This is a genomic window from Bowmanella sp. JS7-9, assembly GCF_004329715.1.
GTDB lineage: Bacteria > Pseudomonadota > Gammaproteobacteria > Enterobacterales > Alteromonadaceae > Pseudobowmanella > Pseudobowmanella zhangzhouensis.
Genome location: NZ_JXSY01000024.1, coordinates 114,417 through 229,759 on the forward strand (window position 1 = coordinate 114,417; position 115,343 = coordinate 229,759).

Annotated in this window: 116 protein-coding genes (1 of these 116 only partly in view); 66 read left to right on the top strand and 50 right to left on the bottom strand. The window is 49.4% G+C overall.

The window, feature by feature from the left end:
* The 7 genes from TK45_RS13725 to TK45_RS13755 form a co-directional block, all read right to left on the bottom strand.
* Positions 1-528: the 5' portion of a hydrolase 2, exosortase A system-associated gene (locus TK45_RS13725; RefSeq protein WP_131259412.1), read on the bottom strand. The gene continues 300 nt to the left of window position 1, outside the view; the window shows 528 of its 828 coding nt (coding positions 1-528); it begins with the start codon at positions 526-528; its stop codon lies off the left edge, out of view.
* The gene (locus TK45_RS13730; protein ID WP_131259413.1) at positions 528-776 is read right to left on the bottom strand and encodes a phosphopantetheine-binding protein; all 249 of its coding nucleotides are present in this window, start codon (positions 774-776) and stop codon (positions 528-530) included. The genes TK45_RS13725 and TK45_RS13730 overlap by 1 nt, the downstream gene beginning before the upstream one ends.
* 15 nt (positions 777-791) lie before the next feature.
* The gene (locus TK45_RS13735; RefSeq protein WP_131259414.1) at positions 792-1,649 is read right to left on the bottom strand and encodes a hypothetical protein; all 858 of its coding nucleotides are present in this window, start codon (positions 1,647-1,649) and stop codon (positions 792-794) included.
* A 3-nt stretch (positions 1,650-1,652) separates the two neighbouring features.
* Positions 1,653-3,065: an SDR family NAD(P)-dependent oxidoreductase gene (locus TK45_RS13740; protein WP_165490790.1), complete on the bottom strand. Its 1,413-nt coding sequence runs from the start codon at positions 3,063-3,065 to the stop codon at positions 1,653-1,655.
* Positions 3,065-4,789, bottom strand: coding sequence for an HAD family hydrolase (locus TK45_RS13745; RefSeq protein WP_131259416.1), 1,725 nt, complete (start codon positions 4,787-4,789; stop codon positions 3,065-3,067). The genes TK45_RS13740 and TK45_RS13745 overlap by 1 nt, the downstream gene beginning before the upstream one ends.
* A gap of 164 nt (positions 4,790-4,953) precedes the next feature.
* Complete coding sequence (locus TK45_RS13750; RefSeq protein WP_165490791.1) at positions 4,954-5,199, bottom strand: acyl carrier protein; 246 nt, start codon at positions 5,197-5,199, stop codon at positions 4,954-4,956.
* 147 nt (positions 5,200-5,346) lie between these two features.
* Positions 5,347-6,420, bottom strand: coding sequence for a hypothetical protein (locus TK45_RS13755; protein WP_131259418.1), 1,074 nt, complete (start codon positions 6,418-6,420; stop codon positions 5,347-5,349).
* A gap of 105 nt (positions 6,421-6,525) precedes the next feature.
* On the opposite strand from TK45_RS13755, the gene TK45_RS13760 reads away from it, so the two are divergent.
* From TK45_RS13760 to TK45_RS13795, 8 genes are all read left to right on the top strand, one after another.
* Positions 6,526-7,188 carry a tetratricopeptide repeat protein gene (locus TK45_RS13760; RefSeq protein WP_131259419.1) on the top strand — a complete coding sequence of 221 codons (663 nt, stop codon included), beginning with the start codon at positions 6,526-6,528 and terminating at the stop codon, positions 7,186-7,188.
* Positions 7,189-7,192: 4 nt separating this feature from the next.
* Entirely contained in the window at positions 7,193-8,662 is a 1,470-nt protein-coding gene (locus TK45_RS13765) for an oligosaccharide flippase family protein (protein ID WP_131259420.1), read from the top strand.
* 17 nt (positions 8,663-8,679) lie between these two features.
* Positions 8,680-10,383: an asparagine synthetase B gene (locus TK45_RS13770; RefSeq protein WP_131259421.1), complete on the top strand. Its 1,704-nt coding sequence runs from the start codon at positions 8,680-8,682 to the stop codon at positions 10,381-10,383.
* Positions 10,383-11,315: a polysaccharide deacetylase family protein gene (locus TK45_RS13775; RefSeq protein ID WP_131259422.1), complete on the top strand. Its 933-nt coding sequence runs from the start codon at positions 10,383-10,385 to the stop codon at positions 11,313-11,315. Before TK45_RS13770 ends, TK45_RS13775 begins: the two co-directional genes overlap by 1 nt.
* Positions 11,316-11,343: 28 nt before the next feature.
* Positions 11,344-12,330 (top strand): polysaccharide deacetylase family protein, encoded by a 987-nt coding sequence (locus tag TK45_RS13780; protein ID WP_131259423.1) that lies wholly within the window; start codon positions 11,344-11,346, stop codon positions 12,328-12,330.
* Between the two features lie 32 nt (positions 12,331-12,362).
* The gene (locus TK45_RS13785) at positions 12,363-13,448 is read left to right on the top strand and encodes a sugar-transfer associated ATP-grasp domain-containing protein (RefSeq protein ID WP_131259424.1); all 1,086 of its coding nucleotides are present in this window, start codon (positions 12,363-12,365) and stop codon (positions 13,446-13,448) included.
* Between the two features lie 16 nt (positions 13,449-13,464).
* Positions 13,465-14,634 (top strand): hypothetical protein, encoded by a 1,170-nt coding sequence (locus TK45_RS13790; RefSeq protein WP_131259425.1) that lies wholly within the window; start codon positions 13,465-13,467, stop codon positions 14,632-14,634.
* A gap of 77 nt (positions 14,635-14,711) precedes the next feature.
* On the top strand, positions 14,712-15,869 hold the full coding sequence (locus TK45_RS13795; protein WP_131259426.1) for a hypothetical protein: 1,158 nt from the start codon (positions 14,712-14,714) through the stop codon (positions 15,867-15,869).
* 7 nt (positions 15,870-15,876) lie between these two features.
* Here the strand turns inward: TK45_RS13795 and TK45_RS13800 are convergent, their stop codons facing one another.
* Both TK45_RS13800 and TK45_RS13805 read right to left on the bottom strand, forming a co-directional pair.
* A complete protein-coding gene (locus TK45_RS13800) occupies positions 15,877-17,091 on the bottom strand; it encodes a hypothetical protein (protein WP_131259427.1) in 1,215 nt (404 codons plus the stop codon).
* Positions 17,091-19,181 (bottom strand): heparinase II/III family protein, encoded by a 2,091-nt coding sequence (locus TK45_RS13805; RefSeq protein ID WP_131259428.1) that lies wholly within the window; start codon positions 19,179-19,181, stop codon positions 17,091-17,093. Before TK45_RS13805 ends, TK45_RS13800 begins: the two co-directional genes overlap by 1 nt.
* A 118-nt stretch (positions 19,182-19,299) precedes the next feature.
* Here TK45_RS13805 and TK45_RS13810 point away from each other — a divergent pair, with 118 nt between their 5' ends.
* Together TK45_RS13810 and TK45_RS13815 are read left to right on the top strand one after the other, a co-directional pair.
* A complete protein-coding gene (locus tag TK45_RS13810; RefSeq protein ID WP_131259429.1) occupies positions 19,300-20,868 on the top strand; it encodes an MBOAT family protein in 1,569 nt (522 codons plus the stop codon).
* A 7-nt stretch (positions 20,869-20,875) separates the two neighbouring features.
* The gene (locus TK45_RS13815) at positions 20,876-22,003 is read left to right on the top strand and encodes a hypothetical protein (RefSeq protein ID WP_131259430.1); all 1,128 of its coding nucleotides are present in this window, start codon (positions 20,876-20,878) and stop codon (positions 22,001-22,003) included.
* Between the two features lie 14 nt (positions 22,004-22,017).
* Here TK45_RS13815 and TK45_RS13820 read toward each other — a convergent pair whose 3' ends face one another.
* A complete protein-coding gene (locus TK45_RS13820) occupies positions 22,018-23,253 on the bottom strand; it encodes a pyridoxal-dependent decarboxylase, exosortase A system-associated (RefSeq protein ID WP_131259431.1) in 1,236 nt (411 codons plus the stop codon).
* Positions 23,250-24,830 carry an acyl-CoA ligase (AMP-forming), exosortase A system-associated gene (locus TK45_RS13825; RefSeq protein ID WP_131259432.1) on the bottom strand — a complete coding sequence of 527 codons (1,581 nt, stop codon included), beginning with the start codon at positions 24,828-24,830 and terminating at the stop codon, positions 23,250-23,252. The genes TK45_RS13820 and TK45_RS13825 overlap by 4 nt, the downstream gene beginning before the upstream one ends.
* A 214-nt stretch (positions 24,831-25,044) precedes the next feature.
* Here TK45_RS13825 and TK45_RS13830 point away from each other — a divergent pair, with 214 nt between their 5' ends.
* The 3 genes from TK45_RS13830 to TK45_RS13840 all read left to right on the top strand — a co-directional run bounded on the left by TK45_RS13830 (position 25,045) and on the right by TK45_RS13840 (position 28,512).
* Positions 25,045-25,893: a THxN family PEP-CTERM protein gene (locus TK45_RS13830; RefSeq protein ID WP_131259433.1), complete on the top strand. Its 849-nt coding sequence runs from the start codon at positions 25,045-25,047 to the stop codon at positions 25,891-25,893.
* 154 nt (positions 25,894-26,047) lie between these two features.
* Positions 26,048-26,851 (top strand): PEP-CTERM/exosortase system-associated acyltransferase, encoded by an 804-nt coding sequence (locus TK45_RS13835; RefSeq protein ID WP_131259434.1) that lies wholly within the window; start codon positions 26,048-26,050, stop codon positions 26,849-26,851.
* The gene (locus TK45_RS13840) at positions 26,848-28,512 is read left to right on the top strand and encodes an FAD-binding protein (protein ID WP_131259435.1); all 1,665 of its coding nucleotides are present in this window, start codon (positions 26,848-26,850) and stop codon (positions 28,510-28,512) included. Before TK45_RS13835 ends, TK45_RS13840 begins: the two co-directional genes overlap by 4 nt.
* A 65-nt stretch (positions 28,513-28,577) precedes the next feature.
* Here TK45_RS13840 and TK45_RS13845 read toward each other — a convergent pair whose 3' ends face one another.
* Together TK45_RS13845 and tviB are read right to left on the bottom strand one after the other, a co-directional pair.
* On the bottom strand, positions 28,578-29,357 hold the full coding sequence (locus TK45_RS13845) for a THxN family PEP-CTERM protein (RefSeq protein ID WP_131259436.1): 780 nt from the start codon (positions 29,355-29,357) through the stop codon (positions 28,578-28,580).
* Positions 29,358-29,602: 245 nt separating this feature from the next.
* Positions 29,603-30,877, bottom strand: a complete 1,275-nt coding sequence (tviB, locus tag TK45_RS13850) for a Vi polysaccharide biosynthesis UDP-N-acetylglucosamine C-6 dehydrogenase TviB (RefSeq protein WP_131259532.1) — start codon at positions 30,875-30,877, stop codon at positions 29,603-29,605.
* A gap of 76 nt (positions 30,878-30,953) precedes the next feature.
* Here tviB and TK45_RS13855 point away from each other — a divergent pair, with 76 nt between their 5' ends.
* The 10 genes from TK45_RS13855 (at position 30,954) to TK45_RS13900 (ending at position 42,032) form a co-directional block, all read left to right on the top strand.
* Positions 30,954-31,724: a serine protease gene (locus tag TK45_RS13855; protein WP_131259437.1), complete on the top strand. Its 771-nt coding sequence runs from the start codon at positions 30,954-30,956 to the stop codon at positions 31,722-31,724.
* Positions 31,725-31,878: 154 nt separating this feature from the next.
* Positions 31,879-32,685, top strand: a complete 807-nt coding sequence (locus TK45_RS13860; RefSeq protein WP_131259438.1) for a hypothetical protein — start codon at positions 31,879-31,881, stop codon at positions 32,683-32,685.
* Positions 32,686-32,911: 226 nt separating this feature from the next.
* Positions 32,912-33,772: an HprK-related kinase A gene (locus tag TK45_RS13865; protein ID WP_131259439.1), complete on the top strand. Its 861-nt coding sequence runs from the start codon at positions 32,912-32,914 to the stop codon at positions 33,770-33,772.
* Positions 33,769-34,839: a nucleotidyltransferase family protein gene (locus TK45_RS13870; protein WP_131259440.1), complete on the top strand. Its 1,071-nt coding sequence runs from the start codon at positions 33,769-33,771 to the stop codon at positions 34,837-34,839. The genes TK45_RS13865 and TK45_RS13870 overlap by 4 nt, the downstream gene beginning before the upstream one ends.
* A 9-nt stretch (positions 34,840-34,848) precedes the next feature.
* On the top strand, positions 34,849-36,891 hold the full coding sequence (gene prsK / locus TK45_RS13875; protein ID WP_254426627.1) for an XrtA/PEP-CTERM system histidine kinase PrsK: 2,043 nt from the start codon (positions 34,849-34,851) through the stop codon (positions 36,889-36,891).
* A gap of 21 nt (positions 36,892-36,912) precedes the next feature.
* Entirely contained in the window at positions 36,913-38,283 is a 1,371-nt protein-coding gene (gene prsR, locus TK45_RS13880) for a PEP-CTERM-box response regulator transcription factor (protein ID WP_131259441.1), read from the top strand.
* Between the two features lie 53 nt (positions 38,284-38,336).
* Positions 38,337-39,845 (top strand): methyl-accepting chemotaxis protein, encoded by a 1,509-nt coding sequence (locus TK45_RS13885; protein ID WP_131259442.1) that lies wholly within the window; start codon positions 38,337-38,339, stop codon positions 39,843-39,845.
* Between the two features lie 72 nt (positions 39,846-39,917).
* On the top strand, positions 39,918-40,658 hold the full coding sequence (modA, locus tag TK45_RS13890) for a molybdate ABC transporter substrate-binding protein (RefSeq protein ID WP_131259443.1): 741 nt from the start codon (positions 39,918-39,920) through the stop codon (positions 40,656-40,658).
* Entirely contained in the window at positions 40,655-41,344 is a 690-nt protein-coding gene (modB, locus tag TK45_RS13895) for a molybdate ABC transporter permease subunit (protein WP_131259444.1), read from the top strand. Before modA ends, modB begins: the two co-directional genes overlap by 4 nt.
* A complete protein-coding gene (locus TK45_RS13900) occupies positions 41,337-42,032 on the top strand; it encodes an ATP-binding cassette domain-containing protein (RefSeq protein ID WP_165490793.1) in 696 nt (231 codons plus the stop codon). Before modB ends, TK45_RS13900 begins: the two co-directional genes overlap by 8 nt.
* A 14-nt stretch (positions 42,033-42,046) precedes the next feature.
* Here TK45_RS13900 and TK45_RS13905 read toward each other — a convergent pair whose 3' ends face one another.
* On the bottom strand, positions 42,047-42,802 hold the full coding sequence (locus TK45_RS13905; RefSeq protein WP_131259446.1) for a molybdopterin-synthase adenylyltransferase MoeB: 756 nt from the start codon (positions 42,800-42,802) through the stop codon (positions 42,047-42,049).
* Between the two features lie 166 nt (positions 42,803-42,968).
* Here TK45_RS13905 and moaA point away from each other — a divergent pair, with 166 nt between their 5' ends.
* The 5 genes from moaA to TK45_RS13930 are packed head-to-tail and all read left to right on the top strand — an operon-like array spanning position 42,969 to position 45,664.
* Positions 42,969-43,937, top strand: coding sequence for a GTP 3',8-cyclase MoaA (moaA, locus tag TK45_RS13910; RefSeq protein ID WP_131259447.1), 969 nt, complete (start codon positions 42,969-42,971; stop codon positions 43,935-43,937).
* A gap of 28 nt (positions 43,938-43,965) precedes the next feature.
* The gene (moaB, locus tag TK45_RS13915) at positions 43,966-44,487 is read left to right on the top strand and encodes a molybdenum cofactor biosynthesis protein B (protein ID WP_131259448.1); all 522 of its coding nucleotides are present in this window, start codon (positions 43,966-43,968) and stop codon (positions 44,485-44,487) included.
* Complete coding sequence (gene moaC / locus TK45_RS13920; protein ID WP_131259449.1) at positions 44,484-44,966, top strand: cyclic pyranopterin monophosphate synthase MoaC; 483 nt, start codon at positions 44,484-44,486, stop codon at positions 44,964-44,966. The genes moaB and moaC overlap by 4 nt, the downstream gene beginning before the upstream one ends.
* Positions 44,956-45,204, top strand: a complete 249-nt coding sequence (gene moaD, locus TK45_RS13925) for a molybdopterin converting factor subunit 1 (RefSeq protein WP_131259450.1) — start codon at positions 44,956-44,958, stop codon at positions 45,202-45,204. Before moaC ends, moaD begins: the two co-directional genes overlap by 11 nt.
* 1 nt (position 45,205) lies before the next feature.
* A complete protein-coding gene (locus tag TK45_RS13930) occupies positions 45,206-45,664 on the top strand; it encodes a molybdenum cofactor biosynthesis protein MoaE (RefSeq protein WP_131259451.1) in 459 nt (152 codons plus the stop codon).
* Here TK45_RS13930 and moeA read toward each other — a convergent pair.
* The 4 genes from moeA to glmU form a co-directional block, all read right to left on the bottom strand.
* Positions 45,657-46,898, bottom strand: a complete 1,242-nt coding sequence (gene moeA / locus TK45_RS13935) for a molybdopterin molybdotransferase MoeA (protein ID WP_131259452.1) — start codon at positions 46,896-46,898, stop codon at positions 45,657-45,659. The genes TK45_RS13930 and moeA overlap by 8 nt on opposite strands.
* Positions 46,899-46,991: 93 nt before the next feature.
* The gene (glmS, locus tag TK45_RS13940; RefSeq protein WP_131259453.1) at positions 46,992-48,824 is read right to left on the bottom strand and encodes a glutamine--fructose-6-phosphate transaminase (isomerizing); all 1,833 of its coding nucleotides are present in this window, start codon (positions 48,822-48,824) and stop codon (positions 46,992-46,994) included.
* A 4-nt stretch (positions 48,825-48,828) separates the two neighbouring features.
* Positions 48,829-49,614 carry a DeoR/GlpR family DNA-binding transcription regulator gene (locus TK45_RS13945; RefSeq protein ID WP_131259454.1) on the bottom strand — a complete coding sequence of 262 codons (786 nt, stop codon included), beginning with the start codon at positions 49,612-49,614 and terminating at the stop codon, positions 48,829-48,831.
* A gap of 142 nt (positions 49,615-49,756) precedes the next feature.
* Positions 49,757-51,118, bottom strand: coding sequence for a bifunctional UDP-N-acetylglucosamine diphosphorylase/glucosamine-1-phosphate N-acetyltransferase GlmU (glmU, locus tag TK45_RS13950; RefSeq protein WP_131259455.1), 1,362 nt, complete (start codon positions 51,116-51,118; stop codon positions 49,757-49,759).
* 51 nt (positions 51,119-51,169) lie between these two features.
* Between glmU and TK45_RS13955 the strand changes: the two genes are divergently transcribed.
* Positions 51,170-52,702, top strand: a complete 1,533-nt coding sequence (locus tag TK45_RS13955; RefSeq protein ID WP_131259456.1) for a diguanylate cyclase domain-containing protein — start codon at positions 51,170-51,172, stop codon at positions 52,700-52,702.
* Here TK45_RS13955 and TK45_RS13960 read toward each other — a convergent pair.
* From TK45_RS13960 to speA, 4 genes are all read right to left on the bottom strand, one after another.
* Positions 52,665-53,570: a DMT family transporter gene (locus tag TK45_RS13960; RefSeq protein WP_131259457.1), complete on the bottom strand. Its 906-nt coding sequence runs from the start codon at positions 53,568-53,570 to the stop codon at positions 52,665-52,667. The two genes, TK45_RS13955 and TK45_RS13960, sit on opposite strands and share 38 nt — an antisense overlap.
* Positions 53,567-54,016 carry a methylated-DNA--[protein]-cysteine S-methyltransferase gene (locus TK45_RS13965; protein WP_131259458.1) on the bottom strand — a complete coding sequence of 150 codons (450 nt, stop codon included), beginning with the start codon at positions 54,014-54,016 and terminating at the stop codon, positions 53,567-53,569. Before TK45_RS13965 ends, TK45_RS13960 begins: the two co-directional genes overlap by 4 nt.
* Entirely contained in the window at positions 54,013-55,347 is a 1,335-nt protein-coding gene (locus tag TK45_RS13970; RefSeq protein ID WP_131259459.1) for a DNA-3-methyladenine glycosylase 2 family protein, read from the bottom strand. The genes TK45_RS13965 and TK45_RS13970 overlap by 4 nt, the downstream gene beginning before the upstream one ends.
* Before the next feature lie 115 nt (positions 55,348-55,462).
* Positions 55,463-57,409 carry a biosynthetic arginine decarboxylase gene (gene speA / locus TK45_RS13975; RefSeq protein WP_131259460.1) on the bottom strand — a complete coding sequence of 649 codons (1,947 nt, stop codon included), beginning with the start codon at positions 57,407-57,409 and terminating at the stop codon, positions 55,463-55,465.
* Between the two features lie 175 nt (positions 57,410-57,584).
* Here speA and TK45_RS13980 point away from each other — a divergent pair, with 175 nt between their 5' ends.
* The 10 genes from TK45_RS13980 (at position 57,585) to TK45_RS14025 (ending at position 66,407) form a co-directional block, all read left to right on the top strand.
* Complete coding sequence (locus TK45_RS13980; protein ID WP_131259461.1) at positions 57,585-58,697, top strand: efflux RND transporter periplasmic adaptor subunit; 1,113 nt, start codon at positions 57,585-57,587, stop codon at positions 58,695-58,697.
* Entirely contained in the window at positions 58,694-59,359 is a 666-nt protein-coding gene (locus TK45_RS13985) for an ABC transporter ATP-binding protein (RefSeq protein WP_131259462.1), read from the top strand. The genes TK45_RS13980 and TK45_RS13985 overlap by 4 nt, the downstream gene beginning before the upstream one ends.
* Entirely contained in the window at positions 59,356-60,558 is a 1,203-nt protein-coding gene (locus TK45_RS13990; protein ID WP_131259463.1) for an ABC transporter permease, read from the top strand. The genes TK45_RS13985 and TK45_RS13990 overlap by 4 nt, the downstream gene beginning before the upstream one ends.
* Positions 60,555-61,751 (top strand): ABC transporter permease, encoded by a 1,197-nt coding sequence (locus tag TK45_RS13995; RefSeq protein ID WP_131259464.1) that lies wholly within the window; start codon positions 60,555-60,557, stop codon positions 61,749-61,751. Before TK45_RS13990 ends, TK45_RS13995 begins: the two co-directional genes overlap by 4 nt.
* An 83-nt stretch (positions 61,752-61,834) precedes the next feature.
* On the top strand, positions 61,835-61,987 hold the full coding sequence (locus TK45_RS14000) for a lipoprotein (RefSeq protein WP_131259465.1): 153 nt from the start codon (positions 61,835-61,837) through the stop codon (positions 61,985-61,987).
* Entirely contained in the window at positions 61,987-63,237 is a 1,251-nt protein-coding gene (lysA, locus tag TK45_RS14005; protein WP_131259466.1) for a diaminopimelate decarboxylase, read from the top strand. The genes TK45_RS14000 and lysA overlap by 1 nt, the downstream gene beginning before the upstream one ends.
* Before the next feature lie 35 nt (positions 63,238-63,272).
* Positions 63,273-64,103, top strand: a complete 831-nt coding sequence (dapF, locus tag TK45_RS14010; protein ID WP_131259467.1) for a diaminopimelate epimerase — start codon at positions 63,273-63,275, stop codon at positions 64,101-64,103.
* On the top strand, positions 64,100-64,795 hold the full coding sequence (locus TK45_RS14015) for a DUF484 family protein (RefSeq protein ID WP_131259468.1): 696 nt from the start codon (positions 64,100-64,102) through the stop codon (positions 64,793-64,795). Before dapF ends, TK45_RS14015 begins: the two co-directional genes overlap by 4 nt.
* Positions 64,795-65,694: a tyrosine recombinase XerC gene (gene xerC / locus TK45_RS14020; RefSeq protein WP_131259469.1), complete on the top strand. Its 900-nt coding sequence runs from the start codon at positions 64,795-64,797 to the stop codon at positions 65,692-65,694. Before TK45_RS14015 ends, xerC begins: the two co-directional genes overlap by 1 nt.
* A complete protein-coding gene (locus tag TK45_RS14025; protein WP_131259470.1) occupies positions 65,691-66,407 on the top strand; it encodes an HAD-IA family hydrolase in 717 nt (238 codons plus the stop codon). The genes xerC and TK45_RS14025 overlap by 4 nt, the downstream gene beginning before the upstream one ends.
* Here TK45_RS14025 and hslO read toward each other — a convergent pair.
* Positions 66,404-67,279 (bottom strand): Hsp33 family molecular chaperone HslO, encoded by an 876-nt coding sequence (hslO, locus tag TK45_RS14030; protein ID WP_131259471.1) that lies wholly within the window; start codon positions 67,277-67,279, stop codon positions 66,404-66,406. The two genes, TK45_RS14025 and hslO, sit on opposite strands and share 4 nt — an antisense overlap.
* Positions 67,280-67,298: 19 nt before the next feature.
* A complete protein-coding gene (hslR, locus tag TK45_RS14035) occupies positions 67,299-67,700 on the bottom strand; it encodes a ribosome-associated heat shock protein Hsp15 (RefSeq protein WP_131259472.1) in 402 nt (133 codons plus the stop codon).
* A gap of 125 nt (positions 67,701-67,825) precedes the next feature.
* On the opposite strand from hslR, the gene gspC reads away from it, so the two are divergent.
* The 12 genes from gspC to TK45_RS14095 are packed head-to-tail and all read left to right on the top strand — an operon-like array spanning position 67,826 to position 78,964.
* Positions 67,826-68,755, top strand: a complete 930-nt coding sequence (gene gspC / locus TK45_RS14040) for a type II secretion system protein GspC (protein WP_131259473.1) — start codon at positions 67,826-67,828, stop codon at positions 68,753-68,755.
* 10 nt (positions 68,756-68,765) lie between these two features.
* The gene (gene gspD / locus TK45_RS14045) at positions 68,766-70,808 is read left to right on the top strand and encodes a type II secretion system secretin GspD (RefSeq protein WP_131259474.1); all 2,043 of its coding nucleotides are present in this window, start codon (positions 68,766-68,768) and stop codon (positions 70,806-70,808) included.
* Entirely contained in the window at positions 70,805-72,304 is a 1,500-nt protein-coding gene (gene gspE / locus TK45_RS14050) for a type II secretion system ATPase GspE (protein ID WP_131259475.1), read from the top strand. Before gspD ends, gspE begins: the two co-directional genes overlap by 4 nt.
* Positions 72,305-72,307: 3 nt before the next feature.
* Positions 72,308-73,522: a type II secretion system inner membrane protein GspF gene (gene gspF, locus TK45_RS14055; RefSeq protein ID WP_131259476.1), complete on the top strand. Its 1,215-nt coding sequence runs from the start codon at positions 72,308-72,310 to the stop codon at positions 73,520-73,522.
* Positions 73,523-73,540: 18 nt separating this feature from the next.
* Positions 73,541-73,984, top strand: coding sequence for a type II secretion system major pseudopilin GspG (gspG, locus tag TK45_RS14060; protein WP_131259477.1), 444 nt, complete (start codon positions 73,541-73,543; stop codon positions 73,982-73,984).
* Positions 73,984-74,577 carry a type II secretion system minor pseudopilin GspH gene (gspH, locus tag TK45_RS14065; RefSeq protein ID WP_131259478.1) on the top strand — a complete coding sequence of 198 codons (594 nt, stop codon included), beginning with the start codon at positions 73,984-73,986 and terminating at the stop codon, positions 74,575-74,577. The genes gspG and gspH overlap by 1 nt, the downstream gene beginning before the upstream one ends.
* Entirely contained in the window at positions 74,574-74,939 is a 366-nt protein-coding gene (gspI, locus tag TK45_RS14070; protein ID WP_131259479.1) for a type II secretion system minor pseudopilin GspI, read from the top strand. Before gspH ends, gspI begins: the two co-directional genes overlap by 4 nt.
* The gene (gene gspJ / locus TK45_RS14075) at positions 74,936-75,529 is read left to right on the top strand and encodes a type II secretion system minor pseudopilin GspJ (RefSeq protein WP_131259480.1); all 594 of its coding nucleotides are present in this window, start codon (positions 74,936-74,938) and stop codon (positions 75,527-75,529) included. Before gspI ends, gspJ begins: the two co-directional genes overlap by 4 nt.
* Positions 75,526-76,530 (top strand): type II secretion system minor pseudopilin GspK, encoded by a 1,005-nt coding sequence (gene gspK / locus TK45_RS14080; RefSeq protein ID WP_254426628.1) that lies wholly within the window; start codon positions 75,526-75,528, stop codon positions 76,528-76,530. Before gspJ ends, gspK begins: the two co-directional genes overlap by 4 nt.
* Positions 76,527-77,732: a type II secretion system protein GspL gene (gene gspL / locus TK45_RS14085; protein WP_131259481.1), complete on the top strand. Its 1,206-nt coding sequence runs from the start codon at positions 76,527-76,529 to the stop codon at positions 77,730-77,732. Before gspK ends, gspL begins: the two co-directional genes overlap by 4 nt.
* 1 nt (position 77,733) lies before the next feature.
* Positions 77,734-78,213 carry a type II secretion system protein GspM gene (gene gspM / locus TK45_RS14090; protein WP_131259482.1) on the top strand — a complete coding sequence of 160 codons (480 nt, stop codon included), beginning with the start codon at positions 77,734-77,736 and terminating at the stop codon, positions 78,211-78,213.
* Between the two features lie 7 nt (positions 78,214-78,220).
* Positions 78,221-78,964, top strand: a complete 744-nt coding sequence (locus TK45_RS14095; protein WP_131259483.1) for a type II secretion system protein N — start codon at positions 78,221-78,223, stop codon at positions 78,962-78,964.
* Here TK45_RS14095 and yrfG read toward each other — a convergent pair.
* A complete protein-coding gene (yrfG, locus tag TK45_RS14100; RefSeq protein WP_131259484.1) occupies positions 78,951-79,637 on the bottom strand; it encodes a GMP/IMP nucleotidase in 687 nt (228 codons plus the stop codon). The two genes, TK45_RS14095 and yrfG, sit on opposite strands and share 14 nt — an antisense overlap.
* A 53-nt stretch (positions 79,638-79,690) precedes the next feature.
* Here yrfG and nudE point away from each other — a divergent pair, with 53 nt between their 5' ends.
* The 3 genes from nudE to TK45_RS14115 are packed head-to-tail and all read left to right on the top strand — an operon-like array spanning position 79,691 to position 81,649.
* Positions 79,691-80,254, top strand: coding sequence for an ADP compounds hydrolase NudE (gene nudE, locus TK45_RS14105; RefSeq protein ID WP_131259485.1), 564 nt, complete (start codon positions 79,691-79,693; stop codon positions 80,252-80,254).
* Positions 80,254-81,081, top strand: a complete 828-nt coding sequence (gene cysQ / locus TK45_RS14110) for a 3'(2'),5'-bisphosphate nucleotidase CysQ (RefSeq protein WP_131259486.1) — start codon at positions 80,254-80,256, stop codon at positions 81,079-81,081. The genes nudE and cysQ overlap by 1 nt, the downstream gene beginning before the upstream one ends.
* Positions 81,068-81,649, top strand: a complete 582-nt coding sequence (locus tag TK45_RS14115) for a YceI family protein (protein WP_165490794.1) — start codon at positions 81,068-81,070, stop codon at positions 81,647-81,649. The genes cysQ and TK45_RS14115 overlap by 14 nt, the downstream gene beginning before the upstream one ends.
* A 1-nt stretch (position 81,650) precedes the next feature.
* Here the strand turns inward: TK45_RS14115 and TK45_RS14120 are convergent, their stop codons facing one another.
* A complete protein-coding gene (locus TK45_RS14120; RefSeq protein WP_131259488.1) occupies positions 81,651-82,103 on the bottom strand; it encodes a hypothetical protein in 453 nt (150 codons plus the stop codon).
* Positions 82,104-82,124: 21 nt separating this feature from the next.
* Complete coding sequence (locus tag TK45_RS14125; protein ID WP_131259489.1) at positions 82,125-82,355, bottom strand: YheU family protein; 231 nt, start codon at positions 82,353-82,355, stop codon at positions 82,125-82,127.
* Positions 82,356-82,391: 36 nt separating this feature from the next.
* On the opposite strand from TK45_RS14125, the gene TK45_RS14130 reads away from it, so the two are divergent.
* The gene (locus tag TK45_RS14130; protein ID WP_131259490.1) at positions 82,392-83,288 is read left to right on the top strand and encodes a prenyltransferase; all 897 of its coding nucleotides are present in this window, start codon (positions 82,392-82,394) and stop codon (positions 83,286-83,288) included.
* 16 nt (positions 83,289-83,304) lie between these two features.
* Positions 83,305-83,565, top strand: coding sequence for a hypothetical protein (locus TK45_RS14135; RefSeq protein ID WP_131259491.1), 261 nt, complete (start codon positions 83,305-83,307; stop codon positions 83,563-83,565).
* Here the strand turns inward: TK45_RS14135 and TK45_RS14140 are convergent.
* The 4 genes from TK45_RS14140 to TK45_RS14150 all read right to left on the bottom strand — a co-directional run bounded on the left by TK45_RS14140 (position 83,537) and on the right by TK45_RS14150 (position 87,224).
* Complete coding sequence (locus TK45_RS14140; RefSeq protein WP_254426629.1) at positions 83,537-84,553, bottom strand: hydrolase; 1,017 nt, start codon at positions 84,551-84,553, stop codon at positions 83,537-83,539. The genes TK45_RS14135 and TK45_RS14140 overlap by 29 nt on opposite strands.
* 84 nt (positions 84,554-84,637) lie before the next feature.
* Positions 84,638-84,763, bottom strand: coding sequence for a hypothetical protein (locus TK45_RS16410; protein WP_256372540.1), 126 nt, complete (start codon positions 84,761-84,763; stop codon positions 84,638-84,640).
* A 114-nt stretch (positions 84,764-84,877) separates the two neighbouring features.
* Positions 84,878-85,330: a TIGR02444 family protein gene (locus tag TK45_RS14145; RefSeq protein ID WP_131259492.1), complete on the bottom strand. Its 453-nt coding sequence runs from the start codon at positions 85,328-85,330 to the stop codon at positions 84,878-84,880.
* Positions 85,305-87,224, bottom strand: a complete 1,920-nt coding sequence (locus TK45_RS14150) for an ATP-binding cassette domain-containing protein (protein ID WP_131259493.1) — start codon at positions 87,222-87,224, stop codon at positions 85,305-85,307. Before TK45_RS14150 ends, TK45_RS14145 begins: the two co-directional genes overlap by 26 nt.
* A 116-nt stretch (positions 87,225-87,340) precedes the next feature.
* On the opposite strand from TK45_RS14150, the gene TK45_RS14155 reads away from it, so the two are divergent.
* The gene (locus TK45_RS14155; protein WP_131259494.1) at positions 87,341-87,547 is read left to right on the top strand and encodes a YheV family putative zinc ribbon protein; all 207 of its coding nucleotides are present in this window, start codon (positions 87,341-87,343) and stop codon (positions 87,545-87,547) included.
* A 2-nt stretch (positions 87,548-87,549) separates the two neighbouring features.
* Here TK45_RS14155 and TK45_RS14160 read toward each other — a convergent pair whose 3' ends face one another.
* Together TK45_RS14160 and TK45_RS14165 are read right to left on the bottom strand one after the other, a co-directional pair.
* Positions 87,550-87,759, bottom strand: coding sequence for a SlyX family protein (locus TK45_RS14160; RefSeq protein WP_131259495.1), 210 nt, complete (start codon positions 87,757-87,759; stop codon positions 87,550-87,552).
* Between the two features lie 3 nt (positions 87,760-87,762).
* A complete protein-coding gene (locus TK45_RS14165) occupies positions 87,763-88,737 on the bottom strand; it encodes a WD40 repeat domain-containing protein (RefSeq protein ID WP_131259496.1) in 975 nt (324 codons plus the stop codon).
* A 108-nt stretch (positions 88,738-88,845) separates the two neighbouring features.
* On the opposite strand from TK45_RS14165, the gene TK45_RS14170 reads away from it, so the two are divergent.
* From TK45_RS14170 to TK45_RS14185, 4 genes are all read left to right on the top strand, one after another.
* Positions 88,846-89,619, top strand: coding sequence for an FKBP-type peptidyl-prolyl cis-trans isomerase (locus TK45_RS14170; RefSeq protein WP_165490795.1), 774 nt, complete (start codon positions 88,846-88,848; stop codon positions 89,617-89,619).
* 426 nt (positions 89,620-90,045) lie between these two features.
* A complete protein-coding gene (gene greB, locus TK45_RS14175; protein WP_131259497.1) occupies positions 90,046-90,519 on the top strand; it encodes a transcription elongation factor GreB in 474 nt (157 codons plus the stop codon).
* A 100-nt stretch (positions 90,520-90,619) separates the two neighbouring features.
* A complete protein-coding gene (locus TK45_RS14180; protein WP_254426630.1) occupies positions 90,620-93,205 on the top strand; it encodes a M1 family metallopeptidase in 2,586 nt (861 codons plus the stop codon).
* A 98-nt stretch (positions 93,206-93,303) separates the two neighbouring features.
* Entirely contained in the window at positions 93,304-95,604 is a 2,301-nt protein-coding gene (locus TK45_RS14185) for a Tex family protein (protein ID WP_131259498.1), read from the top strand.
* A 35-nt stretch (positions 95,605-95,639) separates the two neighbouring features.
* Here TK45_RS14185 and TK45_RS14190 read toward each other — a convergent pair whose 3' ends face one another.
* The 4 genes from TK45_RS14190 to bioH all read right to left on the bottom strand — a co-directional run bounded on the left by TK45_RS14190 (position 95,640) and on the right by bioH (position 98,562).
* Positions 95,640-96,320 carry an alpha/beta fold hydrolase gene (locus TK45_RS14190; protein ID WP_131259499.1) on the bottom strand — a complete coding sequence of 227 codons (681 nt, stop codon included), beginning with the start codon at positions 96,318-96,320 and terminating at the stop codon, positions 95,640-95,642.
* A gap of 45 nt (positions 96,321-96,365) precedes the next feature.
* Positions 96,366-97,373: a putative metalloprotease CJM1_0395 family protein gene (locus tag TK45_RS14195; protein WP_131259500.1), complete on the bottom strand. Its 1,008-nt coding sequence runs from the start codon at positions 97,371-97,373 to the stop codon at positions 96,366-96,368.
* 5 nt (positions 97,374-97,378) lie between these two features.
* Positions 97,379-97,702: a hypothetical protein gene (locus tag TK45_RS14200; protein ID WP_131259501.1), complete on the bottom strand. Its 324-nt coding sequence runs from the start codon at positions 97,700-97,702 to the stop codon at positions 97,379-97,381.
* Positions 97,703-97,773: 71 nt separating this feature from the next.
* The gene (bioH, locus tag TK45_RS14205; protein WP_131259502.1) at positions 97,774-98,562 is read right to left on the bottom strand and encodes a pimeloyl-ACP methyl ester esterase BioH; all 789 of its coding nucleotides are present in this window, start codon (positions 98,560-98,562) and stop codon (positions 97,774-97,776) included.
* Positions 98,563-98,609: 47 nt separating this feature from the next.
* Here bioH and TK45_RS14210 point away from each other — a divergent pair, with 47 nt between their 5' ends.
* Positions 98,610-99,296 (top strand): ComF family protein, encoded by a 687-nt coding sequence (locus tag TK45_RS14210; protein ID WP_131259503.1) that lies wholly within the window; start codon positions 98,610-98,612, stop codon positions 99,294-99,296.
* On the opposite strand, the gene TK45_RS14215 is transcribed toward TK45_RS14210, so the two are convergent.
* Together TK45_RS14215 and TK45_RS14220 are read right to left on the bottom strand one after the other, a co-directional pair.
* Positions 99,280-101,841, bottom strand: a complete 2,562-nt coding sequence (locus tag TK45_RS14215; protein ID WP_131259504.1) for a M14 metallopeptidase family protein — start codon at positions 101,839-101,841, stop codon at positions 99,280-99,282. The genes TK45_RS14210 and TK45_RS14215 overlap by 17 nt on opposite strands.
* Before the next feature lie 7 nt (positions 101,842-101,848).
* The gene (locus TK45_RS14220) at positions 101,849-102,859 is read right to left on the bottom strand and encodes a hypothetical protein (RefSeq protein WP_131259505.1); all 1,011 of its coding nucleotides are present in this window, start codon (positions 102,857-102,859) and stop codon (positions 101,849-101,851) included.
* 148 nt (positions 102,860-103,007) lie between these two features.
* Here TK45_RS14220 and nfuA point away from each other — a divergent pair, with 148 nt between their 5' ends.
* Positions 103,008-103,586: a Fe-S biogenesis protein NfuA gene (gene nfuA / locus TK45_RS14225; protein ID WP_131259506.1), complete on the top strand. Its 579-nt coding sequence runs from the start codon at positions 103,008-103,010 to the stop codon at positions 103,584-103,586.
* On the top strand, positions 103,586-103,843 hold the full coding sequence (locus TK45_RS14230) for a hypothetical protein (protein WP_131259507.1): 258 nt from the start codon (positions 103,586-103,588) through the stop codon (positions 103,841-103,843). Before nfuA ends, TK45_RS14230 begins: the two co-directional genes overlap by 1 nt.
* On the opposite strand, the gene TK45_RS14235 is transcribed toward TK45_RS14230, so the two are convergent.
* Positions 103,803-105,089 (bottom strand): MATE family efflux transporter, encoded by a 1,287-nt coding sequence (locus TK45_RS14235; RefSeq protein WP_254426631.1) that lies wholly within the window; start codon positions 105,087-105,089, stop codon positions 103,803-103,805. The two genes, TK45_RS14230 and TK45_RS14235, sit on opposite strands and share 41 nt — an antisense overlap.
* 45 nt (positions 105,090-105,134) lie before the next feature.
* Between TK45_RS14235 and TK45_RS14240 the strand changes: the two genes are divergently transcribed.
* Positions 105,135-106,181 (top strand): polysaccharide deacetylase family protein, encoded by a 1,047-nt coding sequence (locus TK45_RS14240; protein WP_254426632.1) that lies wholly within the window; start codon positions 105,135-105,137, stop codon positions 106,179-106,181.
* On the opposite strand, the gene TK45_RS14245 is transcribed toward TK45_RS14240, so the two are convergent.
* The 5 genes from TK45_RS14245 to TK45_RS14265 are packed head-to-tail and all read right to left on the bottom strand — an operon-like array spanning position 106,178 to position 109,963.
* A complete protein-coding gene (locus tag TK45_RS14245) occupies positions 106,178-106,813 on the bottom strand; it encodes an SCO family protein (protein ID WP_131259509.1) in 636 nt (211 codons plus the stop codon). The genes TK45_RS14240 and TK45_RS14245 overlap by 4 nt on opposite strands.
* Positions 106,813-107,712, bottom strand: coding sequence for a heme o synthase (gene cyoE, locus TK45_RS14250; RefSeq protein ID WP_131259510.1), 900 nt, complete (start codon positions 107,710-107,712; stop codon positions 106,813-106,815). The genes TK45_RS14245 and cyoE overlap by 1 nt, the downstream gene beginning before the upstream one ends.
* Before the next feature lie 8 nt (positions 107,713-107,720).
* Positions 107,721-108,698, bottom strand: coding sequence for a heme A synthase (locus tag TK45_RS14255; RefSeq protein ID WP_131259511.1), 978 nt, complete (start codon positions 108,696-108,698; stop codon positions 107,721-107,723).
* Positions 108,699-108,708: 10 nt separating this feature from the next.
* On the bottom strand, positions 108,709-109,263 hold the full coding sequence (locus tag TK45_RS14260; RefSeq protein WP_131259512.1) for a hypothetical protein: 555 nt from the start codon (positions 109,261-109,263) through the stop codon (positions 108,709-108,711).
* A complete protein-coding gene (locus tag TK45_RS14265; RefSeq protein WP_131259513.1) occupies positions 109,250-109,963 on the bottom strand; it encodes an SURF1 family protein in 714 nt (237 codons plus the stop codon). Before TK45_RS14265 ends, TK45_RS14260 begins: the two co-directional genes overlap by 14 nt.
* A gap of 15 nt (positions 109,964-109,978) precedes the next feature.
* Here TK45_RS14265 and TK45_RS14270 point away from each other — a divergent pair, with 15 nt between their 5' ends.
* Positions 109,979-110,185, top strand: coding sequence for a DUF2909 domain-containing protein (locus TK45_RS14270; protein WP_371414281.1), 207 nt, complete (start codon positions 109,979-109,981; stop codon positions 110,183-110,185).
* Between the two features lie 24 nt (positions 110,186-110,209).
* Here TK45_RS14270 and TK45_RS14275 read toward each other — a convergent pair whose 3' ends face one another.
* The 5 genes from TK45_RS14275 to lexA form a co-directional block, all read right to left on the bottom strand.
* Positions 110,210-111,091, bottom strand: coding sequence for a cytochrome c oxidase subunit 3 (locus TK45_RS14275; protein WP_131259515.1), 882 nt, complete (start codon positions 111,089-111,091; stop codon positions 110,210-110,212).
* Between the two features lie 11 nt (positions 111,092-111,102).
* On the bottom strand, positions 111,103-111,648 hold the full coding sequence (locus tag TK45_RS14280; RefSeq protein WP_131259516.1) for a cytochrome c oxidase assembly protein: 546 nt from the start codon (positions 111,646-111,648) through the stop codon (positions 111,103-111,105).
* Positions 111,649-111,650: 2 nt separating this feature from the next.
* Positions 111,651-113,246, bottom strand: a complete 1,596-nt coding sequence (ctaD, locus tag TK45_RS14285) for a cytochrome c oxidase subunit I (protein WP_131259517.1) — start codon at positions 113,244-113,246, stop codon at positions 111,651-111,653.
* Positions 113,247-113,256: 10 nt separating this feature from the next.
* Positions 113,257-114,318: a cytochrome c oxidase subunit II gene (gene coxB, locus TK45_RS14290; protein WP_131259539.1), complete on the bottom strand. Its 1,062-nt coding sequence runs from the start codon at positions 114,316-114,318 to the stop codon at positions 113,257-113,259.
* A gap of 391 nt (positions 114,319-114,709) precedes the next feature.
* On the bottom strand, positions 114,710-115,336 hold the full coding sequence (gene lexA, locus TK45_RS14295; RefSeq protein WP_131259518.1) for a transcriptional repressor LexA: 627 nt from the start codon (positions 115,334-115,336) through the stop codon (positions 114,710-114,712).
* Positions 115,337-115,343: the final 7 nt, after the last annotated feature.

Genomic DNA, 115,343 nt, shown 5'->3' on the forward strand with positions numbered 1-115,343 from the left:
TGCAATTTGCTGTTCAAATATCCGGGTACTTCCCTTATCTTCCGCACGATTTAAGCTTGCCGCCATTTTGACCCGCAACATTTGGGTTAACATTGGCTTACCATCCAATAATGGCTGCCAGAAATGAAAGTCTTTCAGGTTAGCAATTAACGACTGCGCATACAGTGCAACCAGCGCTCCCAGACGAATCCCCAGAACAGACGTTGAACGATACCCTGCAGATGCAGCAACGTTTGATGCTACATGCATGGCATTAACCATACTTTGCCAAGTAGATTGGACGAAATCCCCTTCGCTATCTCCGGTACCCAATGCATCAACGCAAACTACGCCGATACCTTTTTCAGCCAGCGTTTGTGCCAACAGCGTTACCATATAGCGACTACGATTCATCTCCTCAGTAAAAGGAGCAGCTACCAGTAAACAATGCCCGCTCCAATTATCTGCCTGAGGGCGCCAGTGACAACAAAATAACCTGCCATCGGCAGACTCAATAAACTCTGCCGCTAGCTGAAAATTCTCAGCCATTAATTGTCTTTGTCTTCAATAAATGCAGCCAGAGAACCGACACTGGCAAACACGTCAGCGGAGATTTCATCATCATCAACACTGAAACCAAATTCTTCCTCCATTGCTGTTATCACACCCACAACAGCCATAGAATCAAATTCTGGAATAGCACCCAGTAGCAAAGTATTTTCATCAAATTCTGCCTTGCGGTCATGCATCGCTAACACGTCACACACAATATTGATGGCGTCCTTTACATAAGACATAACTCTCTCCCAACATTACAGTCGCATTGCAACCATTTCACTGTAAACATATTGAATATCCTCGGGACGCAAATCCTGACTGAGGTAAAAGCGTTGATGCCCCTCTGCAGCTATTCCCCAGTATGAAAAATTATCCGGCATAAAACGCATTTCTACGCGGGTAAATTTAAAGCCGAATCGAGACAACAACTGAAAACGAATGGAACGCCAGCAACGTGCAAACAATGCATAGTCACTAACATACATCAACTGGGCTGACCAAGTGCGCTTAAATTTTTGCCTTTTCATTAGAATAAGTAACGGACCTTCTTCGGTTCGTAACACCATGCTATACACGCCATCGAGGCTCCTATGATCGGTAAAAATCTGCCAATCATGCGGGCTCAAAATATCATGTATTTCTTTGTCCCCATCCACCTGGTGAGTCCGGTTAGAAAACACTGGCAATGGCAGATTTGGCAGCCAACGTAATCCTGTCTTGAGCGGAATAAAGCGCAGATAAGAAAAAATCTCTAAGCCACTTTTATTGGGCGTAAACATCGTAAAGTGATAACCCGCTTGTTTGATCACCGCCAAAACTACCGAGATACTGTGTTTACGAAATTCCGGCAATACACACCAGGTATGTGGATTGCACATTTGTCGCAATTCACCGTTGAGCCATTGCTGTGAATACAATGCACAAATTGCCCCAACCACCTGATGATGCTCATTCACCAGCGCAAACCCATAATTAGGGACTGAATCAAGCCATTGTGTGGTCAGGATCGTCTGCCATTGTGTTACGGAAAAACGTCCATTCATATTTCGATGAAGAAACTCTGAGACCTGTGGGACAAGCTCCTTATCAATCGCAATGGTATTAATTGTCACGCTTTATCCCTCCACAGCGGAACGCACAAAATCAGTCATGTGTGCTAACGTTTCGACATCATCCGCACTAGCAGCCCCAGCAGTCTGGTCAGTCGCCATAGCGGGTAAGCGGCTGATCACTGCATGCCAGTTGGATTGTTTTGCACAGATTTGCAGCAAACAACTTTCAGCGGCCGCCTTAGCTGCAATATATTCGGCAAAACCTTTTTTGCCTTCTGTCACAAACACACTTGAGGGTAAGACCACACGTAGCGCACTTCCCTTTTGACGAACACGGGCGGCATGGTTGAGCAGGTTCACCATACCATCGACATAGCACTGACTAAACCGATGAAATTTCTTCAAATCAAATGGGCCATCATTACGCCCGATTTGTGGAGAAGGAAAATAAAATATATGGGAATAGTCGCATGCCAGTCTGGCAAATTGTTCCGTGCTCACGTCTGTGACGTCAAAACCGAAACAAGCGGCCCGAGCACCGTCAGCCTGCAATTCAGACAAGATTCGTCTTGCATCCTTATCACCGCGGGCGAAGGTGAAATCAACCTGCGCCCCACCTGCTGCCAGCAGCTTCACTGCAAGCTCTCCTAACCCCCGTGAACCACCCACTACCAAAGCTTTAACAGTATGAAATGCAGTGCGTTCGACTTGTCGTTTCACTACTTCATATGCGGGCTGCGCTACTGGTTTTTCTCTGAATAATCCGTCAATGCGAGCTTCAAAAGAGTCGGACTTAATCAACAGCGCCACACTATTAAATCGCTCATCTGTACTCGTTGTACACGCACTGAATGACAGAGTGGGCGAGGTCGTGGGCGTCAAAAACTTTACTTGAAGTCCAGTGAACACGCTGTCGATACCCGGGCACTTCATACCTACCACATGAGTGGTAGCCAGCAGAGCCGCAATTTGATAATCCGGCACAGCTGCAGATAAGGCCGGCATAAGCGCACGGGCCTGATTAACATTCCACGGTGCCATCGCACTATAGTTGAATGACAAAGCATCAGTGATAGACAGGTGATCCGGTAGCGCTTGTGAATACTCAACTTTTTGCAAAATAGCCGCGCCCGTTTCCGTTGATTCGATAGAAAACTGGATCTGTTGCACGGTTTTACCATTAGCCAACAGCGCTATTCGATATTCATTTTCCTGTGCGCGTTTTATCTCGATATTTAGCGAGCTACCCTGAAAAATCGGACCGACAAAATTGGCCTTCAATGCAACAATTCGCCATGCTGGCTGTGAGATGTTACTGCACATGGCATTCAAGGCAGCCAACAATGCATGAATTCCATGTACTACCGTGTCGCCGAACTGCACACGGCGAGCGGCTTCTGGATCAACATGCATGGGATTCCAATCAGCAGATAAGTCAGCAAACATTTTGCTCTGGGCATGAGAGATCGTGAACATTACGATGCTTCCAGTTTGGATATAGGCGGCCGGTGAAACTGGTAATGTCGTGTATCTAGCGACCATACCTGCAGCTGTTCATCCCAACAAAAGCCGAGTTCTGGTAGCAGATTTTCTACCAATACATTTTTTTCGGTAGGTAAGTAGCGTGCGATGATCTGATTTATACCACTCGTAATTGCATGCTCAACCAGATAGTCACAAATCCAATGTTCAAGATCGCGCTTGATCACCCGACAACTCATCAACCAGCTGTCAATTTCCAACTGCATGGGTTGCTTATGACAAATAACGACGGACACCAAGCCATTATCACCGAAGCGATCGGCCAGCCTTACTGACAACGTCAGCATATCAACATTAGCTGCCATTCGTTCAATTTGATCTTGGGTATAGCGCTTTGTCGTCAGGTTGAACTGATTGGTTTTATTCACCAGCTGCGTCACGCGAACAATGTTGGAAGATAGAAATGGCTCAACCCGTGCGACCATTTCCAGCGACCGCAAATACTCCTGCATGTCAGTGGCATTGTTTTGCAGCTTTGAGCGCGCCGCGTTAGCCCGGTATTGGTCTGCACGGTGCAAATCATCCTCGGTTTGCGACAATGACTCAAAGTAATTAGCCCGCATTAAAATATCAGCGTACGTAGAGGGGTCACGACCCATTTCAGGCACCGCCACGTCAGGCAGCATCTTTCTGACAATTTCTCGCTCAGCAGGATTGTCATCGACAAATACCAATGCATCGATACCGATATTCAGAGTAGTGGCAATAAACTGAAGATTAGTCGGCTTATCCTGCCAGTTAGCCACAAAGACAGCTATATCCGTCTCTTTTAGCAACATATCTGGGTGGACCTGAAACGCCTCTAACGCATTTTTTTCATCATTTTTAGAACATACAGCCAAAATTATGCCTGCTTGCTTTAACTCAAGCGCCAACTGCTGTAAGCGCAAGTGGGCTTCGCCACGAGGCGTTCCTGGCTGAATTGCGATACCGTACAGCCCGTCATCACCAATGACACCTCCCCACAAGGTATTATCGAGATCCAGCACCAGGCACTTACGACTTTTTCCCTTTATAGCGCCAACTAACGCAGCGACACGTTCACAATAAAATAGCGTGCCCTCTTCCGACAGGGCTATGCGAGAGCTCAACCAACTGCGCTGATCGAACCACTGGGTGCCGCCCAGATGAGCCGCTTCACTAAAAACATCCAATAGATAATGCGGGCTATCCGAAAGTCGCTCGGCCAACTGTTGATTGAATGCAAGGATGGTCGCACTTAGTGCAGTGTGGTGGCGAATATCAAAATTGCCGAGCAGATTGGCCGGTGGTAAAGCCAAATTTTGCACGATACAAGGCACGCCGGCATTAGCGAGAAAACCATCCGCGACTTGAGTAATGAAGTCCAGACTGCTTCGGACATCCGACTTAGCCTGACTCACTCCGCCATTGGCGAAGGGATAACCACGGTAATCCTGATTAATCAAAATGAAATCGGGACCAAACTGACATAATTTAGAATTGACCGACTGTGACTCCTGCCAGGCCTGATCAAAATCAGCCAGACAGATGTTGAGCCACACACCCCGTCGCAGTCCTGCAATGAATAACGGCGCAACTAATAAGTCTTGAGTACTGTTGCTGACAATCCCAAGCTTTACTTGAGCGAAGCCGCATGCAATAACCGATGCCCCCGCATCGGAGCATACTGCCTTCATTAGTCTGGTACATTGATTGACGTCTAACTGGGTGTGGAGCACCCTTGCCAGACTCGCCCTATCGGCTGAGCCCTCAGTAATCTGTTTACAAATAGTTTTAAAATCGTCCGCTACGGGCGGTAACCAATCCCGGTTCTGCACGTCTAAATCCCTGTTCCCGTGACTTATGCCATTTTCGCCAGAATTGCATCCACCAGGCTAGACACTGATTTAAGTTGGTCTATCTGCTCAATTTCGAACTGGATAGAAAAGTGCTTTTCAATTGTTGTGAGCAAACGAATTTGCGCCAGACTGTCCCATTCCTCAATGTCATCACTGCTGAGGGAATCACTGAAAGAAACGTCTGCATCCATGAATACGTCATCGAAAATATCTTCCAATGCGCTCAATACTTCTGTGCGTTCACTCATAGTCTCACTTCCTGATGATTGTTTTTTGTACATATTAACGAGATTAACGCCCCAATATACACTTTTATTTTACTTGGAGAACCAAGTTGCCTTGCTCGAAACAAGGAAAAACTTTACTGACCAAGACATACACTTGTAATTCAAGATTTACTCTGCCAACTTCAGCACGCGAATATTGTCCGAGGCATTATTAATCAGTACAAACAGGTCTCGCTCCCGCCAATACGCGAAACGTCCGAAAGTTCCGTTTGTCGTCGCTTTATTTGGTGCCCCCACTGTCACTATAGAATGCCAAGTCATTGTCTGTGGATCCTGTATAAACAGCATCGGCCCTCCTGCCCAGGCCACAAATCGCTTTCGTTTCGAATCAAAAACCAGCCCTGGGGCGTTGGTCTCATGTAGCGGTTTTAAATCTGACGGAAGTGGTATCTTTTGCCGCCGGAAATCGGAACCATCCGCTGTACTAATCAAAAACTGTTTGCCTTTACCAAGCATGAGGAACCGTTTACGCAGTGGGTCAAAAGCAGCCGTCAAATCTAACCCTATCTGACTGTCTGACAAACGCAGGTATCGTCCACCTTTCGGCGTATATTGGTACTGATAAAAACTGTAGGTATCGTGCAAATATATTCGATCATTGATGGGGTCATAAGCTGACACCAGGCCATACGTTTTTCGGGGAATATCACCCGTTGCGGCGTCTCTTCGCCACTCATGGGTGGCCAGATCCATTAACCATGTTTCACGATCTGCGCCTCCGGAGCCACTGGCCAATGACCCCGAAAACGCCCACAGTAAATCCGCCTTTTCCAGCACATTTAAACCATCGTAGGTATGCCTGCCATTTGGCTGAGTTCCATCAAATGGAGAGAGTTCCGATTTAGGGGCGCCTGTGGCATTGGCTGGATAAGCAGGATCGGTTAATCGAAGCAAATGTTTGTCGCGAATATTAAATCCATAAATTTCATTACCATAGTAATCGTTATGGCCGCCGCCCCAAATATATAAAGTACCGCGTTGCTGGCTAAGAGCGGCCCCACTCCAAGCACCTGTTACCGTTCCACAGTGGTAACTGAAATCATAAGGGTAATCATTGAATTTGTTGGTAGGACAAATTTGTTTTAATTGCGTATTCGGAATGACCTCCCATCGGCCAACTTCGGCGGCTGACGGCAGTATTGAGCACGCATAGATTAAGCTGGACATTAAAATTCTATGCATGGATGATAGGCATTCCGTTCAGAATTGGGCGAGCGCTGCACAACACCGTAACATGAATTCGTGTTGAGTTGCAGACAGGATTCCCGGATACAGGATTGAGCCAACATGAAGTTTTCATTGCCTGCACTTTGGGTGCTGTTATTAGCTAGCTTTACTGCCAATGCCCAAGTTGACTGTAATGAAATGGAATGGTCGCGCTCCGGTCATCCCTGGGACTATTACAGCGCTGAAGCTCGTGTTCCGGATGGAAATACTCCTCAGGGTTTGGTCAATTTAGTTGAGAAACACCACTTCAACAGTGATGTGCAAAACCTCAATAAAGGGCAAACCAGTCGTCTTCCCGGCGATATGCTTTTTATTCTCAAAATAATCCCTAACCACCCGAGAGTGTTGCTGACCTATTCCCGTTATGAAAAAAAGTACACCGAACTGGAATCATTTCGGCTCAACGACGCGCATAACAAACCACCATATAGTGCCGAGTGTCTGATAAAGCGCGCTATTAATGTTTACCCTCAGCACACAGAAACCCATAAAGTGCTTGGCATTCATTATTTTCAGCATGGAAATTTTCAACAAGCGTTGCAGCCCTTTAAACATATTGAAGCAACTAATCCCAACGATATAGAAAACCTGTACAATCTGGGGCTCACCTACTGCAAACTGGGTGAAATCGAACTGGCTAAACAATACGCCGCAGCGGCATACGGAGCCGGATATCCGTTACAAGGGCTCCAATCAATGGTGACCAGAGGTTGTCGTAAGTAAGCACATGTCACAACAGTCACAAACAAAAGTTGTCTCCAGCGTTGGCTGGTCTTTTTTGACACGTTACAGCAATAAATTTATTGGGTTACTCAATACCTTAGTATTGGCACGATTGCTAACACCAGAAGATTTTGGAATTGTCGCGTTATCGTCAATCTTTATTAATTTTCTGCTGGCACTCACCGAAGCAAATTTGCATTTGTATCTGATTCGCCACAAGGAAGATAACGACCAACTGTTCAGTTCTGTATGGACAGCCAGCGTGATGCAGGCAGTCGTAGTTTCGATATTTATGGCTATCGGCGCACCTTATGCCGCTGATTTCTTTGAGCAACCATTACTAGAACAAATCATCTACTGCCTCATTATTGTGCGACTACTTGATGGCTGCCGTAATGTAGGCATTTATATCGCGCAAAAGCACCTCAATTTTAAGCTGGATTTTAAAGTTACCTTTTACTCCAAAATCAGTTCGGTGATTTTTACGATTGGTCTGGCGATCTGGTTGCAAAGCTATTGGGCGCTGGTTTTAGGGCAAATCTGCTCGTCTGCGGTGGCACTGATATACAGTTACGTACTCCATCCATTTCGACCACATTTTAGCTTGTATCAATGGCGTGAAATTCTGGCTTATTCAAAAGCCACTATACCAGCAACCATTGCCGGTTATCTCAATACGCAAATTCACATGATCGCTGCGGGACGATTGGGTACCACTGAATTTATTGGCCGATACCATATGGCTCTTAATATCGGTGCAATGTTCACTTTCGAATTAATGTTGCCAATCATTCGCGGTCTCGCGCCTAATTTTTCTATTGTGAAAGACTCAGGTGAGGGAGAGAAATTTTTCAAAATGGCAACCACGCTTGCTGTTTACGCCTTTGTCCCCCTTGGCGTAGGTATTAATGCGGTTGCACCCGAGTTTATTCAGACGCTGCTTGGTGAGCAGTGGTTACCGGCTGCACCTATGCTCGCTTGGTTTAGTCTGTTCTTTATGATTAGCGGTATCATGATGTTTCTCAGTGGACAGTTTCTGATTATTCTGGGTAAAGAGCAGTTATCCAACCGTCTGGTGTGGATGCGTACCGCCATGATCAGTATTGCAATTGCACTGACTGTGCACTTTGGCAGCTACACCGATATACCTCGTAGTTTGTTTCTGTATACGATTGCCGCGTTACCGCTAATTCTGTACTTTGTCTCGCGGGCAATGGCATTCTCTCTGCGTAACTACTTAACAGGCTGGATCCCACCTGTGCTGGCGGCGCTCCTGATGTGGTCAATGTTACATTACCTGCCTCTGCAAGGTTTGCCATTTTGGTTGTTACTACCAGTAAAAATAGTCATTGGTGGATTAACCTATTTACTGACGTTGACGCTGTTGTACAAATTGCGTGGCAAGCCAGAAAACAGCGTTGAAGCATTTATATTGAACAAGATACCTCGCAAGCATTTCAGGTCAGGAAAATAAATATTAAGGAGTTAACGATGCTAACGCGTCCATTTAAACAAATCACATTGATATTGCCTGAACAGGACTTGCTTGATAACGCTGAATCTGACGACGCATTCCTCGCAATACGTGGTGCTGTCTATCTTAACGGACAAAAACTAACTGCGCAGACTGCTTTGCAACATTTGCAAAAGCATAGCGACATAACCGATGTTCTGGGTCAATTCAGCGGTCATTTTTGGCTGATATATCAAGATAAACAGCACATCTGGCTGGCAAACGACCACATGGGATTGCAGCCCTGCTACCACACATTGCAAAACAACAGGTTAGTCGTCGCAGGTAAGTTGAATGCGTTAAAGTCACTCGACAACCTGTCGTTTACCCTATCAAATCAAGCGATATACCAATATTTTTATTTCCACTGCATTCCATCGCCGCAAACGATTTACCAAGAGGTAGCGAAGCTAGAGCCAGGCATGGGTTTATGTTGGCAAGATGGCACGCAACCGTCATCAACACTGATTTATAATCCGGACTTTACTCAAAAATTAGACAACACTGCGACTTCACAGCAGCAGTGCCTGGATATTTTGCAAGATGCCGTCGCTCAACAAATGGATGATTCAACAGGAGCGTTCTTGAGTGGCGGACTGGATAGCTCAAGTGTTGCCGGTAAATTGGCGGCTATTAACCCTCAAGCAAAAACATTCTCTATTGGCTTTCGGGCTAAAGGATATGACGAAACTGAGTTTGCCCTGATAACAGCGAACCATTTCAACACTGATCATCAGGTTTTGTATCTTGAGCCAGATCAAGCACTGGAAAAGTTTGTCGAGATAGCCCAATACTTTGACGAGCCATTTGGTAATTCATCGGCAATGGCCGCATACTTTTGCGCCAAATTTGCAAAAGAGCATGGGATTCATACTTTACTTGCCGGAGATGGTGGCGATGAGATTTTTGCTGGCAATGAACGTTATGCCAAGCAGAAAATATTTGAGCCTTATTTGCGTGTTCCCGGATTTATCCGAGCAATAAACAGAGGCATTTTTGTAAAGTCGCCACTGGCAACTCTGCCCGGCTTTAAAAAGATTGCCAGCTACATCCGCCAGGCCGAGACGCGGCTACCATTGCGTCTTCAGACCCATAACTTTATTTATCAGATCGGCGCAGAAAACATATTTGCCGACAATTTTTTGCGTACCGTGAACCAAGATTTACCTGCGCAACAATTAAAGGCGCGTTACGAGTCATGCAAAAGCAATGATCCAACCAACGCAATGCTATTTCTGGACTGGAAATTTACCCTGGCAGATAACGACTTAGTCAAAGTGAATACCATGTGTGAAATGGCCGGTGTGAATGTAGCCTATCCCTTCCTGACACGCGAAATGGTGGACTTCAGTTGTGACATATCTGCCAACGCTAAATTACCCGGTCAAAAACTCAGACATTTTTATCGGTCAGCCTGCCGTGGATTCCTGGCTGACGAAACACTCGATAAAGAAAAGCACGGATTTGGCTTACCATTTGGCGTGTGGCTTCACGAGCACGAAGGTTTAAAGAATTTAGCGTTAGAGTCATTGCAAAAATTCCGCAAGCGCAATATCTTAAATGGCGAAATAATAGACAAAGTATTGGAAGCGCACACCAGCGTACACGCTAGTTACTATGGTGTATTGATATGGATTATTGTGGTGTTGGAACTCTGGTTGCAACGTCACGAGGGGGACTGATGATTCACCATCTGTTATCGCTAACAGGTAAATTATTTGGCAAAGGAAAGCTGAGTATTCTGCAATATCATCAGGTACTCAGTCAGCCAGACCCATTAATGAGAGGCTTGATAACCGCAGACAATTTTGAGTGGCACATGAAACTAATCAGCCGCTACTTCACTCCTCTCAGCCTCTCCTCCGCAATCGACCTATTACAAAAAAATGCCCTGCCTGCCAATGCTATTTGTGTCACCTTTGATGATGGCTATCAAAATAATTTATCTGTAGCATTACCGATTCTCGAGAAATACAACATTCCCGCCACCATTTTTATTGCTACTGGCTTTTCCGAAGGCAACACGATGTGGAACGACAAGGTATATCATCTGTTCCGCGATGCGTCGCGCGCTAGCCTGTTGCTAAATGGTCAGGACGTCGAATTGGGCGACTATGACCAACGCAGACAATTACTCAAAGAGTTAATCGAACAGCTGAAATACTTGCCAATTGAAACAAGAAACAGCGAATTGAAAAAAATCTATGACGAAAATCAGATCGAACCGCAAAAAGATCTGATGTTATCGCCCGAAGAGATCGCCGCACTCGCTGCAAAAGGCATCGAAATAGGTGCACACACTGTCAATCATCCTATTTTGGCTGTGTTGGATGAAGATCAGCAGTTTGAAGAGATTGCTCAATGCAAGCGACAACTGGAGTCATGGGCTGGTAAGCCAGTACTTCATTTCGCTTACCCCAATGGGATTCCCGACCAGGATTTTACCGAAACTACGGTCAATATTGTGCGTAACTTAGGATTTAAGAGTGCAGTGGCTACCCGTAAGGGTGTTTCAACCCGTGAGTCATGCATTTTCAAATTACACAGATTTACGCCATGGGACAAAACACCATTGCGATTCCATCTCAGACTAGTGCAAAATCAAGCATACTAACGAGATAGTGTTTGCGCAGGGAAAGTCAGTGAAACGTTTATTTTTGAGTATATGTCGGTTGTTCGGTTTGTTTCATCTGGCAAAACACCTCACGGCTTCTCGCCCAAGAATTCTTTGCTACCATGGCATTTCTTTAGAAGACGAGCACCTGTTTCGCCCCGGGCTGTTCATGCAGCCTTCAACATTTGCACAACGCATTCAGCTCATTAAAAAGTGGGGATATCAGGTCATTTCTCTGGATGAATTGAGTGGAATGCATCAAAGTAAACAATATGGCGTTCACCAAGCTGCCATCACAATAGACGATGGTTGGGCCGGTATTGAACAGTTCATGGTTGCCGAACTGGCCAAACATGCAATGCCTTCCACACTTTACCTCTCTAGTTATTACGCCGAAAAACAAGTACCGGTATTTAATGTCGCTGTCGCTTATCTCATGTGGTCACAAGGCGGCTCGATTGAGTTGGCAGGGGATTCTTATCTTTACCAGCTAACGCATAAACGGCAATTAACTACTCAAGATATCTCCAGCAGGGAGGCCGAGTTAAGCTTTGAGCAACGTCAAACTATTTTGCAGGAATTGGCGCAGATTTGTTGCGTGGATATACAACAATGGCAGCATGCGGGGCGCTTCCGCTATCTCGACATTGCAGCCTTAAAACGCTTACAAGAAAATCTGTGTAAAATTGAGTTACATACTCATCGTCATACGTTCCCTCAGGATGACCGCACTACCGCCGAGCTGGAAGTTGAACGTAATCGCCAGTGGATTCATGAGCACCTGGGCGAATCCACCCACCATTTTTGCTACCCCAGCGGGGAATATGTGCCAGCGCAATTTGATTGGTTGCAGTCACTGAATATTGCCACCGCCACAACAACACACAATGAGATAGTCAGCCCTGAAGACCATCCATTAGAATTGCCACGTATCATGGACTCTAATGCTGTCTCCAGTCTCGAATTTGAGGCCGAGTTGACCGGATTCATGACGTTGTTAAGAAAGCTTCGATAACCATTTTCACTTTTTAATCTGGAACCCATTCCATGTCTGTTGTTACTTCTATCTCGACCTTGTTAGACATAGTACGTCGCGAATCTGCAATTTCCGGCAGGTCAGTTTTTAGTATTCTGACCGGCGCGTTACGCGCAAAGGTCAGTTATGGTTTAGGTTACAAATATTTCATCATGACAGGGTTGGCTCGCGAAGATTTCAATCCGAATGAGGTTGCGAAACATCTTTCCAGTAAAGACTATACGCGTGCGATCGAGATCCTTAATCCACTTGCGTACCGCAAAATAACTCAACATAAATTCGTTGAGAAAGCACTTTACAATGCATTGCATATCAATAGCGCCGAACTGTTAGGTTACTATCACTTTCAAAGAGGGGTAACTGCGCAAGGCGATCCACTAAATGACATAGTGCAATTAAGTGACTATCTGACTAACTTTGTCGGTCAAAAGATTTGCTTTAAATTATGTGAAGGATGGAGCGGAAAAGGCTTTTATGCTGGCACCATCGAAATGCAAAACGGAGAGTTATCGGTACGTAAATTATTCTCTGATGAACGCATCAAATTACGAGACCTGATCGAGACATTCGTTAATGACGACAATGAAGTCGAATTAATATTTGAACGCTATGTCACTCAGGCGGCGGGGATAGCCCAGTTCAATGATACCAGCGTCAATACCATCCGTGCATGGGTGTTGGACGACGGCAGTAAAATCGAACTTATCGGCGCCGTTATTCGAATTGGACGCAAAGGTTCACTCACTGACAATAGCGGTGCCGGCGGCATAACAGTTGGAATCGATATAAAAACAGGTACGCTACGACAAGGGCTGCTTCCAGCCGATCCAGTCCGACCAAATTTGACCCAGCATCCGGATACCAAAGCACAGCTTACCGGCGTGGTGATACCTCGATGGAAAGAGATTGTCGATTTCTCTTGTGAGGTGTTAAAACGTTTGCCGCAAACCCACTTCGTAGGTTTGGACATTTCGCTAACAGAGGACGGGCCTTTGTTAATAGAAACCAATCCACTGCCAGATAAAGACAGTGCGGCAAAAGGCCCGATCCCGGCGATAAAATTAAAGCAAGCAGCACAAAAATGGTTGAGTAAATAACTAACTAGGGGGCGCTATGCGGAGCGAGCTAAGGATTCAGCAGCTTCAATTGTCACATTCAAACGGACGCGTACGTTACACTGTTGACGCCGACGGTAATGAATTGTGGTTTGAGCTCCCCGATAACATTACTCTGCGATGTCCCGGAGATTTTTTCGTCGCGTGTATGTTACTCGAGGCGATGGTCTCAGACAGAAATATTCGCGTCGCCCCAGATATCGGCATTTCCAGCGAGTTATCCGCTTCGCTATTCGAGTTACAACCAGTTTATTGTTTGTGGAATACGAAACTCAAAGAAACCAAAATTTTAGCCGACAATATATCATCCATCGGCGCTGTGCACTGTGGCGGTGTGTCGACCTACTCAGGCGGGATAGACAGTAGTTATACATTAGCCCGTCACCTCAACGACATATCGCATGTGGTTACTCTCAATACATTTGAAGGTCGCGAGCAGCCTGCTGAATACCAGGCTCTTATCCGTCGTCATAGCCAGGTACTTGCACAACTCAATGTCACGCTAATCTCAATCACGAGTAATTATCGTGAATTGACCGAGCGCCTGCGAATTTCACATCAATTCCAACACGGCATCATTTTAGGAGCATTATCACTGCTGTTAGGTTTTGAGAAGACTTTCATCCCGTCAGGATTCAACGCCACATTGCTTTATCCATGGGGCAGTCACCCGCTAACCGATCCTCTCTGGTCTGGAAATGGCCGAAACGTAATTCATGATGGACCAATTACGCGCGTAGCAAAAACCAAATATCTTGCTGCCAATCCGATGCTGCTAAATAACATTCAGGTATGCTGGAAACATGTGATTGGAAACTGTGGTCAATGCCATAAATGTTTGAGAACGATGGGGGCTTTGCATTTTTTTGGCATGCAGTCCGAAGCTTTGCCCGCTCTGAAAGACCTTAATCTGTTACTGACATATGACGTCAAGAGCGAACAATCTGTACCATTCGTTGAAGAGCTTGCGCTGCTGGCTTTGAACACAGGACATGAACACATAGCGAAGAAATTATTTCGTAAAATCGACCGTTTTTGGCTCACTTTTCATTTGCAGGAAACAATTAAAGCATTAACTGGTGATACACTGCGAAAAGCGATACTTAAATTTCGTGGCCAGGATTGGTCGACTTATCGAGTCAGGGTTGACGACAAACATCCATCCTAATCATGCAACAGACTTGCTGAGCAATTGGGATGCTTTGAGCAAATTTTGGGGCGTCCCAAATTTTACAGGTGACCACGGTGCCAATCAGGATTCACGGATTTTCCACTGAAATTCAAAACTCTCGCATACGCTATCAGGCTCTGGTGGACGGTGTACCATTGTGGATCGAACTGGATGAAAGTATTACCCCGCGAAGTGCGGGTAACTTCTTCGTTGGCGCGGTGTTACTGCATGCCATGTATGAAGGACAGGAGATTCACCTCGATGAATCTTTACCGGTAAGCACTGACTACCTGAGCAGTATCGCTGCGTTACAAAGTATCTACTGTCAGTGGAATGGAAAACTCAAACAAGTAAGCATTATTGCCTGCGAAAAAGAAGACATCGTTCTCAACAATGACAGTGCCTCATTTTTCTCGGGGGGTATAGATGGCAGCTATACACTCGCCTGCAAGCCAGAAATCAACTTTGTACTTTGCCTGAACAGCTTTGAAGGCAGAGAGCAACCAGATGCGTGGCTAAACCTGATAAGACGCCAGCGCGATTTTTTAGCAAATCAGGGCAAAACACTTCTACACATTGCCAGTAACTATCGTCAACTTACAGAAGCCTGGGGCGTATCACATCAATTCCAGCATGGTATCGCGTTAGGCAGTATTGCAACGTTTCTTGGTTTTAAAAATACTTATATACCCTCAAGCTTTACATCAGATTATTTGTTCCCGTGGGGAAGCCATCCGCTAACTGATGTTCTTTGGTCTGGCAACGATTTCCGAATAGTTCACCATGGTATTGATGTGTCGCGGGTAGATAAAACCCGTAAACTTGCCGACAACCCAGAGTTGCTCAACAATATTCAGGTATGCTGGAAATACGTCGATAGAAACTGCGGAGAATGTCACAAGTGTATTCGCACAATGACAGCACTGAAGTTTTTCTCTATGCACAGTGTGGCATTACCAGAGTTAAAAGACATCGCCCATATCGCTGATTTTAAGGTTACCAGTGTCGCCGCCGTGCCTTTTGTCGAAGAACTGGCATATCTCGCAGAGGAACGCGGCTATGAGGCAGTAGCCAGAAAGCTGAGACATCGGGTGCGACGTTTTTGGATAAAACATCACGCTGACGAATTACTCAAACTGCTTGTGGGCGACTTACTCGGACCAGTAGTGCGACGTATGCGCAGAAACACATGGTCTACTTACAAAGTCCATGTCACCAATCAGCAGAAGTAGCCAACCGTTACACAAACTTACGTTTAATATCATTCCATGAACGGCGCAGAAATGCGCCCAGATTAATCCAATAAAGCTTACGATCTCCCGGGTATAACAAATCGGCTTTGATTCCCGGATGTAGCATCAACCAAAAGAATTCAACCAGTGCGTATACTTTCTTACCCACTCCCACTTGCTTATCCTTCGCTAACGACAACAAATAGCCATAGTCAGCCGGAAAGGTATGTCGGGCACAGATTTTTTTGGTCAGCCTTAATGGCATATCCGGACGCTTACCCTTTAAAAAACTGTCCATCTGAATAGCAGGAAAGTGTAATCCAGCCAGAATATCAACGTTAAGTGCTGCCCAGTAGCGAGCATTTAGCTCTATAAAATTAAAAGTTTGTGTAGACTGATCCCAGGCATACTCAACCATCGCCGCGCCCTGCCAGCGTAGAGCCCTAAGACGCAACAACGCGTCTTGGTACATTTCTTCATGCCACCAGCTATGTCGAAGCGCTGTCAGTCCGCCTGTGTGAGGATTGTGATGCGTTGCTAACACCATGGATTCCGCCAAGATTTGGTTGTTTTCAATAACTACGTTTACTGTAGCCTTGGCTCCTTTTACGCAACCCTGAATTAAAAGTTCAGAGAATCCCTTTGATAACTCCTCAACACATTGTTTGGCTTCATCAACCGTTAGCAGTCGCTTGACCACGCTGGACTCACCATCATTTGCATATGTGGCATCGCCTTTAACAAACAAAGGCAGAGGCCAAGTGCTAATTTCTGACCAATTCGCCGGCTGCATGGGGGAAATGACGGCTGTCGGAGGTATGTTTGCCTTTAACAGTGGATCGTCGCTATTCAAAAATAACGCGAAGGTCTCTGTCTTGCTCATACTCAAGTAGGCATCAGCTTCGGCCTGAGGCAGACACATCAGATGTTTAAACTCATCAAACGCATCACGAATGGCAACCAAAAAGCCTTCGCTATGTACGATAGCGTCAATTTTTTCAGCTTGGATCAGTCCACGTAGCCAATCTATATAACCCTCATCGTATGCGGGGCTTAATATTGCTTTCGCGGTAAAAGACGACTTAAGACCCAGTGCCTCTGGATTGTTCGACGCAGCAATAACACGGTATCCATGTTCTCCAAGGGATCGAATGGCCGCAATTGCTCCCATTGCATCTGCTTGCGGTACCATTACTGTAAATTGACGTCCCTCGGTTTTCATTACTTCGCATGCTCCATTGTTGATTGTTGTGGGGTTCGATAATTCAGCCCACGAATAGTCGTGTGAGTACCCGCCTGTCCTGACCAATATACTATCATCGGGACTCCGTCGTACCACGGCTTTTTCTTACTCGTTTCTTCAATGTCAGCCAGTGCATCCCCGACTTCCTTTTTGAATTGACGCGCTAAATCTGAGTCGCAGCCGCGATTAGATGACCCCGACATCTCTACCTGACTACCGTTTACCAGTACAAATGTTTGTACCTGGTCTCCTGGGGTACAAACTAGGCCTTGCGTTCCGGTTTGAAGGTTCCAGTGATACAAAAATTCGCTATCTATGTTTACCAATTCGTCCTGAACCAGCAACGACTGACCCGGGTTAAAAATAATTTCACGTAAAACACGCTTATCTTCACGATTACCGCTATGGTAATAAGCCGCCGTTAAATCCAGAGTCAACTCATAGCCTACTGCCGTGTGCTCGTACCTGACGAGTCTGGCACGATCAAAATCAGCCCCACGTCCCAGATTTATCAACCAGTTGTCAACTGAGGTTACGGCACTGCCAGTTGGCATAATCAATCGCTGAGTGCCATCGCGCACATCCCTGACAAAGAGTTTATTTGGTTTGTAATCAGCGTCAGAGTTAGCCAAATTTGGTAAATTTTTAGACGTACTCCGAACACCATAATAGAGTCTTGATGGGCTTTTGATTGAAGCATAACTAGCACCATCCGTAATGAGCGGCTTGCCATCATCAAATAGAACAAAGTGTCCCGCATCTGCATGTTGGTGATGGGTAAACTGTTGTCCAGCAGTTACCATTAAAAAAGCATCCTGTGCTCCCCACCCCTCGCGAATAACAATTTGATTGAGAAAGCCCTCACCAAATATCTGATCATTCGGCAACCAGCCATCGAATACAGCCAAGCTACCGGTCGGATTGTCACGCGGAATTACACTGGGATCATAGGTGAAGGGAATCAACCATCGATAGCTGGCGTGATAGCCCCGGTTACGATGTTGCTGATGAAGTAACTGCGCATAAGTGGCGAAAACTGGGTTTCGGGTGATTCGCGCGATCAAATCGATAGCCTTTTTGGACTCATCTTTTAGATCACTTTTACTGCCCTCATCGCCACTAGCCTGAATCTGAAAATCAGGGCGCGTCATATATATATGCCACAATCCATTTCGCAGCGCTAAATGCCGCAGGTGCGCTTTTAATTCTTCATTTTTACCTACGGTCAGATAGGTATTTACCGCCAGATAAAACGGAATGGCTCGATTTTGGATCCAATAGTTATAACTCTCCGGCCACCCTTCAGTAATAGTCAGGGCGAGAATACTTTGCCAAAAATGTTTAAATGCCCGATCAAGCAGAGGGCCCGATTGGTATAGCGCTGCGGCCGTTATGTAAGCTTCAGCACCGATCGAAAACCGCCCATGCCACATAGAAGCACTATAGCCATCCAACACATCCAAACATTGCTCCAGCCCCTCTTCAATGCGACTTTCGATTTGCTGATAATCTGCAGAATAGCCAACTGCTTTAAGTTGATCGTAACCCATCGCAAATAGCCAGGCAGTTCCCTTATTGTTGCCCGCACTGCACGGATGGAGATAGCCTGAATTCAGATAGCGATAAAGTCGATCAGCATTATTAGAAGACTTTGTTGCGGCAAAACAGCTAACTACGGATTGGGGGGTTTTACTCTCGCAAAGCAGACGTAGATTAGTATCGTGGTAGCTGAGATTGTTCCGTATCGCAATCTCATCTCCCACTGTGCTAATTATGCGAGGACGTGTGTCCAGCAGACTTTGTGCTTGAGCAGCGGATGCGCGCAATTCCTCAGAGATACCTTTGGTTTCAAGCCATCGCTGCGTGGTCTCACTTTCATCAAGCATGCTATAAGCGAGTGTCACGCCAAGCGTTTTCACTTGCTTATCAATGCCAGACTTTTCAAAAATCATGTCAATGATGTTGGATTGCGTGAAAAAGTAAAAGGCTGCAATAACCCCTCCCAACATCAACATCCATTTTACTCTACGCCGTTTTTTCATCTCCTGCTGTGATTGGCGAACTTTCATTGCATTCCCTATTACTCAATTTGCGCCTTAAGCGACGTAGTTTGAAATCGATGGTAGCATGAAGATGGCTGCTTTATTATGCTAGTCGATAAAATAAAACGGCAGGATGCGCCCCACTATGTTGTTCAATTCTGTAGAGTTCTTATTCTACTTTCTCCCTTTGACCCTCATCCTGTTTTTCACAATTGCGGCACGCTATGGAAAAGAGCCCGCTATCGCATTACTGGTCATAGCATCACTATTTTTTTACGGATGGTGGAATCCGATCTACCTAATCTTGCTGGTTGGATCGATGTTTTTTAACTACTTTCTCGGTCAGGCAATTAGCGATAGTCGACACAATCGGATACTCCTCACCTTTGGAGTCATAACAAATCTTGGCTTTTTGGCTTACTACAAATATGCGGGCTTTTTCGTTACCAATATCAACGTGCTTTTCGATACATCTTGGAACTTTGGGCATGTATTTCTACCTCTGGCGATATCATTTTTCACGTTCCAACAAATTGCCTATCTGGTTGATTCGTACAAGGGTATAACCCGCGAATATTCCTTCCTCCACTATTTACTATTTGTGTCTTTCTTTCCGCAACTCATTGCAGGCCCAATCGTTCATCATAAAGAAATGTTGCCTCAATTTTCTGGAGCCGGCACTTATCGATTTAACGCTCGTCATTTCAGTATTGGACTGTCGATCTTTGCAATTGGCTTATTTAAGAAGACAGTTCTTGCAGATGGCATAGCTGAGTATGCCAATCCTATTTTTACCGCTGCTGATGGCGGCCAAACTCTGGACTTTTTTACCGCTTGGGGAGGGGCACTCTGTTATACCTTCCAGCTTTATTTTGATTTCTCTGGTTATTCAGATATGGCAATAGGTTTAGCGCGCATGTTTGGCATCGTATTACCGCTAAACTTTTACTCGCCTTACAAAGCAGCCAATATCTCCGAATTTTGGCGACGTTGGCATATGACACTTTCTCGTTTCCTGCGAGACTACATCTATATCCCGTTAGGAGGGAACAGAAAAGGCATTGTACATCGGTATAAAAACCTATTTATTACGATGCTTTTAGGTGGATTGTGGCATGGTGCAGGCTGGAATTTCATCATTTGGGGCGCGTTACACGGCGGATACCTGACATTGCATCAGTTGTGGTTACGACTATTAGATATGCTTGGCTTTTCCGGCAGACAATCTTCAGCTTATAAAGCGTTCGCATGGCTGGTTACGTTTATCTCCGTTGTTATTGGTTGGGTGTTTTTCCGTGCAACTACCTTTGAAGGTGCCGTTAATTTGCTTCAATCCATGCTTGGCTTCAACGGACTCTCACTGCCCAATGCAATCTATGCCCGCTTAGGGAGTATCGAAGCTGTATTGCAGTTTTTTAATATCACCAGTAACACTCAAGGTGGGGCTGCCTTCGTTTCAACTTGGTGTTGGATACTGTTACTCACGACGGTAAGCCTTTGCTTGCCCACCACTCAGGATATCTTTAGCCGAGTTACCAATTCACTGGACAATAAATCCTTTGATACAACAGACGCGGTATGGCCAGCATTTGCAGTGACTAAGCGCTGGGTATGGTCACCCACATCCAGATGGGCATTGCTCTGTGCGATGGCTTTCGTGCTTGGCTTGATCACGCTCGGTCAAGTTAGCGAATTTTTATATTTCCAATTCTGAGGCTGGCATGAACTATCTCTTACGATTCGTGATTTTCGGCGCAATTACACTTGCCAGTATTGGTAGCTTCAATTGGCTGGTAGATCCCTATGGATTGTATTGGTCACCCACTATTCATGGTTTTAATGCGAAAAAGACCGAGTCATCCGAACGAGGAAGACAAACCAAGGGATATCGGTTGACCGCGATTCGGCCACAGGTCCTCATCATGGGCAATTCAAGAGTCGAAATGGGCCTCAGCACAGAACATCCTACCTTTTCCAATAGGCGTGTTTATAACTCTGGCATTCCGGGTCTTAGCCTTGATCAGCAATATGCGCGCACCATAGAACAAATAAATCAAAACCCTGAGTTAAAAGAAGTTTATCTAAGTTTAGACTTTCTGGATTTTCTCTACATGGACCCGAGCGTAGACGATGGGTGGCATCCAAGTGTCGCTGGTGAATTTCGCGCAATTAATTTTATTTTTAGTCTGGATACACTAACAAACAGCGTCTCGACAATTATAAACCAACAAAAACTAGCAAATTATATAGACCGTCACGGAGTGCACATTCCAGAGAGTTACCAGGCAATCTTATCCACGGAGGGAATTCGCCCCTTGTTTACTCAAAAATTAGGGAGCATTTCACATCAACTTTCCAACCGTCCCTTAAAAATTTCTGCAGACGGAAAACATAATCAAGGCATAGCTATGCTGCAGTACGTCATAGACGCTGCAAATGCCAAAAATATAACGATCCACCTATTTACCAATCCCTATCACTACAGTTATTTGCATACCTTAAAAGATGCCGGGTATTGGCAGAAATTTATCGAATGGAAGATATTGTTAGCCCATCTGGCAAACAAAAATCATCTTATAATCACCGACTTCAGTGGATTCAATAAATACAGTCTGGAAAACGTCGATCTTCAGCAGCCGCATAAAGCAATGAACTGGTTTTGGGAGCCTGCTCACTATCGCGCTGAGCTAGGTGACTTGATGTTAGATGAACTTAATGAACTCGCTCAACATGGCATAGGACGCAAACTGAGCGAGGAGTCTATCGCTAACATCATTACCGAAGACAATCAAAATGTGACAAAAAGCATGGAGCGGTGGCAAAAGCTAAAGCAAGCACTGCTGCTTTAGCTATAACCTCGAGTTTACAGAAGAATTTCTTTCACCCTGGGATGACTGAGAAAATCTTGCGGACTTGCCGTTGGGCCATATGCTCCGGATTGGAAAACGACCAACCAATCGCCAATCTCCGCCTTCGGCAACCACATTTTGTCGGCCAAAACATCCAGTGGTGTGCACAGTGGCCCAACGGCAGAAACCTGTTGCTCCATAAGTGGATAATCCATCTTATTACCGAGCGCGACAGGGTAGTTTTTTCGAATAACCTGACCAAAGTTTCCAGAATTTGATAGATGATGATGCAGACCACCATTGGTCATTAAAAATGTATGACCTCGGGACTCTTTTATATCGGTAATTCGGCTAGCATAAATCCCCGCCTCCCCGACCAAAAAGCGACCTAACTCAATTACCAATTCTACGTCTTTCAGTTCTTGATAATGGCCAATGAGATGCTGAAGATTTTCACCAATGGGCTGCAAGTCGAGACGCTTTTCCCCCATAAAATATGGAATACCTAAGCCACCACCGATGTTGATACTTTTCACCCTGACTGGAGTAACTGCAACCAACTTGCTGGCTAATCCAAAAGTATTAGCGTGCGCATGGCAAATAGCTTCCTGACTTAAATTTTGTGAACCCCAAAATATATGAAATCCAACTAAATCAAACGTGTCATAGTCCAGTGTTCCGAGCGTTTCTAACAACACTTCCTCATCGATCCCGAATTGCTTTGGACCTCCCCCCATTTTCATACCAGACGCTTTTAGCTCAAAGGCTGGGTTTACACGAAAAGAGACTTTAGGGAGTTGTCGCAACTCTTTACCAAGGTCAATTACCCTGGCAAGTTCAGTCATCGACTCAATGTTTAATGTTACGCCTGCGACAATAGCAGCAGCCAACTCAGGTAATTGTTTAGCTGGACCTGCAAAACTAATCTCTGAAGCCGGCATTCCAGATTGCAACGCTACCAACATTTCACGATGTGATGCCACATCAAAACCATCTACCCAGCCAACCATGCGACCTACCAACGGCGGATAAGGGTTCGCTTTAATCGCATAATGCAGCTTTATCCTGTCCGGCATATTCTGACGGAATTGCTGTATTTTTTGATTAATGACGGCTGAATCGTAGGCATAAAACACATCCTTGCCCAACATCACAGCGATCTCATCAAGTGACTTTTCACCAATTAGCAACTGGCTAGCTCTTACCGAAAATTGTGACATCGGCACATGGTTGGGTATTGTTTGACTCATGCTGAATACCTTTCCCTTGACGCTTTACTAATCAAACTGCGGTCAACCTTACCGTTTGCATTACGTGGCAGCATTTCAACGATCTCTATATATTTGGGGTGCATAAAATTGGGCAATTCCCTCTTTATCATTGTTGCCAGTTCATTTGCCTGCAGGCACGTATCTACTGATAGCACAACGTTAATAACAATTGCCTGACCTAAAGCAGCATCTGGCACCCCACAAGCGACAACTTCTTTCACATCAGAGTGGGCCGCATATACGGCATCTTCAACCTCCGTAGGACTTACCCTGTATCCGGAGGTCTTAATCATTTCGTCGTGACGTCCCACAAAAAAGAGATAACCATCAACATCTCTTCGTACAGTATCCCCAGACCACACCGCAATTTCAGGAATCGTTAAGCCCGTAAAAGGAGGTGTTAAAGGCTTAAACCTCTCTGCGGTTTTTTCTGGCGCATTCCAATACCCTAAACTAACAAGAGGACCTCGATGCACTAATTCGCCTGGTTCATCTACTGAACATTCGCTGCCATCAGGACGTAAAATCAAAATTTCTGCATTAGGAATCGCCTTCCCCATTGAACCTGGTTTCTCGTCAATCAATTCGGGAGGAAGATATGTACTTCTGAACGCTTCGGTTAGTCCGTACATCAAAAAGGGTTTGGCACCAATAAATAATTCTCTAAGTCGAGCTAATACCGGTAACGGCATGGCTCCGCCAGAATTTGTAAAATATCGAAGAGAATTCGCGGCCTGAATCGTCCATTTCGCGTTAGTCAGTTGCTGCCATAAAGGAGGTACGGCGGCCAAACCGGTAACACCATGCTTTTCAATGGCCTTAACTACATCCCCAGCCAAAAAATAATCCATCAGTATGCAGGGCGCTCCACTAAAAAAAGACGATGTGATTTGGTTGAGACCGTAATCAAAACTCATCGGTAGAAGTGCCAGAATGACGTCTTTTGGGCTTAACTGCAGATACTCAGAGACACTTTCAGCGCCAGCAATAATATTTCGATGTGAAAGTACAACACCTTTTGGCTTTCCGGTACTACCAGATGTATACAGAATGGCAACCATATCCTGATCTGTCGCCGGACCTGGCAGTTGTGTACTTTGCGACGTGAAATTAGAAGAACCGAGCAAGGATTGTGCAAGGAAAGCAGTGGATTCAACGATCTTATCAATCAATATAATGTGTTGCAGTGATTCGCAGTTGAGTAAACAGTCATTCAATGAACGCAGTCTGTCTGAACTAGTAATCAGGATACGCGCAGCACAATCATTTAAAATATGAGCAACTTGAGGCGCTTTGAGCACGTGATTGACGGGCACGAAACACCCACCCGCACAACTTATCGCAAATAAACTCACTACACTTTCTATGCTTTTCGGTAAATAAACGGCCACTCTGTCGAAACGCTCGCACCCCACACTGTGCAATTGCTTCGCATACGACATCATTAATTCATTTACTTGAGAATACGATAAAGACTGGTCCTGAAATACTAAGGCTTTATCGTCGCCCTTAGATTGGGCGATATGCGAGACCAATTCGTGGACAAACCGTGTCATAGTAAACTCCTTAATCCTGATTAGCGCTTTCTGAAAAGACCCGCGACAGTCAGTTTATACCACAGTAGCAATAGAAATATATCGTCAATTTTTTTTACACAACACCCAATCAAAACGACTTAACCCATTGAAACAATAGGATTTTTCAAATTGGCACAATACATGCTTACAACAAGGGGCAGAAGTTGATGTACTTTATTGAGGTTGATGTATCATGGAATTTTCGAAAACTAAAGCGTTAGGCTTAGCTGCATTGCTAGCCTTCACAAGCAGCGTTAGCGCTGAACTCGTTACCAACTGGGATTACTCAGTTAACACTAAATGGACTGGTGCAGCCTTTGTTGATAAAGGTAACATTCCGGCTCCTTACACCGAAAACAAAGTTGTGACTGACACCGAGCTTAGCTGGGGTGCAGCGGGTGGTGATTACACTAACCACGATGCATCTGGTTACAATGCTCGTAGCGCGTTGATCATCAACCCAGCGATGGTAGATGGCAACGTAAACACTCAGTTAGACGTTGACGTTAACGGTCTGTCTGCTACTGAATGGCGTACTTCTTCAGGTATTACTCATTACAACAATTCTTTACAGAATTTCTATGACTACCTGAACATTGCTTACCTGTCTTCTGAACTGGTGTTAACTCCCCTGTTACCACCTGAAGCAGTAGATGGTGATGTTACTCTTACTACTAGCTTCGAAGTTGCATTTATCGAAACTTACAACCAGCCAAACGCTGCAGACTGTGGTTTTGAATCTGTAACTGCATGTGACGATATCTTCGTACTTGATGGTTCTTTGCTGAACCAAAGCTTCTACTACAACGATTACATCTACACCGTTCACATTGGTGCTGATGGTCTGCGTCCACTGAGCAACGCAACGTGTGCAGTAGCAGGCGTGAGTGCAGGTTGTGTTGGTTTCACAACTGAAGAAAAGACAAGTACTTTTGCTGGTTTCTTCTTCGCGGTTTCCGCTAAGAAAGTACCAGAGCCAGCTACTCTTGCACTGTTCGGCCTGGCATTATTAGGTCTGCGTTTGTCTGCAAGAAAAAACTAATAACTTTAAATAGTTAGCCGAAAAAAGTCCGAGTCTCTCGGGCTTTTTTTTTGCCCAGAACTAAGTAGGCAATCCGCTGACTGGTGTGCTAGTCTCAAAGCTCAGCTAGCCTTCCACGAAATGGATCGAGTTACAAAAGCCGAGTTCAGGGAAAATGAAAACCAGCAGTCTTAAAAAATTAGCAAATTTACCGGTTATCGGGCGCTTGGTTCGCTTTGGAATATCCACGCTGGCAAGTCGCCAGATGGTTACGATTGCCCGTCATTTTGCTAAATATCTTAAGCCTGTACTTGCAAACGATTCCGACCTGAAATGCGAAGTATTTAAAATTCGCCACAATGTATATTGTGAAGAATTAAAATTTGAACCTGAATACCCTGACGGTATGGAACGAGATGAATTTGACAATCATTCTCATCACTGTCTGATACAGCATATTGGCTCCGATGTTTATGCAGGTACGGTTCGTGTCGTCTACTCAAAGTCCGACGAGCAACTGCTGCCGATCGAAAAATACTGCTCACACGTTTTTGATAATTCAGAGCTGACGCCATCAAATTTTCCACGAGAAAAGATCTGTGAAATTTCCAGGCTCGCGGTTCCTGCAAGTTTTCGTCGAAGGAATATAGATAAATTTAGCGGAGCGGCAACAGGGTCTATTAATATTGAAGCGTATTCTGAACAAGAACTACGTTGTTTCCCATTTATTGCGGTTGGATTGTATTTTGCTGCCGCGGTTGCTGCGAGAAAAAATGGCATTGAGCATTGCTTTGTTATGATGGAACCGCGTCTCGCTCGCAGTTTAAAATTCGTGGGAATCAATTTCGCGCAATTAGGCCCAACCGTGGATTACCATGGGAAACGCGCACCTTTCTACATAAACGAAGAAATGTTGGAAAAGAATCTTACCTCCGGCTTCGCCAATCTTTATCAGCATATTGCAGAAAACTTGAAATGATCAGTGTTGAACAATTAATCGAGAGCATCGAGAAACATCTCACTGCACTCGGGACATTGGATATTGTTGCCGAACAAGATCTGATACAACCGAGAATCGCGAATACATTTGATTATCAACCACACGTTGACCTGATCGTAAGTGTTTATAAAGAGACGCAGATTCCACCTTTATTAAAGCTGGCGAATGAGCATGATTGCATACTTGTACCAGCCAGTTCAGGACAGAACTGGGGCTATGGAACAATTCCTGTCATCCCCGGTGGCCGAAGGGTCATTTTACTCAGCTTGATCAATCTAAAAGACATTCAATTTGTTGATAAGAGCCTTGGTATTGTCTCAATTGAACCTGGCGTTACGCAGCAAGACTTGTATGACTTTCTGCAAAAAGAACAAAGCCCGTTTATGGTACCAGTCACAGGTGCAGGCCCCACCTGTTGTATCCTGTCCAACGCTCTGGAAAGGGGTTATGGAATTACACCGATAGCATCACACTTTGATTCTGTACTCGAAATAGAGGGGTATTTACCCAATCCAGAGTGGTGCGAAGAAAAATGGCAGTCCACATTATTAGGCAGCGATCAGAGTATTAATGTTGCTTGTGCCAATAACTCCGTAGCACATAGTTTTAGATACGGGGTGGGACCATTTTGGGATGGCATATTCACACAAAGTAATTTAATCGTCTGCACGCGTATGAGTATTAAATTGGCTGAGCGCCCTGAGGGTTTTATGCCTTTTTATATTCGCCTTTCAGATGAAAGTGATTTCCAACAGGCCTGTGATTTTATCAAAGAAGCATTGAGACTTTACGGGGCAAATATTGGCGCGATTAATTTTATGGACAAACGTCGTTTAGTGGCAATGGTCTCTGAAAATCCCAATTTGTCCGCCGATGCAAAACTTATGTCTGAAGAACAGGTTAATAAGTTGGCCAAGCAGAATCGTCTGCCTGAGTGGTTAATTGTTGGCGCTGTTTATGGCGATCAAAAGACCGTTCATGCCGTTAAATCTGGAATCAAAGCTCTGGCGGAAGGACTCCCTCGCCCCCTGTGCCTCAGCATCAAATTAGCAGATTTTATTGAGTTAACTCTTGAGAATATGTCGCGAATTTGGCTTATCAAAAGCATGCTGGCCCGTTACTTGCGGGACATTAAGATGCTACAAAAGTCTCTTGAGATCATGATAGGTAAACCTAACCAGATAGCCCTAAAGCTGCCCTATTGGTGGAACCGCGCAATAAGACCAGACAGCACAGAGCAGCCACTCAATCCATCCCGTGACCAGTGTGGGCTGCTTTGGTATGCACCATTAGTTAAAATGGATTCAACCAGCATGGCTGAATTTGTGACCTTTGTCCGCGAGACGATGAACGAACACCAGTTGGATCCATTTATCACTTTTACCTGCTTGAAGCATGGCTCTCTGGACTCGACGATTCCGATTTTATTCGACCTCAACGACTCTGCTATGACGCAGCGTGCAAATGCGTGTTTGAATGCGCTTTATGAGCGAGGGTTGAAGAAAGGATATTTACCCTATCGTCTCAATGTTGTTCAGCAGAATGAGAGCAAAAAGTCGAGCGTAAATCATAAAATGGCAACGGCGATAAAAAACGTCATTGACCCTAACAACATCCTTGCACCGGGCCGCTACATTTAGTCATCACGTTTAATAGAGATAAAAAAGGCGTCCTCTTGGACGCCTTTTTGGTATTACGTTTTACATTATGACTTACGACGCAGAGCACCGAAGCCAAGCAATCCAAGACCAATCACGGCTAACGTACCTGGTTCAGACACAGGACGGGCGAAGATGGCAAATGAAAGCGACGCATCGTTCTGGGTATTCTCCAATGTAGTAAAGCCTGTGCAACCTGCAGCCGCGCCAGCAGCAGCACATTGTGCGTTACTCAGTGGACCAAATCCTTCAGGTTGAATAACTACAGTGTAGATATAACCATCAACGATAAACTGGTCGACTAACGATGCCGCATCGATAACAAAAATATCATCGCATCGTGATACTGAGCCAGCGATACAATTATTGATGTCATCTTCATTGTAAGTTTCTGTGAACTCAACCATAAAGGTTGTCGTCAATTCAACCATCTCACCACCGACTGGATTGAACTGCGTTAACGTCAAAGTTGAGCTGATGCTTGCATCTGTCAAAGTGGCAAATGTATTAGAGATGCTGTTATTCCAGTGAGTAATTTCACCTGATGGAACAAATGCACCATTCGTCATTACATTTCCCGACGCATCGGTTAAATCCAACGTAATAGCACTGCGATTTTTTGGGTCGGCTTCAAAACTACCGCCTGTAGCTCCCCAGCTTAATTCGTAGTCAGAAACGACTTGCGTGCCGCCACCTGATGTGAAATTCGCACCAATGATGGTGGTGTCAACTGAGTAGGTCCATTCTGTGATTAGTTCTGCATTAGCAGACGCTGTGCCTAGTGCAGCCACGGCGAAGATGGCTGACTTTAAAACTGAATGTTTCATCTTTTAGCTCCTTAAAAGTTGTAAACAATCGCTACAAAGTACTACGTGCCGTGGGGCTCTTGAAAACGATGGCTAATTTTTATTCAAGCATTGTTCATGCCATTCTTCATGCCATTGAATTTTAAGACAATTTTTAAGTTAAACTTTCAGCCCTGTAAAAAAAAATGACAGTTTTATTGCCTGTCAGTTTAGTTAAAACAAAAAAAGCCGGACAAACCGGCTTTTTCAATGCGTTGATAATCACGTTACAAGCGAATATCCGCAATAGATTTGTCCAGAATATACTTCAGGTCATAGATAACGCGGTTACTTTTACACAGGCTAACAATCGCATCTGAGTTCATCTCACGGAACTGCTTGTGCGCGACTGCACAAATCACCGCGTCGTATTTACCCACTTCCGGCTTATCAACCAGAGATAGTCCATATTCATGCTGTACTTCCGCGTCGTCCGCCCATGGATCATAAATATCCAGATTGACATGATAGTGCTGAAGCTCGCTGGCAATATCTACCACTTTTGTATTGCGAATATCAGGGCAGTTTTCCTTGAAGGTAATCCCCATCAACAACACGTTTGCACCATTTACCATGATTTTCTTATTTAACATGGTCTTGACGAGTTGACTGACTACATAGCTGCCCATGTTGTCGTTGATTCTTCGGCCAGCAAGAATAACCTGAGGATGATGTCCCAATTCTTCCGCTTTATGGGTCAGATAATATGGATCAACACCGATACAATGCCCTCCTACTAAGCCAGGACGGAAAGGCAGGAAATTCCACTTGCTGCCCGCAGCCAGCAACACTTCTTCGGTATCAATGCCAACCTTATCAAAAATCATTGCTAGCTCATTAATAAGCGCAATATTCAAATCACGTTGTGTGTTCTCAATGACCTTAGCAGCCTCGGCAACTTTGATGGATGAAGCTTTGTGTGTACCGGCGGTAATAATGCTGCGATATACAGCATCTACAACGTCACCGATTTCCGGCGTTGAGCCAGAAGTTACTTTGATAATCGTTTCTACACGGTGTTCTTTATCGCCGGGGTTAATTCGCTCCGGGCTATAGCCTGCGTAAAAATCCTGGTTAAACTTCAGACCTGAACCTGCTTCGAGGCGGGGAATACAGACCTCTTCAGTTGCACCTGGATAAACAGTTGACTCATACACCACGATGTCACCCGCTTTAATCACTTTAGACAGTGAATCACTGGCTTTTTCGAGCGGCGTCAGGTCAGGTTGCTTGTTTTTGTCGATGGGAGTCGGCACCGTGACAATATAAAAGTTCGCTTCTTCCAAATCACTCAACGTGTGTGTGAAACTCAAATTTTCTGAAGACATAAGTTCTTCTGGGCTAACTTCAAGTGTGTGGTCCTGACCTTGATTAAGCTCAGAGACCCGTGCCTGGTTTATGTCGAATCCGATGGTTGGATATTTACGGCCAAATGCCACCGCTAGTGGCAAACCCACATATCCCAAACCGATAACTGCAATACGGATATCTTTCAACTCCATTTCAATCACTCACTCTGCTAGTATTTTGTCTAGATTTTATTTGGTACTCATTATCACCATTTTCAGGGAAATGAACATGCGTGTAGCCTTTATTTTTAAAATTCTAAGCCTTTTCTGCTTGTTCTTGTCTCAGGTTGTGTCTGCACATGACCTTGTTGATGGGGCTAAAAAGCTTAAATCTTCGGTAGTTGGGATCGGTACTTTTGATCCCCTCAGAGCACCCGTTAATAAATTAGTCGGCACCGGTTTTTCTATTGGCAACGGCTATTACATTGCGACTAATCATCATGTAATAGAAATCGACATGAATGAATCATCCAATGAAAGACTGGTTGTGTTTTGGGGCGAAGGAAATAAACCGCAAATTTTGGATGCTGAATTAGTGGTAACCGACCCTGCGCATGACCTTGCCATTCTTCGGATAGAGAGGCCAATCCCTCCTTTACCTTTAAGTAAAGCGGAGCGGTTAGCTGATGGCAGCCATGTTGCATTTACCGGTTTCCCGCTGGGCGCAGTTTTAGGATTATACCCAGCCACTCATAGTGGATTTATTGCGGCATATACGCCTGTTGCTAACCCCAGCAATAATGCATCCCAATTGAGTCAAGAAATGTTGCGAAGACTGAGAGACCCATTTTTTATCTATCAACTCGACGCAACCGCTTATCCGGGCAATAGTGGCAGTCCGGTGCTTGATTTAAACAACATGGAAGTAATTGGTGTTTTAAACAAAGTGTTTGTAAAGCAAACAAAAGAATCTGCTATTTCTGATCCATCTGGGATCAGTTATGCTGTGCCAATATCGTTTCTGATTGACTTGTACAAAACCATCAAAGTAGAACAATAACCCGAACAAGTGTCGAAAACGTTTACAACCAGAACGATGCATGCAAAAAAATCCATATAATACAACGTGTTAATATTGGGCACATTTCTTGCTTTTTCGTTCTTAGTTTGAGGTTTTTACATTTTGACTAACCGTAGTCAAAGGAGCATTTAAAATGAAGGACAATTCTGCCAATCAATCTTCGCAGGCAAATGCGAAGGTGAACCCTACACAGACTCGCAGACGCTTTTTGCTGGGCACTGGTGCGCTGGCAGCATCTTCGTTAATCAGTAAATCGGTGTTTGCGCAATCAACCACTAACAATTGCCTTATTTCCGGTTTTACCTCTGTTGCTCCTTCTGGCACAACGGATGGCAACGTGGCATGTAACGGTTTTAGCCATGGTGCATGGAAAACGCCTTATGTTGGTAACCCGGCTAGTAACCCAGGTGCTGACGGCAACCTGCGCCAATGGATCATGGCTGGTGAAGGTTTTGGTACAATGATGGCGAGCAACAGTTCTGCCACATTGTTTTCATCATCTATGAATCACGGATTCATGCCAGAGGCGCCGCAACAGGGTGTAAACTTTAATGGTAACGCCACTCATTTCAGCGGCTGGCAATCCATGTACAACGACGCCATGGGTAACGGTGCTCAGGTGACCAAATTTGGTGACATCTTTAAACGTGGTCCTGTCGACCAAACGCTATATTCAGTGTTAGTCAACAATCAGGGCAGCATGGACTTCGATGCTGCGGCTGCATTCTTGACAGCCTGCTACATGATGGCGCAAGGCACCTATCGTTTGGATTTGTTTATCCATCCGCTGGATATCATTGATCTGCACATGTATGCCTACGATTATCCCAGTGGTGGCGCGGTAATGACGACCCAGGGTGGTATCGAAATCACCACGCCATCAGCAACAGACATCACTACATTTTTCTATCAGTTACAACACGCTAACGCTGTACAATAGAATTGATGTATCAGGCCAGGGAGCTCCCGCGTCATATGTCGACATTGACGACAATAGACGGGGAGCTTTTGATTTTTAACAGCCAACTCAACAAAACATCGTTGATTTCCGCCGAGCTCAACGAAGTACTCAATAATCTGCAAGAAGCAAGCGAAGAACTTGACACTGAGACATTCAATCTCGCAATATCAGAGCTGACCAAGCAAGGATTAGTGATAAGTACCACATGACCAGGGACCATGAAGCATTTGTGACTTATCGGGCAGGTCGCTTCAATTTTCGATTATTTACCTCCATAAGCAGACTCAAAGAAACCGTTTCACAAATTTACGCTCCGCTCGATCCAGACAATATCGTTGATTTTGAGATAGCTGTTCAGCCACAGCGCTGGTATCGCCCTCAGGTAACATTTAAGTTTCAGCAAACGGAACCATTTCTGCCACTACCTGCAAATCAGGCGTATCCACTGTTAGAGTGGGGAATGAACTGGTGTGTGACCCAGCATTGTCACCAATATCTCATCATTCATGCAGCCGTGTTAGAAAAGAATAACAAGGTAATCATTCTTCCTGGTTCACCTGGTTCGGGTAAGAGCACCTTATCTGCTGCACTTTGTTTATTGGATGGCTGGAATCTACTATCTGATGAAATGGCACTGGTCGACACTACGAGCGGATTGGTATTTCCTAGCCCACGCCCAATTAGCCTAAAAAATGCATCTATTGATATAGTCAGTCAGTTTCCCTGTGCGAAGCAAATTACGCCGTCTGTAAAAGACACAACAAAAGGCACCGTGGCTCATTTGGTTGCTCCCTGTCACCGCTCATTTTCAATTGATCAAGGCTATCCAGCGGTGGCGGTGGTATTCCCTACCTACACGCCAACGAGCACCTGTAACAGGTTAAATCCCATCACCGTTGGGAATAGCTTTATGCGATTGATCGAAAATAGTTTTAATTACCACATTCTTAGGCAAGTCGGTTTCGATGCATTAGGGCAACTGGCAAATGCATGTGGCCACTATACTTACCCTAATAATGGGAATTTTTCTGAATCTTTTGCTTTGTTGAATGAGCTAATCCGATGACGAAAGAGATTTGTCAGTTTCTCCAGGATCCTCATTGTACAAGTGGATGGTCTCCCAAACGTTGGAGCAATCTTATTCAGCAGGGCTACGCCAATCGCAGCCTTGCCCAAATCGCTGAATTAATATCCCAGTATCAATTGATGGGCAGCATTCCGCCTGATTTACATTGGCATATCAATGCTGCCCGCACTTATCATGAATCCCATAAACATGGGGTGGTGCAGGAAATACATGCCTTGTATCGAGCGCTTGGCTTCGCGCAGATCACCCCAATACTGCTAAAAGGTGCGGCCTATTTAGCAGCTGGACTGAACGTTGGAAAAGGGCGAGTATTTTCTGATATTGACGCTGCGGTCAAACGAGAACAGCTGACGCCGGCAGAGCAGAGTCTGCATTGGCATGGTTGGTCTAATATGAACAAAGATGATTATGACCAACATTACTACCGCGTCTGGATGCATGAGTTGCCCCCCTTCGTAAATGGGGCATCCGGTGGAGTGTTGGATCTTCACCATACGATCGTGCCACCAATCAGTGGTCGAGCTCCGGCTTTGAGAGACTTCTCTACACAACAAGTCGAATTTAAAGGATTAACATTAACCACATTTACACCAGCAGCGATGTTATTACATAGTGCTGTGCATTTGATGTTTGAGGAAGACTTTTCGAAGGGCTTTAGAGATATTTCCGACATCCATTTATTAGCCTCCGAATTTACCGAACTGGACGGCTTTTGGTCGGAATTAATAGAACAAGCGCAAACTACTGGATTTGAACGCGAAGTCGGTCTGGCACTTCGCTATAGCCAGCATTTTTTTGCAACCAAGATACCCACCAAGTATTCAACCTCGTTCAATAAACACCTCCCATCTCGCCTGATACTGTGGGTTTATGATATTTTGTTTACTGAATTGTTGAAGCCGGTCGACTGTCTGACAACAAAATCACGAATTGCCAGTTATACAGCATTGATCCGGGGTCACCTGAAAAAAATGCCCCTACACGTTCTGTTGTACCACACTTGGCACAAAATCACAGTTTCAAGGACTAAAAAAGAAAAGGAATAAGGCCACATAATGCTGACACTGTTAGACGCGAGCGGCTATTTTTTGAGTGCATTAGGCTTCTCTATTCTGAGTTTGTTAATTCTATTCACACCAACTCGTGGCCTACCCAAAAAATTATTATTAATTGCTACTACCGCGACTCTTTTTGACACCTTAATGCAGGGTGTGGCGGTTTTTGTCCTCATTCCTTTTGATATTTTGTTCGCGATTGAGAGCATCAAACAACTATTTTGGGTCATTTTCTTATTGTCATGCCTGCGGCAAACATCAAGTAACAGCCTCCTTAATTTACTGCGCACACCGACGAGTTTAGCTTTTCTACCATTGCCAATTTTGGCGGCAATTTTTTCGTTGATTTTGATAAAAATCGATACGGCCTATTTAAGTTGGTTATTTTTATTCCAAACAATCCTGAACTTACAAATTCTGATCATGCTGGAAGCCTTTTATCGACAATCAGACCATTATCGATGGGCTTATAAACCCTTAATCATCGCCATTGGTGGGCTCGCCGTCTTTGATTTCGTAATGTTCTCGCAAGCTAGCATGGTTGGGCGAATGGACCAGATGCTATGGAGTGCACGCGGATACATATATGCCATTTCAATTCCATTTCTGGTTATCGCTATACGACGCATCAAAGAATGGGGCGTAGACATCTTTATTTCACGGGAAATTGTGACCGGCAGTACTCTGGTAATTGTGGCTGGAGCCTATTTGTTGCTTATGTCACTAGCTGGTTATGCGATTAAGTTTATCGGGGGTCAATGGACATCCGTGTTGCAAGTAGTATTCGTGTTTTTAGCATTAGTACTTCTTGCGGCCTTGCTGCTATCAAATCAGTTTCGTACTGAAGTTAAGGTCTTTATTACCAAACACTTTTTTGCCAACCAATTTGATTATCGTGTTGAGTGGGTCAATTTAACCCAGCAATTAGAGGAAGGTGCAAAAGTTGGGGCCAATCACTACGTTACCGCATTGAACGCGCTGGCGCGTACCTTGGGTGTCAACCGAGGTAATTTATTGCGAATCAACGGTCATGATTTTGAAGTTCTCGCTCAACTGGATGACAACGGCCTTAATGATACGGATTTGAAAACGCTCAACTACTTCATACCTTTTGTACAGCAAAAGCACTGGATTATCGATATAGACCAATTGCGCTCCCGTCCCTTTGATTACGAAGGTATGCGCGTTAACCTCGCACAGCTAAACGCCTGTAGTTTCCATCTGGTTATCCCGATTTTTCAGGGCGACAATCTGTGGGGTATCGCCGTTCTGACTGACAAAGATAAAAAGCGTCCGGCTCTAAACTGGGAAGTGCGGGATTATTTGAGCGTAGTCGCCAATCAGGTAGGCGCCTACCTATTCCAGTATGAGGCATCCAAGCAACTGGCGGAAAATGCCCAATTCGCCGCATTTAGCAGAATGTCTGCGTTTGTTGTGCACGACTTAAAGAACGTGCTGGCACAAATTGACCTGATACTCAGCAATGCGGATCAACATCGGCATAATCCTGAGTTTATCGATGACACTTTTGAGACCCTGCAACACACTAAAAGCCGCATGGAAAAAATGCTGCGGCAGTTAACTGAGAAGCAGGACGACAGTAGTACCGGGTTAGTCAAAACACATCTGTCCAGTGTCATAGATGAGGTAGTGAACAAGCGCTGTCAGTTGCTTGCCCCCCTGCCTATGGTAGAGTACCAAACAGATCCTGAATTGACCCTGGATGCCGATAAACTGGCAAACGTACTGTATCACCTGGTCAGTAATGCTCAGCAAGCCACGCCCGATAACGGCGAGGTTAGAGTGCTGAGTTATGATGAGTCCGACATGCTCTGTATAGATATTATCGATACCGGCTGTGGCATGAGTCAGGAATTTATTGCCGAGCGTCTGTTTGCACCTTTTGATACCACCAAAGGAAATGCGGGTATGGGCATTGGTGCATACGATGCAAAACATTACGCAGAAAAAATGGGCGGTAGATTAGAGGTCGTCAGCCAGGTTGGCAAAGGCACCCGATTCACCCTTAAAATACCACGCTAACCAACGCGGAAGACGTACAACATGGACAAGCTACTAGTCGTCGATGACGATCTCGGGATACAAAAACAATTAAAATGGAGCTTTTCCGGCTATGAGGTGGTTTTCGCCGAAGACCGTGAGAGCGCGATTGCCCAGCTTCGTCGCCATGAGCCCAAAGTTGTCACGCTGGATTTAGGTTTGCCACCCGACCCCGCCAACGCATCGGAAGGGCTTAAGACGCTTGAAGAAATCATCAGTCTGGCACCACAGACCAAAGTGATTGTAGTTACCGGCAATAATGACCGGGATAACGCATTAAAGGCCGTTTCGTTGGGCGCCTATGACTTTTATCAAAAGCCTATCGACTCCGATACGATTAAAGTCATCGTTCAGCGTGCAATGAACCTGTTTAATCTGGAAGAAGAGAATCGACAGTTAGCTGTGTCTACCCCTGCGCTTGGCAAAATCATTGGTAACAGCGAAGCGATTCAAAAAGCCAGTCGCATGGCCGAGAAAATTGCGCGAACGGATATTTCAACCCTGCTGCTGGGTGAAAGTGGCACCGGCAAAGAGGTATTCGCACGCAGCATTCATGACCATAGCAGCAGACGTAATAAACCCTTTATTGCCATCAACTGTGCGTCGATTCCAGAAAATCTGCTGGAAAGTGAACTGTTTGGTTACGAGCGCGGGGCGTTTACCGGCGCCAACAAGACCACTAAGGGTAAAATCGAGTGCGCCCAGGGCGGCACCCTGTTTCTGGATGAAATTGGCGATATGCCAATTGGTTTACAAGCCAAGATGCTACGTTTTCTGCAGGAACGTGTGATTGAGCGAATTGGCGGGCGTCAGGAAATTCCGGTCGATATCCGCGTTATTTGTGCCACGCACCGCAACCTCAGCGATATGGCCAGTCAGGAATTATTCCGCGAGGATTTATTCTTCCGGGTCAGTGAAATTGTTATTAACATCCCCCCGCTGCGGGATCGTGACAACGATATCATTCTGTTAGCGCGCAGCTTCCTCACCGATTACAACAAAGAATACAACCAAAATATCAAAGGTTTTACCGAGGATGCGATACAGGCCATGCTGCATCATCCTTGGAAAGGCAACATTCGCGAATTACAAAACAAACTCAAGTCAGCCATTATTCTGGCAGAAGGCAGCATGATCACGCCGGATGATCTGGGTTTGTTCGTTACAGAAGAGATGCAACAACGTAAACCCACTAAGCTGAATTTACGCGAAGTGAGGGAAGAAGCAGAAAGTGCGGCGATACGCCGGGCATGGCATCTGGCTGAGCATAACTTGTCAAAAACCGCAGAACTGTTGGGGGTGACGCGCCCTACACTGTATTCATTGATAGACAAGTATCAGCTGCAGGATCTTAAAGCCAGCCATGATGCTTAGTGCTGATTGGCTTGCATAACTACAATAATAATAGTGCCGGGCATCAATCAGAAATGGATATTCTTGTACTTACACTCGATTTAAACGGGCGCCTTACCTACGCCAATCTGGCATTTTGCCAGCTGAGTGGGTTTTCCTCATCTGAACTCAATGGAGCAGACTTCGCTTCGTTATACCATCCAGATATGCCCCACTCTGTTACCGCAGGATTGTGGCAATCGCTCAAACATCGCGAGGTATGGATGGCACCACTGATGTGCCAAACTAAAACGCAGCCTCTCGTCTGGTTTAACTGTACTATCGTGCCTTTAAAAGATACCAATGGTACAGTCATCCAGTATCTCGCTACCTTTACAGAATTACCGCAAGCCGTGCGCAGCAGAGCAGAAAAAGCCTACCAGCGCCTAAACTCGAAAACCGCCAAAGCGTCCACTGTCATCACCGATGCAGTAACGTTACAAAACTGGATGCTTAGTGCACTGGTAGTACTCAGCAGTATCAGTCTGTATCAATCACCAAGAATATTAACCCTGCTAATGGTGGCGATGACTCTGGCAATCACCTTTATTAGTTTTCAATGGCGTAAGCGTTACAAAGGTCAATTCCAGCATCAGGAAGCAAAGGACCATCGGACCCTGCTGAATTACCTCTACAGTGGCCACAAAGACAGCCTGGCCAGCATAGAACGCTTGCGCTTGATGCAACACAATCTGTCACTGGCAGCACTCAGCCGGGTAGGTGATATTGGCATGAGCATTGGCATTGCAGCGGATCACTCTCATCAGGCTGCGGAAGATGTTAACCATCATGCCTCGCAACAAAAGCTGGGCACCGCATCCATCGCTGCTGCCATGCAACAGATGGAAACCACCATTGGTGAATTATTAAATCTGGTTAATCAAACCAATCAACGTAGCCAGGACGCGGCCAGCCAGGCCAGTCAGGGGCAGTCGATTGTTAGCCAGACTCAGCTTTGTATTGCAGATTTATCCGAACATCTGACCTCAGCACAGCAGCAACTTGCTAACCTGATAGCCAGCATCGATGAGATTGAGCATGTTTCCAACGAGATTAGCGAGATTGCTGACCAAACAAATCTATTAGCACTCAATGCTGCCATCGAAGCGGCTCGGGCGGGCGAACAGGGACGGGGGTTCTCTGTGGTAGCCGATGAGGTGCGAAATTTGTCCCAGCGCACCCAGCAAAGCACCCAACGTATCCACCAAATGCTGGAACAGCTCAATCACAACTCATCTCAGGTTGCCGCCATCATGCAAAGTAGCCTGTCTCTCTCCGCAGACAGCGTGCAATCGGCAGCCATGACCTTTGCCGCGCTACAAAGCATATCGCAGCAAACGTCAGTACTGGCGCAACTCAACGAGCAAACTGCCGCTGCGGTGGAACAACAGGCCAAAGTCACTGCCGAAGTCAGCCACAACGCCACCAGCATTTCGGCCAGTGCCGCCAACAATGAGCAAAGCAGTGAGAAAGTTGTTGAACACATAGCCCGCCTGCACCGACGCTTATCCGACCAACAGAAATTGCTCAGCCAATTCTTATAACGTCAGGCGTGCCACTCGCTCAAACATCGGGGTTTGTGGCAGTATAAGATAAAGTTCTCGGGTGGATCCCCAATGCGTTTATTGTGCCTGTTATTTCTGTGCCTTACCGGGTGGGGAGTCAACGCCGCCCCTTTGCGCATTGCCGTAGCATCCAATTTTTACCCGACGCTGCAAACCCTTGTCGCCGAATACCCATTTCCCGTCGTACTAAGCCACGCATCATCCGGCAAGCTATATGCGCAAATAAAGCAAGGCGCGCCATTCGAACTATTTCTTTCCGCCGATATGCAGAAGCCACGCAAACTGGTTGAGCTAGGGCTGGCAGAACCATCCAGTTTGGCTATTTATGCGCGTGGACAACTGGCACTGTTTGCCCCTGGCATAGAACGTCTAACCTCACTTCAACAGGTATTCACAGCGCAACAATCACCAACAATTGCCATCGCTAATCCCCGATTTGCCCCTTACGGCGCAGCAGCACAATCATTCTTGTTTAAACATGCCAGTAAAAAGTCGGATATGTATAAACTTGTTATGGCAGAAAATGTATCGCAGGCACTGCTTTATGTCGCTTCCGGCAACGCAGATGCCGGTCTGGTAGCCTATTCCCAGCTAATAGATAAAACCGATATCCCCTCTTCACAATTTATGCTGTTACCCGAGACGGATTACCCCGCCATAGAACAAGGAATAGTTATTCTTAAAAATGAAAACACTGAAAAGGGCAAACAGTTTTATCGTTTTATCTTTAGCGCGGCGACTCAGTCTCGTTTGACCAAGCTTGGCTATTTAATTCCGGAGTCATCACCATGACACTGACAACGGCAGACATGGATGCAATTTGGCTGACGATCAAGCTAGCCAGTATCGTGACCCTGATATTGCTAATGATTGCTACGCCCCTAGCACTATGGCTGGCGTTTACCCGTAGCCACTTGCGTGTATGGGTGTCCTCATTCGTTGCCTTGCCATTGGTATTGCCACCAACGGTGCTGGGATTTTATCTGCTGATAGGAATGGGGCCGGAAGGACCTTTGGGCCAACTGACCCAAACACTTGGCATCGGTTTATTACCATTTACCTTTGCAGGTTTGGTGATTGCATCGCTTTTCTACTCCTTACCCTTTGTGGTTCAACCGATTCAACAGGCGTTTGAACAAGTGGGTCAACGCCCTTTGGAAGTCGCGGCAATCATGGGCGCCAGTCCGATGAAACGCTTTATCTCAGTGCTGCTGCCGCTAAGTATGCGGGGATTTCTCAGCGCCGCAATTTTGGGTTTTGCTCACACTGTGGGCGAGTTTGGGGTGATTTTAATGATCGGTGGCAACATCCCATCCGAAACCCGGGTATTGTCGATTCATATCTATGATCAGGTTGAAATGCTCAATTACGCCCAGGCACACAGCTTGTCGGCACTGCTGCTGTTGTTTTCATTTTTTGTGTTATTGATCGTGTATAGCATGCAGCCGGTGCGTCTTACCGGAGGTGCACGTGCTTGATATTGATATCTGTGTGAGACAAGGCCGCTTCCAGCTCAACATTCAAACTTGCATAGCCGACACCGGGATCACTGCCATTTATGGTCCTTCCGGTTGCGGTAAAACCACCTTATTGCGCGCCATTGCCGGCCTAATGCCGATACAGACCGGTTCCATTCAATTCAGACAAGTTTGTTGGCACGGCCAGCGAGACAGCATGCCAGTGCATCGCCGCCGCTTAGGTTATGTTTTCCAGGAGAATAGCCTGCTTCGTCACCTGAATGTTGCGCAAAACTTAGCATTTGCGCAGCAGCGCCAACCCCAATTAGATACAGGCTACCAGCAAGAGCTGATTGAATTGCTGGGGCTGCAGGAGTTACTGAAGCGTTATCCAACAGAATTATCCCTGGGTGAGCAACAACGGGTAGCTATAGCCTGCGCGCTACTATCGAAACCACAACTCTTGTTGATGGATGAGCCATTGGCATCGCTGGATAGCGAACGTAAGCAGCGCATACTGCAACACCTGAAACACCGCAGTGAGAATTTTAATCTACCCATACTTTACGTCAGCCATCATTTGGGTGAGATAGCAACGCTGGCGGATCATCTGCTGATTATCGAAGACGGTGCGCTAATCAAGCAGGGTCCAGTCAACACCGTCATCAATGCCATGGCTAAACCGGCATTAATCACGGTAGAAGACTGATTATTCCTGTTGGTTTATAAGACTGGCTGGCATGCTTTGCAATTCGCTAGCTTAGGCAACGTGAGTTCACGCCACTGCCCCGCAAGCCCGTCGATATGCTGAATTTTGCCGATATGAATCGTACCCAGCCCACAAATTAATTTAATTACCTCTAACGCCTGCATACTGCCAATGATGCCAACCAAGGGGGTCAACACACCATTCTCTGCGCACCCCGATTCTGTATCACCGAAAAGCTGGCTGTAACAGCCATAGCAGGGTGCGTTCGCCGCTGGAACAAAACTCATTACCTGCCCTTCCATGCGAATAGCGCCGCCGGACACCCAGGGTTTATTCGCAGCCAGCGCTGTACGGTTAATCTGTTCTCGCACTGCACGATTATCGGTACAGTCCACCAGCAAATCGGCCTGACCCAACAACTCCGCTAACAGGGCTTCATTGGCGAATTGGTCATAAACATCCAGACGTAAATCCGGATTCAGCGCCCGTAATAAGGTTTGCGCGGCGCACACCTTGAGCTGTTCTAGATGCGCCTGATTGAACAGAACCTGCCTCGACAGATTACTTCGCGAAACCGTATCGCCGTCGACCAGCGATAAATGCCCGACACCAGCCGCAGCCAGCATCTGCGCACAACTACAACCAAGCCCCCCCATTCCAACTATCACCACATGGGCATTGAGCAACTTTTCCTGGCCGTCTAAATCCATGCCCGGCAGGGCAACTTGCCGTGCGTAACGCATCGCCTGACTCTCGCTGAGTTGTTGCACTCTTCACTCCAGACTTAATATGTATGCCATCCCAATTACCCGACCTTGTAACACCCCATGACTGATCTGACAATCAACACCTTGGCGTAAGTTAATCAGCAGATCGCCGGTCTGTAATAGGGTAAAGTATTCCTATTAGTTTCACAGCGGGTTACCGAGTACCTTCATGCTAGAAGATAGTTTTGGTCGTCAGTTTCATTATTTACGTCTGTCAGTCACTGACCGCTGCAACTTTCGTTGTGTTTACTGCCTGCCTAATGGCAATACACCAAGCCTGCATCAGGATTTATCTCTGGCGGAAATTCATACGCTCGTCAGCGCCTTTGCCCGGTTAGGCACCCGCAAAGTACGTATCACAGGCGGTGAACCCGCACTGCGCAACGATTTGGCTGACATTATCGGCTTATGTCATCAGAGCAAGGGCATTGAGCAGGTTGCATTGACTACCAACGGCTTTAATCTGGCGAAAAACGTGCAACGTTTCCAGCAAGCAGGACTCAATGCGGTCAATATTAGTATTGATAGCCTCGATCCCCGTCAGTTTGGTGCTATTACCGGGCAGGATAAATTATCTCGCGTGTTGCAGGGCGTTGATGCCGCGATAGACGCCAGCATTAGCAACATCAAAATCAATACGGTGATGCTGCGCCAGTTCCGCATGACAGACTGGCAACCGTTACTGCAATACATTCAAACCAAGCCGGTCACCTGGCGGTTTATCGAGCTGATGCAAACCTCCGACAACCGCGCCTTTTTCGAAACACAACATCTAGGCGCGACCAGTCTGGTCGACCAACTTAGTCAACTCGGCTGGCAACCGCTTGATCGTGCAATCAATGCAGGCCCGGCCGAGGAATACACCCATCCTGACTATCTTGGCCGCATTGGCGTTATCCGCCCCTATCGACCGGGTTTCTGTGACAGCTGTAATCGTCTGCGTGTTTCGTCTAATGGCCAGTTACATTTATGTCTGTTTGCCGAACGCGGAGTAGATTTGCGAGACGCGTTAAGAGCGGAAGATACCGATGCCACCTGTGCACTGATCAAGCAGGCCATCAAAACCAAACCCGAAACCCACGCCCTGCATAGCGGACAAACTGGCGCCACGCGCCATTTTGCGATGCTGGGTGGGTAACCTAATCAAACGACAAAACGAGAATAATATGAGTCACACCGAAAGCGCATTTGTGCCCCTTAATATCGCGATAATGACCATTTCAGATACCCGCACAGAGGACACCGATACGTCAGGACGTTATCTGGCCACCGCCGCCACCGATGCTGGCCATTTCGTGGTCGCCAAACATATCGTACCCGATGATATCTACCAAATCCGCGCTTTGGCATCAGCACACATTGCCAGCCAGAATATCCAGGCGGTATTGATGACCGGCGGAACCGGTTTCGCCGGCCGCGACTCAACTCCGGAAGCAATGGCGCCATTATTCGATAAACAAGTGGAAGGCTTCGGTGAGTTATTCAGACAGGTGTCGGTGGATGACATTGGCTCTTCAACCATTCAGTCCCGCGCATTGGCCGGACTGGCTAACGGCACCATTATTTTTTGTATGCCTGGCAGCAGTGGCGCATGTAAAACTGCCTGGCAGCATATCATCGCCGAACAATTAGACGCGCGCCATCGGCCCTGTAACTTTGTTGCAAATCTGAAAAAGCCTGCCCAATGAGTACGTTTACCCATCTGGACCAACATGGTCAGGCCAATATGGTCGACATCAGTGATAAGCCGGCAAGCATACGCGAGGCCAGTGCGCGGGGCTTTGTGAAAATGCAGCCTGCGACACTACACATGATCGAACAACAGCAATTAGCCAAAGGTGATGTGCTGACCACCGCGCGCATCGCCGGTATTCAGGCAGCCAAGCGATGTGGTGAGCTTATTCCTTTGTGTCATCCGCTGATGCTGAGCAAAGTCGCCGTAAACTTTGAACTGGACCCAGCCAATCATAAGGTGTGGATTACGGCCAGCTGCAAATTAACCGGTAGCACCGGGGTGGAAATGGAAGCCCTTACCGCGGTTAGTGTGGCGGCGCTGACCTTATTCGACATGTGCAAAGCCGTCGACAAACACATGCAGATTGGCGGAATTGAAGTGATGAGCAAATCCGGCGGCAACCACGGTGAGTGGACACGTGATGCAGATTAATATCCGCTTTTTCGCTTTGCTGCGTGAACAACTGGGCTGTGAACATATCGAATTTGACTATCAGGGTGAGCGTACGATTGCTGCCCTGCGCCACACTCTCGCTGCCCACGGCGACGCCTGGTTGGCATTAATCAATGGCAACACTCTGGCGGCTATCAATCACACCCTTTGTCAGGATCACGCAATCATCTCAGAGGGCGATGAAGTCGCGTTTTTTCCACCTGTGACAGGGGGTTAAGTTGATCTTGATTCAAACAGAAGATTTCGATGTCGGTGAGGAATACCGAGCACTGCAGCAGGCCAGCCCGGGTTGCGGTGCAATCGTCACGTTTAGCGGTATCGTGCGCGACATGGCAGGCCAGCAACGGGTCGATGCGCTAGTGATTGAACACTATCCGGGCATGACAGAAAAGTCACTGCAAAGCTTATGTGAACAGGCCCATCAACGCTGGACGTTAGGCAATATCCGCATTGTTCACCGAATAGGACAGCTAGCTGCAGACGCGCAGATTGTGTTTGTGGGTGTCAGCAGTCAGCATCGGGCGGAAGCATTCGCCGCCTGTGAGTTTCTGATGGATAACCTGAAAACCACCGCGCCCCTTTGGAAAAAACAGCTTAGTGGTGACACACAGCATTGGCTGGAAGCGAAATCCAGCGACGACATTGCCGCCAGCCGCTGGCATAAACAGGCTAAATAGCCCGCAGATATGCATCGAACGGTTCAATCCATACCGTTTCACCAGCCGCCACATTGCCCCGCTCACGCTCTAACACGATAAAGCAGTTAGCGCGGCTAATGGACGACAGTACCCCCGAGCTTTGATTGGGCAACGCCGTTACCTGCCATTCACCATTCGGGTCCTGGGTACAAATGCCACGCTGAAAATCCGTCCTTCCCGGTTGCTTCTTCAGCCCTGCAGAGGCAGTAGCTTTTAATCGCATGGGCAACTGTTGTTGTTGGCCGCTCATGCGACGCAGCGACGGCAATACCAACTGGTAAAAGGTCACCATGGCAGACACCGGGTTACCCGGCAGCCCAAAGAACAGGCTTTGCGGCAAACGCCCGAACAGCATTGGCTTGCCGGGTTTAATCGCCAGCTTCCAGCTATCGATATCACCCAACTCTGCGAGAATTTGCCCCACAAAATCCGCTTCACCGACCGACACCCCACCGGAGGTGATGATCACATCGGCGTCAGCATCGGCGCGCAATAACGCGTTACGAATCGCTGCAGGATCATCGGCAATCAATCCCAAATCCAGTACCTCGAAGCCAGCTTGCTGCAACAACGCGCGCAGCGCCGGGCGGTTGGTATCATAGATGCAACCATCGGGCAGGCTTTGGCCCGGTAAGCGCAATTCATCACCGGTTGAAAACAGTGCCACAGTCGGGGTGCGCCACACAGTTACCGTCTCAATGCCAATAGAGGTCAGTAAGCCAATATCGATGGCGCTTAGCTTATGCCCAGCCGGCAGAACCACCTGACCACAGCTAATATCGTCACCGGCGCGACGTACAAACTGCCCGGCCGTCGCCGCCTGTTGAAATTGCACAGACTCACCCGTGCGCGCAGCCTGCTCCTGCATCACCACCGCATCGGCACCCGCTGGCATTTTAGCGCCTGTGGTAATACGGATACATTCACCCGCGCTGACACACAAATCGCTGGGTTGTCCGGCTAACGCTTTGCCAATCAAGCGTAATGATGCCCCCGACACCACATCGGTGGCACGAACGGCATAACCATCCATTGCCGAATTATCAAAGCCAGGTACGTTGATAGGGGAGTTTACCGGTGTTGCCAGTACTCTGCCCACTGCCTCCCCGAGTGCAATCTCGATGAACGCATTTGGCAGCGAAACCAGATTATCCAGGCGCTGTTTAGCCACCTCCAGAGACAATAGTCCATTGGCATCACACGCTGCTGTCATTTTCGACTCTCCGCAATTCCGTCTCTATCGTGAGCATACACACCGACAAATAGCACTACAAAAAAGGGCATCGTTAAGATGCCCTGTTGCGTTTTATTCTACCGTCACGGATTTGGCCAGATTTCTCGGCTGATCCACATCGGTGCCTTTAATCACCGCTACATAATAGGACAGTAGCTGCAATGGCAGGGTATAAATCACCGGTGCAATCATATCATCCACATGCGGTACGTTAATCACACGCATGGTGTCATCGCTGACGAAGTTGGCATCACGATCGGCGAACACATACATGATACCGCCACGGGCGCGCACTTCTTCCACGTTAGACTTGAGTTTTTCCAACAACTCATTGTTTGGTGCGACCACAATGACCGGCATTTCATCATCGATCAATGCCAACGGTCCGTGCTTCAACTCGCCCGACGCATAGGCTTCGGCGTGAATATAAGAAATTTCTTTGAGCTTCAGCGCACCTTCCATCGCAATCGGATATTGGTCGCCTCGACCAAGGAACAACGCATGGTGTTTATCTGCAAACTCTTCCGCCAGGCCTTCAATCTCATTGCTCAGAGATAATGTCTCTTCCAGCTTGGCAGGCAGTGCATGCAGTGCTTTTACCGCAGCATCGCGGGTAGCATCGCTCATGCCGTTAGCCTGACCTAACGCCATCGTCAGCATCAATAAGCCGGTTAACTGGGTGGTAAAGGCTTTGGTCGATGCCACACCGATTTCCGCACCTGCCATGGTCATAAATGCCAGATCTGATTCACGTACCAGCGAAGAACCCGGGACGTTACAGATCGTCAGGCTGGCCATATAGCCTTGCTCTTTAGCCAGGCGCAAGGCCGCCAGCGTATCGGCAGTTTCACCCGATTGAGAAATCGTTACCAGCAGGCTGTTTGGGTGTACAAACGACTTGCGATAGCGGAATTCGGAGGCAATCTCAACGTTACAGGATACATTGGCATACTGTTCCAGCCAGTAACGCGCAACCATGCCAGAGTGATAACTGGTACCACAGGCAATAATCTGCACGTGTTTGACCTTAGCGAGGATTTCATCCGCATTGGGACCAAAAATATCTGTGTTCAGACCGGTGTCGGTTAAACGCCCTTGCAGCGTATTGCGCACCACTACTGGCTGCTCGTGAATCTCTTTGAGCATATAGTGACGGTAACCCGCTTTATCACCGGCGTCGTGCTGGATGTTTGACTCGATCACTTCACGCTGGACTGCATTACCGTCTTTATCGAACACCGATACGGTGGTTCGGGTGATTTCTGCAACGTCGCCCTCTTCGAGGAAAATGAAACGACGCGTCACAGGTAACAGCGCTAACTGGTCGGACGCAATAAAGTTTTCACCAATGCCCAGTCCAATAACCAATGGCGAACCTGAACGAGCCACCACTACACGCTCCGGATCCTGCTTGTCCATTACCACAGTGCCATACGCGCCGTGGAAGGTTTTCACCGCTTCCTGTACCGCCGCCAGCAAGCTATGGCCTTTGTTAAGCATGCTATCTACCTGGTGGGCAATGGATTCGGTATCAGTATCTGAACTAAAGGTGTAACCCGCTTCGCGCTGTGTAGCTCTAAGGGACTGATAATTCTCGATAATACCGTTGTGTACTACGGCTACGCGTTCACCAGAAAAGTGTGGATGCGCGTTAGCTTCCGTCACCCCACCGTGGGTTGCCCAACGGGTATGGGCAATGCCGACACTGCCACGTACCGGGTTTTGCGCAATGGCATCGGCCAGCTCCTGAACTTTACCGGTACGACGCACGCGGATCAGCTCCTGCTGATCGTTCAGCAATGCTACGCCGGCTGAGTCATAGCCGCGATATTCCAGACGGCGCAAGCCCTCTAAAAGGATTTCTACTACGTTGCGCTCAGCGACCGCACCTACGATTCCACACATAACATTACTCCGTTTCTTTGCCAGAGTGGTTGGCGCACAGCACCGTCACTCGTTTAGATTCAATACTTTGTTTCGCAACTGGCGACAATTGAGAATCTGTCACCAGCACATCGATATGGTTCCAGCCCAATTCCAGATTGGGCATTTTTTTATCCAGCTTATCGCTGCCAGCCATCACCACCACTTTACTGGCCACATCCGCCATCACCCGGGTCAGACCAAACAGTTCATTATAAGTGGTGGTACCGCGTTCGGTATCGATACCCGAAGCACCGACAAACGCCAGATCAAAATCGTACTCACGTAAAACACGCTCAGCCATTTTGCCTTGCAGCGAGCGGGACGTGGCATCCCATGTGCCACCTGTCATCAGTACCGTTGGTTCAGATTCCAACTCCACCAGTTTACTGGCCGCCTGTGGGGAGTTGGTCATAATGACCAGCCCTCTGCGCTTTGCCAGCAAGGGTATTAGGGCGCCAACGGTGCTACCACCATCGAGTACAATCCGTGCGCCATCAGGTATTAACTCCAACGCACACAGTGCAATTTCATTCTTTCGGTTCGGAACTTCATGGTCCGCTACGTCGACGGGTGCAATGTTGCTACCTTCGACCAACTGAGCACCACCATAGCGACGCACCAGCAAGCCCTGCTTTTCCAGTACATTGAGATCCTTGCGCACAGTAACTTCAGAGGTTCGCATCGCTTGGGCGAGCGAATCCACTGACACCTGATGTTCAGACTGGAGCTTAGCGAGAATAAATTGGTGGCGTTTGGTAGCGTCTCTCATTTCGTTTTGAAACTTAACTTCGTTTCGAAGTTTCATTTTCCTGCACACAGCTTTCGTAAGCAATCTTTTTATTCGAAATTCGAGTGAAATTCCAACAAAAAAGCCATACATAGGTATGGCTTTTTATACTTCAAATTGACATTTAGTTTCGTTTTTTCGGTCGCTGCCAACCATCAATGTTGCGCTGCTTACCCCGTGCCACCGCTAGTTGACCGTCCGCGACACTACTGGTGACCACAGAGCCAGCCCCTACCGTTGCCATGGCGCCGATGGATACAGGTGCCACCAACGAAGAATTAGAGCCAATAAAGGCACCATCACCGATTTCGGTTTTTGATTTGTTTACACCATCGTAGTTACACGTAATCGTGCCTGCACCGATATTTGCGCCCTCACCAACTACAGCATCGCCAAGGTAAGTTAAATGATTGGCTTTGGAGCCCTTACCTAATACAGATTTCTTCATTTCAACGAAATTACCGACCTTGGCTTTGTCATGCAGCACTGCGCCGGGGCGTAAGCGCGCAAACGGGCCAACATTGCACTGTGCTGCCACATTCGCATCTTCGATGATGCTATTGGCTTCAATCACACTACCATCGCCAATCACCGCGTTTTTCAGTACACAATTGGGTCCAATCACCACATTGTTACCCAGGCTTACTTTACCCTCGATAATCACGTTGATATCGATAACCACGTCTTCGCCATGGGTTAATTCACCACGCAAATCGAAACGAGCTGGGTCGCGCAACGTCACCCCTGCCAGCAATAAATCCTGTGCATGCTCTATCTGATAAGCACGCTCTAAGCGACTCAGCTGCAGACGGTTGTTAACGCCTTCCACTTCAATCGCACTGCTGGGATGCGCAGCCTTAATGGTTTTGCCCTGTTCGGCAGCCATACCAATTACATCCGTCAGGTAGTATTCGCCTTGCGCGTTATTATTCGATAAGCCCGATAACCAGGCTTTCAGATCGCGCCCAGCCATAATCATCATGCCGGTATTAATCTCGCGAATTTGACGCTGCGCATCGGTTGCATCTTTATGTTCAACAATCGCGGTAATGTTATCGCCGTCACGAATAATGCGCCCCATACCCGTTGGATCATCCAACTCGACAGTCAGCAACGCGATATCCGCTTGTTGTTTCACTTTTAATAATTGTTCTAACGTTTCGCGCTTAATCAATGGTGCGTCGCCGACCAAAATCAACACGTCTTCATCGTCACCGATAGCCGGGACAGCTTGCTGCACCGCATGGCCCGTTCCCAGTTGCTCTGCCTGCAGGCACCAATTGAGATCATTGTGTGCCAACGCTGCTTTCAGCTGGTCGGCACCATGGCCATAAACCAGATGAATATTATCCGCACCCAGTTGCTGTACTGTGTCGATAATATGCTGAACCATCGGCTTGCCTGCCAGGGGATGTAATACCTTTGGCAGCGCTGAACGCATGCGGGTGCCTTTACCGGCTGCCAGAATCACAACTGAAAACGCCATATCAAATCCTTAATTCCTTCACTCTGGGTATGTTATCAATTTCTGGCGTGGATGCAGCCAGAATATTTTGGAAATGCCGATGCCTGTGGCACACTCTGTTGGAATTTTAATCAGGAAGGATTCGAGGGACGCGTGAGACGCTATCGCTTAACCAAGCAGGCAGGCATTGTTTTCGTGTTATGTCTGATTTTGTGCGTTGTCATTGCTTCCATCCTGTTCGTGCGCAACATGGCGGCCAATCAAAGCCAGCAGCAGCAACAATCCATCTCCCCCGTATTTACCCTGGTCGAAGAACAGCTGATCGCGCCGTTGCATATAGCCAAAACGCTCGGCACCATCGGCATCTATGACGAGTTTTTCGCCTCAGACACACCCGATGAAAGCCAGGTCGTTGCTGCCCTGCAAAATTACGCAAAGTTATTTAATCTGGAATTCTATCTGGCCCACGAGGGTAGCCGAAAACAATATAATTCAGATGGAACCGTATTCGATCTTATTCCCGGTGAAGTGTACTGGTATTTTGATTTTAAAGATCGTCCGTTGGATGTGCAGGCAGTATTGGGCAAACAGGCCGATGTACACCTTTACATCGATGTTCGTCAAACCGGCATCAACGGTGAGTTTCGTGGCTTCGCAGGAGTGGGCAAAGGACTGGGTGAGTTTTTACAGGCCTTTGAACAATTTCGTCAAAAATATGGGCACGAGTTTGTGTTTGCCAATAATCGTGGCGAAATCGTACTGTCATCCCGCCATGAGCTGCTGCCAGAAAACCTCGAATTCAAATCCCTTAGCCAACTGTCCTGGTATGCCCAGTTTGAGCAGTTAGCCAATACCAGCGAAGACAGAAGTCATCTGGTCAACAGTTCGGGTGGTGACCTGCTTATTTCAGAATTCACCTTAGAAAGCCTGGATTGGCGACTTTTCATTGTGACACCGCTGGCACCGCGTCAGCATGCGGCCAGTAAAGCGTTTATGTTATACGCGCTACTGACCATGATAGGTCTGATTGTGCTGTTTAAACTGATTCAGAAGATCCTCTCGTTGTATTACCAGCAATTATCCAACCGGATTAATATCGATCCGCTGACAAATTTACCTAACCGCAGCCAACTGGAACAATACTTCGCGCAGATTCGGCCAGATTGCCGGGAGATCGCGTTGATCGTCGTCGATATCGACAACTTTAAACAAATCAACGACACCTATGGGCACAATGCGGGCGATCAGGTGCTGTTAAATATCACCCGCCTGTTCAGTGAGAATATGCAGGCAGAGGGATTATTTGGTCGTTGGGGCGGCGAAGAATTTTTATTCATTTTACCCGAGGCAAATCACCAACACGCAATGGAGGTGGCAACGCGTTGTTGTGTCGCCTTGCAGCACCATTCCACCGAACTGCCCAAATCCCGGGTCCGGGTTACCGCCAGTTTTGGCGTCAGCCATAGCCGTCGCAGCGATGACGGGCTGAGCCTGCTGTTTGAACAGGCCGATCAGGCCATGTACCAGGCCAAACGTAACGGACGCAATCAGGTTGTCAGCGCAAATATCAACTCCCGAAGCGACGGCTCCCGAAGCGACGGCTAAGCACACCTTGCAATCGGCGACTACGGTTAAGGGCAATACCCGCCAAGATCATTGCGCCGCCAGCAAAGGTCAGCGCAGAAATCTGTTCACTCACAAATAACACGCCCCATAAGGTACCAAATACCGGTACCAGATAGGTTACTGACATCGCTGTTGTAATGCCCTGCTCGGCCACCAACGAGTAAAACAAGATATAAGCAATGCCTGTACAGCCAATTGCCAGCATAGCCACCTGCCACCATTGGGTATAACTGATCGGCTGCGTTGGCCAATATGCTAATGCAAAGGGTAAAAGTGCCAGCGTGGCATAAAACATACTGCCGACAGCAATTTGTAGTGATGGCAAGTCCTGCAAATGACGTCGGGTGAAATTCGCTGACCAACCGTATAGCCCGGTGGCGCACAGTGCCGCACCAATCGCATAAAGACTGTCCTCACCGGTACCGTGAATCTTACCCGCCGCTAACACCACCACCCCGGCAAACCCCATAATCAAGCCCGCAATTGCAGACAATCCCAGAGTTTCCCGTAGCCACACAAAGCCGATTAGCGCAGCAAAAAACGGCGCACAGGCATTAATGATTGAGGTATAGCCTGCACCGAGCTGAGGAGTCGCCCATGCAAACAGACAAAACGGAATCGCGGTGTTGGTTAAACCCAGAATACTCAGGTGCTTCCAGTGCTGCAGACATCCTTTCACTGCGCGGCGCTGAATAATGACAGGTAACAGCACCAATACGGCTAAGCCACAACGTAAGAAAATCAGCGCAAATGGACCCAATTCAGCCCCGGTTTCACGCATAAACAAAAACGAACCGCCCCATAATGCGCCGAGGAGCAGCAATTTTAATTGCCAGCTAAGCTTCATGCCTGTTCCAAATCCAGCAAATATTGTTTGCGCGTTAAGCCACCCGCGTAACCCGTCAGGGTACCATTGGCACCAATCACCCGGTGGCACGGCACCACAATACTGATCGGATTTTTACCATTTGCTGCGCCCACGGCCCGCATTGCATTTGGGTTACCCAGTTGACAGGCCATTTGACCGTAGGTGCTGGTTTCTCCATAACCAATCGTCTGCAAAGTCTGCCAGACCCGCTGTTGGAAAGGCGTCCCTTGCGCGGCCAGTGGCAGGGAAAAATCACGACGCTGACCGGCAAAATATTCGCTTAATTGCTTGACCGCGTTTGAGGTCAACGTACTGGGACGCTCTAAAACATGCTCGTCGGGATCAAACCAGATAGCGCATATACCGTTCTCATTGGCATCCACCCGCATCAGTCCCAGTGGACTGAGCCAAAATTCGTAATTCATGCCAGACTCCACAATTGTAAGGTCAGATAACTTCGCCAAGGAGAGCAGTTCGCCGCATTCACTCCAAGGTGCTTAACCTGTTTTTTTATCACTAAATCATTCTCCAACCAGATATCCGGCTCACTGCATCCCCGTAACATCACATACTGACGAGTCCACGGACCAATGCCTTTAATCTCACACATAGTTGCCATGATTTGTTCTTCGCTAGCCGACGCGGCCAGGCTGGCAAAATCCCGCAGGGCGCGCTTTCTTGCTTCTGGCATCCTTAGCTGTTGGATATCACAGGCCAATACCTGTTGCGGGGTCGGAAATCCGCTACAGGGCATACACAAATTAACCAATTGATTCAGTAGCTTAACTGCCGCAGTTAATGACACCTGCTGACCTAAAATTGCGCGGCATCCCGCTTCGAACACACTCCAGACGCCAGGTATGCGTACGACATCCTGCAATGCCATATCCTTCAGCCCCGCGTGTTGCAGCGCCTGGCGAATAATATCGCTGGGGGCATCGCAATCCAGTACGCGTCGCACATTGGCCAACATCGCCGGCAATGTGGTTGCATCCCTTAACATCAGCATCAGTTGAAAGCCATTCTTCTGCGGGTCATAGGTGGCTGTTAGCGTGACCACATCATCTCCGGCACGGACAACCCGTTGATAACTGTTATCAGTCACCGTTTCCACTGCACTTACCGCACGTTTTGCCAAAAACGCCCGCACGAACGGCCAGTGATAACCCGCACTGCAGGATATAAACAGATGAACTGCATCTGCTGGAAGGTTTTTTTCAGTGCGGCACTGACTGGGTGTCAGCGCAAATCGACGCTTAAACTGCTGTTGCAGACCACGGGCCGCCGAAAACCCACAAGCCAGTGCAATCGCATCAATACTCAACGCTGTTTGCTGTAACAATTGTTTAGCCAACAGCAAACGTTGATTGATCTGATATGCTTGCGGCGACAGTCCTACATACCGCTGGAACAGACTTCGCAAATAACGCTCACTAATACCCAGCCTGGCTGTCAAATCAGACAGGGTTTGCTCAGGCTGGTTACGCAGCAGGCGCAAGGCCCGTTGCACTGTTGTTTGATTACCCAACCAGGCATAAGACTGCGGCGCAGCATCCGGGCGGCAGCGCAGACAAGGGCGAAATCCCGCCTGCATGGCTTGTTCCGGCAAGGGGTAATAGCGCACGTTGTCTTCTTTAGGTAAGCGCGCCGGACAAATCGGCCGACAGAAAATCCCTGTGGTTAACACCGCCACCACAAATCGACCATCGAAGCGCTTGTCCCGCGATAGTCTGGCCTGTTGGTACTGTTCCAACACATCACACTCACACTGATTAACATGCTGACTAGTGTATCGGGTTTATGCTGTGAAGGTGCGCACAAATCGGCACTCAATTAAAAACAAAAAGGCCAGCTTGCGCTGGCCTGTATTGTTATTTCAGGTAGGTATATCCATCCAGACAGTTTTCATAGAAATCTGTCCACTTCACCCCTTCGCGCGGTTTAATCTCACCTTTCGAAACTTTCTTATCAATCAGGCGCTTGACCTGTTGAGCCATGGTTGGCGGGTGATATTGCATGATAGATAACACGTCATTGACCGATGAGCCTTTAACGATTTCTTCAATATAGAAATCCTGCGGGTCATCGTCATAACTGTAAATATGCACTTCGTTCAGACGACCAAACAAGTTATGCATATCACCCATCACGTCCTGATACGCACCGGTCAGGAACATACCAATAAAGTAATCCTGATTTTTCTTCAGCTTGTGCATCGGGATAACATCGCTGATGCCGGACTCACACACAAACTGGTCAATCTTACCGTCACTGTCACAGGTAATATCCACCAGCGACACATTCACAGTAGGGCGTTCGTTCATTCGCTGTAACGGAATGACCGGCAATACCTGATCGATGGCCCAGGTATCAGCGGCAGACTGAAACACCGAGAAATTACACAGATACTGAGATGACAGCGCATAATCCAGCTCCTGCATTTCTTCCGGGATAAAGTCTTCATCCGCCATACGCTCATGCAGTTCTGACATAATCTGCCAGTAAAGCGTTTCAATCTTGGCCAGCTCGTTTAATGACACTACGCGCAGTTTAAATGCAGACAATGCCTGCTCTTTATACTGAGACGCATCATTAAACACTTCCTGCAGACTGCCCCCTTCGGCCAACGCGCTGATTAGTTCACGCATATTGCGCACCAGCACATGTTCATCGTCTTCTGGCGAGGTATCGAATTCGGCATTATTGGCTTTGATTTCACCCACAATCTGGGTAATCACGCAGCTGTGATGGGCAGTGATTGCCCGGCCACTCTCACTAACCAGATTCGGATGTGGCACTTTTTCCAGATCGCATACTTCTTTAATGCCATACACCACGTCTGCAACATATTCCTGCATGGTGTAGTTGCGCGATGACTCACTGGTTGACTGACTGCCGTCATAGTCAATACCCAGGCCGCCACCTACATCGATGTAGTCCAGTTTAAAGCCCATACGGTACATTTCGGCGTAAATTTGTGCGCCTTCTGCCACGGCTTCTTTAACGGAACGAATGTCAGTCAACTGGCTACCAATATGGAAATGCAACAGATTCAGACAGTGAATCATGTCGTTTTCCTGCAGGTAACGAGCCGCGTTAATAATTTCCGCAATGGTTAAACCGAACTTGGCACGGTCACCGCCGGAACTCTCCCATTTACCACGGCCTTTTACCGTCATTTTGGAACGTAAACCAATCATCGGATCGATTTTCAGTTCTTTGGCGATTTTCACCAGCGAGATCAGCTCAGAGAATTTTTCCACCACCACAATGATCTTGCGACCCAGCTTACGGCCCAGCAATGCCAGACGCATAAACTCTTCGTCTTTGTAGCCATTGAGGATGGTTAGTGAGTCCTCATTAACGTTATAGGCCAGCACTGCCAGCAGCTCGGCTTTTGAGCCTGCTTCTAAGCCATAATTGTACTCTTCACCGGCCTCAACGATTTCTTCCACTACTTCGCGCATCTGGTTTACTTTGACCGGGTACACACCCATGTACTTACCCTGGAAACCAGATTCCTGAATGTTGTGGCGAAACGCCTTGTTTAATTGGGCAACCTGCGAGCGCAAGATGTCATGGAAACGCACCACTACCGGAAACTGAATGCCCTCTTCCTTGATCTCATCGATGACATCCTGGATATCAATGCGCATCTCCGTATTGGAAGGGTCTGGTGTCACATGCAAATTGCCATTCGGGCCAACTTCAAAATAACCACCACCCCAGCGTTTTACGCTGTATAGACGCTCTGCGTCGTCAATACTCCACTTTGCCAATGTTTGCTTCTCCGCATACAGATAAAAATTTTTGCGCATTATAGTGGTTCTTGTCCGATCACTTAATAAATATTCAATTTTTTTGCATCATTTTTAGCTGAAAGACACTTTTCAACGGTTAATTACCTGATTTATTGCTGATTTTTGATACAGCACAAGACTTAATACCCTTCGACTGGCATATTGGATTAGTTCGCATCACAAGGAACTCAGCATGAAAAAGTGGTTTGTGGTTGTCGTCATCCTGGTTATTGCCGCCGTTTTCTACTGGCAACGCCCCCAACCCGTCGCTGTCACCACAGTTAACGTCACGCGTGCCAGCATCAGTGAGAAAGTTACCAATACCCGTGCGGGATCTGTGATGGCCTGCCAACGCAGTAAACTGTCCGTGCCGATTGGCGGTCAGGTGGTCGACATCTTCGTTAAAGAGGGAGATATGGTCAGCCAGGGCCAATTGTTGTTGTCCCTGTTTAATCAGGATATTCAGGCACTGCTTACCCAGGCAGAAGCCAGTGCCAGTGCTGCCACGCTTAATCGGCAAAGTCAGTGTATTCTGGCGGATGCCGATCAGCGCGAGGCCAATCGTCAGGCAAAATTAAAGAAATCCGGTTTATCCACCGCAGAAATGGTCGATATGTCGGAGAGTAAAGCCCGCGCCAGCGAAGCAGCCTGTGCTGCCAGCAAAGCCGCCGAACAGGTAGCTCAGGCCAGTATAGAATTGCAACAGGCCAGTTTAAGTAAGACGCAACTTTATGCCCCCTTTGCCGGCATCATAGCCGAAGTTAACGCCGAACAAGGTGAATTCGCCACCCCCTCCCCACCAGGCATTCCGACTCTGCCACTGGTCGATTTGATCGATAATCAGTGTTATTACGTGTCTGCGCCGATTGATGAAGTCGACGCCAGCGCGCTAACCGTAGGTATGCCAGTCGCAGTGCATCTTGATGCATTACGCAATCAGCCTCTGCAAGGTCAGGTAAGACGTATCGCGCCTTATGTCTATGCGATGGAGAAGCAAGCCCGCACCGTTGAAGTCGAGGTCAGCATTCAGCCCGGCGACAGCCCTTTATTGGTCGGTTACAGTGCCGATGTCGAAATCGTCACGCGGCAAGCTGACAACGTATTGCGCGTGCCCACCGAAGCGATTTTCAACCAGAATCAGGTGTTTGTGCTCAAAGATGGGCAGTTACAACAACGGGAAATTCAACTCGGCCTCAGCAACTGGCAATTCAGCGAGGTAAAGCGCGGCTTAAATGAGAATGAGCAGGTGGTGATCACCGCCGGACGCAGTGACTTGCAAGCAGGCATGGCTGCGGTGAGCCAATGATCAAACTGCAGCAGGTAAACAAGTGGTTCAAAAGCGGCGAAGATCGCCTGCACGTGCTGAATGATATTAATCTGCAAATCGACGCCGGCGATTACCTGAGCATTATGGGCCCCAGCGGTTCAGGAAAATCCACTTTACTGAATATGCTTGGGCTACTCGATGTATTCGACAGCGGCGAGTACTGGCTTAACGATGTCGCGACGCATCAATTAAGTGAAGAGCAACGCGCCGATGTACGTGGTCAACAAATCGGCTTTATTTTCCAGAATTTCCAACTTATTAACCGTCTGACAGCGGCCGAGAATGTCGCATTGCCCCTGATGCTCGCTAATATGGACAAAGCTGAACGCCAGCACACAGTGAGCGGAGTACTCAGTCAGGTGGGGCTCGCCGACCGCATGCATCACCTGCCCGGTCAGTTGTCCGGAGGTCAGCTGCAGCGGGTCGCCATTGCCCGGGCGATTGTTCAGCAACCGGCACTGATCCTCGCCGACGAACCGACCGGCAACCTCGACCAACATGCCGGGCATGACATTATCACCTTACTTGAGTCACTCAACCAACAAGGCCAAACCATAGTGATGGTGACCCATGATCAGGACATGGGCGCACGCGCCAAACGCCATATCCGCATGGTCGATGGCGTATTGAGTGAAGAATGAAAACCTCAGATCTGCTGCAATTCACCCTGACTGTTTTTGTTCGTCACCGCTGGCGCACTGCCATGCTCAGCACCTGTGTTGCCTTAGGGGTCGCCGCCGTGGTGCTGCTGACCAGTCTCGGTGAAAGCGCCAGGCGCTATGTGGCCAAAGAATTTGCCATGTTAGGGTCTGACATGCTGATTGTATTACCGGGCAAGAAGCAAACCAGCGGTGGCGGGATCCCCATGTATGCCTCCACCGTGCGCGACCTGACGTTGGAAGATGCCGCGGCGATCAAACAGCTACCCGGAGTAACAGCCGTTGCACCCATCATTGCCGGCAGTGCCAACGTAGCGTTTGGCGCACGGAATCGTGATTGCATCGTGATTGGTAGTACGCGCGAATTTCTAACCGTCAGGCAGTTATCCATTGCCAGCGGACAATCACTTCCCGCTGATGCCGATAGCATCGGGCGGCCGGTGGCGTTGATTGGCAGTGAACTGAAAACCTCATTATTTGGCGAACAAAATGCGCTGGGTAAAATGTTGGATGTGGATAATTATCGCTATCAGGTCATCGGCATACTGGCTGAGAGAGGCGAATCTCTGGGATTGGATATGCGTAATATGTTGATTATCCCGGTCAGAAGCAGTGAGGCACTGTTTTCCTCCGAGGCCCTGTTCCGCATGTTGGTCGACAGCCACCCGCAAACCGATAAGGCACAACTGAAAAACGCCATTTATCAGCTGGTTAAACAGCGTCATCAGGGTGAAGAAGACATCACCATCATCACCCAACAATCGGTCATGCAGGCGTTTAATAGCATCATGCTGACGCTGACTGCGGTGGTAGGCCTACTGGCATCGGTCAGCCTGGTAATTGCCGGCATTCTGATTATGAATTTAAGCCTGATTTCGGTACAGCAACGCCGCGCTGAGATTGGTTTACTTAAGGTTCTCGGTGCCCATGCCGATTTGGTCGCCCGCCTGTTTGTCACGGAATCGCTGCTGCTGGTTGGGATTGCCGGATTATTAGGTCTGGGTTTGTCCAGTTTGATCATCTGGCTGGCGAACCAGTGGGTGCCGATTATTACCTTCGTTACGCCCTGGTGGTCACCGATTATTGCGATGTTACTGGCACTGCTCACCGCCTGGCTGTTTAGTTATATGCCGGCCAGACGGGCCGCTGCCATCGCACCGGTGGAGGCATTACGCCCATGAAATTATTGGATGGCCTGAATTGGGTACAGCGCTCAGTGATTGCCCAGCGCAATCGCAGCCTGCTCACCATAGGTGGATTTGCCATTGGCATCTGTGCGGTAACTTTGCTTGCCGCCGTGGGGGATAGCCTGCGCCAGTTTGTGTTAGATGAATTTACCCAGTTCGGTTCAAACATTATCGCCGCTACGCCGGGCAAATCCGATACGCTGGGGATCACCAGTATTTTGCGCACTAATCGCGCCCTGACCCTGGAAGACAGTGAGGCACTGGCACGCCTACCGGGCGTCGAGGCGGTTGTGCCCATCGTCGCCGGTACGGCACTGGTCAAGCAGCAAAGTTTATCGCGCGCTACCGACATCATGGGTGTGGGTGCCTTTGCCAACCAGGCGTGGAAGATGCAGGTCGCCAGTGGCCAGTTTCTGCCCGATGACGATCTGGCACGCCCGCGCAATTTTGCGGTGCTTGGCAGTAAACTGGCAGCGGCGTTATTTCCCGATAGCTCAGCTGTCGGCGCCACTGTCAGGATTGGCTCTCGCCGATTCCGCGTAGTCGGCGTAATGGCACCCAAAGGCCAGTTCGTTGGCATGGATCTGGATGAGATGGCGTATATTCCGGCCGCGCTGGCGCTACAACTGTTTAACCGTGACTCCCTCATGGAAGTGGATGTGGTTTACCGCGATGGCCAGAGCGCAGAAGCGATGCGTGAACGGGTCAAACAACGTCTGATTGCCCGCCACGGTAGTGAAGATTTCACCTTGATTAGTCAGGATCAGATGCTCAGCAGCCTGGATAATATTCTGCGTGTGGTGCGCCTTGCCGGTATGGCGATTGGAGCGATTTCTTTGCTGGTTGGGTCTGTCGGCATCTACACCATTTTGACCATCAATCTGTCTGAGCGGCGCGCCGAAGTCGGTCTGCTGCGTGCGCTTGGTATTCATCAGACATTGCTGGTCAAATTGTTTCTCGGCGAAGCCCTGTTAATGGCACTGATTGGCGGCATTATCGGCTTGCTGGTGCTGGCCGCCGCGCAAGCGGCACTATGGCTGGCACTACCGCAATTACCCGCTTTATTCACGTTTACCAGCAGTTCACTGGGTCTTGGCGTTTCTCTGTTAGTTGGCCTCATTGCCGGCGCGCTACCCGCACTGCATGCGGCGAAATTACCACCGATTGAGGCATTACGCGCCGAATAGGCGGCACGCTGCGTTACGGTGCTATTGAATAAATTAGTGTGAATGTCATTATTGCCGTACTTCACAGTAATCTTGCAGATCACATGTCTAAATTTTTTCGTTTGATAAGTGCGTGCCTGCTGCTGGCAATATTGAGTGCCTGCGGTCAGAAAGGCCCCCTGTTCTTACCCGAGCCGCCGGCACAGAATCAGCCGACGCCGGAGCAAGCCCCCGACACGGATGAGGAGGGTAACTAATGGACTTTTTTACTTACCAGCAACAAGCACTACACGCCGAATCCGTGCCGGTCAGCGATATCGTCACACAATACGGTACCCCCTGTTATATCTATTCCCGCGCCACTATCGAACGCCACTGGCATGCATTCGATCAGGCCGTTGGCGAACATCCCCACCTGATTTGTTACGCGGTCAAGGCCAACTCGAATCTGGGCGTACTGTCGGTGTTGGCGGCATTGGGATCAGGTTTTGACATAGTCTCAGGTGGTGAACTGGCGCGCGTCATCGAAGCCGGTGGTGATGCCAGTAAAGTGGTGTTTTCCGGTGTCGGTAAAACCGAACAGGAAATCGCCTATGCGCTGCAACTGGGGATTAAATGCTTTAACGTGGAATCGATTCCGGAATTGGATCGTATCAATAAAGTAGCCGGCGAATGGGGCAAAGTCGCGCCCATCTCACTGCGGATCAACCCGGATGTGGATGCGCAAACACACCCTTATATCTCCACCGGGCTCAAAGCGAATAAATTCGGCATTGCCTATGATCAGGCGCTGGATACCTATTTACGCGCCGCTACCCTGCCCAACTTAAAAATCGTGGGGATGGACTGCCATATTGGCTCGCAACTGACCACAGTTGCGCCATTTGTGGATGCCCTCGACAGACTGCTGGCGCTGATCGACCAGTTAGCGCAGCACAATATCCATATCGAACATTTGGATGTGGGCGGCGGTCTGGGCGTGACTTATAAAGACGAAACCCCACCGCACCCGGATGCCTATGCGAAAGCTATGGCCGCACGCCTGGATGGCCGTAGCCATCTGCAGCTGATCCTCGAACCGGGCCGGGCGATTATGGCCAATGCCGGTATTCTGGTCAGTAAAGTCGAGTTTATTAAGCAGGGTGAAGAGAAAAACTTCGCGATTATCGACGCGGCAATGAATGACTTACTCCGTCCCGCTCTGTATTCGGCGTGGATGGATATTATCCCGGTTGAACAACATCAGGACCGGCCTGTTGCCAGTTACGATGTGGTTGGGCCTGTGTGTGAAACCGGAGATTTTCTCGGTAAAGACCGGCAACTGGCAATCGCGGCTGGTGATCTCATCGCGGTGCGCAGCGCCGGTGCTTATGGTTTTAGCATGGCGTCAAACTACAACAGCCGCTGTCGCGCGGCGGAAATAATGGTCGATGGCGAGCGTACGATTCTGGTGCGCGAACGGGAAAAATTACAAGAGTTGTGGAAAGGCGAGCATAAAGTCTCGTAAACTGCACCAAGTAGCTGTTTTTTAATCAAATAACCATGCAGATACAATTTTCTAAAATGCACGGTCTGGGTAACGACTTTATGGTCGTTGATAACGTGACTCAGAATGCATTTTTTACCAAAGAAAAAATCCGTCAGTTGGCGGATCGTAACTTTGGCATTGGCTTCGACCAGCTGTTGGTGGTCGAACCGCCTTATGATCCGGATCAGGACTTCCATTACCGCATTTTCAATGCCGATGGCAGTGAAGTCTCCCAGTGCGGCAATGGTGCGCGCTGTTTCGCGCGTTTTGTGAAAATGAAAGGCCTGACCAATCGCAACAAAATTGTTGTCAGCACCCGTGCCGGCAAAATGGTGTTGTATCTGGAAAAAGACGGCAATGTCACCGTCAACATGGGCAAACCCCAGTTTGAACCGGCGCAGATCCCGCTAAAAGCCACCAAAGAGGAAGGCACCTATATTATCCGCGCCGGTGAAAACACCGTGCTGTGCGGCGCGGTGTCTATGGGTAATCCCCATTGCGTCACCACGGTGGAAGACGTGGATAGCGCTCCGGTTGAAACACTTGGGCCACTATTGGAACGTCATGAACGGTTTCCGGAAGGGGTCAATGTGGGCTTTATGCAAATTATCTCACCGGAGCACGTCAAGTTACGCGTATTCGAACGCGGTGCAGGCGAAACCCTGGCCTGTGGCAGTGGCGCCTGTGCAGCCGTGGTAGTTGGCCAGTTACAGGGTAAATTAGGCAAAGATGTCAGAGTCGATTTACCCGGTGGCAGCTTAAAAGTTCGTTGGCAAGGACGCGATCAGGTGGTAAAAATGACCGGTCCAGCCGAACATGTGTATGACGGAACAATAACGCTATGAGCGAAACACAAAGAATGGAAAGCGCTAAATCGAACCTTGCCGAGCAGTTGCTGGAAGAGCCACTGACTGATGAGCAAGTGTTCGAGTTCTTAGGCGCTAACCCTGATTTCTTTGTCCGTTATCCCCATGTTTTGCCGCAACTACGTATTCCCCATCAGCAAAAAGGCAGCGTATCGCTGGTCGAACGTCAGGCCGAACAGATGCGCGAGCGTGTGCGCATACTGCAAAGCCAAATCGCTGATTTAATTGATATTGCCAAGCAAAACGAACGTATCTATCGCATTTATGCCGATCTGAATCTGCGCCTGTATAGTTGTCGCTGTATTCAGGACGTACAAGATGCTTTGAACGATATTTTGCTCAGCCAGCTGGATTTAACCGAAGTGTCCATACGTCTGTTCGGGTTCGATAACGACTTACCGGAAACCAGCAAACGTCACTTTCTGAAAAAACGCTTTAATGACAATATTTTCTACCTCGGCCGTCTCAATCATGCCGAGACCAATATGTTATTCAATAAACCCGGCGTGCAATCCGTTGCCATGATGCTGATTGGCGAGCGCGGCGAAATGGGTTTACTGGCGGTCGGCAGCGAGGCCCCGCATCATTTCCACCCCGGCATGGATACCCTGTTATTTACTCAGTTGCAGAAATTCCTCACCCTGATTATTCCGCAACTGGCTGAATACTAATGACGACCACTGCGCCTGTTCTGCTGGCGCAGTTCCTTGATTGGCTCAAATACGAACGCGCCCTCGCACCGCTTACACGCAAGGCTTACCAGCGCCAATTAACTGAGGTATTGGACTTTCTCGCGCTGGAGGATCTCAGCCACCTGTCCACTCAGGACATTCGCAATGTACTCAATCGTGCCCGCCGTGATGGCCTCAGCCCCCGCAGCATCAGCTTGCGTCTATCAGCGTTGCGCACCTTCTGCGGCTATCTGGTCAGCAAAGGGGTGCTGAGCCAGAATCCGGCCAAAAATATCAGCGCCCCCAAGCAAAACAAGCCGTTACCGAAACAATTAAACGTGGATGAAACCACCCGTTTACTGGACTTTCAGCCGGACGATATCTTGGATACACGAGACCGGGCGATGCTGGAACTGATGTACGGCTGTGGGCTGCGCCTGGCGGAAGCCTGTCAGCTTAATTGTCAGGATCTGGCGCAGGATTTGTCCGAACTCAGGGTAACTGGTAAAGGCAGTAAACAGCGTTTGCTACCCATTGGCCGCAAGGCCCGCGATGCCCTCAATGCCTGGTTGAAAGTGCGCGCCCATCTGGCACCGGAGGAAGAGCCGGCGCTGTTTGTCAGCAAGCTGGCACGACGTATTTCTCATCGCCAGATCGCCAACCGTTTGCAACAGCGCGCCCAGCGACAGGGTCTCAATCAACCGCTCAATCCTCATAAATTGCGCCACTCCTTCGCAACACACGTGCTGGAGTCATCCGGCGATCTGCGCGCGGTGCAGGAGTTGCTCGGCCACGCCAATTTATCCACCACTCAGGTGTATACCCATCTGGATTTTCAGCATCTGGCGAAGGTATATGATGCGGCGCATCCCAGAGCGCGCAAAGGCAACAAATCATGATTTTTTATCGGCGTTTGCAACCGGTTAAAGCCCTTAGCTTTGATTTGGATGACACCCTGTATGACAACCGCCCAATTATTCTTGCCGCTGAACAGGCCCAGTTAGATTTTTTGTTTGCGCAGTTTCCTGCAACCCAGGCGCTGGGGCGAAGTGGTTGGTTGGCCTGTAAGCTCGACGTTGCACAGCAAACCCCGGCGCTACGTCATGACGTAGAATTGTGGCGCAAACAAACCCTTGCCGCCTATCTGCACCAGGCTGGCTATTCTCCCACCGAATGTCAGAGAGGTGTTCAGGATGGCTTTGCAACCTTTGCAGATGCACGCAGTAATTTTATGGTCAGTGACGAAGTACGAGGGATTTTGGCAACGCTCGCCGCGGCCGTGCCATTGGTTGCGTTAACCAATGGTAATGTGGATCTGACACGGATCGGCATCGCCGACTATTTTCACCATGTGTACCATGCCAGTGTGGATTTGCCGGCTAAACCGGCCAACGCGATGTTTTTAACCGCGCAACACAATCTGGGGCTGGCAGGCCAGCAGATTCTGCATATTGGCGATTGTTTAACAAATGATGTGTTTGGTGCCATCTCCGCTGGCTGGCAAAGCGGCTATCTGGTGCATGGTCAGCAACCGGATTTGAACGCCAACCGTCCTCGCGTGTTGCCCCATGTGCAGCTGAGCGAGCTGGCCCAGCTGCAGGCATTGGTTTAATTACTGGTTGGCTCGCTGGCCGAATAGCTACCCGAGTGGATGGCTTCTACGTCAATCGCGTCGAAGCGATAGCTGGTGTTGCAGTACTGGCATTTAATTGCCACGTCACCTTCTTCGGCAACAATACCCAGTAACTCTTCCTTAGGTACGTTAATCAACGCCGCAGCACTGCGCTCCTTGCTGCAACTGCACTTAAACTGCAGCGTGACCGGATCATAGACCTCAACTTCTTCTTCATGATACAGGCGGTGCAAGACGTCCAGCGGTGCCAGATCGAACAACTCTTCGGCCTTGACCGTGGCGGTCAGATGGGCCAGATGATCAAATTGCTCGGCACTGCCCTGACCGGCTGGTAACGCCTGTATTAACATGCCACCGGTGGCAGGTTTATCACCAAGGCGGGTATGCAGCACCACGCGGGTAGGCAACTGTTCCGACTGACTGAAATACCCTTCCAGACACGCGGCAAGGCTCGGTTGGTCCAGCGCCACGATACCCTGATAGCGTTCACCCTGCTTAGGTGTAATGGTGATAGCCATGATGCCGTTTTGGAAAAGGGTTTTAAAATCATACTCACCCACTTCGCCTTCCCAGCGTGCCACACCGCGTAATTCCTGATTTTCAGTGCCATTGACCACGGCGTATTTAATCGGGCCTTCGCTTTGAATTTGTACTGCGATGTCACCTTCGAACTTTAAGGTAGCGGTGAGTAACGAGGTCGCCGCCATCAGCTCGCCCAACAATTGCTGCACCGCATGTGGATACTCGTGGGTCGCCAAAATATGCTGAAAGCTGTCCTGCACACGGACTAATTCACCTCGCACATCGGCTTGTTTAAATAGATATCGATAGAGTTGATCGTAGGCACTCATAGGTTGTAATAAATCCTGCTTAATCTGTATGTTTTAACTGAATAATTTGTCGGCGCTGTTTCTTATCCGGACGCGAATCCGGGCGTGGACTGTGCAGTGCATTAATTTTACGTGCCGCCGCATTGGCTTCACGTTTAGCGATACTTTCGGCGCTTTCGGCATAGAGCTCCTGCGCCAGCGGTGCCGATAAACGCTTTTCACTAAGCGCCAACACCGTCACCTGCTTTTGGTCTTGTCCCTGAGGAATCACCAGCTTTGCCCCGGTCTCAACAATCTTACCCGGTTTGCAACGCTGGCCGTTGTATTCGACTTTGCCACCGGCGACCATATCGCGGGCGATGGCGCGGGTTTTGAAAAATCGCGCCGCCCATAGCCATTTATCCAGCCTGACTTTCAACGCTTCTGCTTGTTTACTGCTCATTTCAGCCATTTTTTGTGTGAATTTTGCTCAAACTGTGACAATTGAATGATATTGCCCGCTTACCCTTGTCGCTGCGGTGCTGCCCATATATCATGGGTCGGATAATAAGAATTTAACATTCCCGAATGAATTATACCTTTAGCAAGGCCAGCCACCAACTCCAACACCTGAATCGTTACCTGCCCGGTGCGGTTGTGGTGCTGTTGTCTGTCTACTTGCTGCATTTTGCGGCCGAGCTTACCTGGCGCCTGATGCCCGCCCCCAGCGAGCAGACAATGCCAACCCCAATTGCCGACCCTGTCAGTAAAACGCCCTCCGGCAGCAAGGTCGATCTGCGAAAATTACAAGCACTCAAACTGTTTGGCGAGGCCGGCGCAGCGCCTGCGGTGCAACAACCTGTGGTACAGGACGCGCCTGAAACCAATTTAAACCTAACGCTAGCCGGTGTGGTGGCGAGTTCCGAGCAGGAACGTGGCGCAGCCATCGTTGAAAACCGCGGGCAACAAAATACCTATGGCATTGGCGATAAGATTGACGGCACCAATGTCACTGTGGCTGAAATACATGCCGATCGCATCCTGATTAAAAATGGCGCGCGCACCGAAACTCTGATGCTGGATGGCATTGATTTTCAACAAAAAAACCCGCAACGCGTAAATGTCAGCACCCCGGTTATCAGCCGCCCGGTGATAGGTAACCGTGAGGCGTCAGTGCGCGAACTGGCCGATGCACGCCGCGAATTAACTGAACAACCGGCCAATTTCACCGATTTTATTAATGTTTCACCCCAGGCAGACAATGACGGTAATCCAGTCGGATATCGTGTGTCGGCGGGCAAAAAGCCGGCGCTATTCCGCGCCACCGGCTTACAGAGTGAGGATATCGTTACCGAAATCAACGGTATGGATCTCACCGACCCTCAGCAAGCTATGGAAGCCATGGCGGCGCTGAAAACCGAAACTTCATTGCAACTAACCGTGTTGCGTGAGGGTCAACTGGAAACTGTTTTTATCGATCTTCCCGGTGAGGAAGATGAAGACGCTGAGCGTCAGTAAAGGAAGGTCTATGCGAAGTCACGCCATCACCCGCTTTTTTGCTACTGTCATTTTATCGGCCAGCCTGTCGGTGAGCCTGGTAGCAACTGCGGCCGAATACTCTCCGAATTTCAAAGAAACTGACATTAAAGAGTTCATCAATATTGTCGGTAAAAACCTGCAAAAGACCGTAATTGTCGACCCTAACGTGCGTGGCAAAGTCACCGTGCGCAGTTACGATCTGATGAACGAAGATCAGTACTACCAGTTTTTCCTCAATGTATTGCAGGTCTACGGTTTCTCAGTGATTGAAATGCCTAACGGTATCCTCAAAGTGGTACGTGCCAAAGATGCCGGTAAAGCCAATACCCCGGTGGTGGAAAGCGGGCAGTTTTTTGGTGATGAAGTAATCACCCGCGTGGTGCCGGTGTATAACGTCTCCGTGCGTGAGTTATCACCGTTACTGCGTCAGTTAAATGATGCCGCCGGCGGTGGTGTGGTGGTCAGCTATGACCCGTCCAACGTTATGATCATGACAGGCGCGGCAGCGGTGCTGAATCGCTTAGTGGAAGTCATCGAGCGGGTCGACAAAGCCGGCGATCAGGAAGTAGAAATCATTAAGCTGCGTTTCGCTTCTGCCTCAGAAATGGTGCGTATTGTAGAAAACATCAATAAATCTCAGGGTGGCAAGCAGGTACCGGATACCATGCAGCCACGCGTGGTAGCCGATGACCGTACCAATAGCGTGATTATCAGCGGCGACCCCAAAGCCCGTGAACGGCTTAAAAATCTGGTGGTACGTCTCGATCAGGAATTGGAAACCAACGGCAATACCCGGGTTATTTACCTTAAGTACGCCAAAGCCGAAGATTTAGTCAAAGTGCTTAAAGGCGTCAGCGCCAGTATTCAGGCCGAAGAAAAAGGCGCCCAACCCAATGCCCGTGCCCGCAGCGACCGCGCCATCAGTATCGAGGCCCATGCGGATTCTAATGCGCTGGTGATTACCGCCGAGCAGGACATGATGCGTTCTCTGGAAGAAGTGATCCGCCAGTTAGACGTGCGTCGTGCTCAGGTGCAGGTGGAAGCGATTATCGTCGAAGTATTTGAAGGCGACGGCACCAGTTTAGGTGTGCAGTGGGCCAGTAAAGACGGCGGCATTCAACAGTTTAATACCGCCGGTGTAGGCATCGCCCAATTAGGCGCTGCGGCTTATACCTCGCGGGACAGAACGGTACAGGACAGCGTGATTGGCACAGAAACCGGTACGGTTACGCAAACCTCAAAAACGGTGGAAGGCGATAAGTCACTGTTGGCGCAATTGCTCGGCAATATCAACGGTATGATGTTCGGCGTAGTAAAAGACGACTGGGCGGCGGTGGTACAGGCGGTCAGCACCGACACCAATTCGAATATTCTGGCGACCCCGCACATTACTACTATGGATAATGAAGAAGCCTTCTTTATCGCGGGTCAGGAAGTGCCGATTATTACCGGCCAGACTGCCAGCGCCAATAACTCCAACCCATTCCAGACCGTTGAACGTAAAGAAGTGGGTATCAAATTAAAAGTCACCCCTCAAATTAACGAAGGGGATGCCGTACAGCTTACCATCGAGCAGGAAGTGTCCAGCGTCAGCGGCGCGACGGCGGTAGATATCGCTATCAACAAGCGTGAAATCAAAACCACGGTGATGGTCGATGATGCGGGCATTGTGGTGCTCGGTGGCCTGATTGATGAAGACGTGCAGGAAAGTGTCTCCAAGGTGCCGCTGTTAGGTGATATCCCTATTCTTGGTCACCTGTTTAAGTCATCTTCCAGCAACGTGCGCAAGCGCAACCTGCTGGTGTTTATCCGTCCGACCATTATTCGCGATGGCGCGACGATTAATCAGATCAGCCATGGCAAATACAATTTTATGCGTGCTCAGCAGCTGCAGCGTCAGGCGGATGGCGTTAACCTGATGCCGATGACGGAAACCCCCGTGTTGCCGGCCTGGACCGAAGCACTGGATTTGCCTCCCAGCTACGAAGAATACTTGCGTCGTAAAAATGCCGGCCAAGAGGGCGAGCAGTGAGTGACGCGCTGAACGAACAGCAAAGTGCAGCCCACAAACAGCTGGGCTTCGCCTTCGCGCGTCGACATAAAGTGTTGCTGGATAGTGGTAAACAGCCCGTTTGCCTGTATCACACCAGCGAAACCCCGGTTAACGTATTTGCCGAAGTACGCCGTTTTTTAGGCGCCGCATTTGTGCCCCGGGAAGTTCCTACTGATGAATTCGAACGGTTGCTGACCGCAGCATTTCAGCGTGACTCGTCCGAAGCCAAGCAGTTGATGGAAGACATTGGCAATGAAAGCGACCTGTTTACGCTGGCCGATGAACTTCCGGAAGCAGAAGACCTGCTGGATAACGATGACGATGCGCCGATTATCAAATTGATTAACGCCATGCTCGGCGAAGCCATCAAAGAAGGCGCCTCGGATATCCATGTGGAAACCTTCGAGAAACAACTGAGTATCCGCTTTCGGGTCGATGGCGTGCTACGCGAGATTCTGCGCCCGAACCGCAAGATGGCGTCGATGCTGGTGTCGCGAATTAAAGTTATGGCTCGTCTGGATATCGCCGAGAAGCGCGTACCGCAGGACGGTCGTATCACCCTCCGTATCGCGGGTCGCGCGGTAGACGTGCGGGTCAGTACTATGCCATCCAGCCATGGCGAGCGCGTGGTATTGCGTTTGCTGGATAAAAACAACGCGCGCCTGAATCTGACCGATTTGGGCATGACCGCCAGCAACCGCGAGCATTTTTCCGGGCTTATCCGCAAGCCGCACGGCATTATTCTGGTTACAGGGCCAACCGGTTCAGGTAAATCCACCACGTTGTATGCCGGCCTCAGTGAAATTAACAGCAAAGACCGCAATATTCTGACCGTTGAAGACCCGATTGAATTTGATTTAGAAGGCATCGGCCAGACTCAGGTCAATCCCCGTGTGGATATGACGTTTGCCCGTGGACTGCGTGCCATTTTGCGCCAGGATCCGGATGTGGTCATGGTCGGTGAAATTCGCGATCTGGAAACCGCACAAATTGCGGTGCAAGCCAGTTTAACCGGTCACCTAGTCTTATCCACCCTGCACACCAATACCGCTGCCGGGGCAATTACACGTCTGGAAGATATGGGCATCGAGCCGTTCCTACTTTCATCCAGCTTGCTCGCCGTGCTGTCACAGCGCCTGGTGCGCACCCTGTGTGATGACTGTAAAGAACCTTATCAGCCCGGTGAACAGGAATGTGCGGTGCTGGGCGTTGCCCCTCAACAGGCGCCACATATCTACCGCCCGCAGGGCTGCGTCAGTTGCAACCAGACCGGCTATCGCGGCAGAACAGGTATTCATGAATTGCTGTTAGTGGATGAGCATATTCGCGAACTGGTGCATAACGGCCATGGTGAGCAGGCGATTGAGAAGTATATCCGCCAAAGTACACCCAGCATCCGTGAGGATGGCTGTCGCAAAGTATTAGCAGGGATCACCGCACTGGAAGAAGTCCTGCGGGTGACGCGCGAGGACTAATCAGTGCCGGCTTTTGCATACAAAGCGCTGGATGGCGCAGGCCGCAATAAAAGTGGCGTCACCGAAGCGGATAATGCCCGTCAGGTGCGGCAGCAACTGCGCGAAAAAGGCCTGATTCCGTTGGATGTGCAGTCGGTTGCTGAAAAAGAAAAACGTCAGGCCAGCGCGTCATCGCTGTTTGCTCGCGGCATTTCGGCGTCAGATCTGGCGTTACTGACCCGTCAGTTAGCCACCCTGATTGAAGCCGCGTTGCCCATTGAAGAAGCGCTAATGGCGGTGGCTGAACAAACGGAAAAGCCACGGCATAAATCGATGATGATGGCCGTGCGCAGCAAAGTGGTAGAAGGCCATACGCTAGCCGATTCACTGCGTGATTTCCCCCATGTATTCGACCAGTTGTTCTGTGCCATGGTGGCAGCAGGGGAGAAATCCGGCCATCTGGATACCGTGCTGGAACGTTTGGCCGATTACACCGAAAACCGCAATAAGGTGCGCAGCCAGATTGGGCAGGCACTGATCTATCCACTGATGATGATCAGTGTGGCAGTGATTATTGTCGGCATTTTAATGACGGTTGTGGTGCCCAAAATTATCAACCAATTTGACCATATGGGTCAGGAACTGCCGTTAGTCACCCGTATTCTGATTGGTATCAGCGAAGGCGTGCAGAATTACGGAATATTTGTTCTTATTTTGATTGTACTGCTGGTAGTGGGCTTTAAGCGCATGATGCGCCAACCGGCATTACGCCAAAAATGGCATGCCAAAAAGCTGCATATTCCGGTTTTAGGTAAAGTGATAAAGGGCCTGAATACTGCCCGTTTCGCCAGTACCCTGAGTATTTTAACCGCCAGCGCGGTGCCGTTATTGGAAGGTATGCGCATCTCCGCCGAGGTGCTGGATAACCTGCATATTCAAAAAGCCATCCTCGACGCTGCCGATCGCGTCAAAGAAGGCACCAGTTTGCGGGTAGCGCTGGAACAAACACGCATTTTCCCGCCGATGATGATGCATATGATTGCCAGCGGTGAGCGTAGCGGCGAATTGCAATCCATGCTCGCTCGCGCAGCCGCCAATCAGGATCGACAATTTGAAGCACAAGTTAATGTGGCCCTGAGTATTTTTGGACCTGTTTTGATTCTTAGCATGGCCGGCATTGTATTTTTTATTGTCGCGGCAATTTTACTCCCCATCATTGGTCTCAATACCATGGTGTAACTGATTAACGAGGTAACAATGAAACAATCAGGATTTAGTTTATTGGAAGTTATGGTGGTGATCGTCATCATCGCGTTATTTACCGCCATGATTGCCCCGAACATTATTGGTGAGCAGGAAGACGCGCAGCTGAAAAAGGCCGCTATCGATATCCGCACGCTGGAAAGCGCGCTGCAGCGCTATAAGTTGAAAATCGGCAGCTATCCAACCACAGAGCAAGGGCTGGATGCACTGGTGAGTGCCCCAACTATTGACCCCATTCCACGTAACTACCCGGAAGATGGTTTCATTGGCAGCCTGATGATGGATCCATGGGGTAACCCCTACCAATTGCTAAGCCCGGGCGAAATGGGACGTATCGACATCTACACCAACGGACCCGACGGTGAAGCCGGTACCGAAGACGATATCGGCAACTGGAACGCCGATAAATACCTGAGCAAAAACAACCAGGAAAATTAATGTCTATGCGCAGTCGCGGCTTTACCTTACTGGAAGTACTGGTGGTCATCAGTATGCTGGTAATTATGGCCGCCACTGTGATGCTGTCCTTTGGCGGCAGCGATGATAAACGTGAAGCCATCGATGATGCGGCACGCCGTTTTCAGGTCGCATTTAGCATGGTCAGCGAGTACGCCATTTTAAATCAGCAAATGCTCGGACTGCATGTCAGCGGACGTAGCTATTGCTTTGTCTATCTGGATGAAAATCAGCAGTGGCAACCCTTTGAGGGTGATGGACTGATGCGGGAAGTCACCCTGCCAGCAGGCCTTAGCCTGGAACTGCAATTGGATGATCTGCCCTGGTTGGGCGACGACAACCTGTTTGACGACGGGATCTTTGATGAGACGCTGTCATTCAACCAGCAGGAACAGGAAGACAAACCTCAACCGCCTCCTCAAGTGCTGATTATGCCAAGTGGCGAAATTACCCCTTTCAGAGCAAAATTCGACACCAATCAGCCTGAATTGCAAGCGACAGAAATTGCCGTGGTAGTGGACGGCATGGATGAAATCCCGCTCAAGCGCCAGTACGCCAATGAGTTAAGCGAATGAGAATGCGTGGTTTCACCCTGCTGGAAGTTTTGGTGGCGATGGCAATTTTTGCCCTTGCCGGGCTGGCATTGGGCAAAGCCATGACCTCCCACCTACAGGGTATCGATGAACTGAAAATCCAAACCTTCGCCGGTTGGATTGCCAGTAATCAACTGACAGAGTTGCAACGCAGCAAACAATGGCCGCCGAAGAACAATCAGAAAGGCAGCGTCAAGATGGCAGATACCACCTGGTATTGGCGGCATATAGTCAGTGAAACTGCCGAAGCACGCATGCGCATGGTCGAGATACAGGTGAGTCGCGATGAGTCATTCAGCGACATTGACACCCGCCTGAGCAGTTTTGTGGTTAGTCCCCAATGAGTCGCGGATTCACTCTGATTGAAGCCCTCGTCGCCATCGCTATTTTTGCGCTGATTGGACTGGGTGCCTATACGGTGGAAAAAAACGTATTGGACAGCAATGAAGTTTCCAGTGTGCAGTTCGAGCAACTGGTTGCCTTGCAACGGGCCATGTTAACTATCGAGCAGGATCTGCGTCAGGTTGTGCCACGCAGCATGCAACTGGATGACAACACCCGGGTGCAGGGTATCGTCATTTCCGATGACTTGCTCGGCTCTCAGGCAGATGCGATCGCTTTTGTGCGCGCTGGACGCTATAACCCCAATCTGATGCTGCCGCGCTCAACCGTGCAACCGGTGGCCTACCGCCTGTATGACAATCAATTGCAACGCCTGAGCAGTAACTATGTGGACAATGTCAGCGGACACGAACCGAAAGTCAAAGTGCTGCTCAGCGATATTGAGGATTTTCAGGTCGATGCCATTACAGCTGACGACAAAACCGAGAGTAACTGGCCACCGGGTGCGCTGCCGGCGGCGGTGAGACTGACCATCGTCAGCCAGACCTTTGGTGAGATTGTGCGTGAGTTCAACCTGGTGGATAACCCATGATGCGCCGCCAAAGAGGCGTTGCCCTGCTGATCGTCTTGCTGGTTGTGGCACTGGCAACAGTGATTGCCATGAGCATGGCCGAACGCCTGCAATTGAATCTGCAGCGCAGTATCAATATTCAGGACAGTCAGCAAGCTTACTGGTTTGGTCAGGGCGCTGAGAACTATGCCCGTGTCGCACTGTTGGAGCAGATTAAGCAAGCGGATGGCGTTATTCATGGCGGACAACCATGGGCACAACAGGGCATTCGCTATCCCTTACCCAATGGCGATATTGAAGCCCGCGTAACCGACCTGCAAAGCTGTTTTAACCTCAACGCCCTGCACAATCCCGACACAGTGGGAACCGCCAGTTCGCCGGCCCTGCGTGACGCGTTTAAACGCCTGCTAAATACCATCGAGCCACCAGAAAATGGCGAAAAGATCCCGGACTACAATGCCGATGTACTGGCCGACAGCCTGCTTGACTGGCTGGATAAGGATGACACTCCCAGCGGTTATTACGGCGCCGAGAGCAGTGAATATGAAAGCCGCACTCCGGCCTACCGCGCAGCCAACAATCTGATGGTGTCCAAGTCCGAGTTAAGGATTATCAATGGCGCCGAGCCTGCCTGGATAATGCAAGCCATGCCATTTGTCTGTGTTATTCCGGATGTGGATAGCTTGAAGATTAACGTCAACACCTTAAGCGAAGAAACCGGTGGCGAGATTCTGCATGCCTTACTGGGCGAGAATTTCTCGCTCACCGATGCCCGCACCCTGGTTGCCCAGCGCCCCGCCGATGGCTACAAAGACATTCAGGATTTCCTGAATGAAGCGGAAATCGCCGCACTGAATTTAACCGATGAGCAGAAAGGCTGGTTCGACATTACCAGCAGCTACTTTTTGTTAAGCAGCAAAACCCGATACAATGATGCACAATTCGCCATGACCTCCCTGTTATTTGTGGAGCAAGCCGAGCAGGTAAAGGTGTTACGACGCGAATTTGGAGGCCCCCTTTGAGTGAAAAACTGATTATCCGACTGGGATCCCACGTTCAGGAATCAATATTCTGGATCGTTTGGTCGGATGCACAACAGGAAATCATCGCATCCGGTGAGTTGCCCGATGCCAGTGCACTGGCGACGTTGGCTGAGCGCGCCGGTAACCGTCCGGTGGTAACCCTGGTGCCGGGACGTGACGTTACCCTGACCAGTGTTGATTTGCCTGCCCGCGCCAATCGTAAGGCGTTGGCCGCCATTCCCTTTATGCTCGAAGACGAGTTAAGTGACGACATCGATCATTTGTTTTTTGCACTGGGCAGTAAACAGGGCAATCAGCAACAGGTAGCGGTAGTGCGCCACCAGCAGATGCAAATCTGGCTGGAGATGCTGAGCGATGCAGGCCTTAGCAGCCACACCATGCTGCCGGACTGTTTAGCCGTGCCGCTGCATGATGAAGGGCTGAGTTTGCTGCAGTTGGGCGAGCACTGGTTAGTTCGTCAGGACCACTGGCTGGCCCACGAAGGCGAAGCGAGCTGGCTGATGCCGATGCTGGAACTGCTGGCTAAACGACAGGAACAGCCACTACAGCTGCATTGCTACAGTCCGGCGCCGCAGTTTACCTCCAGCCATATTCATTGCATTACCGAACCTTTGGATGCGCCACTGCAGGTATTGGCACAGCATTATGCTGATACGCAATTCAATTTGTTGCAGGGGGAATACAAAACCAAACCCGTGCAAAGTGGTAACTGGCGTAAATGGCGGTTAGCCGCGTCACTGACAGGCATTGCCTTGCTCGCCAGCCTGACCGATAAAGTTCTGCAGATAACTGCGCTGGATAATGAACAGCAAACGATCCAGACACAGATTGTTGCAGAGTTTAAAAAAGCCCTGCCCAACAATACCCGGGTCGGTGATGCCCGCCAAATCCGCAGCCAGATAAAAGCTGAGCTTAATCGCTTACAACAGGGTGGCAGTGGCGTGTCGGTGCTGGCCATGCTCAACCAGCTAGGTGATGCCTTCGCGCAAAGCCAGGTGAAACCACAGTTAATTCGTTTCGATGCCGACCGTGCGGAATTGCGGATGCAGGCGAGTGCAGCAGATATCGCAGCATTAGAACGCTTTAAGCAGGCAGCCCAGCGCGCTGGTTTTTCTATCGAGCAGGGTGCCATTAACAATCGTGACAATGGTGTGATTAGCACCCTCACGGTTCGGAGCTAATATGCAATTAAAACAACGCTTTAATGGATTGCCTGAGCGGGAACAGAAGCTGCTGATCTTCGCAGGCCTTACCCTGCTGGTATTCTTGTTTTATGTTTTGGTCTGGCAGCCACTTGATGCCAGCATTGCGCAGCAACAAACCCGCCTCACCTCACAGCAAAGCTTGCTCACTGAATTACGTGCCAATGCCAATAAAATTGTGCAATTGCGTCAAAGTGGCGCCAGTACACCACAGCGTTTTAGTGGCTCGCTGACGCAATTGGCCAATCAAACGGCCACGCAAAACAGCATCAGCATTGCACGTATGCAACCCCGTGGAGAACAGCTACAGGTATGGGTCGAACAAGCCGAATTTAACGCCCTGCTTAACTGGCTGCGTCAACTGGAAGAACGCGGCGTGGCGATTGCGGATCTGGATATCGCCGAAACCTCGCAAGCGGGCATGGTGAAGGTGCGCAGCCTCACATTGGGAAATAAATAAATCTGTTATGCAAATGTTCAAAACCATCCTCGTTGCCCTAACCCTGTATCTGATTTTTCTGATTCAACAGCTGCCCGCTAATCAGGCATTAAGCTGGGTGTCGTTGCCTGCCAATGTGCAAATCTCTGGTGTCAGCGGCACCATTTGGGACGGTAAAACCCAATTGGCCGTTATCAATGGCATGCCGGTGCGGGATGTACGCTGGCAACTGTCTGCCCTGCCGTTGCTATGGGGCGAGGCCAGCCTGCGTATTCAGGCTGGTAATGCCCGCGATAGTCAGCAGCTGACCTTCAACGGCGAGTTAGCCCTGTCTGCCAGTAGCGTCAGCGCCACTGACCTGACCCTGTATGTGCCTGCCTCCATGGCGTTAGCTAACGTTCCGCTGCCGGTACCGGTCGATGCGGATGGCCGTTTTAAAGTGGCGATTGAACAGGCACAGTGGCAAGGCAAGTGTGTTGCGCTGTCCGGTCAGGGTGACTGGCTCAATGCCGCCGTCGCGGGCACCCAGGGCGTGATTAGTCTGGATAGTTTTCACGCCCGCTTAAGCTGTGCGGGAGACGATCTGCAGGTGCGCATCGACCCGGACAATATCTTTAATCTGGATGCAACCGCCGCGGTTACCCCACAGGGAAAATATCAGATTCAGGGCAAATTTAAGCCAGCAGCGCGTCTGCCCGAGGAAGTCCATCAGGCGGCACGTTTCTTCGGCCGCACCGATGCGGATGGCTTTTATACCCTCAACTGGCGCTAACCGGCGTATTGCGAATATCGGTCAGCAAATAGCGATAATCCTGAATCGCCGGATAGTCACTGATTTCTCGTACCGGTTGCTGACTATCCGGGTTACTCACGGCCAGCACCTGACCGATACCGAAATCCTTTGCAGCCTGTAAGATTGACAGGCTGTCATCCACAAACAGAGTACGGGCCGGATCAAACTCAAATTCTTGCTGCACCGCCTGCCAAAGGGCCTGAGATTCTTTACTCACGCCATAATTGTGAGTGCTAATCAGTGTATCGATGTGTTGGTCCAATTGAGTGCGTTCTACTTTTAACGACAGACTATCCGGATGGGCATTGGTCAACAGCAACACGCGCCGGCCACTGTCACGCAATGCATCCAGAAACGGCAACGTATCCTCTCGCATGCTAATTAAATGCTGAATCTCACGCTTAGCCGCCATAATGTCCATATTCAGCTTGTTCGCCCAGTAATCCAGACAATACCATTCCAACGTGCCATGCACTTCGGCATAGGCCGCATCCATCTGAGTACGCGCCTGTTCGACACTGATATTGTGCATCTGCGCCAACTTATGAGGCACTACCTCCAGCCAGAAGTGATTATCAAAGTGAAGATCCAGTAAGGTACCGTCCATATCCAGTAAAACGGTGTCAATTTGGTCCCAGGCGAGCATAGGCAATCCCAGTCAGAAACGTTATAGTAATTTGCATTCGATCATAGCGTGCCTGGACCATGAGTAAAACTGCCGTTCCCCGGGATTTACCTGTTATTCATCAGCGTCAGGATGTGGCGCAGTCCCGTCTGTTCAAAATCGAGAGTATCGATCTGGAATTCAGTAATGGTGCCACCCGCCAATATGAGCGCATGCGTGGCAGTGGGCGCGGCGCAGTGATGATGGTGCCGTTTATCGATGCCGAGACTTTCTTACTGGTGCGTGAATACGCCGCCGGTACCCACAACTATCAATTGGGCTTCCCCAAAGGCTTAATCGACCCGGGTGAAAGCCCCGAGCAGGCAGCCAATCGCGAACTGATGGAAGAAGTCGGCTACGGCGCCCATCAGTTACAACACCTGCACACCGTGCACATGGCTCCGACCTTTTTTAATTCAAGCATGCATATCCTGCTGGCGCAGGATCTTTATCCGCAGCGGTTGGAAGGTGACGAACCTGAGCCTCTGGAAGTCGTGCCGTGGAAAGTCAGCGAAATCGACACCCTGTTACAACAAGCGGATTTTACCGAGGCACGCAGCATTGCCGCCGTGTTACTACTAGAACGCCACCTGAGGAGTGCATAATGCCCGACGACGTCGGCAAACTATTAGAAATTGCCCAGCAGGCCGCCAAAAAAGCCGGCAAGGTTGTGTGGGAAGTCTACGATGCCGAAGACTATGTGGCCTACGCCAAAGACGATGATTCTCCTGTCACCACCGCCGACTATCTGGCCAATGAAATCATCACGTCCTATTTACAGGAACATGCGCCGGACATCCCGATTATGTCGGAAGAACAAGACAACCCCGACCTCACCATTCGTGCCCATTGGCCCCGTTACTGGCTGATCGATCCGATAGACGGCACCCAGGAATTTGTCGCGCGCAGTGGTGACTTCGCGGTAAATATCGCTTTGATCGAAGACAATCAGCCAAAAATTGGCGTGATTTACTGGCCGGCCGGTGACAGCCTGTATTATGCAGTACGAGGTCAGGGCGCGTTTAAATCGAGCCCGCAGGAGTCTGGCCCGATTCATGTGCGCAGCTTCGATAACCCCAAAGAAGACGTGGTGGTGATCGCGATTAGTCGTCGCCAATCACGGGACAAAGTCATGTCGCGCATGAGCGAACAGCGCATATATCAAACCCTGCCACTAGGTAGTTGCTCGCTCAAAGCCTGCTTTATTGCCGAAGGCAAGGCAGACTTCTTTATGCGTATCGGTCAAACCGGCGAATGGGACACGGGTGCGGCACAGTGCATTGTCACCGAGGCCGGCGGTGATATTCTCAGTGTTGATTTTGAACGTTTGTCCTACAATCAGCGTAACATACTGACAAACCCAAACTTTTTGGTCATGGGTGACCAAAATGTTAACTGGCAGGAGGTCGTTAATTATTATGAAGAAGACTAATTTAATCGGATTGTTTAGCGCCGCATTATTCACGCTACCGGCGTTTGCCGCCTGGCAGGTAGATAATCAACAATCCAGACTCAGCATTGTCTCAGTCAAAAATGCTGCCGTGACAGAAGTACATCACTTTCAGCGCCTCGAAGGCGGGTTGATGGACAGTGGCGAATTTAGCCTGAGTATCGACCTTGCCAGTATTAGCAGCGGCATCGAGATCCGAGACACGCGCATGCGTGAATTGCTGTTTAATGTGGCGGATTTCCCGCGCGCGGTGGTCAGTGCCAGAGTGACACCTGCTTTGTATCAATCCCTTAAAGCGGGTCAGAGTGTCGCTACCGATATCGACTTCACCATTAATCTGCACGGTCAGGTAGGTAATATGAGCGCGGCTGTACTGGTGACTGCATTGGAAAACGGTGGCTTGCAGGTTGTGACCCAACAGCCGTTAGTGTTACGCGCCAGTGAATTCGGCCTGGATGCCGGCATTGACGCGTTGCGTGACATCGCCGGATTGAAAAACATCAATACCATGGTGCCGGTCAGTTTTCATCTGACCCTGCAACCTCAATAAGTTAACCCTGTGTCGGCTGCGATGTTTTCAGCAGCCGGCGCAGCATCCGATAATGCGCCACCGCATGGGCTGCTAACACAACCAGCGGCGCCACAAACAGCCACAACAATGCCAACAGCGTCCAGATCCCCTGTGTTGACTGGCTTGGCGTCACCCACCATTGCAACCAGCCAAACCCATTCAGCACCAAGAGTGTCAAAGCACCAATGCTGAGTAACACAAAGCGAATAAAGAATTGCATCGACAGGCCAAATGCAACCGAGGTAGTCGCCCACAGACTGAGCATACAAAATACAAACAGCACGGCCAGTCCTGCGCCCTGCCATGGATGCCACTGTAGCGCGTCTGTCGAACTGAACAGATTAATGCCCAGCAAAACTGCAATCGCCAGCATCGGTAACCAACCAAATAAGATGGTCGCAGCAATAATCAGACTTTGTGAGGCTTTATGCACCCTTCCTCCGAACAGAAATATTTATTCTTGATAATCTTTACGATACTGATCGCGGGGAATAATGTTTACCGTCTCATAATATTCTGAATAAACCAAGAGAGCTTCTCCGCGCTCTAACTGTCTTTTAACCTGCTGGACTTTTCGCTCCATGGGTACTTCGTCCTCACCGTAATCGGTGCCTTCACGCAAAATAAACGCTTCGATCAAATTGATCAGCGTCATGGCATTCACCTGGTCGATGGGGATAATCATAGGTCACATCACACTGCTAAACCGGGACGTTATTTTATGCTTAAAGCGCTATTGGGTGTTATACGTGTGCCGTTTTTATTACTGGCACCCTTGTGTGTTTTTGCCGGTTCGGCGTTGGCATTACACGAACAGGGGGCATTCAATGGGTTGGTCTTTAGCTTGTGCATTGTCATCGCGTTAACTGCCCACAGTGCCGTGAATGCGCTGAATGAATGGCATGATTTCAAAACAGGTCTGGATAGCCTGACCACGCGCACGCCGTTTAATGGTGGCAGCGGTACATTGCAGGCTCATCCGCACTTTGCCCCGATAGCATTGTTCATTGGCATCATAATGTTGCTGATTTGCATGGCGGCGGGCATCTGGCTCAGCATGCTTACCTCCCCCTGGTTACTGCTGGCAGGCCTGGTTGGGCTCCTGATTGTTACCGCCTATACGCCAATCATCACCCGCCATCCGCTGTTATGTCTGATCGCGCCAGGGCTGGGCTTTGCGGCCTTGATCATGGGTGGCAGTTATGTGGTGATGGGTGGCCACATCAACCTGTCGCTGCTGCTACTGGTACTGGCCAGCGCGATGCTACTTAATAACCTGTTATTGGTTAATCAGTTCCCGGATATTACCGCAGATGCCCACAGCGGACGGCGAACTTTGCCGATTGTGTTTGACCAACATGTGAGTCGACAAGTGGTTCTGGCGCAATTTATTACCAGCTCGCTGCTGCTTGGGCTTTTGGCATGGCATATGGCCAATTGGGCTTTGCTATTGGCCGCCGCGTTACCCTTGCTGGGAATTCACATTTTTCGGGGTATTGGCGCGTCTGCGCAGGCTGACCCATCGGCCATGCTCAATGCTCAGAGATTAACTGTTCTGGTTAATTTAGTTACGCCTGCGCTGATCTCTTTGCTATTATCCGCGCCCTTTTGGTTTTAATAAGCAAGGTTACCCTATGCATTTTGCGTGGCACGACCTGGTCGGCAATATTGGTGTCGGCCTGATTGTATTGAGTTATTTTTTAATTCAGGCGGGGAAAATGGACAGTAAAAAGCTGCCCTATTCACTGACTAACCTGACCGGCGCGATCCTGTTACTGATCTCGTTGTACTACAACTTTAATCTGGCGTCTGTGGTGATTGAGTGTTTCTGGATCGCGATTAGCCTGTACGGCATCGTGCGTTACGTTATCGAGCGCCGCCAGACAAATTCGTAAAGCGATTTACAAACTGCAACACCCGCTCATGGGTCCAGATACGCGGACGCCATGGGCTGCCCTGCATAAAGCCCACATGCCCGCCTTTTTTGCTCAGTTCCAATCTGACGGCGCCAGATAATTCACTGCTATCCGGTACGATGTTTGCTGTCATAAACGGATCATCTTCCGCATGCAAAATCAGCGTGGGCGTCTCGATTGCCGTTGTGAACGCACTGGCACTGCACTTCAGGTAATAATCTTTGGCATCGCTAAAGCCATGCAGGGGCGCGGTGATCAACTCATCAAATTCCGCGAATGAGCCGATCTGCTCTACATCCCGACTGCCAACTTTTAGCCAGGGTCGAAAATCGATGCGCGTCATTTTATCGCGCACCTTATTCACCATGCTTTTCAGCAGATACTTCTGGTAATTATTTGAGAAACCACGGCTAATCGCCGAGGCGCATTCCTGCAAACGGAATGGTGGGGAAATCGCTACAGCCGCCTTTAGCCAGTGCTGTGCCGGCTGCTCACCCAATAGTTTGAGCAACATATTGGCACCTAGCGAAAAGCCGACGCCGACTTTGGTCACATCCGGAAAGCGCTGTTGCAACCAGTTCAGGAAGAAGATTGCATCGCCGGTATCACCCGAATGATACGCCCGGGCTAACCGGTTGTTGCCGTTGCCGCAACCGCGGAAATGCATCAATACGGCGTGCCAGCCATTTTTGGCCAGTACCGCCAGCATATCATGGGCGTAATGGGAGCGTGCTGACCCTTCCAGGCCGTGAAACAACACCGCGATGCCCTTTTTATTGACCGGCTCCGGTGCCCAGCTGACATCGACGAAATCGCCATCCGGCAATTCCAGTCGCTGCCAGGTCAGCGATAAGGGCAAGCGCCGTTGGAAAAAACGCGGCCAGATCGTCTGCACATGGCGGTTACGAGCCCACCATGCTGGCTTAAATTCACTCTGGACGATACTTCCCTGTGGACGACTTTTCACACTGACTGGATACTGACTTTGCCTTACGCAAATTTGACAATATATCCACGCGCAACTCAAGTCACGACAAAAGATATTTCGCCGTTACTGGTCTTTTTCAAACGGGTGGTGCAAAAACATATACAGGTAATAGCCACACAGACCGATCACCACAGCCAATCCCAGCAGTGAACCCCATACAATTGGATCATTAAGTAACATTTGTAACATGACTGATTCCTCCTCATCGGATATGCCATCAGTCTAGTCACAGGCAGGGTCGAAAATACTGACCCCGATCAAGCTTTGCCGGCGCACCGCGCACAAAAACTGACCGAGATCAATTTATTCGCAATATTCTAAAGTACTCAGTAATTCAGCGTGGACTTTGCTCAGAATAATCTTCTGCGCCTGTACATAGGCGGGCAGGTTATCCCCCACCAACGTTTCCCATTCACTCTCAGCTAATGCTGCAATCAGCGCGGCCTGATGCTGCTTTTCCGCATCCAATTCAGCGGCCAGTGCCATCTGGTACGCTGACGAAGTTTTATCGGTCAATTGACGGCGGAATGCCCTTAACCGCTCTACCCGCTGTGCCGCATCCTTGCTTTGATTGAGTAAGACCAGCCACTGGCCGGAGGTCAACGCAAGCTGCTGTTGGTTGAGCCACATTGCCAACAGCAAAACATTCACGTTTGCACCGGCTTCATCCTGCAGTTGCAGTAAGCTTGCCTTATTCGCTGGATAGACTCGCAGGCTGAATGCCCAAAAATCACTGGCCTGCAAACTGACTGGCAAACGCCTGCTCCTGTTGCTCCTGCTCTTCCAGTAAGGTCATCCACTCCATTTCCACCTCTTCCAGACTGGGTTTGAGCTCTCCCTCGCGGCGCAATAACTCGGTCAGGCGAGTTTTTTGCTCTGCGGTGTATATGTCCGGGTCTGCCAACTGAGTAGCGATGTTATCCAGATCGGCTTGCAGCGTCTGCATCTGCGCTTCGAGCTTTTGCAGCTGTTTTTTCAACGGCGCCATTTTCTGACGGAACTCCGCCTCCAGACGCTTCTGCTGTTTCCTGTCTACTGCAGGCGCAGATGTTTTGGGTGAAGCTGACTGCGCAGCCTGTTGCCCCTGAGTGAGCAAAAACTGTCGATAATCGTTCAAGTCTCCGTCAAACTGGCTGACCTGACCATCATGTACCAGATAAAACTCATCACACACCGACTCCAGCAAAAAGCGGTCGTGGGACACCAGCACCATGGCGCCGGTAAATGACTGTAACGCCAGATTCAACGCCTGACGCATATCTAAATCCAGGTGGTTGGTCGGTTCATCCAACAACAGCAGGTTAGGTTTTTGGTAGACCAACAGAGCCAGCACCAGACGCGCCTTTTCGCCTCCTGAAAACGGAGCTACCGGGCTCAATGCCGCATCGCCATGAAAGGCAAAGCCGCCGAGAAAATCCCGCAATTGCTGCTCGGTCGCCTGCTTATCTAATCGCTGTAAATGCCTTAACGGCGAATCTTCCGGGCGCAAATACTCAAGCTGGTGCTGCGCAAAGTAACCAATCTTAAGGCCCGCAGAAGTTTGGTACTGCCCATTGAGAGGCTGAATTTCCTCAGCGAGCAATTTGATCAGAGTCGACTTACCGGCACCGTTACGCCCCAATAAGCCAATCCGCGAACCCGGCACCAGATTCAATTTTAATGACTCCAGTATCACTTTTTCGCCGTAGCCCGCCTGTACCTTCTCCATGGTCACCAGCGGATTAGGTAAACGCGAGGGCTCGGCAAACTCAAAGGAAAACGGCGAGTCTTCCTGTACCGGCAACAACTCGGCCATACGCTCTAATTGTTTGATGCGACTCTGCGCCTGACGGGCTTTGGACGCCTTGGCGCGAAAACGATCGATAAATTTTTGCAGGTGGGCGGCTTTTTCCTGCTGCCGGTCAAAGGCGATCTGCTGCTGCCTCAGCCGCTCGCTACGCTGACGTAAATAGGCGGTATAGCCACCTGTGTAGCTGAACAGTGTCTGCTGCTCAATGCTCAGAATATGTTGCACGGTGGCATCCAGAAATGCCTTATCGTGAGAAATAAGAATTAATGTGCCTTTATATTTTTGCAGCCAGCGTTCCAACCAGATTACCGCATCCAAATCCAGGTGGTTGGTGGGTTCGTCCAGCAATAACAAATCAGACGGGCAGATCAGTGCCTGCGCCAGATTAAGCCGCATCCGCCAGCCCCCGGAGAAGGCACGTACCGCATGTTGCATCTGCGCTTCACTAAATCCCAGACCGGCCAGAATATTGGCAGCACGACTTTGCACATCGTACGCGCCAGCATCGTCCAATTGTTGATGAATCAGCGCGATCTTCTCACCATCATGGGCGTGCTCTGCCTGCTGTAATTGTGCCTGCAGGCTGCGCAGGCGCTTGTCACCGTCGAGCACATAATCCAGCGCACTGGCGTCGGACGCCGGGGTTTCCTGGGCCACGGTGGCTATTTGCCAAACGGACGGCATCAGACATTCACCGGCGTCGACATGTAACTGACCTTGCAGCAAGGCGAATAAACTAGACTTACCCGCTCCATTGGCACCGATCAGACCCACTTTATGGCCAGGATAAATTTGTGCGCTGGCGTCATTGAGTAACACCTTAAGGCCGCGTAACAGTTGTATTTGTTTTATTTGGATCATGCCGTCTGTGCTACCGAAAATGCCTGTTAGCAATCGAAATGGACGCGAAGCGCGTATAGAAACGCGCTATTATAGCGACTTTCTTCAACATCGCAGCAGACTGAGCAAGATTCCCTATGACTGCCCGTATAAAAAAACGTTTTATTGCCGGCGCGCGCTGTCCGGCCTGCCAGCAACTGGATTCGCTGGTGATTTATATCGAGAACAATGTCGAGAAAATGGAATGTGTTAAGTGTGGGCATCACGAAACCCACGCTGAACAAAAGGTCAAACAAGCCAGTCGCCAGCAGGAAAGCGTGATTGGCGTGTTTAAACCAGAATAAAATTAATAATGCGGCGGCGGGGTTTCTTCTGCCATGCTGGCGATATTTGACACCTGCTGTTGCTGCATCTTTTCGGTTAAAAAGCGGATTTGAAACTGCATCTTATCCAGTTGCGATTGCTGATCGGTCAATGCCTGGTTTAGTTCATCGACAGTCGCTTCTAAAAATGCCAGTTTGGTTTCCAGCGCTTCAATATATTCGGGCGTACTCACGGATTAATCCTCTAACGACCAGACTTCTGCCAGGCCACTACTACTCTCGGAAATGATGCGCTGATTATCCATAAATCCAACCGCATACACCACCGCGCTTTGCGGTGCCGGACCGTCTTTTGGCTTAACTTCCCACTCTTTCAGTAAGGTACCATCCTCAACACGCCATAAACTCACCCGCCGGGTTGGTGATCCGGTTAACAGGTATTGGCCATCGGGAGAAAACACCGCATCGCTAAAAATCTTCTGCCGCTCGATATAGCGCAACTCGCTAATTTCCTCACCAGTTTGTACATTCCAGATACGCGCACCTTTGCGGCTGTCCGCAGTAAAGGCATAACGACCACGTGGGTCCAATGCCACTTTGGTCACCCGACTGGAATGATTAAACGCATGAATCACCTGACCGGTTTGGGTGTCCCACAAATAGACGGTGTAATCGTTACCACCACTGAGTGCATAGCGTCCATTGGGCGACAAATCGAGACTATTGACTTTTTCTGTGTGGCCAAGAAATTCCAGACGTCGCCCGGTGCGGGGCTCGAAGAACATCACTTTGCCGTTAGCACGCCCGACCAGTACGGCACGACCATTATTGCTTACCGCGATATCACGAATACTCGCTTCATCGATTCGCCACAATCCCTCCGGCTCACCGGACTGCAGGCTCCAAAGCGCAAAGGATTCCATATCTGCGGTAACCGCATACTGCTTATCGAAACTCAGCCTAACCAAGCCGACCACATTGGGATCATCACCCTGCATCGCCCAGTTGAAACGTTCTGTATTAGTCGCCAAATCCCAGATTTTGATGCCATTATTCAGGCCGGATATGATGGCCAGCGTGCCATCATCGCTGATATCTGCGGCTAAGGCGCCCTCTTCGCTATGCACATTGCGACTGAGCGGAACTTTTTCCGCCACTGTGCACCCAAGCAAGGTTGCGCTAAGAAGACACAGTAAGTAAAACCCTCGCATCGTTGGTTTCCCTTTTGTTCTGGTACAGTTAGTATACGTCAAATCTTCCCGTGTTTAGCTCGTGTATTTTTATCGAAGCTATTGATTTAACAAAAATTTGGAGCATTTATGAAACACCTTAAAGCCACCCTGTTGCTGGCCTCTGCGATGGGCCTGGTGGCCTGTCAACCGGCAGCCGATTCCAACACTACTCAAGCAAACGCTGCCAGCAGTGAGCAAACGGTTGTTACCGATCAAAACGCCTACGCGCTGGGCGTCTCTATTGGCTCTGTGATTAACAATGCCCATGGAAAATATGCCAATGCCAATATCCAGCTGGATAAAACTCAGATTCTGGCCGGCATCAGTGACATTCTGAACAGCAAAGCCACATTAACGCTGGACGAGGCCAATGGCCTGTTACGGGAAATGGAATTGCTGGCTAAGCAAAACCTGGTGGAAATCAACGCCAAAAAGTCAGAAGCCAATATTGCAGCTGGTCAGGCGTTTTTAGCTGAAAACGGCGCACGCCCGGAAGTAACCACCACAGAATCTGGCCTGCAATATGAAGTCCTGGTAGCAGGTGACGGCGCTATGCCAACTGCCGCGGATACGGTCACTGTGCATTACCGTGGTACCACTATCGATGGTACGGAATTTGATTCCTCATACAGCCGCAACGAGCCAACGTCGTTCCCGCTTAACCGCGTAATCAAAGGCTGGACCGAAGGCCTGCAATTGATGAATGTTGGTTCCAAATACCGCTTCGTGATTCCAAGCGAGCTGGCTTATGGTGAGCGCCAAATGGGTGATGACATCTCGCCAAACAGCACCTTGGTATTTGAAGTAGAATTATTGGACATTACGTCAGCTGAAAAACCAGCAGAAGAAGCACAACAATAATTTGTTAGCTAGCCAATAAGAGAAAGCCGGGCAATGCCCGGCTTTTTTCTAAGGTGGATTCAGCTAAAGTTTTCCTTGCTGAGCCTGTTCCTGTGTTAACCCCGTTATACGGGCAACGTTTATCCGGTTAAACCGGCTTTAAAAAAGTACAATCGATTTCAGGCGTAACTCACTGCTTCGTCAACTGCTCTACCAATTGCTCAGCCCGTGACAGATGTTCTGAGTATGGGTCTCCTCTTCTGTATCTGGCCTGCTCTTCAAGCTTAGTTCAGCATCCTTTAACAACTTGCCTGAATCGGCCAACTCTTTAGAACAATAAAGCCTAAACAGTATGTGACCGATTATTCCGTAACCATTGCTATGCTTGACCTGACCCGCGCATTTGCGCTCAAATCCATCCGATAACGGCTTTAATGGAAACACCAAGTGAAAACCCCCCTTATTACCCGCAAAGGCTACGAACAGCTGCAACAAGAGCTTGATCATTTATGGCGCGTCGAACGACCGGAAACCACCCGCAAAGTCGCATGGGCCGCCAGCCTCGGTGATAGAAGTGAGAACGCCGATTATCAATACAATAAGAAACGCCTGCGGGAGATCGACAGACGGGTGCGCTATTTGCGTAAGTGCCTGGAAAATCTAAAGATCGTCGACTATTCGCCACAACAAGAAGGCCGGGTCTTTTTTGGCGCCACCGTTGAAATCGAAAGCGAAGAGGGTCGCCAACTTACCCTCAAAATTGCCGGCTATGATGAAATATTTGGCCGGAAGGATGTGATCTCCATCGACTCACCAATGGCGCGTGCGTTGCTAAAGAAGCAGGTCGGTGACGAAGCGCTGGTGAAAACAGAAGCGGCCACCACCTATTGGTATATCAACGAGATTCGTTACGAATCGTAACGGTTTGTAACAACTAATTCGCCCCCACCAACGGCCAGCCTTTAGACATCTAAGCATAAATCACGCAGACTGACGGCGTCTAACATTTCAGGGCAAGGCTATGAAAATCAGAAACTTACTAACTGGTGCCAGCATGTTGCTGGCAGCAAGCTGGGGAAGTTTGGTGCAGGCATCCGCTAGCGATGAAGTCTACCGACTACCACAAACTATTCAGCCAACACTGCAAACTATCGACCTGACTGTCGATCCGGATAGTCCGGATTATCAGGGTGAGACCACCATCTCGCTGGATATTCAGCAGCCCACCGACAAAGTTGGCTTCTATAAAAAAGAATTAACAATCTTGTCTGCTGAATTGGTTAGCGAAGCCGGTACTATCCCACTCAGCATTGAAGAAGCCAGTAATGAAATTTTCTGGGCTAAAAGCAGCCAGACCATTGCCGCCGGGAAATATCAGTTCACTTTGCGTTTCGAAGGTAAGATTAATACCTCATCTGACGGCATGTACCTATCAAATCACAACGGCCGTAATTACATCTTCACCCAATTTGAAGATATGGATGCACGCCGCGCATTCCCGTCATTCGATGAGCCAAGCTTCAAAATTCCTTATGAGCTAACCATTACTGCGCCGCAAAAACATACTGTGGTAGCCAATACCCCGGTTGAAACCACTGAACAGCATGACGGCTGGCAAACCGTGCACTTTATGCGTACTAAGCCAATGCCAAGTTACATCATTGCCTATGCGGTGGGTGAGCTAGATTCCATAGAAATTAACAATCTGTCGGTACCTGGGCGCATTTATGCACCTAAAGGCGAGGCGGTGAAAACCTCTTTTATTGCCAAACATACCGCGGAAATCCTGCAGAATCTGGAAGCTTACTTCGGCATGCCCTATCCATACCGCAAACTGGATTTGATTGCGGTACCCAACTTTACCTTTGGAGCAATGGAAAACGCCGGACTGGTAACGTTCCGCTCCGAATTACTGATTCTGGATGAGCAGCCAAACCTGAATGAACGTGCCGCGCCGTTGATGGTCGTGGCTCACGAACTGGCCCACATGTGGTATGGCGATCTGGTGACGATGGCCTGGTGGGATGACCTGTGGTTAAACGAAGCGTTTGCCAGCTGGATGGCATCACGGGTGATGACCAATCTGTATCCGGAACTGGGTTACCAAAACAACCTGAATCAGGAAGGTGCCTTCGGTCAGGATGCCAATCCTTTGGTGCGCCCAATCAAGAAAACGGTCAAAACCAGTGCCGATGTAATGGACGGCATGGGCCTTAATTACAGTAAAGGCGAAGCCGTATTACTGATGATTGAAGCCATGATTGGTGAGCAGGCGTTCCAAAAAGGTGTGCAAGCCTATATGCGCAAGCATGCCTGGCAAAACACCGTGGCAGACGATCTGTGGAATGCACTGGCGGCCAACACAGATATCGATTTACCCGCACTAATGAAAACCTTCTTAACCCAGCCTGGTTATCCGTTAGTTAATATCACCGCTGATGGCAACGTGACTCAGAGCCGCTTTAAACTGGCCGGTGCTGAGGTGACAGAGCAATTATGGCACTTACCTTTACGCCTCAAGTTCAAAAAGGCAGGTAAAGTCCAGCGCCTGGATGTTTTGATGACTGAAAAGTCCGTACAAATCGATGCGATTAAAGGAGCGGATTGGGTTTATGCCGACGCTGACGCCGTGGGCTATTACCGCTGGAACATTCCCGCTAACCAATTAAGCGCGTTGCTGGCCGATGTCGATCAACTTAATGAACGCGAGCGAAAAAGTCTGATTTACGGCAGCAAGGCGTTAATGGATGCCGAACAACGTCAGCTTGATCAACACCTTCAGGTGATCTCTGCGATGGCAACCGATAACTCGCCAGAAGTCGTGCGTGCGGCATTTAACATTATCGCCCGCTTCGAATATCTGGTGAATAAAGCCAATAAGCAGGCATTTGCCAATTACATTGAAAGCATCGCGATGCCGTCTTTTGACCAGCTAGGCTTCCAGGTGCGCAGCAGCGATGACCGTGACACGATTAAACTGCGTGGCACCGTGCTACGTTTACTGGCCATGTACAGTAAAAACCCTGCCTTTATCGCGACTGCCACCACCCTCGCAGAAAAGTTTCTGACTGACCCAACCAGTGTTAACGTCGATCTGGCCAGCGTAGCCCTGGCAACGCGCGCCTTGAATGCTGAAAAACCTGCTGAGATCTTCAAGGAATATCAGGCAGCGTATATCGCCCAAACCGACGCCCGCCTGCGTGACGCTATCGCCTCCGGCATGGTGTTTGAGGACGAGAAAATTATCAACCAAGTGTTCGATATGAGCCTCAATCCGGCAGTCAGCCCAGCCAACGCAATGCGCTTCGTCTGGATGGGTATGGCTAAACTGGAAGATCGTGACCTGATGTATAAGTGGATGAATGCGAACTTTGACGCACTGAGTGCGCGCATTCCAGCCGCCTATCTTGGCCAGTTGCCACAGTTTATTGGCTCCAGCTGTTCAGAGCACAACCAACAATTGGCCAACGCTTTCTTTAAACCCTTAGTTGAGAAAGTCCCTGCCATGCAACGCAGTCTGGATGTCATGAACGAGTCCACTTCACAATGCATTAAAGTGAAGCAACAAAATCAGCCTGCATTTAATAAATACCTGCAATCGCTGTAACCGGCGATTACTGCAGAACTGATTCTATCAAACTGCCGGGAGTGCTAAACTCGCCGGCAGTTTTTTTATGTTTATTCATCCTCATTACGAGTTTTTTCATGATCATACAAACTATTGCTGCGGAGCTGCAGGTTAAGCCCGAACAGGTTGATGCGGCAGTTAACTTGCTTGATGGTGGCGCCACCGTCCCGTTTATTGCCCGTTACCGTAAAGAAGCCACCATGGGGCTGGACGATGCGCAACTGCGTACCCTGGAACAGCGTCTGGGCTATCTGCGCGAACTGGAAGATCGCCGTCAGGTTATCCTCAAGTCCATTTCCGAACAGGAAAAATTGACGCCGGAATTGGCCAAACAAATCGGGCAGGCCAGCAGTAAGACTGAGTTAGAAGATTTATACCTGCCGTACAAACCAAAGCGGCGCACTAAAGGGCAAATCGCGATTGAGCAGGGTTTGGGCCCATTGGCCGATGCACTGTTTGCCAATCCCATGCTCGAGCCTGAATCCGAAGCCAGCAAGTATTTAAGCGATGATGTCAGCGACACCAAAGCGGCGCTGGATGGCGCGAAGTTTATTCTGATGGAGCGTTTTGCCGAGGATGCCGCCTTGTTGCAAAAGGTCCGGCATTATTTGAGTGGCCACGCCTTTATCAGCAGTAAAGTGGTATCTGGCAAAGAGCAGGAAGGCGCTAAATTTGCCGATTACTTCGAGCATAGCGAGAAGCTGCTTAAAACCCCTTCTCACCGCGCGCTGGCCATGTTCCGCGGCCGCAATGAAGGCGTATTACACGTGTCTATGGATGCCGATCCGGGCGCCGAGCAGCCAGTTCGTCAGTCCCACTGTGAACAAATTATTGCCGATCATCTGGGCCTGAAATTTAGCAACCGACCAGCGGATAGCTGGTTACACAGCGTGGTGCAATGGACCTGGAAGATTAAGATCCAACTGCATATGGAAACCGAGCTGTTTTCTACCCTGCGCGAACAGGCAGAACAGGAAGCCATCGCGGTATTCGCGAAAAACCTCAATGACTTGTTGATGGCCGCACCGGCAGGCCCGAAAGTGACCATGGGGCTGGATCCGGGCTTACGCACAGGAGTCAAAGTGGCCGTCGTGGATGCCACCGGCAAGGTGGTCGACACCAACACCATCTATCCCCATGCTCCGCAGAATCAGTGGGACAAAGCGCTTCGTACACTCGTCGCACTGTGCCAACAGCATAAAGTCCAGTTAATCAGTATTGGTAACGGGACCGCCTCACGGGAGACCGATAAGCTGGCCGGTGAATTGGTCAAAGCCTTACCGGAATTGCGTTTAAATAAAATCATGATCAGCGAAGCGGGCGCCTCGGTGTATTCCGCATCCGAGCTGGCGTCCAATGAATTGCCCGATTTAGATGTTTCTCTGCGCGGCGCGGTATCCATTGCCCGACGTTTGCAGGACCCACTGGCTGAACTGGTAAAAATCGAGCCCAAAGCCATTGGGGTTGGCCAATATCAACATGACGTCAGCCAAAGTCAGTTAGGCAAATCGCTGGACGCCGTAGTAGAGGATTGTGTAAACGCCGTTGGTGTTGATTTAAATACCGCATCGGTCAGCTTACTCAGTCACGTATCCGGTCTGAACAAAACGCTGGCGCAAAACATTGTGCGCTACCGTGACAGCCACGGTGCGTTTAATGAGCGTAAAGCCTTGTTAAACGTCGAGCGTCTGGGACCCAAAGCCTTTGAACAGGCGGCTGGTTTCCTGCGTATCGCCAACGGTAACAATCCACTGGATGCCTCGTCTGTGCACCCGGAAGCTTATCCAGTGGTAGAAAAAATCGTGCAAAACACCGGTGCTGCGGTGAACGATTTAATTGGTAACACTGAGCTACTGAAAAAGCTTAAACCAGAGCAGTTTACCGATGAACACTTTGGGGTGCCGACTGTGCGTGACATCCTCAAAGAACTGGATAAACCCGGTCGCGACCCTCGTCCGGAATTCAAAACCGCCAGTTTTAAAGAAGGCGTAGAAAAAATCTCTGACCTGAAACCCGGCATGATTCTGGAAGGCGTGGTGTCCAACGTGGCGAATTTTGGTGCGTTCGTGGATGTAGGTGTGCATCAGGATGGCTTAGTGCATATTTCGGCGATGACCAACAAATTTATCTCCGATCCGCGCGAAGTCGTGAAGGCTGGAGATATCGTCAAAGTCAAAGTGCTGGAAGTGGATGTTCAGCGTAAACGTATTTCCTTTACGATGCGCATGGATGACGAGGTCATGGCTAGTGCTAAGCCTACAGGTAAACCCGCACCTAAAGCGCTACAACACCAGCCGAAGCGCGAGAGATCGGCGCCGCCAGCCAATACCGCGTTTGGCAATGCGTTTGCTGAGGCCTTCGCGAAAGCGAAAAAGTAACCCAATAAAAAAAGCCGCTGATAACAGCGGCTTTTTTATTCGGGCAGTTTGTTGATGAACTCCTGAATTACTCTTGCAGCCCCCTCAGCATTTGTCTGCAACAAAAAATGTGGGCCTGACAAACCAACGACCTGAATATTACTGAATACCTGCCTGAATTCATTAGACTTTTGTGATGGTACTAATTTGTCGTTTTTTGCCACCAGACACAGCGCTGGAATATCGCTTCTGGACTTCAATCCATCCAAATGCGCAAGCGCAGCTAATCTTTTTCTCAAAGTATCAGGTTGAACGTCATCCATTACCCTTTTAAACAGCGACAACTGCTCATCGGACGCATTATTTCCCCACATAAACAATTTCAGGAAAACCTTTGAGACCGGCCACATGGCTATTTTCGATAGAGGTAAATACTTCGCAATATTTACCAAAAACGGACGAGGACAGGAAAGAAAAGATGCTGCAAAAATCACTGCTTTAATATTGCTGTGATTTTCTAAAAGCTTTAACGCGATTCCCCCAGAAAAAGATTCAGCTAACACGATGCAATCAGTCTTGGGTAATTGTCGGGACACAAATGCAGCGAGTGACGTGTAACTTTGATCCCCGCATTGCGGCAGCACGATTGCAAAAGATTCGTTGTAATCAAGCTTATCTATAAATTCATCAAAAAGACGAGACGTGCCATCCATACCTGGCAATAAAACTAATTTCATTTCCTTGAACTCAGAGTCAATAAATTAGACGAGTGAATGTTTATATCAAGCAGTTAAACTCAGACTCTGGGTCTTAGCCTCAGCCACATTGGCGTAGTAGTTTTCAATTCTCAGCGCGCGCTGAGCTAATTCAGCTGGCACTTCGCGCGGACTTTCCAGCGACACCTCGGCGCCACCCGCTTCCGCAACCGGATCCGGCTCGGATTTCAGGCTACGACGGGGGGATTGCGCGCTAACTTCCGCACCACCCGCTTCGGCTACCGGATCATCCTGCTCAAGAGAGCGGCGTGGTGGGCTGGCATTGCCAGACACCACAATATCTTCTAGCGACGGGCCTGGCCCCTGCTGATCCACTGCATCAGGATTGAAAACCTGATTAAACACCTGCTCCCGTTCGGCTTGGGCCTCACGAACCAAGTCCGCTCTGGCTTCTGCCGCTAGTTGCGTGGCTTCGGCGGCAACACGCAAATCAGCTGGCGATGGCTCTGCCGGCGCTAATGCCGCTGAGCGCACCTGCTGCATTTTACGAATGGTGTCTTCCGGGGTATCTTCGGCAGAAATATCGATGGAAACTTCACCGCCTACGGCATAACGCTTGCCGTCCGGCCCCTGTTCAAATTCGTATTGTGGTGCACCGGCATGCTCACCGCCGGTATTGGCATGCGCTTGTTCGTGCGCACGGACCTCGGCATCACGTTTCTCTAATTGCTCAATCTCACGTGCTTCAGCCTGTTGCTGACGCTGCTGCTCTGCGTCTTGCTTTCCGGCACTGGGATCATTGGCATTGTCCTGATTATTGCCATCAGCCTGCTGCCCCTGAGGATTAACCTGTTGCTGTGCCGTAGGCTTTTCATAAACCACAGGTTGTGGTGCCTGGCCGGGTTGGCGAACACGATCTGACTCTGAACCCAAACCACTTTCCGCCGCAGAATTTTCACTCTGCGAAGGCTGCGGGATCACTTCTTTTTGCTGATTGTCACGGCGGATCTGATCGGTGTTCAGATTGCTGTTGCTGTAGGGAATCGCCGTATGTAGCGGCGTTACAATGTTCATCGCCGTTACGCCAGCTCGTCAATAATCCGGCCAATGGTTTCACTGGCGGTGCCGACGACTTTCAGATTGGCTTCGGCGTTGCGTTGGTTTACCGCCAGCGAGACCAGGTTATCGGTCAGATTGTCACTGCCGATACCTCTAATCAGGTCACCGGTCAGGCCAAGTTGCTGGGTAGCAACGTCACCTAGCAATTGGGTGGTGTCGCGCGGTTGCGCGCTGCTATTAGCGATAGATACCGCAGCTTGAGTGATATTATTGGACGCAGTTTGAAAGCCCTGATAACCACTCAGGAATGCTGAATTCAGATTGTTCGAGAGATTCACTGCCATAACTCACTACCCCCTTTCACCTCATGGCTAATTATTAACCAATTTGACAAAAATGAGAAGTCTGCTCCGCGTTATTGCGCCTGACACTCAAGCAACCAGTCACAGAATTCTTCGCTGTGGGAAATAAACGGTGCATGGGAAGCATGAGGAAACAGTTTCAGCCGTGCGCCGGGATAACAGGCGGCAATATCATCCATCGCTTTGTGTGGTACCAGGGTATCTAAACGGCCGAATATCAGTTCAACCGGCAAACACAGCGCAGATACAGCGTTACGCAGATCGCAGGTTTCCAGCAAATCCAGTCCCTTTTGCAGGGTTTGTTTGGTTGGTACCGGGCGTGATTGCACTGCCGCACTGATAATTTTGACATCCTGCCGGGCCGATTCGCTGCCCATGGCCTGAATCGCTAAAAAACGATGCAGGGTTTTGCCTACATCGGCAGTTAGTTGCGCCGCGAACATCTCCAGAATTGCGGGCTGGATCCCATGCCAGGGCGGCTGTGCTGTAAATTTGGGTGAAGTGGCCAACAACAGCAGGCGCGCGAGTTTCACTTTGCCTCGCAATGCCAATTGATTAGCAATCAGTCCGCCCATCGACCAGCCCATTAACCAGGCGTTGTCAGGCACCGCGTCTTCCAGCATTGCGGCCAATGAATCTAATTGATAATCGGCGGGAAGGATATTTACGTTGTCCCCAAAACCGGGCAAATCGATAAGGTGTAAGCGAAACCTGGCCTGTAATGGCGCAATAATCGGTGCCCACACACCGCTGTTTACTCCCCAGCCATGCAGCAGCACCAGATCCTGTCCCTGACCGCAGCGGGTTACGTGTAATCCAGAAGGAAGTTGTACTTTTTGCATGTGAGTCACTTTACTTAATGCGGGGGCCAAGTGTAGGGAAAACGCCCATGGAATTGAAGAGCATAGTGAACTGGTTAAACCGCGCGTTACCGCACAACTGCCTGTTGTGCCACCAGAGCGCGGATGCATTGTTATGCCATACCTGCAAAGGTGATTTGCCCCTGTATGACTTACCCGCCGAGCAGTTTGATTTATTGCGCAATCCGGGCATTGCCAAACATCTGCCCGCCATGCAGGTGGAGCGATTGTGCTGCTTAAGTCCCTACCAATGGCCATTCGACATGTGGCTCAGTGGATTGAAATTCAAACGACATCAATTACCCGCCAACGTGCTGACAGCATTGTTCGCCGAGCAACTCAGAGAGCATCCCCAATTACCCGAGGTCATCGTACCGGTTCCCCTGCATTACCGGCGCTATCTGCTTCGACATTTTAATCAAAGCCTGCTGCTGGCCACTGCACTGTCCAGGATAATCGGTGTTCCGGTGGCCAGTGACTATCTCAGCCGCCAACGCGCTACTGCGGCACAAACCCACCTTAGCGGCGCACAACGCAGACGCAATCTGAAAAAAGCCTTCACGCTTCACAGGCCATTGCCACACAGCCACATCGCGCTGTTGGACGATGTGATTACCACCGGCAGTACGCTAGCCGAATTGGTAAAAACCCTGCAAAGCCATCAGCCCGACCTGCGCATCGAGCTGTGGGCATTCGCTATCAGTTTGAAGCAGTAATCAGTGGTGCCAGATAGACCGCGTTGCTTAACACCCGTTGACTGCCTCGCCAGTATCCACGGAAATTCATCACGTCGGTAAAGCCAATTACTCTGCCACGACCACTGCGATGCGCAACAATGGCTGCACTGCCGGCAACCTGCTCAACCAGCGGCTTGGCCGCATAGCCAGCCAGTAATGGTGATTTGCTGTAACGTGCCACCGTTAAGAACGGCTTTTCTGGAATGTCCATCACCAGATTACTGTTACGAAATACGCTGAGCTGGTTGGCATCCAGGCCAAATGTGAGTGGATGGCTGGCATCCAGTTGGGTGGCAAATACCGCACCGGCAATACGTTGCTGGGCTGCCAGCTGATTACGATCGGAAAATTTGAGAGATTGGGTATCGAAACCGCTTAGCACCTCGTCTTCTGAGCGGAAGCCAGCCGCCAGCAGACCGTTTTCGCTTAACCAGCGCGCGGCGCCTTTCTGCCCAATCAACACGCCGCCCTCACGCACCCATTGTTTCATTCGCTCAACCAGTTTGTCGCTGATACCTGCGTAACGACCATCAACCATAATCACATGGGTATAGTCATGCAGGTTTATGCCCGACAAGCGGGGCACATCGACCATCGCCAGTGGCAAGCCAACCTGTTGATCGAAATAATGCCAGACTTCACCGGCTTCATAGGGCGATACGCCCTCGCCGGTGAGCAGCATTACCCGCGGCGTTTTCAGCACTGGCATCGCACCAGAACCTAAATCAATGCCTTTGTCCGTCCAACCAGTGGTTAAACTGTGCACGACGAGCTGTTTTTCCTGTGCCAGTTCCCGCACTGTATTGCGCCAGTTTGCAGGCTGTGGCAACGCAGCGGGGATCACCACAGAACCCGCTGTTAGGCTGATCTGACCATCACCACTGGCGACAGTGATCGGTGAGCCGATAATCTTGGCCGCAATCCCTTTGACCAGCAGTGCCTGCAACATCGCCGGAGCACGGCCATCCCGCCAATCGAATCCATACGCATATGCTTCACCCTGCCAGTTAGCAGGCGTCACGCCGTCAGATTTGACACTGAGCGATTTTAATTTACGCCCCTCTTTGCTGCTGAGCTCATTAAACGGCAGATTAAACGCCATCGCGATGTTCCAACTGGAAACGTCGTAAAACTCATTGCGCCCGAAATCTTGTTGGGTAGAGAACAACGATCGAATCAACGGATACTGCGCCTGATTGGCCGGCACAAAATAATCACGCCCCTGTTGGTAAGCCGTGCCGTTTTTGCTCATATCCGCGGATAGTTGCCACACCTTGATGTGGTGTTGCTGCAGAATATCCAGCCACTGCTGGTTAAGGGCAGCATCTGCGCTGGCTTTAACCACGTAGCCAGCAATGCCGCTTTCATTGGCTTGCTTAGCGGTACGGCGCACAAAATCTGCCTGGTACTGTTGCAGTTTGGACTTGTTCGCCAGTGCGCCACGGAAGGTGGATAAACTGGTGGTGACCTGATTCTGAATGGTATCGGCAAAACTCAGCTGGCCATTGGGCGTATCAATCAAGTGCCCACGGCTGGACGCCTGCTCAAATAAGATACCGATGGAGCCCTGCACATCGGGATAACTGGATCCTTTACCCAAATAAAAATCATCAAATGACTCTTCGCTAAAATACAGTTTATTCTCTGCATCCAGCGCATCGGCATGATACTGCCCCAACAAATTTGTCATGCTGATATTTTCGCGGCTAATCCAGGGATTGGCGCGATCCGGGATCCCCGGCTGAAAGAAAAACGTACTATTGCTGCCCATTTCATGGAAATCGGTTAACACATGCGGTCGCCATTGTTGAAAATGTGCGATGCGCGCGCGGGACTCCGGATGGGTCAGTAACAACCAGTCTCGATTTAAGTCGAACCAGTAGTGATTCATGCGGCCACTTGGCCAACCTTCATTATGGTCGCGGTGGTTGGGATCACTGTTAGGTGTTAGCCCTTTGTGCATATTCGCCCACTGGGCGAAACGCGACAGGCCATCCGGGTTTATCGCCGGTTCCATGATGATCACAGCGTTATCCAACAGCTGCTTAACCTCTTCACTTTGCGATGCCGCCAGATAATAAGCCACCAGCAATGCAGCATTGGCACCAGACGACTCATTGCCATGCACGCTGTAACCCATCCACAGTACCAGCGGGTCCGACTGTGCCGGTGTTTTACCTTCCGCCACGCGCTGCAAATGGGCACTGCGCACAGTATCAATTTGCGCGAGACGTTGTGGATTAGTAAAGGTCAGCATCAACAGCGGACGCTGCTCATGGGTATAGCCCACAACCTCAACTGACAGCCGATCTGATGCCATGCCAAGCTGCTGTAAATACTGCACGATCTGATCATGGCGGGCGTGCCAGGTGCCAACCGGGTAACCCAGTACACTGGCGGGGGCAGGAATCGCCGGATCCAACGCCGCATCGGCTGGCAGAAAATCTCGGTCATTCATCGCAAAGGCTTGATGCAGCGTAGCCAGCGCCATTACCAGGCCAGCAAAATATCGAAGTAGCTTCATGAGACTCCTAATCAAACGAGGTAATTTCGATGGCGATGCCAATAATCCGGTTGTAGTTGTAATAGTCGACAAGGTCACTGTTATAGCCTTCCTGGTACCAGATCACTAACGGCGGCAAATCATCATCGTTAAAGTTAAAGGTCGCTTCAAATCTAAACGTACTGTAGTTAAACGGTTTGCCATACCCGGTGCGATAACTAAACGCCATATGGCTGATTTTTTCAGTTGGCGGGATGTATTCCAGTGTCAGTGCCAAGCCATCGTAGTCTTTTCGGCGATACGCCTGACTCTGCATCTCAAATGCGTAATAGTCTTCTGCTTCACCCTGCAACGGGCCGTTTTGCAGGAAGTAACGCACATCCGCGGTCACCGCAAAGCAGCCGGGCTTCTTCAACAGCGGACTTTGATTGTTCTGCGCTATTTCTTTCAGTGGACAACGGGCAACACCATCCTGCCAGTGTGCACTGTATTTGCTGGTCACGCCGATATAATCCCAGCCCCGACTAATATAATCGCGCGCACTGCCGGCACTGTCGCCTTTGGCCAGCGCATCGGCGACCCGACTGGCATAGCCGGCTTGGGTGTTCACGCTTTGGCCGTTGGACTCATGGTACAGGCCAATGTCGATATAACTTTCTTCTTCGTCGGGTTCGCTTAACCAGTAGCGGCCGAAAATGCCCGGGTTAAACTGCTTACCCATCACAGGTGAGGAATCACGGGTACCGATATACTGGCCGAAACGGCCGGTGAAACTTAAAAATACACAAGGCAATAAAGAAGAAGGCTGTGCATCACTGCCAAATGAACGATTTAAACTATCTGACACACTGCGCAACAGGGGATATTTAAGCGACAGGCGAAAATCCATGTAATTATCGTCGCTGGACTCAACCGTATAGCCGAGTAAGTTCGCCTCATATGAGGTTAAGCCACGATGTCCGCGATAGTCACCACATTGTGCACCCAATGCGCTGGTACTGAACGACAGTATCAACAATATCCAGCTAACTCGCAGCATACCTCTCCCGTGTTGGCTAAAACTGTTTATTATTCATGCAGTTTGCCGTGTGGCCATCAGGGGTGCAAGTACAACTATTTTATTACCCGACTGTTTTACTCAAGTAATTTTGATATACTAGCGCCAGTTTGTAACCCTAGGTGAGATCATGATTACTATCTCAGAAGCTGCACAGGCACATTTCGTTAAATTACTGGCTAACCAGGATCCACATACCAATATCCGCGTATTTGTGGTCAATCCAGGTACACCCAACGCCGAGTGTGGTGTGTCCTACTGTCCACCCGAGGCGGTAGAGGTAGGGGATATTCGTTTACCCTTCTCTGGCTTTGACGCTATCGTCGACCCTGAGAGCGCGCCATTTCTGGAAGCGGCAGAAATTGACTTCGTCACCGACCAGATGGGCTCGCAATTAACGTTAAAAGCACCCAACGCCAAGGCCCGTAAAGTGGACGAAGACGCCCCGTTGGCCGATCGCGTAGAGTACGTGTTAACCACGGATGTGAATCCACAACTGGCCAGCCATGGCGGTAAAGTCACGCTGTTGGAAATCACCGAAGATGGCATTGCTATTTTACAATTTGGTGGTGGTTGTAATGGGTGTTCAATGGTTGATGTCACATTGAAAGAAGGCATCGAAAAACAGTTACTGGATAAATTCAGCGGTGAATTGTTCGGCGTGCGTGATGCTACCGAGCATAAAGCCGGTGAACACAGCTACTACTAATGGCCTGGTATAATAAAGCTGGCGCTGACCCCGAAAGGAGTTGGCGCTTTTTTATTGCTGGTTTAGTGATATTTGTACCCGGTGCCATGCTAACCGTATTGGGTACCGAGCCACCTCATACCTGGTGGTGGCCGGGTATCGCACTGCTCGCTGTTGGCTTTTCATTAGCGCTATGGGGTTATGTGGGCATCTTCGCCAATCGGCTGGCCAGGGCGTTCAGTCCGCCCAGCGTTTCCAAAAATGACCGCCTAAAGTAACTCCGCGCCACACAAACAAACTCAGCAGGGCCAGCCATACGCCGTGATTACCGGCACCCTGCAACAGATATAGCGGTAAAAAGAACCCCGCCAGTGCACTGAGCAGCATACTGTTACGCATTATCGCCGCCTGCCCCAGCCCAATATATACACCGTCCAGCAGAAAGCACCAATGGGCCACTAATGGCAGCATAATCGCATAGGGCAGATAACTCACTGCCATTGCACGCACCGCCGGTAAGTCAGTCAGCGCGCGGATAATCCACTCACCAGCAAGATAAAAAATCAGGCTGTAAACGCATGCCAGTAACAGCGACCATAGCAGGGTTTTCCGCACCCAGCTCTGAATGCGACGACGATCCTGCTGCCCGGCCGCCTGTCCGACCAAGGCTTCTGCAGCGTAGGCGACGGCATCCAGGCCTAGTGCGGTCAGCGCCAAAAATTGCAGCAGCACACTATTGACGGCAACGGTCACGTCACCCAGTTGCGCCCCTTGCATGGTCACCCAGGCCAGACAGGCCTGCAAAGCCAGATTGCGGATCAGCATGGCAGAGTTAATCTGCAGCACCTGTTTAATCGCCTGCCAGCTAAACCATACTGGCAGGCAGCGGCCAATCTGTGCACGCAGTGCCAATAGCGCCATCACACACATCAGATATTCGGCGCACACCGTCGCTAACGCGACACCTTCAATGCCTAAATTCAGACCATACACAAACACCAGATTCAAACCGGCATTCACGCCATTGCCGATAACCTGTACCAGCATGACAAACCGGCTGCGCTGGCGACCAATCAACCAGCCAATCAACACCAGATTAAGGAGCGCCGCTGGCGCACCCAACACCCGTACGGCCACATAATCCTGCATCACCGACGCGGTAGTCTGATCCGGTTGGGCATACCAAAGCACTGCCTCACACAAGGGGCGTTGTAATGCGCCAATCAATGCGGCCACAATTAACGCTAATGCGATCAGTTGCCACAGTAATTGCCGCGCCCGGTCTGGTTGATGGCTGCCCAGCGTTTGTGCACTATAGCCGGTGGCACTCATGCGCAACGTGCCGGCCAGCCAGTAAAGCTGGGTAATTAGCATCGCACCCAGTGCCACACCGGCCATGGCGCTGACCTGTGGCATATGCCCAACCACGTAAGTGTCGACCAATCCCAGTAACGGCTGGCTGATATTGGCCAGCAGCATGGGAAACACGATGGCGGCGATTTTTCGATGAGCTTGCTGGTTCATTCAGATAACTTTGGTTAAGCTTGCGCCCTCAGAATGGGGGTAAGCGTGAAAACTTTAAAAATCTGTCTGTTGCTGATGTGCTGTTGGATCAATCAGGCCCTGGCCAGCAACGGCGTTATCCTACAGTATCATCATGTTGCTGACGACACGCCGCCGGTGACATCGGTGTCCGCAGAGCAACTGCGCAGTCATCTGCAATATCTGCAGGATGAGGGTTTTGACGTCTTACCCTTGCCAGACATGATTAAAGCACTTGCTGAAAATCAGCCCCTGCCGGATAAAGCGGTGGCGATCACGTTCGATGACGGCTATCGCGATATTCTGCAAAATGGTCATCCAATCCTGCGGGAATTTGCGTTTCCTTACACCATATTCGTCAATCCTGCGCAAATTGGCGTGCAAAGCGACCAACTCAGTTGGGATGATATCGCCCTGATGGGTCAGCAAGGGGTGACATTTGCCAACCATACTCAGGATCACATCCATCTATTGCAACGCCTGCCTGGCGAAGACACTCAGCAATGGCTGGCACGTATTCGCAACAATATTTTGTCCGCCGAGCAACAGTTAGCTGACAAGGTCGGCTACAGCCTGCGTTATCTGGCGTATCCCTATGGTGAGTATGACGAGAACCTGCAGGCGTTATTGCGCGAAGAAAACTTTGTTGGCTTTGCCCAGTTCTCTGGCGCCATTAGCTCAGCCAGTGATTTTACCGCGCTGGCGCGCTTTCCAGCCGCTGGCATCTATGCCAATTTGCAAACGCTGCGGGTCAAATTAAACAGTCTGGCGATGCCGGTGCTGACGAATTCTCTGAGTTCACCGGTTGCGCTGGAGAGTCAGTTTCCATCCCCGCAGCTGACGATTGATCTAGCCGATATCCGCCCACACCAGTTTCGTTGTTACATCAATGGAGACGTGGTGGACACTCAATGGCAGGAAAATCAGGTCACGGTATTGAGTGGGGATCTTGCGCTAAATCCGGGTCGTAGCCGGATAAATTGCACGGCACCGAGCAAACGGCGACCAACCCGCTATTACTGGTTTTCACAGCCGCTGTTTAAACCCGATCAGAATGGACGCTGGCGCGATTAACGCGCCAGTAGGACGGGCATATCTGCCAAAATTTGCTGGCCACTGGCAATCGCCACTTTGCCCGGTTGATTATCCGGTTTAAAACGACCAATCACCTGCCCCTGAGGGTTAATCACCACTATCGACGCACTGTGATCGACTAGGTAATCATCATTTTCGGTACTTTCAGAAATCCCATACATCATGCCCATGGCGCGTACCAACGGGAATAGCACATCATGCCCAGCAGTGGCGGCGATAAAATCCTGATTGAAATACGAGACGTATTCATTCAGGCGGGCGACGCTGTCGCGCTTCGGGTCGACCGAAATAAACAACACCTGTAAGGGCGAGTCCGCCGGCAGCTGCTGTAATTGCGGATAGATACCATTTAATTCGGCTAACGTGGTCGGGCATATATCCGGGCAATAGGTGTACCCCACAAACGTCAGGGTCCAATGGCCGAGTAAGTCAGCATTGCCAAACGCCTGATCATGTTGATTACGCAAGCTGAATTCCGGCAAGGCGCGTGGCTGTGGGTATTCCTGTAAATAGCGTAACTGGGTGCCTTTTTGTTGTTGGCTGGCTAGCCAAAGCCCGCCGAGCAGGGCCGCAATCAGCAACCCGCCGAGCAGGAATTTATTTCCTGACATTAAAATCTCACGTAGTGATCGACCAGCAGCACCACAAACAGCAACATCAAATGCAGAATCGAGAATTTAAATGTTGCCATTGCGGTGGTTTGGTCAGCATGGAACTTCAGTTTCCACGCATAGTAAAAGAAAACGGCATTTAATGCGGTAGCACCGAGCAGGTAAATCATGCCACTCATCCCTACCAGATAAGGCAGCAGGCATACGACCATCAATAGTATGGTGTAGAGGAACACTGAGGTTTTGGTGAACTCGATTCCATGGGTTACCGGCAACATGGGGACTTCGGCTTTGGCATAATCTTTTTCACGGTGAATGGCCAGCGCCCAGAAATGTGGCGGCGTCCAGGTGTAAATTATCAATACCAGTAACAATGCATAGGGGTGTAATTCCCCAGTAATTGCTGTCCAGCCCAACAATGGCGGCGCCGCCCCGGCCAAACCGCCAATCACAATATTCTGCGGCGTCGCACGTTTAAGATACATGGTATACACCACTGCATAACCCAGCAGACTGGCCAGGGTTAATACCGCCGTAAGGCGATTCACCCAGATCTCCAGACACACATAACCTATCAGTGCCAGCATAAAGGCGAAGGTCAGTGCGCGCTGCGGACTCACCTTGCCCTTCGGTAAGGGGCGGTTGTAAGTACGTGCCATTTGCGCATCAATCCGGCGGTCGACCACATGGTTAATCGCCGCCGCGGCGGAAGACAACAAACCAATGCCAATCAGCCCCATAATCAATGGTTGTAACGGCAACGCACCATCGGTAGATAAACACATGCCAACTAACGCGGTTAACAATAGCAACAGCACCACTTTGGGCTTAGTCATCTCATAATAATCACGCCAGCTAACTGCCTGACCCTGGGAAGCAACTGAAGCAGACTTTTCCATAAACCCTCCTAGGTTTTACGCAGCAGCGTGTAATTGATTAGCACCATGGTCAGCAGCAGTAGCGCGCCGACCAGGTTATGCGCCACGGCCACGGCCAGCGGCAACTGAAATACAATATTGCTCACACCCAACAGCACCTGAACTGTCAAGACAAAAAACAGAAGTAAGGACTGACTACGCACTACATCAGAACTGGCGCGCCGGTAGAGTTTAAATCCGAACCAAAGCAGATAAGCGGCCGTGATAATGGCACCCACACGATGCATTACATGCATAGTGAGGCGATCGTTAGCGTCGTGCACACCGAATTCATAATTGTCTGCATGGGGAATACTAAAGGCACCGGCAAAGTCGAGATTCAGCCACCATTCTCCCTGGCAAACCGGTAAGGTCGTACAGACCTGCGCCGCGTAATTGGCCGACGTCCAGCCCCCTAACGCGATTTGCGCTACGACAATCACCAGCCCCAGCAAAGCCATACCGGATAACGCCCGGGCACTCACATCGCCGCCCGGGATGCGGTAGCGACTGAGACGCAAATACAACAGGAACAAGCAGGAAATAACGGTAAATCCGCCAAGCAGATGCCCCATCACCACCAATGGCATCAGATTCAGCGTGACCGTCCACATACCCAGCGCGCCCTGAAAACATACCAGTAACAGCAAAAATAGCGGCAATTTGAACGGTTTATGGGCTTGTTTACCGCGCAGGCTAAGGGCAAAGATAATTAGGATACACAGACCCAGCGTAGACGCGAAATAACGATGAATCATTTCGTTCCAGGCTTTATGAGCCTCTACCGGGCGATCTGGAAAGGCGGCTTCGGCACGTTCCACATGCTCAGGGTGTGAGGGTACCGTAATGTGACCGTAACACCCCGGCCAATCGGGACAGCCCAGACCCGCATCGGTCAGACGCGTATAGGCACCGAGCATGATTACCGCGATGGCCAGCAATAAACTGGCGACTACCATCTTTCTCATTGTCGTTCCCTCAACCGATACGTGAGAGTTTCAGTAACTTCTTCACGTCGGACAAAATTTCGCGGCTATGCATCACCGCTTGTTGTTGTTCTGCTTGCAACGGGTAGCGCAGGATAACGTTTTGCAAGGTATCTACGATGAAAATACCATCAGTGCCGACCGGATTGAACATCTTTTCGACAGTTTGCAGATTTACCGATAAGGATTCTACATTGCGGTATTTTTCTGCCATATCCGCTGGCAGATCACTGGCTTCCGTTACCACCGCCAACGCTTTAACCCGATCGGTTTCTCGTCCCAGCGCTAACCACACCTGATTGATACTAAACAGCGCATTGTGACAGGCCTCGTCGCAGGAAGCGGGCACCACATAAACCAGTCGCCAGTGGGTATTATCAGCTTGCTGCGGATAGGCGGCTGTAAAATCCAATACCGGGTCAAGCAGCTCACCTTTATTGGTTGCGCCGCGATTGAACCAGTCATAATCCAGTGCAAATTTGGCCAAAACTACCGGTAAAATAAACACCACGGCCAGCAGTAGCATGCTCTTTTTATTCTGATTCATTACTCAGCGTCCTTCTTACTGCAAAAAAGAAAATAATAAGAATGGCCAGTGCGATGCCAAACCATTGAATCGCATAGGCCAGATGTTTTTCAGGGGGCATCACCACGGGTTGCCAGTCGCGACGTAATTCGCCGGGTTCCGTGACATACAGCATCAACGGCAATACTTGCAGCTGGTAATGCTGTTCAATCCAGACAGGGTCGAACTGTTGCACCCTCACCAAGCCAGGTTGTGCGCCGCTGGCCGTCTCGCGGATAAAGCTATTGAGCGATGGTTCACCAACCCGACCATTCAAAGTAATCAGTCCATCTGGCAGGTGAAAATCGGGTAGTGCATCCCGGGCGGTGCCGGCTTTGAGCCATCCCCAGTTTACCGGCAACCAACCTGCGTCCGTATCCAGCAACCCCACCACTTCATAACCGGGCATGCCATCACGCAACTTGTTATCCACCAATAAGGTTATATCAGCAGAAAATCGACCTTCGACGCGTAGCGGGAAATCCACTGCCTGCTCGCCCATCTGCACGGCAGCAAACAGCTCCAGCGGCGAGGCCTCTGCCCGTTGCTCTATTTGCGCCAACCGCGCGGTTTTGTCGCCGGCTCGCTGCCACTGCCACACGCCTAAACTGCTGGTGATGACAAAGGCTGACAAAGCGACTAAGGTGGCTAACGGCGGTAAGCGCCGAATGAAACTCAGCATGGCGGAAAAAACATTATGATAAAAATTGTGGTTGTCATCTTACTGCTCGCGATGATTTATAACCTGTATAAAGCCATGCAGATGATGCTGCGAAATGATCCCAATCAACCGTCGATGACTAAGTTTATTGGGCGGCGCGTAATGCTCTCTGCGCTGATTGTATTAATTCTGGTCATTTCCATGGCGATGGGCTGGATAACCCCCAACCCTACACCGCACTAAACGCGGGCGCTCGCCCGCATCCAGTTAAAGCACGTACACAAAGATAAACAGCATTACCCACACTACGTCAACGAAGTGCCAATACCAACTAGCCGCCATAAAGGCGAACTGATTCTTCGGGGTAAAGTGGCCAGCCAATACCCGGCAAAACATCACAATCAGCAAAATGGTACCCAGGGTGACGTGTAATCCGTGAAAGCCCGTCAGCATAAAGAAGGTATTACCATATACACCCGACTGCAGCGTCAGCCCCATTTCGGTATAGGCATGCACATATTCTTCCACCTGCAAACCCAAAAATGAGATCCCCAGCAAAATCGTCAGGCCTAACAGCCACATCAGTTGGCCACGTTTTTGTTCTTCCAATCCCACATGGGCAAAGTGCAACGTGACTGACGATATCAGCAGAATCACAGTGTTGATCAGCGGCAAACCGTTCCAGCCCATTGCTTCGGTTACCAGCCCGCTGGGCGTCTGGGTCAGCGGCCACATCGCTTCGAACGTCGGCCATAACACTTCATTAGTCATGGCATTATTAGAGGCTCCACCTAACCATGGCACCGAAATCATACGGGTATAGAACAACGCACCAAAGAATGCGGCGAAGAACATCACCTCTGAAAAGATAAACCAGCTCATGCCCTGACGATATGACTGACCTAACTGGGCGTTATGCATGCCCGCCATGGACTCATTAATCTGATCGCGAAACCAACCAATCAGCATCACCATCAGGGTAATCATGCCCAGGCTGAGGATCAGACCACCATAACCATCTGTGCCTTTGTGATGCTGCATCACCACATTGCCCGCACCTACTGCAATTAAAAACAATGCCACGGCGCCGACGATTGGCCAGGGGCTTTGCGCCGGAACGTAATATTTATCTGCGTGTTGTTGTGACATGTGATTCTCCATTAGTTTTGTGCCACGACCTGCGCACTCACGTCATACAGTGTGTACGACAGGGTGAAAACGCTGATGTCTTGCGGGAGTTGAGGATCCACATAAAATCGCATTGGCATAATCACTTCCTCACCCGCTTTCAGTGTTTGTTGTTCGAAACAAAAACACTCCGTTTTATTCATATAAAGCGCTGCTGGTCCCGGCGAAATCGATGGCACAGCCTGGGCAACGATATCTCTGTCGGTCGGATTCTTTACGTAAAATTCGACTTCCTGTAATTGCCCGGGATGCACCTTAATGCTCTGCACCATGGGCTTAAACTCGCTGGCCATGCCGCCCGCACTACGGGTCATAAATTCCACTTTGACCACACGTGCTTCATCGATCTCAACCGCTTGATAGGCCGCCGCTTGATTGGACGGCTTACCATTGATGCCGGTGATATCGCAAAACACGTCGTACAACGGCACCAGCGCATAGCCGAAACCGAACATGCCGATGACTACCAGCAACCATTTACCGGCAGATTTGACAGGGTTAACGGCGTGCTGGCTCATGGTTATTTGATCACCGGTGGGGTTTCAAAGGTGTGATACGGCGCCGGTGATGGGATTTCCCACTCCAGACCCTCTGCACCTTCCCACGGTTTGGCTGCGGCAGGTTCACCCTGTTTGCGACACGCTTTTATCAACAGAGCAAGGAAGAACAACTGCGACAAACCAAAGGCAAATCCACCGATACTGATCCATTTATTAAAATCAGCAAATTGCAGCGCGTAATCCGGGATCCGACGAGGCATACCAGCTAACCCAACAAAGTGCATCGGGAAGAACAATACATTCACCGATACCAGTGAGCACCAGAAGTGCCAGTTAGCCAGCTTCTTGTCGAACATCACGCCACTCCACTTAGGCAGCCAATAATAAGCCGCCGCAAAGATGGAGAATATGGCACCGGTCACCAGAACGTAGTGGAAGTGCGCGACCACAAAATAGGTATCGTGATACTGGAAGTCCACCGGCGTAATCGCCAGCATCAGGCCAGAGAAGCCACCAATGGTAAACAGCACGATAAATGCCAACGCAAACAGCATGGGCATTTCAAACGTCATCGCCCCGCGCCACATGGTCGCCACCCAGTTAAACACTTTCACCCCGGTCGGCACTGAGATCAGCATGGTGGCAATCATAAAGAACAGTTCACCTGCAACAGGCATACCCGTGGTGAACATATGGTGCGCCCACACCACAAATGACAATAACGCGATGGAAGCCGTGGCATAGACCATCGATGCGTAGCCAAACAGCGGTTTGCGCGCGAAGGTCGGAACAATCTGCGAGATAATGCCGAAGGCCGGCAAAATCATGATGTATACCTCAGGGTGACCGAAGAACCAGAAAATATGCTGGAACAACACCGGGTCACCACCACCTGCTGCGCTGAAGAAACTGGTACCGAAGAATTTATCGGTCAGTACCATGGTTACTGCGCCAGCCAACACCGGCATAACCGCAATTAGCAGGAATGCAGTAATAAACCAGGTCCACACGAACAGTGGCATCTTCATGTACGTCATACCCGGCGCACGCATGTTCATAATGGTCACAATCACGTTGATCGCGCCCATAATCGAAGAGGCACCCATAATATGTACTGAGAATACGAACAACGCGGTACTGTCATTACTGTAGGTAGTCGACAGAGGGGCATAGAAAGTCCAGCCGAAGTTCGGGCCACCGCCTTCCATAAACAAAGACGCCAGCAAAATTGCAAAGGCAAACGGCAGGATCCAGAAGCTCCAGTTGTTCATCCGCGGCAAGGCCATATCCGGCGCGCCAATCATCATTGGCACCATCCAGTTGGCCAGGCCGGTAAAGGCCGGCATCACGGCGCCAAATACCATCACCAGACCATGTACTGTGGTCATCTGGTTAAAGAAATTCGGCTCGACAATTTGCAGACCCGGTTCAAACAACTCAGCCCGGATAACCATGGCCATGCTGCCGCCTACAAGGAACATGATGAAGGCGAACCACAGGTACAGGGTACCGATGTCTTTATGGTTGGTGGTGTATAACCAGCGCTTTATCCCGCCGCCTGGGGCATGATGGTGATGGTCATCCGCATGAATATCTTGCTCTACAATGCTGCTCATGCTGCTCTCCTTACTTACCATTCTTTACATCGTTAACATCTTTGGGCTGCACCAATTGTTTGGTGTTATTACCCCAAGCGTTACGCTCATAAGTGACGACGGCAGCAATCTCCGCCAAGCTTAATTGCTTGCCGAATGCCGGCATGCCTTTCTTACCGTTCAACACAATACCAATGTGCTCGGCCGGGTTATTATTGGTGGCAATTTTGCTACCTTTCAAAGCAGGGAATGCACCCGGTAAACCTTCGCCGCTGGCCTGGTGACAGGCGGCACAGTTGGCAGTGTAGATTTTTTGCCCCATATCCATCGCATCATCCATGCTCATACTCATGGATAACCAACGTTGTTCTTCGGCTTTTTTGTCGCGAATAATTTGTTCTTGCTCGGCAAACCAGGCGTCGAATTCCGCCGGTTCTTTGGCAATTACCACCACCGGCATAAAGCCGTGGTCTTTACCGCAAAGTTCTGCACACTGGCCGCGATACAGACCCGCTTCATTGACCCGCGTCCAGGCTTCATTGATGAATCCCGGGTTGGCATCTTTCTTCACCGCAAACGCCGGAACCCACCAGGAATGGATAACGTCATCCGAGGTAACCAGAAAGCGCACTTTTTTGCCGGTCGGGATCACCAGAGGACGGTCGACTTCCAATAAATAGTTATCGCCCTTTTCGAATTTGTTGTGGATTTGCTCTGACTGGGTCGCCAGTACCGAATAATATTCCACGTCAGTACCGTGGTATTTGTAATGCCACTTCCACTGTGAGCCGGTGACTTCGATGGTCAGATCAGACTCAGAGGGGTCTTCCATCGCCAGCAAGGTTTTCGCGGCAGGCCAGGCAATCGCAATCAAAATAACAAAGGGAATGGCCGTCCACAGAATTTCGACTTTGGTCGACTCATGAAAATCTGCGGGTTTGACACCTTTAGATTTACGGTGATGCAGAATCGACCAGAACATCGCACCAAACACTACGATGCCGATGACGGTACAAATCCAGAAAATATACATATGCAGGTCATACACCTGTCCGCTGATGTCCGTTACCCCTTTGGTAAGGTTTAACGGCATATCCGTCGCGCTGACGGATGCGGATATCAGGCCCAGTGACGCAGCGGCAAATTTAATCGCACCTATGTTCACGTGACATCTCCTCTGTCAATAACTGCAACAACGGGCAGCAGAGCCCGGTGCCGACAGTGGCACGCACTTATTTCCGCGGGTGAATCCTGATGAAAAAGCGCACGCTTTGTTATTTTTTTGTTAATTGCTGTATAAGAATTACGCAATTTAGGTGGGTGCGTCTATAGCAAATTGATTAAATTTTTATCAACTGAACAATATTTAATCAATTTGTTGAGATGTAACTGGCTGATGAGACTATTTTTTTGCGATTCAGAATAAAAAAAGCCGTTGGTGGGGTCACTCACACAACGGCTTTATGCTTGATGGTTTTTTGTACTTACATCCAGGCGTTATTACGAATAACCCCTACAGCTAATCCTTCAATACTGAATGGCTCACTGGCTAAATCCACTTTGATGGGCGCAAATTCTTCGTTTTCTGCATGCAACAGCACGGTATTGCCTTTACGTTCGAAACGCTTAACCGTGACATCCTCATCCACCCGGGCAACGACGACCTGGCCATTGCGTGCATCCTGCGTGCGGTGTACCGCGAGTAAATCGCCGTCAAGAATACCAATATCTTTCATACTCATGCCGTTTACCCGCAGCAGAAAATCCGCGTGAGGATGGAACATCCCCTGGTCAACTTTGTAATGAGCCTCAACATGCTGTTGCGCCAGAATCGGCTCACCGGCGGCAACCCGACCAATTAGCGGCAGGCCTTGTTCATCCTGAGGTTGTTCATCTTCCGGCCAGTTCACCCGAATACCACGTGAGGTACCGGGTAAGATCTCAATAACCCCCTTTTTTGCCAGTGCCTTTAAATGCTCTTCGGCAGCGTTGGCGGAACGAAAGCCCAATTTATCGGCAATTTCCGCGCGCGTTGGTGGCATGCCGGTATCGGCAACGGTAGATTTGATCAGTTGCAACACTTGTTGCTGACGGGGTGTTAATGGACGCATAACCAGC

Excerpts from the sequence above, each read along its gene's own strand:
- bioH (WP_131259502.1), bottom strand. The coding sequence starts at position 98,562 with ATGCAAAAAGTACAACTTCCTTCTGGATTACACGTAACCCGCTGCGGT.
- TK45_RS14000 (WP_131259465.1), top strand. The coding sequence starts at position 61,835 with ATGTCTAAATTTTTTCGTTTGATAAGTGCGTGCCTGCTGCTGGCAATA.
- TK45_RS13960 (WP_131259457.1), bottom strand. The coding sequence starts at position 53,570 with ATGAAGCTTAGCTGGCAATTAAAATTGCTGCTCCTCGGCGCATTATGG.
- TK45_RS13830 (WP_131259433.1), top strand. The coding sequence starts at position 25,045 with ATGGAATTTTCGAAAACTAAAGCGTTAGGCTTAGCTGCATTGCTAGCC.
- TK45_RS13730 (WP_131259413.1), bottom strand. The coding sequence starts at position 776 with ATGTCTTATGTAAAGGACGCCATCAATATTGTGTGTGACGTGTTAGCG.
- TK45_RS14190 (WP_131259499.1), bottom strand. The coding sequence starts at position 96,320 with ATGAAATTAGTTTTATTGCCAGGTATGGATGGCACGTCTCGTCTTTTT.
- TK45_RS14015 (WP_131259468.1), top strand. The coding sequence starts at position 64,100 with ATGAGCGAAACACAAAGAATGGAAAGCGCTAAATCGAACCTTGCCGAG.
- TK45_RS13775 (WP_131259422.1), top strand. The coding sequence starts at position 10,383 with ATGATTCACCATCTGTTATCGCTAACAGGTAAATTATTTGGCAAAGGA.
- TK45_RS14235 (WP_254426631.1), bottom strand. The coding sequence starts at position 105,089 with ATGAACCAGCAAGCTCATCGAAAAATCGCCGCCATCGTGTTTCCCATG.
- modA (WP_131259443.1), top strand. The coding sequence starts at position 39,918 with ATGCGTTTATTGTGCCTGTTATTTCTGTGCCTTACCGGGTGGGGAGTC.
- TK45_RS13765 (WP_131259420.1), top strand. The coding sequence starts at position 7,193 with ATGTCACAACAGTCACAAACAAAAGTTGTCTCCAGCGTTGGCTGGTCT.
- nudE (WP_131259485.1), top strand. The coding sequence starts at position 79,691 with ATGAGTAAAACTGCCGTTCCCCGGGATTTACCTGTTATTCATCAGCGT.
- TK45_RS16410 (WP_256372540.1), bottom strand. The coding sequence starts at position 84,763 with ATGTTACAAATGTTACTTAATGATCCAATTGTATGGGGTTCACTGCTG.
- TK45_RS14180 (WP_254426630.1), top strand. The coding sequence starts at position 90,620 with ATGAAAATCAGAAACTTACTAACTGGTGCCAGCATGTTGCTGGCAGCA.
- gspJ (WP_131259480.1), top strand. The coding sequence starts at position 74,936 with ATGAGTCGCGGATTCACTCTGATTGAAGCCCTCGTCGCCATCGCTATT.
- TK45_RS13820 (WP_131259431.1), bottom strand. The coding sequence starts at position 23,253 with ATGAGTCAAACAATACCCAACCATGTGCCGATGTCACAATTTTCGGTA.
- prsK (WP_254426627.1), top strand. The coding sequence starts at position 34,849 with ATGCTGACACTGTTAGACGCGAGCGGCTATTTTTTGAGTGCATTAGGC.
- TK45_RS13855 (WP_131259437.1), top strand. The coding sequence starts at position 30,954 with ATGCGTGTAGCCTTTATTTTTAAAATTCTAAGCCTTTTCTGCTTGTTC.
- TK45_RS14125 (WP_131259489.1), bottom strand. The coding sequence starts at position 82,355 with ATGATTATCCCCATCGACCAGGTGAATGCCATGACGCTGATCAATTTG.
- glmS (WP_131259453.1), bottom strand. The coding sequence starts at position 48,824 with ATGTGTGGAATCGTAGGTGCGGTCGCTGAGCGCAACGTAGTAGAAATC.
- TK45_RS13805 (WP_131259428.1), bottom strand. The coding sequence starts at position 19,181 with ATGAAAGTTCGCCAATCACAGCAGGAGATGAAAAAACGGCGTAGAGTA.
- lysA (WP_131259466.1), top strand. The coding sequence starts at position 61,987 with ATGGACTTTTTTACTTACCAGCAACAAGCACTACACGCCGAATCCGTG.
- coxB (WP_131259539.1), bottom strand. The coding sequence starts at position 114,318 with ATGCCGTTAAACCTTACCAAAGGGGTAACGGACATCAGCGGACAGGTG.
- TK45_RS13755 (WP_131259418.1), bottom strand. The coding sequence starts at position 6,420 with ATGCATAGAATTTTAATGTCCAGCTTAATCTATGCGTGCTCAATACTG.
- TK45_RS13770 (WP_131259421.1), top strand. The coding sequence starts at position 8,680 with ATGCTAACGCGTCCATTTAAACAAATCACATTGATATTGCCTGAACAG.
- TK45_RS14245 (WP_131259509.1), bottom strand. The coding sequence starts at position 106,813 with ATGTCAGGAAATAAATTCCTGCTCGGCGGGTTGCTGATTGCGGCCCTG.
- TK45_RS13860 (WP_131259438.1), top strand. The coding sequence starts at position 31,879 with ATGAAGGACAATTCTGCCAATCAATCTTCGCAGGCAAATGCGAAGGTG.
- TK45_RS14025 (WP_131259470.1), top strand. The coding sequence starts at position 65,691 with ATGATTTTTTATCGGCGTTTGCAACCGGTTAAAGCCCTTAGCTTTGAT.
- TK45_RS14200 (WP_131259501.1), bottom strand. The coding sequence starts at position 97,702 with ATGGCAGTGAATCTCTCGAACAATCTGAATTCAGCATTCCTGAGTGGT.
- gspK (WP_254426628.1), top strand. The coding sequence starts at position 75,526 with ATGATGCGCCGCCAAAGAGGCGTTGCCCTGCTGATCGTCTTGCTGGTT.
- cyoE (WP_131259510.1), bottom strand. The coding sequence starts at position 107,712 with ATGGAAAAGTCTGCTTCAGTTGCTTCCCAGGGTCAGGCAGTTAGCTGG.
- hslR (WP_131259472.1), bottom strand. The coding sequence starts at position 67,700 with ATGAGCAGTAAACAAGCAGAAGCGTTGAAAGTCAGGCTGGATAAATGG.
- gspM (WP_131259482.1), top strand. The coding sequence starts at position 77,734 with ATGCAATTAAAACAACGCTTTAATGGATTGCCTGAGCGGGAACAGAAG.
- modB (WP_131259444.1), top strand. The coding sequence starts at position 40,655 with ATGACACTGACAACGGCAGACATGGATGCAATTTGGCTGACGATCAAG.
- moeA (WP_131259452.1), bottom strand. The coding sequence starts at position 46,898 with ATGACAGCAGCGTGTGATGCCAATGGACTATTGTCTCTGGAGGTGGCT.
- TK45_RS13840 (WP_131259435.1), top strand. The coding sequence starts at position 26,848 with ATGATCAGTGTTGAACAATTAATCGAGAGCATCGAGAAACATCTCACT.
- TK45_RS14280 (WP_131259516.1), bottom strand. The coding sequence starts at position 111,648 with ATGAGCCAGCACGCCGTTAACCCTGTCAAATCTGCCGGTAAATGGTTG.
- TK45_RS13955 (WP_131259456.1), top strand. The coding sequence starts at position 51,170 with ATGCAGCCAGAATATTTTGGAAATGCCGATGCCTGTGGCACACTCTGT.
- TK45_RS13995 (WP_131259464.1), top strand. The coding sequence starts at position 60,555 with ATGAAATTATTGGATGGCCTGAATTGGGTACAGCGCTCAGTGATTGCC.
- speA (WP_131259460.1), bottom strand. The coding sequence starts at position 57,409 with ATGCGCAAAAATTTTTATCTGTATGCGGAGAAGCAAACATTGGCAAAG.
- moaA (WP_131259447.1), top strand. The coding sequence starts at position 42,969 with ATGCTAGAAGATAGTTTTGGTCGTCAGTTTCATTATTTACGTCTGTCA.
- TK45_RS14265 (WP_131259513.1), bottom strand. The coding sequence starts at position 109,963 with ATGCTGAGTTTCATTCGGCGCTTACCGCCGTTAGCCACCTTAGTCGCT.
- TK45_RS13990 (WP_131259463.1), top strand. The coding sequence starts at position 59,356 with ATGAAAACCTCAGATCTGCTGCAATTCACCCTGACTGTTTTTGTTCGT.
- dapF (WP_131259467.1), top strand. The coding sequence starts at position 63,273 with ATGCAGATACAATTTTCTAAAATGCACGGTCTGGGTAACGACTTTATG.
- TK45_RS14095 (WP_131259483.1), top strand. The coding sequence starts at position 78,221 with ATGCAAATGTTCAAAACCATCCTCGTTGCCCTAACCCTGTATCTGATT.
- TK45_RS14260 (WP_131259512.1), bottom strand. The coding sequence starts at position 109,263 with ATGAATCAGAATAAAAAGAGCATGCTACTGCTGGCCGTGGTGTTTATT.
- TK45_RS14150 (WP_131259493.1), bottom strand. The coding sequence starts at position 87,224 with ATGATCCAAATAAAACAAATACAACTGTTACGCGGCCTTAAGGTGTTA.
- TK45_RS14255 (WP_131259511.1), bottom strand. The coding sequence starts at position 108,698 with ATGAGAAAGATGGTAGTCGCCAGTTTATTGCTGGCCATCGCGGTAATC.
- prsR (WP_131259441.1), top strand. The coding sequence starts at position 36,913 with ATGGACAAGCTACTAGTCGTCGATGACGATCTCGGGATACAAAAACAA.
- TK45_RS13750 (WP_165490791.1), bottom strand. The coding sequence starts at position 5,199 with ATGAGTGAACGCACAGAAGTATTGAGCGCATTGGAAGATATTTTCGAT.
- TK45_RS13760 (WP_131259419.1), top strand. The coding sequence starts at position 6,526 with ATGAAGTTTTCATTGCCTGCACTTTGGGTGCTGTTATTAGCTAGCTTT.
- TK45_RS14130 (WP_131259490.1), top strand. The coding sequence starts at position 82,392 with ATGCTTAAAGCGCTATTGGGTGTTATACGTGTGCCGTTTTTATTACTG.
- TK45_RS14135 (WP_131259491.1), top strand. The coding sequence starts at position 83,305 with ATGCATTTTGCGTGGCACGACCTGGTCGGCAATATTGGTGTCGGCCTG.
- ctaD (WP_131259517.1), bottom strand. The coding sequence starts at position 113,246 with ATGAGCAGCATTGTAGAGCAAGATATTCATGCGGATGACCATCACCAT.
- TK45_RS14275 (WP_131259515.1), bottom strand. The coding sequence starts at position 111,091 with ATGTCACAACAACACGCAGATAAATATTACGTTCCGGCGCAAAGCCCC.
- nfuA (WP_131259506.1), top strand. The coding sequence starts at position 103,008 with ATGATTACTATCTCAGAAGCTGCACAGGCACATTTCGTTAAATTACTG.
- tviB (WP_131259532.1), bottom strand. The coding sequence starts at position 30,877 with ATGGAGTTGAAAGATATCCGTATTGCAGTTATCGGTTTGGGATATGTG.
- glmU (WP_131259455.1), bottom strand. The coding sequence starts at position 51,118 with ATGGCGTTTTCAGTTGTGATTCTGGCAGCCGGTAAAGGCACCCGCATG.
- TK45_RS14210 (WP_131259503.1), top strand. The coding sequence starts at position 98,610 with ATGGAATTGAAGAGCATAGTGAACTGGTTAAACCGCGCGTTACCGCAC.
- TK45_RS14170 (WP_165490795.1), top strand. The coding sequence starts at position 88,846 with ATGAAACACCTTAAAGCCACCCTGTTGCTGGCCTCTGCGATGGGCCTG.
- TK45_RS14165 (WP_131259496.1), bottom strand. The coding sequence starts at position 88,737 with ATGCGAGGGTTTTACTTACTGTGTCTTCTTAGCGCAACCTTGCTTGGG.
- cysQ (WP_131259486.1), top strand. The coding sequence starts at position 80,254 with ATGCCCGACGACGTCGGCAAACTATTAGAAATTGCCCAGCAGGCCGCC.
- TK45_RS13745 (WP_131259416.1), bottom strand. The coding sequence starts at position 4,789 with ATGAAGGCAGTATGCTCCGATGCGGGGGCATCGGTTATTGCATGCGGC.
- TK45_RS13815 (WP_131259430.1), top strand. The coding sequence starts at position 20,876 with ATGAACTATCTCTTACGATTCGTGATTTTCGGCGCAATTACACTTGCC.
- gspC (WP_131259473.1), top strand. The coding sequence starts at position 67,826 with ATGAATTATACCTTTAGCAAGGCCAGCCACCAACTCCAACACCTGAAT.
- moaC (WP_131259449.1), top strand. The coding sequence starts at position 44,484 with ATGAGTACGTTTACCCATCTGGACCAACATGGTCAGGCCAATATGGTC.
- TK45_RS13790 (WP_131259425.1), top strand. The coding sequence starts at position 13,465 with ATGCGGAGCGAGCTAAGGATTCAGCAGCTTCAATTGTCACATTCAAAC.
- TK45_RS14230 (WP_131259507.1), top strand. The coding sequence starts at position 103,586 with ATGGCCTGGTATAATAAAGCTGGCGCTGACCCCGAAAGGAGTTGGCGC.
- TK45_RS13785 (WP_131259424.1), top strand. The coding sequence starts at position 12,363 with ATGTCTGTTGTTACTTCTATCTCGACCTTGTTAGACATAGTACGTCGC.
- TK45_RS13965 (WP_131259458.1), bottom strand. The coding sequence starts at position 54,016 with ATGAATTACGAATTTTGGCTCAGTCCACTGGGACTGATGCGGGTGGAT.
- moaB (WP_131259448.1), top strand. The coding sequence starts at position 43,966 with ATGAGTCACACCGAAAGCGCATTTGTGCCCCTTAATATCGCGATAATG.
- TK45_RS13870 (WP_131259440.1), top strand. The coding sequence starts at position 33,769 with ATGACGAAAGAGATTTGTCAGTTTCTCCAGGATCCTCATTGTACAAGT.
- TK45_RS13985 (WP_131259462.1), top strand. The coding sequence starts at position 58,694 with ATGATCAAACTGCAGCAGGTAAACAAGTGGTTCAAAAGCGGCGAAGAT.
- TK45_RS13800 (WP_131259427.1), bottom strand. The coding sequence starts at position 17,091 with ATGAAAACCGAGGGACGTCAATTTACAGTAATGGTACCGCAAGCAGAT.
- TK45_RS14195 (WP_131259500.1), bottom strand. The coding sequence starts at position 97,373 with ATGAACATTGTAACGCCGCTACATACGGCGATTCCCTACAGCAACAGC.
- TK45_RS13980 (WP_131259461.1), top strand. The coding sequence starts at position 57,585 with ATGAAAAAGTGGTTTGTGGTTGTCGTCATCCTGGTTATTGCCGCCGTT.
- gspD (WP_131259474.1), top strand. The coding sequence starts at position 68,766 with ATGCGAAGTCACGCCATCACCCGCTTTTTTGCTACTGTCATTTTATCG.
- TK45_RS13810 (WP_131259429.1), top strand. The coding sequence starts at position 19,300 with ATGTTGTTCAATTCTGTAGAGTTCTTATTCTACTTTCTCCCTTTGACC.
- TK45_RS14215 (WP_131259504.1), bottom strand. The coding sequence starts at position 101,841 with ATGAAGCTACTTCGATATTTTGCTGGCCTGGTAATGGCGCTGGCTACG.
- TK45_RS13885 (WP_131259442.1), top strand. The coding sequence starts at position 38,337 with ATGGATATTCTTGTACTTACACTCGATTTAAACGGGCGCCTTACCTAC.
- TK45_RS13740 (WP_165490790.1), bottom strand. The coding sequence starts at position 3,065 with ATGTTCACGATCTCTCATGCCCAGAGCAAAATGTTTGCTGACTTATCT.
- TK45_RS13825 (WP_131259432.1), bottom strand. The coding sequence starts at position 24,830 with ATGACACGGTTTGTCCACGAATTGGTCTCGCATATCGCCCAATCTAAG.
- hslO (WP_131259471.1), bottom strand. The coding sequence starts at position 67,279 with ATGAGTGCCTACGATCAACTCTATCGATATCTATTTAAACAAGCCGAT.
- gspH (WP_131259478.1), top strand. The coding sequence starts at position 73,984 with ATGTCTATGCGCAGTCGCGGCTTTACCTTACTGGAAGTACTGGTGGTC.
- gspG (WP_131259477.1), top strand. The coding sequence starts at position 73,541 with ATGAAACAATCAGGATTTAGTTTATTGGAAGTTATGGTGGTGATCGTC.
- moaD (WP_131259450.1), top strand. The coding sequence starts at position 44,956 with ATGCAGATTAATATCCGCTTTTTCGCTTTGCTGCGTGAACAACTGGGC.
- TK45_RS13835 (WP_131259434.1), top strand. The coding sequence starts at position 26,048 with ATGAAAACCAGCAGTCTTAAAAAATTAGCAAATTTACCGGTTATCGGG.
- TK45_RS14155 (WP_131259494.1), top strand. The coding sequence starts at position 87,341 with ATGACTGCCCGTATAAAAAAACGTTTTATTGCCGGCGCGCGCTGTCCG.
- gspI (WP_131259479.1), top strand. The coding sequence starts at position 74,574 with ATGAGAATGCGTGGTTTCACCCTGCTGGAAGTTTTGGTGGCGATGGCA.
- TK45_RS14115 (WP_165490794.1), top strand. The coding sequence starts at position 81,068 with ATGAAGAAGACTAATTTAATCGGATTGTTTAGCGCCGCATTATTCACG.
- TK45_RS13845 (WP_131259436.1), bottom strand. The coding sequence starts at position 29,357 with ATGAAACATTCAGTTTTAAAGTCAGCCATCTTCGCCGTGGCTGCACTA.
- TK45_RS14185 (WP_131259498.1), top strand. The coding sequence starts at position 93,304 with ATGATCATACAAACTATTGCTGCGGAGCTGCAGGTTAAGCCCGAACAG.
- xerC (WP_131259469.1), top strand. The coding sequence starts at position 64,795 with ATGACGACCACTGCGCCTGTTCTGCTGGCGCAGTTCCTTGATTGGCTC.
- TK45_RS14220 (WP_131259505.1), bottom strand. The coding sequence starts at position 102,859 with ATGCTGCGAGTTAGCTGGATATTGTTGATACTGTCGTTCAGTACCAGC.
- TK45_RS13865 (WP_131259439.1), top strand. The coding sequence starts at position 32,912 with ATGACCAGGGACCATGAAGCATTTGTGACTTATCGGGCAGGTCGCTTC.
- TK45_RS13945 (WP_131259454.1), bottom strand. The coding sequence starts at position 49,614 with ATGAGAGACGCTACCAAACGCCACCAATTTATTCTCGCTAAGCTCCAG.
- TK45_RS14270 (WP_371414281.1), top strand. The coding sequence starts at position 109,979 with ATGATAAAAATTGTGGTTGTCATCTTACTGCTCGCGATGATTTATAAC.
- lexA (WP_131259518.1), bottom strand. The coding sequence starts at position 115,336 with ATGCGTCCATTAACACCCCGTCAGCAACAAGTGTTGCAACTGATCAAA.